The following is a 115,343-nucleotide window of genomic DNA, read 5'->3' as shown; positions in this document are numbered from 1 at the left end:
GAGACGCTGTTCGAGATCGTGCCGCCCGCGACCCAGCCCATGAAGAGGCCGAGACCGATGCCGAGCACCGCGCCGAACAGGGAGATGATGACCGCCTCCAGGCGCACCATCTGCTTGACCTTCGCGCGGTCGAGGCCGATCGCCCGCAACATGCCGATCTCGTGCTTCCGCTCGAACACCGACATCGCGAGGGTGTTGATGACGCCGAGCACCGCGATGAGGACGGCCATGGCCAGCAGGCCGTAGAGCATGTTCAGCATCATGTTGATGGCACCGGCCACCTGGTTGCTGATCGCGTCCTTGTCCTGGACGGTGATGGCGGGGTTCTCGCCGAGGGCCTTGACGATGGCGTCCTCGGCCTTGTCGGAGGTGCCGTCCTTCATCTTCACGAGGACCTGCTTGTCGACGACCTTGGTCAGGTGCGGGTCGACGACGGAGGTCGGCGCGAAGAGGCCGTTGAGCATCTCGTTGCCCTCGTAGACACCGGCGACCTTCAGCCGGACCTTCTTGCCGTCGTCGTCGAACTTCAGCGGCAGGGTGTCGCCCGCCTTGAGGCCCTTGTCCTTGGCGGTGTCCGTGTCGACGAGCACGCCGCCGGACTTCAGGCCGGCCACCGAGCCGCTGGTGAAGTCCAGGCCGACCAGCTCGCCGAAGGTCTTCGGGTCGACGCCGGAGATGGAGACGAAGCCGCCGTCGGCCTCGCCGTAGGTGCTGCGCAGCGGGGTGGTCGCCGCGACGTCCGGGATCTTGTCCAGCTTCTCGCGGACCTCGGGGGTCAGCGGCTGGAAGTTCGCCATGGAGACGCTGTAGTCGGCCTTCATGGCGCCGGCGGCCATCTTGTTGATGGCGGTGCTCATCGAGGTGGCGACCACGGTCATCGCCGTGATGAGGGTGAGACCGATCATCAGGGCAGCGGCCGTGGAGGCCGTGCGGCGCGGGTTGCGCACCGAGTTGAGGCGCGACAGCTTGCCGGTGACGCCGAACGGCTTCAGGAGCGGCGCCGACGCGGCGATGAATGGGCGGGACAGCAGCGGCGTGAGGACGATGACGCCGACGAGCATGACGCCCGCGCCGCCCGACTTCACGTAGTTGTCCTTCATGAAGAGCATCACCGCGCCGAGCGCGACGATGACCGAACCGATGGTGTTGCGGACCACCAGGCCCCGCACGGTCGGCGTCGCGTGGACGCTGTTCATCGCGGCGACCGGCGGGATGCGCGCGGCGCGGCGGCCCGGCAGCCAGGCGGCCAGCATGGTCACGACCACGCCGATGAGCAGCGCCACGACGATCGTGGTCGGGGCGATGACGAGCGGTCCGTCGGGCAGCGAGGCGCCGGCGGAGTTCATCAGGGACTCCAGGCCCACGGCCACGCCGATGCCGAGCGCGAAACCGCTCACGGCGGCGATCATGCCGACGAGGAAGGCCTCGATCAGCACGGAGCGCGTCACCTGGCGGCGCGAGGCACCGACGGCCCGCATGAGCGCGAGCTCCTTGGTGCGCTGGGCGACCAGCATGGTGAAGGTGTTGGCGATGATGAAGATGCCGACGAAGAGCGCGATGCCGGCGAAGATCAGCAGGACCTGGCTCATGGAGCTGGTCTGCTCCTCGATCATCCTGTCCTGCTGGGCCTTGAGCTCGCCGCCCGTCATCGTCGAGGAGTCCTTGGGCAGGATCTTCTCGACCGACTTCTCCAGGACCGCCTCGGAGGTGCCCGCGGCCGCCTTCACGTCGATCTCGTCGTACTGGTTCTTGTTGAGCTCCTTGAGCGCGGTCTTGTTGTCGAAGACGACCAGGCTGCCGCCCGCGACGACACTGCCCTCGTCGGTGTCGAAGATGCCGCTGACCTTCGCGGTGCGCACCGGGCCGTCGGTGGAGTAGCGCACGGAGTCGCCCACCTGGTAGCCGGTGCGGCCCGCGGTGCGGGAGTCGAGGGCGATGTCACCGGCGGACTTCGGGGCGGTGCCCTCGGTGAAGTCGTAGCGCGGGTCCTTGCCGTCCTTGCCCGGGAAGTAGTTGGCGCCGGTGGTGCCCCACTCGCCGCCCACCAGCTTGCCGTCCTTGTCGGCGAGCGCGGTGAAGCCCGAGACGGAGCCGAGCACGGCACCGGCGCCGGGCAGCCCGTCGGCCTTCTTCAGGAGGGAGTCGGTGAGCTCGGGCTTCTGCTTGGGTCCCCGGCCGCTGTCGTCGCCGGAGGAGTCACTGGCGGACGTGATGGCGACGGAGACGTGGTCGAAGCTCTTCGCCGACTTGTTCTTGTAGGCGTTGCCGAAGGTGTCGGTGAAGACCAGGGTGCCGGAGACGAAGGCGACGCCGAGCATGACGGCGAGCACGGTCATCAACAGCCTGGCTTTGTGCGTGAGCACGTTGCGCAGGGCGGTACGGAACATGGGTGTGAGTCCAGGGTGAAGTGAGGGGGGAGCGCCCCGCAGGGGCCTCCCAGGGGCGCGGGGAACTGCGCGACAAGCCACGGATGGCCCGCAGTCCCGACGAATTCCGGACCTCGACGGCGGTAGGGGGGACCGCCCGAGGCCAAGCGGCCACTAGCTCGTGCGGCCCTTCGCGTCGAAGTGCTTCATGCGGTCGAGCACCCCGTCCGCGGTCGGCCGGTGCATCTCGTCGACGACGCGCCCGTCCGCGAGGAAGATCACGCGGTCCGCGTACGACGCGGCGACCGGGTCGTGGGTGACCATCACGACGGTCTGCCCGAGGTCGCGGACGGAGTTGCGGAGGAAGCCGAGGACCTCCGCGCCGGAGCGCGAGTCGAGGTTTCCGGTCGGCTCGTCACCGAAGATGATCTCCGGCTGGGAGGCGAGGGCGCGGGCCACGGCGACGCGCTGCTGCTGGCCGCCGGAGAGCTCGGTGGGCCGGTGCTTGAGGCGCCCGGAGAGGCCGACCATCTCGATGACCTGCTCGACCCACTCGCGGTTCGGCTTGCGGCCCGCGATGTCCATCGGCAGCGTGATGTTCTCCAGGGCCGTCAGGGTCGGCAGCAGGTTGAACGCCTGGAAGATGAAGCCGATCTTGTCCCGGCGGAGCTTCGTGAGCTGCTTGTCCTTGAGCGTGGACAGCTCGGTCTCGCCTATGCGCACGGAGCCGGAGCTGAAGCTGTCCAGGCCGGCGACGCAGTGCATCAGGGTCGACTTGCCGGAGCCCGAGGGGCCCATGATCGCGGTGAACTCGCCCTGCCCGAAGTCGACGGAGACCCGGTCCAGGGCGACCACCTGGGTCTCACCCTGTCCGTACACCTTGGAGAGTTCCGTGGCGCGCGCGGCCACGGCGGTGGCGCGAGTGGCGAAAGGGGTGGTGGTCACGGGGTGGTGCTCCTGTCGGGACGACGAGTGGGGACGTACTCCATCGTCCCGGCCGATCAGCGCCATGTAGTCAGCCGCTGTTCCGGTTCCCGGGGCCCTCTCGAGTCGGACTTGAGGGCGTCCTGTCATACCTGGGGATGACGTGCGTCCCTGATGCGGAAAGGAGGAGAAAGCGGGACCTGGAACGTCGGGAGGGCTAAATTCCGTCATTCCGTGCAGAGGCCCACGAGACCGGCCGGGCCCGGGGTAGGGCCTCCGGCATGTACCAACGGACCGTGACAACGGCTGATGCACCCTCAGACGTCAATAAAATAAGACAACATCGGGCTGTCCTTCCGCTGTTCGGGGGATGCCTCCCGATAGGGTCGAAGCCTCGACGCGGAGCCCATGGCCTGCCCGGATGGTGGAATGCAGACACGGCGAGCTTAAACCTCGCTGCCCCTCGGGGGCGTGCCGGTTCGAGTCCGGCTCCGGGCACATCCGCTGATTGGTGAAGGTGCCGGTGGCACGGCCCCCTGGCACCGCTCCCCGGCACCCCTCCCCTCCTGACCGCGCGGTCACCCGGGCGGCGGAACGGTACCGATCCGGGAACAGTACGCCCCAGGTCGAGCGTTCTTCCTCACAGAGAGGGAAAGATCCTCCCCAAGCACTAGGCCCATCCCTTTGCCTACGCATTACTCTTGAGGCAAAGCCACACACGGTGGCCATGGAGGAGTGAAATGAGGAGCAGTAACCCGGTCTTCTCGCGACGGGGGTTCAGCCGCGACAACGGCTTCGCCGGCTTCGGCGCGCAGCCGCAGGCCGGGGGACCCGCAGCCGCGACCCAGACCCAGCAGGGCAACCCGTACGCGCAGGGCAATCCGTACGCAGGCCAGCAGGCCCCCGCGGGCAACCCCTACGCCACCAATCCGTACGCCCAGCAGGACCTGCAGCACGGCGCGCCCCAGGCGCCCGTGACCACACGCATGACGATGGACGACGTCGTCATGCGCACCGCGACCACGCTCGGCACGCTCGTGGTCACGGCCGCGCTCGCCTGGGCGCTCCTGCCGGTGGACGACGCGAACATCAGCAAGTCCTACGGCATCGCGATCGGCGCCGGCCTCATCGCGATGGTGCTCGGCCTCGTCCAGGCCTTCAAGCGCAAGGCCTCGCCCGCGCTGATCATGGCGTATGCGGCACTGGAAGGCGTCTTCCTCGGCGTCATCTCCAGCGTCGTCGACAACCGCATCGCGAGCGGCGCGGCCATGCAGGCCGTGCTCGGCACGATGGCCGTCTTCATCGGCGTCCTCGTGGCCTACAAGGCGGGCTGGATCCGCGTCAACCGCCGCTTCTACGGCTTCGTGATGGCCGCGGCCCTCGGCTTCCTGCTGCTGACCGCCGTGAACCTGCTGTTCATGGTCTTCGGCGGCGGTGACGGTCTCGGCTTCCGCAGCGGTGGCCTCGGCATCGCGTTCGGCATCGTCGGCATCCTGCTCGGCGCCTGCTTCCTGGCCCTCGACTTCAAGCAGGTCGAGGACGGCATCGCGTACGGCGCCCCCAAGGAAGAGGCCTGGCTCGCCGCGTTCGGTCTGACGATGACGCTCGTCTGGATCTACATGGAGTTCCTGCGCCTGATCGCCATCTTCTCGGGCAACGACTGAGGCGCGTAGTCGCAGAAGGGCCCGCGGACCGGAGACGGTCCGCGGGCCCTTTGCCGTGTGGGTGGGGGGTCAGAGGAATTTTCGGGCGGCCCGCCTGAGGTCGTACTCGTGGATGATCGCCTTCGCGTGGCCGTACGCGAGATTGTGTTCGGCGCGGAGCCAGCTGACCTTCTCCTCGAAGCGGAAGAGAGAGGGTCCTTCGTCCACGGCGCGGAGCCAGTCGGAGACTTCACGACCGGTGCATTGGGGGATTCGGGCGAGCAGGTTGCGGTGGGTCTCCTCGGAGAAGACTTGTGACATCGGCGCCTCCGGACGCGTCGCGATGTGTTCCGTCCTTCACGACACCGTGCCTGAGCGCCGGGGCGTTGGCAACAGTCCCGTAAAGCCACATAGGGTCGCGGGGTGCTCGATACGACGCCTTTGACGGCCGCAGTGGACCATTTCGCCGACCGCCTGCGGGCCGCGCCACAGAGCCGGCTGCAGCGCGGAGCGGCGACCGAAGCGCTCGCCCTGGCCAGGGAGTTGGCCGTCCTCGCGCAGCGCATCGAGGAGCCGGAAACCCCACCGCGGGAGATGCCGGACGCCGGGATGTTCGCCGCCGCCGACCAGATCACCGTCGCGGGCCGGGACCTGGCCCTCGTCCTGACGGACGCCGAGGAGCTCGAGCGGGTGCTGCGCCTCGTGGAGGAGGCGCAGAAACGGGCCGGGGTCTAGGACAGGCCGTCGGCGGGCCCTCGGCCCGCCGGCTCAGACGGACGCGATGACGCGGTCGGCCAGGATGTAGACGTTCTCGGTGCCGCACTCGAAGGTCAGGGCGTACGCGCCCGAGATGCCGGAGCCGCCCAGCAGGAACGGGGTCCGGCCCTCGCGCAGGGCCGTGGCGAGGAGCTCCGCCGTCTCGCGGTGGCCGGGCGTCATGCACAGCGTCGTACCGTCCGCGAAGACGTACACGTCCAGGGTGCCCAGCGGGCCGGGGCGGACGTCGGCGAGGGCGGTGCGGGCGGCGGCGAGCTCCTCGAGGCACTCCACCGTGCGCTCGTGGTCGCCGTGGGTGCCGTCGGGGGCCGGGGTCTGCACCGGCACGAAGTCCGGGTGCGAGGGGTGACGGCGGCGGGCGGCGGCCAGCTCCGGGGAGTCTCCGCCGTGGACTCCGTCCAGGGAGGTGCCGCCGGCGAACTCGTCGGTGCCCGCGGGGTCGGCGAAGGGCTCGATCACCGGCTCCAGGCTGTCGGACTCCAGGCCCGCGAAGTCGGCCTGGCGCGGCAGGAACAGCTCGTCGGCGATGCTGTCCGGGATGCCGGGCAGGCCGCTGAGCAGAGAGGGCCCCTCGGAGCCCTCACGGGCCTCCTGGGCCGCCCAGAAGGCCCTCGCCTCGGCGAGCTCCCGCTCCCGCTCCTCGGCGAGCGCCTCGGTCACCGCCGCGCGTATCTCGTCGGTGTCCACCGTGGTACGGGCGGCCGGCACCGTCGGGTGCGGGCCGCTCGTGGCACGGCTGCCGACCGCCTCGGCGTGCAGGGCTGTGATCTCGGCGATCTGCTTGCGCAGGCCGTGCACGGCGTGCAGGGCGGCGACGCCCACGGCCGTGGCAGCGGCCGTGGAGAGCAGCAGGGCAAGAGGCAAGGCGCTCACTGACGTACTCCCGGTTTCAAGTCGACCCCCGACTTCCTACATCAGCTTGAAGCCTGCACGATCCGCCTGTCAGTGCATTACGTCACGAATTGGACAGGTCTTTTGGCCCGGTGTACATCCCCGGATCCGCTCTGAGCTGGGCATATGTATCTCCCCCAGGAGATAGGTCACATCCTGGGGGAGATTGGGTCACGAAGTGATCCAGGGGCCTGGCCGGAGCTAGCTGAGGCGCTCGATGACCATTGCCATGCCCTGGCCGCCGCCGACGCACATCGTCTCCAGGCCGAACTGCTTGTCGTGGAACTGGAGGGAGTTGATGAGCGTGCCGGTGATGCGGGCGCCCGTCATGCCGAAGGGGTGGCCGACGGCGATGGCGCCGCCGTTGACGTTGAGCTTGTCGATGTCGATGCCCAGGTCGCGGTAGCTCGGGATCACCTGCGCGGCGAAGGCTTCGTTGATCTCGACGAGGTCGATGTCGTCGATGGTGAGCCCGGCCCGCCGCAGGGCCTGCTTGGACGCCTCGACCGGGCCGAGGCCCATGATCTCGGGGGAGAGGCCGGTGACGCCGGTGGAGACGATGCGGGCGAGCGGGGTCAGGCCGAGGTCGCGGGCCTTGGTGTCGCTCATGATCACGAGGGCGGCGGCGCCGTCGTTGAGCGGGCAGCAGTTGCCCGCCGTGACCATGCCGTCGGGGCGGAAGACCGGCTTCAGCCCCTGCACACCCTCCATGGTGACGCCCGCGCGCGGCCCGTCGTCCTTGCTGACGACCGTGCCGTCCGGGGTGGTGACCGGGGTGATCTCGCGCTCCCAGAAGCCGTTCTTGATGGCTTCCTCGGCGAGGTTCTGCGAGCGGACGCCGAACTCGTCCATGTCCTGGCGGGTGACGCCCTTGAGGCGCGCCAGGTTCTCGGCGGTCTGGCCCATCGCGATGTACGCGTCCGGGAGCAGGCCGTCCTCGCGCGGGTCGTGCCACGTGGAGCCCTCGGTCTTGGACACGGCCTCGGTGCGGGCCTCGGCGTCGGCGAAGAGGGGGTTGTGGGTGTCGGGCAGGCCGTCGGAGGTGCCCTTCACGCTCCGGGACACCATCTCGACGCCCGCGGAGATGAAGACGTCGCCCTCACCGGCCTTGATGGCGTGCAGTGCCATACGGGAGGTCTGCAGGGACGAGGAGCAGTACCGGGTGATGGTGCAGCCCGGGAGGTGGTCCATGCCCAGCTGCACGGCCACGATGCGGCCGAGGTTGTGCCCCTGCTCGCCGCCGGGCAGGCCGCAGCCGAGCATCAGGTCGTCGATGTCCTTGGGGTCGAGCTCAGGGACCTTGGCGAGGGCGGCCTCGATGATGGTGGCGGTCAGGTCGTCCGGACGCAGATCCTTCAGCGAGCCCTTGAAGGCGCGGCCGATCGGGGTGCGGGCGGCAGAGACGATCACGGCTTCGGGCATCAGGACGCTCCAGTGACGAGGCGAAGGGTGGGGCAGGGCTGCTCTCTCATGGCTCTCTGGGAAGTTACCTGCACGTAATGGTGCGGGTCATCGGGTCGGGGGTGTGACACGGGCCGCATTTCTAAGCGGGCGCTCAGGCCGCGGGGCCCTGGGCGGGTGGGGGTGCGTTTCCCGTCTGCGGCCGGGTGGGGGCTCGTCGCGCAGTTCCCCGCGCCCCTGGGTGGTCCACCGCGCCCTGCACCGCCAAGGGAACGGCGCCGGGCAAGTATTCAGGGGCGCGGGGAACTGCGCGATCAGCCCCCACCCACCCGCAGGTGAAGGCCGAGGTCAGTGGGGGAGAGGGGACGGTTCCGGGGTGTGGATGCGGCGGCGGCGACGGCGCTTGAGGAGCGCCCACGGCCCCCGTGGCCCCGTAGGCATCGCCGCCGTAACCTCCGTACCGCCCTCCGAAGCCGCCTGCGCCGCCGCCCTGGCCACCGGCAGGAACCCCTCGCGCCGCGAGACGTCCGGGCGCTCCTCCTCCGGCCACAGGCCCAGCGCCGCGCACAGCGTGGGAAGGACCGCCATCGCCGCCGTCGCGTACCCCTCCGCGGAGGGGTGGTAGCGGTCCGGGCCGAACAGCTCCCGCGGGTGCGCCGCGAACTCGGGACCGAGCAGGTCGCCCAGCGACACCGTCCGCCCGCCCTGCTCCACCACGCCGATCGTCTGCGCCGCGGCCAGCTGCCGCGAGACGTGCCGGGCCAGCCACCGCAGGGGCTGGTAGACGTTCTCGACCGTGCCGAGGTCGGGGCAGGTGCCGACCACGACCTCCGCACCGGCCGTACGGAGCCTGCGCACCGCGGCGGAGAGATGGCGCACCGACCGCGTCGGCGGCATCCGGTGCGTCACGTCGTTCGCGCCGATCATGATGACGCAGACGTCCGGCACCCAGGCCGGGTCCGAAAGGATCAGCGTCACCTGCCGGTCCAGGTCGTCCGACTGGGCGCCGGGCAGCGCCACGTTCCGCAGGTCGACGGGGAGCTCGGCGACCGCGGCGAGCCCGGAGGCGAGCAGCGCCGCCGGGGTCTGCCTGGCCCGGTGCACGCCCTGTCCCGCCGCCGTGGAGTCCCCGAGCATGGCGAACCGCACCGGTTCGGGGGAGTCGGCGCGGGCAGGATGGGCGAACGCCCCGCCGTACCGGCCGTCCGCCCGCGGTGGATCCGCGTGCCCGCCATTGCCCACGTTCCGCTTCGCCAGCTGTACCTCGGCCAGCACCACGCCCACCGTGGCGGCCCCGAGCAGCCCGATGCCTCCGCCGCCGTACGCCGCGCCCGCGGCGATCCGCCGTGCCACCCTCGCCCTCGACATGCCCTGCAGCCACCTCCTCGTGCCGTACCGGTTCGTACGGCCGTACATCCACTCATTGCCCCGTAAGCACGGTCGGCCAATCGCGAGCGGAGGTGAACGGATGAGGTGGACCCTTAGGCTGACCGCACCAATTCGTCGCACTACATCGCAGCCCGGAGACAACGGTGCAATTCCACGACTCGATGATCAGCCTCGTCGGCAACACCCCGCTCGTGAGGCTCAACAACGTGACCGCGGGCATCCAGGCGACCGTCCTGGCCAAGGTCGAGTACTTCAACCCCGGCGGTTCCGTGAAGGACCGCATCGCGCTGCGCATGATCGAGGCGGCCGAGCAGAGCGGGGAGCTGAAGCCCGGCGGGACGATCGTCGAGCCGACGTCCGGCAACACCGGCGTCGGCCTTGCCATCGTGGCCCAGCAGAAGGGCTACAAGTGCATCTTCGTCTGCCCGGACAAGGTGTCCCTCGACAAGATCAACGTGCTGCGCGCGTACGGCGCCGACGTGGTGGTCTGCCCGACCGCCGTCGACCCCGAGCACCCGGATTCGTACTACAACGTCTCCGACCGGCTCGTACGCGAGACGCCCGGTGCCTGGAAGCCCGACCAGTACAGCAACCCGAACAACCCGCTCTCCCACTACCACTCCACGGGCCCCGAGCTGTGGGAGCAGACGGAGGGGAAGATCACCCACTTCGTGACGGGCATCGGGACCGGCGGCACGATCTCCGGCACGGGCAACTATCTGAAGGAGGTCTCCGGCGGCAAGGTCACCGTCGTCGGCGCCGACCCCGAGGGGTCCGTGTACTCCGGCGGGTCCGGGCGGCCCTACCTCGTCGAGGGCGTCGGTGAGGACTTCTGGCCGACGGCGTACGACCGCAATGTCACCGACGAGATCATCGCGGTGTCCGACAAGGACTCCTTCCAGATGACCCGGCGGCTCGCCAAGGAGGAGGGGCTGCTCGTCGGCGGTTCGTGCGGCATGGCGGTCGTGGCGGCGCTGCGGGTCGCGGAGCGCCTCGGCCCCGACGACGTCGTGGTCGTCCTGCTCCCCGACTCCGGGCGCGGCTACATGAGCAAGATCTTCAGCGACGAGTGGATGAACGACTACGGCTTCCTGGAGGAGGCCGGCGACCAGCCGCGCGTCGGCGACGTGCTGAGCCGCAAGGAGGGCGGCGAGCTGCCCTCCCTGGTCCACATGCACCCCGAGGAGACGGTCGGGGAGGCGATCGAGGTGCTTCGCGAGTACGGCGTCTCGCAGATGCCGATCGTCAAGCCGGGCGCGGGCCACCCCGACGTGATGGCCGCCGAGGTCATCGGCTCGGTCGTGGAGCGGGAGCTGCTCGACGCGCTCTTCACGCAGCGCGCCTCGCTCTCCGACCCGCTGGAGAAGCACATGTCGGACCCGCTGCCGCAGGTCGGCTCCGGCGAGCCGGTGGCGGACCTGATGTCGGTGCTCGGCGGCGCGGACGCGGCGATCGTCCTGGTCGAGGGCAAGCCGACCGGTGTCGTGAGCCGGCAGGACCTGCTCGCGTTCCTCGCGGGACAGCAGTCCCAGTAGGCGGGTCCCGGTAGGGCGGTCCCAGTAGGAGCTTCTTCTCCGAAGCGGTACGAGCACGTCATGTGCGCGCAGCACCCGCTTAACAAGGCTGCGGCACATTGGTCGTTGTCGGCGTCAGGACCTCCGGAGCGGCTCCCGGATCCACGGACGCCCGGACGTGGCCCGGCTCTGACCCGGCCCGCGTCCCTCGCGGGGACCGCCGTCGTCCCGCCCCCTGGGTGACCCCGGGGGTGCGGCGGTCCCCGCGCTGACGCTCCGCTGGGTTGGGCGGTTCTTTCCCTGCGGGTGCGTGGGGGCTGGTCGCGCAGTTCCCCGCGCCCCTGTACCGGCACCTCCGGCTGGGCGGCAAGGTGATTCAGTCGTCCCACTCCGACGTGCGCTCGTCGCGCCGGTGGACGAAGGACGTGCCGCGCAGGCCGTGCACCGCGTTCACGCCGAGGATGCCGGCCCAGGAGACGAAGAGGCCGGTCAGGCCGGCGTTGGTCGCGGCGATCGCGGAGAGCGGGATCGCGAGGACCAGCGAGATGACGCCGAAGCCGAAGCGCTCGCTCCAGGAGTCGACGGGGCTGCCGGGGGAGCGGGCGCCGCGGGCGACGACCATCTGCTGCTCGGCCAGGTGACGGCGCAGGCGGCGGTCGATCGTGCCGTCCAGGCGCTGCTCGACCTTCCCGAGGAAGGAGTCGACCAAGGCGGAGTCGTACTCTTCGCCGAGCTCTCTGCGGGCGTGCAGAGTGGCGTCGAGTTCCTTCTTGAGTTCCGCGTCACGGGCTTCCATAGCCGTTTACGTTACGGCGCCTGGGTGGCCCTCGCGCTGGGGCTAACCCCCCTTTCCGTCCGGGCCCCATCCCCAGGGACGGGCGGGTTCCGCCTGGCCAGGGACCAGTACAGCACCGCGGGCACCACGAGACCCACGATCCACGAGATGTCGGCGCCGCCCAGCGGCTCGACCAGCGGGCCCGTGTAGAAGTGCGTGACGAGGAACGGCAGCTGGGCGAGCAGACCCACGCCGTAGACGAGCAGCGCGTCCCACCGCCAGGCGCCGTAGCGGCCGTGCGGGTCGAAGAGGGCGGGGATGTCGTACCGCTCGCGGGAGATCAGGTAGTAGTCGACCAGGTTGATCGCCGACCAGGGCGTGAAGAAGGTCAGCAGGAACAGCAGGAAGTCCTTGAAGGACGCCAGGAAGCTGTCCTTGCCGAGCAGCGCCACCGCCGTGCCCGCCACCATGATCACGGCGATGTACGCGGCCCGCCCGCGCGGTCCGAGGACCCGCCGGCCCCGGAAGCCGCTGATGCTGGTCACCATCGACATGAAGCCGCCGTAGGTGTTGAGCACGTTGATGGTCAGCTTGCCGAGCGCGATCACGAAGTAGAGGAAGGAGGCGATCAGGCCGGTGTCGCCGAGGCCGACGACGTACCCGACCTGGTTGGCGAGGAAGGCGTCCCCGGCGCTCGCCGCGACCAGGACCCCGAAGGTCATCGACCACTGCGAGCCGATGGCCGAACCCGAAAGCGTCCACCAGAACGTGGCCTTCGCCGACGTCGTACGCGGCAGATAGCGCGAGTAGTCCGCGACGTACGGACCGAACGCGAGCTGCCAGGACGCCGAAAGCGAGACGGCGAGCAGGAACATCGGCAGGTCGAAGCGGGCGTCGCCGAACAGCGCCCCGACGTCCACGCGGTCGACGAGCCGGATGCCGAGGTAGACGAACGCGAGCGCGCAGATCACGCTCGCCACCCGGCCGAGCGCGTGGATGACGCGGTAGCCGATCGCGGCCATGACCGCCGTGACGGCGGCGAAGACCACGATGCCGGTGGTGTCGTTCGTGTGCGTCAGCTCGGCCGTGGCCTGCCCGGCGAGGACGCTGCCGCTCGCGAAGAACCCGACGTACATGAGGATGACGAGGAGCAGCGGGACGACCGCGCCCTTCACGCCGAACTGGGCCCGCGACTGGATCATCTGCGGCAGACCGAGCTTCGGGCCCTGCGCCGAGTGCAGGGCCATCACCGCGCCGCCCAGCAGATTGCCGAGGACGAGGCCGACCAGCGACCACACCACGTCGCCGCCGAAGACGACGGCGAGGGCGCCCGTGACGACCGCGGTGATCTGCAGATTGGCGCCGAGCCAGAGCGTGAACTGGCTGAACGCGGTGCCGTGCCGTTCGTCGTCGGGGACGACGTCGATGGAGCGCCGCTCCACCAGGTCTTCAGCTGCCATGCCGATCGACTCCCCCTTCGGTTAAGCGGACTTCTCCGTCAGTCCGTGGCGGGACGCCCAGTCGTTCGCGACGTCCTCCGGGTCCTTCTTGTCCTTGTCCACCAGGCGGTTGAGCTCGGTGAGCTGCTCGGTCGTCAGGAGGGCGCCGAGGCGTGCGAGCGCCTTGCGGACCGTCGAGTCGGCCTTGCGGTCGGCGATGAGCGGGACGACGTGCTGGCCGGGGATGAGGTTCTTGGGGTCGGTGAGGACGACCCACTTCTCGGCGGCGATGTCGGTGTCGGTGGTGAAGAGGTTCGCGACGTCGACGTCGCCCTTGCGCAGGGCGCCCTTCACCAGGGGACCGGACGAGTCGAGCGACTTGAACTCCTTGAACTCGGCTCCGTAGACGTCCTTGAGGCCGACCGCGCCCACCGTGCGCTTCTTCACCTCGGGTGCGGCGCCGATGACCAGCTTGCCGTTGTGCTTCGCGAGGTCGGCGAGGGACTTGAGGCCGTACTCCTTCGCCGTCTCGCGCGTGACGACGAACGCGTCGGAGTCCTCGGCCCGCCCGTAGGGGAGGATCTGCAGGCCGCGCGGCAGGGCCATGGCGAGGGCGTTCTGCATCTCGCCCTCCTCCGTGGCCTTCGCCTTCGGGTCCAGGTAGTGCAGGAGCGCGCCCTGGTACTCGGGCAGCAGGTCGATGTCGCCGCCCTTGAGGGCGGGGATGAGGATCTCGCGGGTGCCGAGGTTGGGGCGGACGTTCGTCTCCACGCCCGCCGCTTCGAGCGCGGCGGCGTAGAGGTGTCCGAGGACCTGGTTCTCGGTGAAGTTGGCGGTGCCTATGGTGACGCCGCCCTTGCTGGAGCCGCCTCCGCCGCCGCCCGAGCCCCCGCCGTCGAGGGAGGTGACGCCGCCGCTGCAGGCGGCGAGCGCGGGGACGGACGCGGTGGCGAGGAGCCCGCCGAGGAGGGTTCTGCGGTTCATGGCTGCCATCTGATGTCTGCTCCTAGGCCGACGTGGTGGGGCGGTGGCGGAAGAGGGCGCGCTGGAGGGCCGAGAGGGCGAGATCCAGTACGACGGCGACGACGGCCACGAGCACGGCGCCGCCGAGAACCTGCACGAGGTCGCGCTGGGCGAGGCCGTCGAACACGTACCGGCCGAGGCCGCCGAAGGAGACGTACGCGGCGATCGTGGCGGTCGCGACGACCTGGATCAGCGCGAGCCGCAGGCCCGTCATGATCAGTGGCAGCGCGAGCGGCAGCTCGACCTGGAACAGCACCTGGTGGGCGCGCATGCCCTGGCCGCGCGCCGCGTCCTTCACCTCGGGGTCGACGGCGGTCATGCCCGCGTACGTGTTGGTGACGACGGACGGGACCGCGAGCGCGACGAGAGCGATGTAGACGGGCCACATCGACAGGCCGCTGGCGAGGAAGACGAGGACGACGAGCCCGACGGTGGGCAGCGCTCGGCCGAACGAGGCCAGGTTGATGGCGATGAAGGCGCCGCGCCCGGTGTGCCCGATGAGCAGGCCGAGCGGCAGTGCGATGGCGGCCGCGACGAGCGTCGCGAGCAGCGAGTACTGGAGGTGTTCGGCGAGGCGGTGCCCGATGCCGTCCTGCCCTGTCCACTGCTCGCCGCTGATCAGCCAGGCGCCGAGGTCCTTGAAGAGTTCGTACATGGTCAGGCACTCCTCCGGCGGCGGGTCCAGGGCGTCAGGACGTACTGGAGGGCGACGAGCAGCGCGTCCGCGACGAGCGCGAGGAGCAGCGTGAGGACCACGCCGGCGATGACCGGGGTGGGGAAGTTGCGCTGGAAGCCGTCCGTGAAGAGCTGTCCGAGGCCGCCGTCGCCGATGTACGTCGCCACGGAGACGAGGGAGATCGACATGACGGTCGCGATCCGTACGCCCGCCATGATCACGGGAAGGGCGAGGGGCAGCTCGACGGTGAGGAGGGTGCGCAGGGGCCGGGTGCCCATGGCCTTGGCGGCTTCCTTGGTCTTCGCCGGGACGGAGTCGAGTCCTTCGACGGTGTTCCGCAGGAGCACGACGAGCGTGTAGATCGTCAGGCCGATGACGGTGGTGGTGCGGGTGAGTCCGCTGACCGGCAGGAGCAGGACGAAGACGGCGATGGACGGGATGGTGAACAGCACGTTCGAGAGGCCGAGGAGCAGTCCGCGCAGGGGGCGGACGCGGTGCGCGACGACGGCCAGGGGGAGCGAGATCAGCAGCCCCAGGGCCACGGCGGAGAGGGCGGCCTGGAGGTGGGAGAGGGTGAGGGTGGCGAGATCGTCGGTGTGGTCGGCTATCCACGACCAGTCGATGGTCATGGGGCGGGCGTCTGGTTGTTCTTCGCCTGCGGCCCGGTGGGGGCTGATCGCGCAGTTCCCCGCGCCCCTGGGCCGTCCTCCTCGCCCGGCACCGAGACGCCTCTGGCCGAGGTGGACGAGTCAGGGGCGCGGGGAACTGCGCGACGAGCCCCCACCGGCCCGCGGTTGACCGCGTGCGCCGCGCTCGCCCCGTCGTGGATGTCCTCACGGGACGACACCCCCGTCAGGCGGCCCTCCGCGTCCACGCGGGCGACCAGCCCCGCCGGGGAGGACAGCGACTCGTCCAGCGCCGCGAGAAGCGTGTCCGTGTCACGGAGTGGACGTACGGGGACATCCGGCGCGTCGGCGTCGACGTGGCGCCAGGCGAGAGGAGACCCCGCCGCGTCCAAGCGGAGCGTCCACGCACCGCCCTCGGGCGCAGGCCCCTGCGGGACGCCCGACAGGGAGGCGAGGGAAAGAAGCTTCAGGCCGCGCTCCGCACCCAGGAAGTCCGCGACGAAGTCGTCCGCGGGGCGGGCGAGCAACTCCGCGGGCTCGGCGCACTGCACGAGGTGCCCGCCGGTACGGAAGACGGCTATGCGGTCACCGAGCCGCACCGCCTCGTCGATGTCGTGCGTGACGAAGACGATGGTCTTGCTCAACTCCCGCTGAAGGCGGAGGAGTTCGTCCTGGAGCTGGGTGCGGACCACCGGGTCCACCGCGCCGAACGGTTCGTCCATGAGGAGGACCGGCGGGTCGGCGGCGAGCGCGCGGGCCACGCCGACGCGCTGCTGCTGGCCGCCGGAGAGCTGGTGCGGGTAGCGCTTCCCCGCGTCGGGGGCGAGGCCGACCGTCTCCAGGAGCTCCGCCGCCCGCGCCCGCGCCTTCCTGCGGCCCCAACCGAGCAGCAGCGGCACCGTGGCGACGTTGTCGAGGACCGTGCGGTGCGGGAAGAGGCCGGCCTGCTGGATGACGTAGCCGATGGAGCGGCGCAGGTCGGCCGCGTCCTGTTCCAGGATGTCGCGGCCGCCGACCCGGATCGTCCCCGAGGTCGGGTCGACCATGCGGTTGATCATGCGGAGGGTCGTCGTCTTGCCGCAACCGGAAGATCCGACGAGGACGGTCACGCCGCCTTCGGGCATGTCCAGGGTGAGGTCGTGGACCGCTGTGGTGCCGTTCGGGAAGCGCTTGTGGACCGTATCGAATTGGATCATGTGGAGTCCCTTGCCCGGCTGTATATGGTCATGCAGAGTTCTCGCTGTCTGAATAAGTTGTCAATAGTTTTCGGTGCGCCCCGCGTAAATCACCGGTAACAAGTGGCCGCAGGGCAAGACAGAACGTCCGGTTGAGGAGGGAATGCGCGTGAAGTCGTCTCGTATCGCGGACACGGCGACCGACGACAGGGAAGCGGTCGTCGTCCTCGACGGCCGGGGAATGATGGTCGCAGACGTCGTACGCCTGGCCGAATCCGACGCCCGGCCGGTGCCCGCCACCGACGGCATGAAGCGCGCCGAGGAGTCCTGGAACGCCGCGCGGGAGATCGCCGCCTGGGGTCGCGTCTACGGCCGCTCCACCGGAGTCGGCGCCAACCGGAACGAGGACGTACCGACCGATGCGGCCGCCGACCACGGCCTGCGGCTGCTGCGCTCGCACGCCGGGGCCATCGGCGCCGAGCTGCCCGCCCGGCAGGTCCGCGCCATGCTCGCCGTCCGCGCCAACCAGCTCCTCGCGGGCGGCGCGGGCCTGCGCCCCAGCGTCGTCACCGCGCTCTGCCGCGCCCTGGAGACCGGCGCCCACCCCACGGTCAACGAATTCGGCTCGGTCGGCACCGGCGACATCGCCGCCCTCGCCCAGCTGGGCCTCGCGCTCGCCGGCGAACACCCCTGGCGGGGCAGCGGGGCGCCCCCGGAGCCCCAGCCCCTCGACAACAACGACGCCCTCGCCCTGATCAGCAGCAACGCCCTCACCCTCGGCCAGTCCGCGCTCGCCCTGCACGAACTGCGCGGCCTGATCGGCGCCACCCAGGTGGTCGCCGCGCTGTCCCTGATGGCGGTCGACGGGTCGTATGAGGCGTACGCCCTGCCCGTGCACGAGGCGCGCCGCCACCCCGGCTCCTACACGGTCGCCGCGCGCATGCGGCGCCTGCTCGGCGCCCCCGACCGCCCGACCCCGCCCCTCGGTCGCATCCAGGACCCCTACGGCTTCCGCTGCGTGCCGCAGATCCACGGGCCCGCGCACGACGCCGCGGACGCCCTGGAGGAGGTCCTCACCGTCGAGATCAACGCCGCCGCCGAGAACCCCCTGATCTCACCGGACGACATGGCGGCCTACCACCACGGCGGCTTCTACCTCGCCCAACTCGCCCTGGCCCTCGACCACTTCAGGCTCGCGGTCACCCAGGCGGCCCGCCTGTCGACATCGCGGCTCTCCACGCTCAACGAACCGGCCTTCACCCGCCTGCGGCCCTTCCTCGCCGACGGCGAGCCCGCCTCGTCGGGCGTCATGATCCTCGAATACGCGGCCGGAGCCGCCCTCGGCGACCTGCGGGCCTTCTCCGCACCCGCATCGCTCGGCCACGCGGTGCTCTCCCGCGGCGTCGAGGAGCAGGCCAGCTTCGCCTCGCTCGCGGCCCGCCAGACGCTGCGCGCCTGCGAGGCGTACCGCATGGTGGTGGGATGCGAACTCGTCGCGGCGGTGCGGGCGTTGCGGCAGCGTGAGCTGCGCCTCGACCCGGCCACCCCGCTCGCGTACGCCTTCGAACTCGCCGACTCCGTACTCGAACCGGAGATCGCGGACCGGCCGCTGACGGATGATGTGACGGCGGCGGCGGGACTCCTCGACCGGTTCACCCGGCTCTGGTCGGACCTCGGCGCCGGAACGACTGCGGGTACGGACATCCTGAGGGGGACGGCATGAGTGACAGCCCTGCCGCGCGACTGCAAGTGCTCTTCGAGGGCCACCGGCTCACGCCCACCCAGCGGCGCATCGCGCACTGCATGGTGCGCAGGGCCGCCGACGCGCCCTTCCTGTCCAGCGTGGAGCTGGCCGAGCTCGCCGGGGTGAGCCAGCCATCGGTCACCCGCTTCGCCGTCGCCCTCGGCTTCGACGGCTACCCGGCCCTGCGCAGGCACCTGCGGGACGTGGCCCCGCCGGAGACGTCGGCCAAGACGCTGGCGAACGAGTACCAGCAGGCCGTCGAGGCGGAGATCGAGAACCTCCGGCACCTCGCCGAGGCGCTCGCCGACCCGGCGCCCGTGGAGCGGGCAGGACGGCTCCTCGCCGCCTCCCGGCCCCTGCCCGTCCTCGGACTGCGGGCCGCCGCCTCGCAGGCCTACGGCTTCTCGTACTTCGCCGCCAAGGTCCACCCCGACGTGCGGCTCCTCGACGAGGGCGGCACCATGCTGGCCGACCGCGTCGACGCGGCGGTCCGCGCGGGCGCCACCGCCCTCCTCTGCTTCGCGCTGCCCCGCCACCCCCGCGAGGTCGTCGACGCGCTCGCCTACGCCCGGTCGGCGGGCCTGACGGTCGTCACCGTCGCCGACTCCGCGTTCGCCCCCGTGGCCGCCCACTCCGACCTCCTCCTGCCGGCCGCGGTCGGCACGGGCCTCGCCTTCGACACGGCCTGCGCGCCGATGCTCCTGGGCCGGGTCCTCCTGGAGGCGATGTGCGACGGCCTTCCGGACGCGCAGGCCCGCCTGGAGGAGTTCGATGTACGGGCGGCGGAGCGGGGGCTGTTCGTGGAGTAGGCGCGGCCCGTGTGCCACTACGCCTCGGGCACGGTGAAGCGGAAGAGCTTGCCGGACCAGGTGGCGTACAGGTGGTCGCCGACGGCACGCGCCGTCCACGGTCCGGAGCCGCCGGTGGCCCGGTGGTGCCAGACCTGCTCGCCGGTGCCGGCGTGGAAGGCGTACAGGCCCTTGTCGCCCGCGGCGAGGAAGAGTCCGTGCAGGGCGCCCAGGAGGTCGAGGCCGCCCAGGCCGGCCCCCGCCGTCCAGCGTTTCGCGCCGGTCCGGGCGTCCAGCCCGTGCAGGACCTTCTTGTCCAGGTGGCAGACGGTCGCGCCGGCGCGTGCGAAGCCGCGGTTGCCGCGGGCGGCGGTCCGCACCGACCACAGGGTCTTGCCCGACGCCGGGTCGAAGGCGGCGAGCAGCCCGCGGGTCGAGCCGCTGAAGCCGGTGCTCGGATAGCAGAAGAGCGTGCCTTCGAGCAGGCTCAGGGAGCCCTCCCAGCCGAGGATCTCGGCGTTCGTGGGCGGGAGTTCGGTCGGCTCGCTCCAGCGGGTCCCGCCGTCGTCGGGGTCGAGGGCCAGCAGCTTCATCTTGGCGTCGATGGCGTAGAGGACCTTGCTCTTCTCCGGCGGGTGGACGGTGACGAGGTCCTTCGCCCACACGCGCTCGCCCGTGTCCCGGTCGAGGGCGGAGTAACCCCTGAGCATCGCGCCCGGGGTGGTTTTCGACGCGCCGCCCCAGACGAGCGGCGCGCCCGCCGGAGTGGTGCCGAGCGCCACGCTCACGTCTTCCACGTCACGTGCGGTCCACCGCACCGCACCGCTCGACGCCTCCAGGGCCCGGAAGCGCCCGCCGCTCGTCGTCATGACCAACTCGCCGTCGGTGAGGTGGAGTTGCGGCGCGCTTTCGCCGACCGGTGGCGCGTCCCACAGCTTCTTGCCGGACCGGCCGTCGAACGCGTGCACCTTGCCGTCGGTGCGGACCGTGTAGACGCGCTTGTCGTCGGCGAGTGCGTCGGTGTTCTGGCCGCCGAGGTCCTTCCACAGGAGCTTGCCGGTGTTCCGGTCGAAGCAGGCGCCGGAGGCCTTCTCGGTGCACAGCAGCGTGGACCGGGTGACCGCGCGCAGGAACATGGCGGGCTGCGGAAGCTCCTTGGTTCAGTCGAGCTCGGGTGCGGCGGCCGCGTCCCCGCCGCCCCCGCCGCGCGAGCGCAGGAACCAGAAGCTGCCCCCGGCCGCCGCGGTCACGGCGAGCGCGCCGCCGCCGGCCAGCAGCCGGCGGCGGCTGAGCAGCGGGCCGCGCAGCGCGCCCTGCAGCGTGCGCTCGTCCTCGGTCACCTGGAGCTCGACCGCGCCGAGCCAGCCGGCGGTCGTCTCCGGGCGCAGCCACGCCTGGAGCTGCTCGACGGTGGGCCGTCGGGCGGGGTCCTTGTCGAGGCACGCGGCGACGACGCCGAGCAGGCCGGGCGGGACGCCCGTCAGCTCGGGCTCTTCGTAGGCGGCCCGGTAGAGCAGGGCGTGGACCGCGCCGGTGCCGAACGGCGGAGTGCCGGTGGCGGCGAAGGCGAGCACGGCGCCGAAGGCGAACACGTCGCTCGCGGCCGTCAGTTCGCCGCCCCTCGACTGCTCGGGCGACATGAAGCCGGGCGACCCCGCGACCTGCCCCGCGGCGGTGAGCACCGTCCCGTCGACGGCCCGGCTGATGCCGAAGTCGATGACCCGCGGGCCGTCGAGGGTGAGCAGGATGTTGGACGGCTTGAGGTCGCGGTGGATGAGCCCGGCCCGGTGGATCGCGGCCAGCGCCTCGGCCAGGCCGCCGCCGAGCACGCGCAGGGTCGGCTCGGGCATGGGCCCGTGGGCGTCCAGGGCGTCGGTGAGGGAGGGGCCGGGGATGTACGCGGTGGCAAGCCACGGCTGCGGCCCCTCGGGGTCGGCGTCGACGACCGGCGCGGTGAAGGCGCCGGAGACCGCGCGGGCGGCGTCGACCTCGGCCTTGAAGCGGCGGCGGAAGTCGGGGTCGGCGGCGAGTTCGGGGCGTACGACCTTCACGGCCACCGCACGGCCGCTGCGCGACGCGGCGAGGTGCACCCGGCCCATGCCGCCCGCGCCGAGCTCCCTGATCACCCGGTAGGGGCCGATGTACGAGGCGGGGGCGGCGGCCCGCGGTGGGGGCGGTGCGGACGGCGTCGGCCCGGCGGGCGGCGGCGCGGACGGCGGCATGGGCGGGGGCGGCGGCATGATCACGAGGTGTCGCTCCGGAAGGCGTGGAGGGTGGACGCGGACGCGGCGAAGAGGGTGTTGCCTGAGACCTGGAGCAGCCAGTCGGTCTTGCCCGCCTCCTTGGCGCCGGACGGCTGGTGCGCCCAGAGCGGCTTGCCGTCGGAGGCGCGCAGGACGACGAACCCCGGCACGTCGCCGGTGGCCCAGGTGGCGATGGCCACCACGGACGAGGAGACGGTGGGCCCCTGGTCGTCCGCGCCACCGGTGGTCGTCAGGCGCACCGGGCTCGCGGTGTTCCACACCTGCTTGCCGCTCCGCGTGTCCAGGGCGAACGCGGTGCCGGGACCGTCGTAGAGATAGGCACGCTCGCCGCGGACCCTGGCCGCGCTGATCGTGGTCGTCTCGTTGACGGCGGTCCACAGCTTCTTGCCGTCGGTGACGCGGAAGGCCTGCGCCTTCGTGCTGGTGACGAGCAGGATCCTGCCGTCGGTGGACAGGTGGGGGTAGGCGCCCGGCTTGACGACGCCCGGGACCTTCCACCGCTCGGCCCCCGAGCGCAGGCCGAGGCCGCGGAGTGTGCCGTTGTCCTGGAGGAAGCAGCGGTCCCCGTCGGCGTACGCCTGGAAGTCGCTGCCCTTGATCCGGCGCGACCACAGCACCTGGCCCGATCCGAGGTCGACCGCGAGGACTCCGTATCCCTTGTGGCCACTGGTGCCGATGACGGCGACCGAACCGGCGACGGACAGCAGCCCGTCGACGAAGTCGGCGGAGTCGGTGCTCTGCTCGGTGACCGTGTGGCCGAACTTCTGCCGGCCCGCGGCGTCGACGCCGAACAGATAGCCGCGCTCGCCGCTCCAGGCCGTGGCGAACAGCGTCGACCCGCCCACGCCCAGCCACTTCGGGCCGGTCGACACGTCGGAGGGCATGCGCAGCGAACCCTTCCAGCGCTCCTTGCCCGACGCGGTGTCATAGGCGGTCGCGTGCTCCTGGCCCCAGTGCACCAACACGTCGCCCTGGAGCTGTAGTTGGGCGCTCTGCAGCTTCTTCAGCGGGACCGACCACCGCGGCTTCGGACCGGCAGGGACCTTGGGCTCGGGCCGCCCCGTGCTGCCCTCGCTGCCTTTGCCGCCGCTCCGGGCCGGGTGCTTGTCGGACTCCGACCGCCACCCGGCCAGCGCGGCGGCCCCGCCGCCCGCCGCGACGGTGGTGCCGGCCGCGGCGAGCCACAGGAATCTGCGGCGGCTCGGCCCCCTGGGGGCGGCGGCGAACGGGTCGACGGGCGGCGCGAGGGGCGCCATCGGCATGGGCGGCGCGGCGACCAGGACGGCGGCGTGCGCCTCCCGCCGCGCCACGTCCTCCCGCAGGCCCTGGGTGAGCAGCGCGGCAGGATCGGCGGGCCCCAGCGCGGCGAGCACCGAGGCGGCGGACGGCCTGAGGGCCGGATCCTTGCCGAGGCAGCCGCTGATCAGCGGAACCAACGCCGTTGGTACGCCGTCGAGTTGAGGCGGATGGTGGACGGCCCGGTAGAGGATCTCGGCCGTCCCGCCGGAACCGAAGGGGCCCCGCCCGGTGGCCGCGAAGACCAGGACGCAGCCCAGCGAGAAGACGTCCGCCGCCGGTCCGGCCGCACGGCTCGACACGATCTGCTCGGGCGCCATGAACCCGGGCGTCCCCACCACGGCGCCCGTCCGCGTCACCTGCGTGGCGTCGACCGCGCTGCTGATGCCGAAGTCGATGACGCGGGGCCCGTCCTCGGCGACGAGTACGTTGCCGGGCTTGAGGTCGCGGTGGACGATGCCGGCGTCGTGGATGGCGAGCAGCGCCTCCGCGAGGCCGGTGCCGAGGGCCCGCAGGCCCGCCTCGGGCAGCACGCCGAAGCGGCGTACGACGTCGTGCAGCGACGGCGCGGGGACGTAGGCGGTGGCCAGCCAGGGCTGCGGGGCGTCCGCGTCCACGTCGAGCACCGGCGGGGTGAAGAAGCCGCTCACGCGCCGGGCCGACGCGGCCTCGCGCCGGAAGCGCCCGCGGAAGTCGGGCGCCTCGGCGTACTCGGGCCGGATGACCTTCAGGGCGACCAGCCGCGACCCCGGCGACCTGGCAAGGAACACCCTGCCCATGCCGCCTTCGCCGAGGAGCTGGAAGACCTCGTAGGGGCCGATCCGGGCGGGGCTGTGTACGACTGCGGGGTCGCTGCCTTCGTGGGTGTGGGTGTACACGTCGTCGCCGCGGGGTCAGCTCATCGAGGCGAGCACGTCACGGGCGGCGGTGACGACGACGTCCTCGGCCTGCTTGCGGGTGAGTTCGGAGGTGTCCTGGCTGTAGACGAGCTCAACCCTGAGTGAGGCGTTGCCCTCACGGACGACCACCTTGGCATAGGTCAGCGACCCGCCCCGGGCGTCGACGTGGTGAGCGGCGAAGGCCTCCTCGCCGAGCCCGCTGACGGAGTGGGGGTCCTCCACCTTGTTGCCGGGCACCGCCTTGAGGAGGCCCCTCTTCTTCAGGTCGTACTGGCCCTCGACGCTCGCGCCGACCGTGAGGTTGACGTCCAGGCTCTGATAGAGGCTGTAGTCCGCGGGCTGCCACCTCGGCATCCTCGTGATCATCATGGACGTGTCCGCGTCGTCCATCAGGCCGGGCGTGCACTTGGCTCCGGGCGCGATCTTCTCGATGGTGGCCGTCTTGATCAGCTCGCATCCCTTGGGCACCTTGGAGAACGCCTTGCCCGCCGACGGTGCCTTTGGCTTGGCGGCACCTCCCGGCCCGCTACCGGGCGCACTCGGGGGCTTGGCCGACTCGCCGCCCTTGTCGTCGTCCCCCGAGGTGGCGACGACGACCACGCCGACGACCACGGCCACGGCGAGCGCGGCGGCGCCGCCGATCAGCCAGCCGCGCGAACGGCCGCCGCGGGGGCCCGAGCCGCCGGGGCCGCCCGCCGGAACCGGCTGCGACCAGGCCGAGGGCGCGCCGGGCGCCTGCGGCGGGACGGGCGGCGGCGCCTGGCCCGGCATCGGGGGTGGTGCCTGGCCGCCCGGCGCCGGGGGCGGTGCCTGGCCGAAGCCCTGCCGGGGATCCACCTGCGGGTTCTCACTCACGGAACAGCTCGCTTCCTCGACGACCGGGACCGGACATGACCCGCCGCACCTTCTCGCGAGACACTGCAATGCCGATGAAATCCTGCTGAAGCAGGGGACTCGGCCGCCGCGGAAGACCAACGCGGCGCTACGGGGAACCACAGGAACGACGGGGGAGTTCGGGTGGATGAGAACACAGAGGTCATAGGAAAGGACCGGCTGCACCTCGCCCTGCTCGGCCCGGTCGCCGCCCACCGCGGTGAGGTGCCGCTCGACCTGGGACCCGTACGCCGTCAGGCGGTACTGGCCGCACTGGTCCTGCGCGCGGAGACGCTCGTGACCCGGCAGCAACTGCTGGACGACGTATGGGGACCGGAACCCCCGGGCACGGGCCACCGGGTCCTGCCCAGCTACGTCTACCCCCTGCGCAAGACACTGGACGCACCCGGCACCGGCCCCGCCGCGTCCGTGATCCGCGGCGAGCGCGGCGGCTACCGTTTCATACCCGGACAAGCCCGCACGGACATAGGGGAGTTGACCGCGGAGGCGGGTGCGGCGCGCGGCGCGAGAGCGGCGGGTGACCTCGCCGCCGCCCTCGACGGCTGTACGCGAGCACTGGACCTGTTCCGCGGGGAGCCGTTGGCCGGCCTGCCCGGACCGCTCGCCGACGCCGAGCGGCAACGCCTCGCCCGGCTGCGGAGGACCCTCCACCAGGAGCGGGTGGAGTGCCTGGTGCTCCTGGGCCGGTATGCGGAGGCCCTCGACGAACTGCTGGCGGCGCCGACGGCACGGCCGCACGACGAGCCCCTCGCCGCCCTGCGCATGCGCGCGCTCTACGGCAGCGGCCGACAGGCCGAAGCGCTCGCCGCCTACCGGGAGACACGGGACCGACTCCGCGACGAACTGGGCGTGGAGCCCGGCGACGACCTCCGCCGAACCCACCAGGCAGTACTGCGCCGAGACGACCTACACCTACTCGGCCACCCCCCAACCCCCCGCACCACGGCCCCCACCACCCCCCGACCATCGCCTGCCTCTCCACCCCCACCCCACCCCCGCCGCAACGAACTCCCGGGCGACACCGCCTGGCTTGTCGGGCGCGAGGCGGAACTCGCCCTGCTCACCGCGCCAGTGCCGCAAGGCTCCGTTTCTGTGGCCGCTGTGGACGGCACCGCGGGCGTCGGCAAGACCGCGTTGCTGGTTCGCGCCGCCTGGGCGCTGCACGATCAGTACCCGGACGGCTGTCTGTTCGTGGATCTGCACACGCACGGCGCCCCGCACGAGAGTCTGCGGCCGCAGCGCGCACTGCACCGGCTGCTCCGTGCCGTCAACGCCGGTGATGGGGAACTCCCCGATGAGCTGCACGAACTGGTGGCCGCCTGGCGTGCGGCCACCAGCTCCCTGCGGCTGCTGCTCGTCGTGGACGACGCCCGCAGCGCGGAGCAGGTGCGGCCCCTGCTGCCCGCGGGCCCGGGCAGCCGGGTCCTCGTGGCCGGCCGCCAGCGCCTGCCCGGCCTCGACGCCGACCGGCGCCTCACCGTGGAGCCTCTGGACACGGGCGAGGCGGTCACCCTCCTCACGCGCCTCCTCGGCGAGACGCGCGCCGAACAGGAACCGGAGGCCGCGCAGGAGCTCGCCCGCCGCTGCGGCGGCCTTCCGCTGGCGCTGCGGATCGCCGGGGCCCGCCTGCAGAACCGCCCCTCCTGGACCGTGGCCCACCTGGTCGGCCGGTTGTCGGACGACGAGCGCCGCCTGGGCGAGCTCCGCGCGGAGGACCGCAGCGTGGAGGCCGCCTTCCGGATGTCGTACGACCTCCTCGTCCCCGAACTGAGGCGTGGCTTCCGGGCGTTGGGCCAGTCGCCGACCGCCGAGTTCGACGGGCTCACTCCCGCCGTCATGCTGGGGCGCCCCCTCGGCGAGACCGAGGATCTCCTGGAGCGCCTGGTCGATGCCAGCCTGTTGCAGCAGCCCCGGCCCGGCCGCTACCGGCTGCACGATCTCGTACGCGACCACACGCGCCGCCTCGCCGCCGCCGAACCGGAGGAGGCCGCCGCGGACCGCGCCGCCGTGCTGCACCTTTACACCGCCGCCGGGCGCATCGCCAGCGACTGGGGCCCCGAGGGCTTCCCGACCGGCCCCGACGTCTCCGACTCTCCCTTCTCGGACTGGCGGGAAGCCGACGCGTGGCTGGACGCAGCGGGCGGCCAACTGCTCGACGTGGTCGCTTTCGCGGCGGCCACCGGGCAGCGCGACCACGCCTGCTGGATCGCCGAGTCCCTGCTCGACCCGCTGGTACGCCAGGGCCGCTACCACGAGTGCCGCTCCGCCCTGGAGCTCGCGCTGTCCGGCGCCGACCTGGCCGACGACCGGCGGATGCCGTCCTCGCTGCGCAACTGCCTCGCCATCGCGGACATCTATCAGGGACGCTTCCGGCAGGCCCACGCCTGGTGCACCGACGCGCTCCGCATCGCCCGCCACCAGGGCGACCTGCGCGAACAGGCTCGGGCGACCGCAGGCATGGGCGCCTCGGAGCGTGCGTTGGGCCGCTTTCCCGAGGCGGCCGCCCACCTGGGCGAGGCCATGGAGATGGCGGCCCGCCTCGACGACGACTGGCTCGCCGGCATGTCGAGCTGCAACCTCGGCGCCCTCCACGACCAGCAGGGCCGGCACGAGGAAGCCCTCACGTACTACGCCACGTCCCTCACCTTCGCCGAGAAGATCGGCCGACCCAGAATGATCAGCAAGACCCTGTGCTTCACCGCGGAGGCCCAGCTGGCACTCGGCCGGCACACCGAGGTCAAGGACCTCGCGCGGCGCGCGGCGGAGCTGGCCCAGGAGGTCGGCGACCTGCAACTGCGCGCGACGAGCCTGTCCCTGCTCGGCGCCGCGGAACACGGCTGCGGCAACCTGCCCCTGGCCATCACCCTCCAGCAGGAGGCCCTGGCCACACTCGCCGAACACACCAGCAGGCCCCTGGAGACGGAAATCCGCCGCCGCCTCGGACGCACCTACGCAGCAGCGGGCCACCCGGCCGAGGCCGAACAGCAATTCCAGGCGGCCCACTCCCTGGAAGCGTGAGACCCGGCGCCGAGTCGGCGTGGTGGGTGGGTGTTCTCACCCTGTCCTCAGATTCCGTCGCTAACCTCCTCCGCCGAAGAAGCGTGACGGGAGGCATGGGAGGCGACGTGGGACGCGGTGGGCACGGGCTGGTGCGGGTGCCGGTGGTGGTGCGGGCCGGGGCGGCGCCCCTGTGGTGGCTGGGGGTGCTCGCCGCGGGGATCGGCGCGCTGCCGCCCGGTCTCACCGGACGCCGTATCGGCGTACTCACCGGGGCGGCCCTCTTCATCGTCGTCGCGGCCGCCGTCGCGTACTCCCGCAGGAAGCGTTACGGCGCCCTCGCCCGCGAGGCGACCCGCGCCGGGAAGTACGACGTGCTCCAGAGCCGGTCCGTGAGCGTGCGCAACTGGCGGCACGGTCACCGCTGGTGGCTCGCCGCCGCCTTCCTCGCCGCACTCGGCAGCGCCATCGCCCTGCCCGTGGCGGGCGGCGCGGTCCTCGCGGGCGCCGGCGCCGGCCTGTGGGCGAAGGCCGCGTGGGTCGGCCGTCGCGAGCGGGCGGACGACGTGCTCCTGTGGGTGCGCGTCGACTGGCTCGGCCGGGGCGCCGGCGCCCCCGCGGGCAAGGCGGTCAGGGCCTACCGCACGACGGGCCCGGCGGCGGGTGACGCCGGGCCGGGCGGGGTGCGGCGCCGCCCCGTCGCGGCGGCCCGGTAGCGACGAGGCCGCTTCCGCCGACGGCTCCCGGCGGTGGTGGGATCCGGGCCGCACTGCCCCGAAGAAGTCGAACTCCCTTATCACCGGCATGCGTTCGAGGGGGCGAGATTGCGACGAACTCGACTGAGGGGCAAGCAGGCTCACCGGGCTGATGTTCATACCCGGACGGGTGGCTAGCATGGCGCGATACGTGGTCCGGAAGATCGCCGTCCTCTTGGCGCCCCCTCCGGGCCCACGACCGATGCGTACCGATCGGCTCGTTGTCCGCCTGCACCCAAGGACCGAGGGACCGCTGAATGTCAGTGCCTGCTCCTCCCAGCCCGCGCCGCACAGCAAAGGCGGAGCGCCCCGCGTGGGCCGTGCCCGGCGGCGTGCTGGTGGTGACCGGCGGCGCCGGCGCCCTCGCGGCTGCCGCGGCACCGGACGCCGCCCGCGGCTGGACGGCGGCCTCGCTCGCGGCCGGCTGGCTGTGCCTGGCCGTCTGCCTGCTCGTCGGCTCCGTGGCGCGGCAGCGGCTCGCCCGCTCCGCCGCGGCGGCCCAGGCCGAGGCCGAGGCGCTGCGGGCTCAGCTTGGCCACCAGATAGCCGAGTCCGCCCACCTCGTGAACGTCACCCTCCCGAGCCTCGTGAAGCAACTGCGCGACGGCGCGGCAGCGGGTGAGGCCCTGGCGAACACGGCACCTCCGTCCGACGCCCAGCTCCGGCGGATCGTGCAGACCTTCGCCTCGGTGGTGGAGGAAACGGTGCGGCACACCCGTGCCGTGGAGGCCCAGCTCGGCCACGCGCAGGGTCAGTTGGCGCAGTCCTCCGAAGAGTTCGACGTACTCACCAAGGTGACCATGCCGACCGCGATCGGGCAGCTGCGCGAGGGGGCCTCCGCGGACACCGTCCTGGCCGGGCTCCAGTGGCCGCAGAACCCCTTGCTGCGGCTGCCCGCGGAATCGTTCATCCGGGAACTCGCCCACAGCGAACGACGCGCCGCCGCCGCGCAGGCCGCATCGGCCAAGGCGCTGAGCCGCGTCCAGGCCAAGGCCGTGAGCATGCTCGCCGACCTGCGCGACATGCAGGAGCGGCACGGCGTCGAGGTCTTCGGCGACCTGCTGCGGCTGGACCACAGCACGTCCCAGCTGGGCCTGATGACGGACCGCCTCGCCCTGCTCATGGGCGGCCGGTCCAGCCGCGCGTGGAACAAGCCGATCGTCATGGAGAGCATCCTGCGGGGTGCCGTCGGCCGCATCTCCGCGTATCAGCGGGTACGGCTGCACTGCTCGACGACCGTGGCGGTCGCCGGCTTCGCCGCGGAGAGCGTCATGCACGTCCTCGCCGAACTCATGGACAACGCCGCGAACTTCTCGCCGCCCATCGACGAAGTGCACGTCTACGTCGAGGAGCGCAGCGCCGGGATCGTCGTGACGATCGAGGACAGCGGCCTGCGGATGGCCGACGCGGCGATGCGCCGGGCCGAGGAGTCCGTCTCCGGGAAGACGACGGACCTCGCCTCGCTCCAGGGCACGCGCCTCGGCCTCGCCGTGGTCGGACGGCTCGCCGCCAAGTACGGCATGAGCGTCAACTTCCGCCCGTCCTCGCGGGGCGGCACGGGTGTGGTGGTCCTCCTGCCGCCGCAGCTCCTCGCCCAGCAGCGCGACCCCGCCCCGCAGCACCCCGTACGGCGCACCACCGCGGCGACACCCCCGCCGCTCCCGGCGGCGCCTGCCCCGGCGGCCGGGGCGGTCGAGGCGACCCCCGCCTTCCCCGCCCTGCCCGAAGCACCCGCGGCACCCCTGACACCCGCGGCACCCGTGACACCCACGGCACCCGTGACACCCCCGGCCGCCGCCGCACCGCCCGCCGCCGCGGACACCCCCGCCCGGCCGGCGCACGCCGCCCCCGCCGCCACGCCGAACGGCCTGCCCGTGCGCGCACCCGGCCGCACCATGGCCGAGGCGGACCGCGAACGCCGCCAGCGCAAGGCGGCAGCCGACGCCGGCTCCGCCACGGGAGCCGGGGCACTGCCCGACGAGGCGGGGCGGGCGCGTGACGCCGGTTCCCGGTTCGGCGCCTTCCACCGCTCGCGGCGTGCCGGGGGCGAGGCCCCTGGCTTCCCGGCGCCCGAGCCTCCGGCCGCGCCGGGCACCCCCGGCGAACCCGGCCCGCCCCCGACCGAGTAACCGAAGCGCTCCCCGCACGGCGCCCGGGTCCGGCGCCCTCCTTCCCCCTTCCCCCCCGCTCAAGACCGTGAGATTGGAGGCACGGGCCGGTGACTGGGCTCGGCTCGCCCGAAGCACCTCGCCCTACCCACCATGCAGACCACTGACAACAGCCTGACCTGGCTCCTCCAGAGCCTTCTCCAGCGCACCCCCGGTACGCGGCATGCCCTGGTGCTCTCCCGGGACGGCCTGAAGCTGTGCTGGAGCGAGCATCTGACGCTCGACCAGGCCGACCAGCTGTCGGCGATCTGTTCCGGCATCCAGGCCCTGGCCCAGGGCGCGTCCGCGGAGTTCGGCGACGGAACCGGCGGCGTCCGGCACTCCATGACCGAATTCCACGGCGGACTCCTCTTCATCGTCGAGGCGGGGCAGGGAGCGCACCTCGCCGTCATCGCCGACGAGAACGCCGACCCGGGCGTGGTGGGCCACCAGATGACGGAGCTCGTGGAACAGATCGGGGAGCACCTGCGCGCCGAGCCGCGCGCCGAGGCCGAGAGCAGCGGCTCCTCGTGACGCCGCGCAGGCCCGTGGACATCGGTGACCCGGACCGGCTCTACACGGTCACCGGTGGCCGCAGCCGGGCCGACGACGATTCGTTCGACCTCGTCACGCTGGTGGTGAGCGAGTGCGAGCCCACGGCCGGGATGCAGTCGGAGCACGCCCGGATCCTCGACCTGTGCCGGCATCCGACAGCCGTGGTGGAGATCGCCGCGGAGCTCAAGCTGCCCATCACCGTGGTGCGGATTCTGCTGGGCGACCTGCTCGCGACGGGCCGGATCACGGCCCGTCATCCCCGCGCGGCCCACGCGGTCGCCTCGATGCCCGAATCCGACCTTCTCAAGGAGGTGCTCCATGGGCTCCGCAACATCTGAGCTGCCGTCCCGCACTCCGCTGTCCGACACCGCAGAGACCGGCTTGAAGATCGTCGTGGTGGGCGGATTCGGCGTCGGCAAGACCACGCTGGTCCGCTCGGTCAGCGAGATCCGCCCGCTGAACACCGAAGAGGTCATGACGCAGGCGGGCATCGGTGTCGACGAGACGTCCGAGGTGGCCGCCAAGACCACCACGACGGTGGCGTTCGACTTCGGCCGGATCAGCCTCAACGAACGCGTGGTGCTCTACCTGTTCGGCGCGCCCGGCCAGGAGCGCTTCTGGTTCCTGTGGGACCGGCTCTTCGCCGGCACGCTGGGCGCGGTCGTCCTGGTCGACACCCGGCGGATGGACGACTCCTGGTACGCGATCGACCGTCTGGAGCACCACAGGACGCCGTTCGTGGTGGCGGTGAACCGGTTCGACGACGACACCGCCAGGCACTCGCTGGACGAGATCCGCCAGGCCCTCGCGCTCCCCGACCACGTGCCCCTGATCGACTGCGACGCGAGGGTGAGATCGTCCGGCAAGGACGTCCTGATCACCCTCGTGGACCACCTCTACAAACTGGCCATGGCCCAGGAGATGACACCGTGACCGAGCCGACCGGATCCCCTTTCGAGCAGAGCGACCCTCCGCCGGGGTGTCCCGCTCACGCCGGTGCCGTACGCCTCGGCGGTCTGGAGTACCAGCAGACACCGGCGCAGCTCTACCGCGGCCTGCGCCGCGAGCACGGGGCGGTCGCGCCGGTGCTGCTCGACGGGGACGTGCCGGCGTGGCTGGTCCTCGGGTACTCCGAGGTCAGCTATGTGACCGGCCACGACGAGCTGTTCGCCAGGGACTCGCGCCGCTGGAACCAGTGGGACCGCATCCCCCCGGACTGGCCCCTGATGCCCTTCGTCGGCTACCAGCCGTCGGTCCTCTTCACCGAGGGCGAGGAGCACCGGCGCCGGGCCGGTGTGATCACGGAGGCGCTGGAGGGCGTCGACCAGTTCGAACTGGCCAGGGACTGCGGCCGGATCGCCGACCGGCTGATCGCGGCGTTCGCCGGCAGCGGCCAGGCGGAACTGATGAGCGCGTACGCCCACGCCCTGCCGATGCGGGCCGCGGTGCAGATGTGCGGCATGCCCGAGTCGGGCACCGATACCCAGCAACTCGTGGACGACCTGCGGATCTCGCTCGACGCGGCGGAGGGCGACGACCCCGTGGCGGCGTACACGCGCGTCGGCGAGCGGATCCAGCTCCTCGTCAAGGAGAAGCGGGAGAGGCCGGGCGCGGACGTCACCTCGCGGATGCTGCTGCACCCCGCGGGCCTCACCGACGAGGAGATCGTCCAGGACCTGATCTCCGTCATCGCCGCGGCCCAGCAGCCGACGGCCAACTGGATCTGCAACACGCTGCGGCTGATGCTGACCGACGAGCGGTTCGCCCTGAACGTGTCCGGCGGGCGGCTGAGCGTGGGCGAGGCGCTCAACGAGGTGCTGTGGCTCGACACCCCCACGCAGAACTTCATCGGGCGCTGGGCGGTGCGCGACACCCAGCTGGGCGGGCGGCAGATCCGGGCGGGCGATTGTCTGGTGCTCGGCCTCGCCGCCGCCAACACCGACCCGCAGATCTGGCCCGAGTCGCACGTGGGACCGGAGAACTCCGCGCACCTCTCCTTCAGCCACGGCGAGCACCGCTGCCCCTACCCGGCCCCCCTGCTGGCCGACGTCATCGCCAGGACCGCGGTCGAGACGCTCCTGGAGCGGCTGCCCGACCTGGTCCTCGCGGTGGAGCCGGAGGAGCTGAGGTGGCGCCCGTCCATCTGGATGCGCGGCCTGACGTCGCTGCCGGTGCAGTTCACGCCGGTGACGCACTGAGAGCCTGAGAGCCTGTGTCATGACCCCGGCCGGGCGGCGCCCGCCCCGCTCCGGAATCAGGCGGTGACGGGGGTGAAGCGCACGGGCAGCGACTGCGGGCCGCGCGTGAACACCCCCTGCTCCACCGGGTCGAAGCCCTCGGCGAGCCGTACGTCGGGCATCGCGTCCAGGAGCTGGCCGACGCCGATCTCCACCTCCGCCTTGGCCAGCAGGGCGCCCACGCAGAAGTGGCGGCCGAGGGCGAAGGAGAGGTGGTCCGCGGCGGCGGAGAACGCGGTCGTGGTGGTCAGGTCGTCGCGGAAGATGTCGAAGCGGTCCGGGTTCCGGTAGCGCCGCTCGTCGCGGTTGGCCGACCCGATCAGGCAGGTGACGGTGGCACCGGCGGGCACGGTGCCGCCGGTGAGCTCCACGTCGACCGCCGACTGCCGCATGATCATGTGGACCGGCGGCGTGTGGCGCAGCGTCTCGGCGAACGCGCGGGCGATCAGGGTGCGGTCCTGCCGGACGGCTTCGAGCTGATCGGGGTGGGTCAGGAGGTTGGCGAAGATGGAGGCGATCGCCTTGTCGGTGGTCTCGCCTCCGGCGGCCAGCAGCAGGCTGCAGAAGGCCTTGATGTCCTCGTCGCTCATGCGCACACCGTCGACCTCGGCGGCACACAGGGTGGACAGCAGGTCGTCCCCGGGCCGGTCGCGGCGCTGCCGGATGATCGGGATCATGTACTCGGCGAACTCCACGCGGGTCCGCTCGCCGGCCGCCGCGACCTCGGGATCGCCCGCCAGGTTGCCCAGGAAGGCGATGACCGTGGTGTACCAGCGGTGGAAGCGCGCGTGGTCGGCCTTGTCGAGGCCCAGCATGTCGGCGATCACGTTGACGGGGAAGCGGGTGGCGTAGGCCTCGACGAGGTCCACGCCACCGGTGTGCCGGAAGGTGTCGATGAGCTCGCGGGAGTTGCGCTCGATCACCGGCAGGAACTTCTCCTGGAGGTCGCTGCCGCGGAAGGCGGGCGCGACCAGGGCCCGCCGCACGGCGTGCTCCCGGCCGCTGAGCTGGAGGATCGTCTTGCCGTGGACGGGCTCGATCTGCCAGTCGTAGTTGTCGGTGGTGAACTGCGAGCCCTTGTCCTTGAACACGCGCTCGACGTCCTCGTACCGCGAGATGATCCAGCTCTGGGTCGCCTCGTGCCACAGGAGCGGTGTGCTCTCCCGCATCGCCCGGTAGGCCGGGTAGGGGTCCTTGGCGAACTCGGGCGAGAGGATGTCGGGGACCTGCTGCGCGGCGGACATAGAGCTCCTTGGTCGGTACAGGCAACGCGCCTCAGGCTATTGATCGCCGCTGACCCCAACCAGCCTCCTCCTGGCCGACTGTTGAGCGCTGCACTAACAATGGCCGAAAATCACCCCTCTCCCCGGGCCTTCAGCACCGCCTTGTTGACCGCCCACAGCGCGATACCGATGGCGATCAGGACGCCCGCCCGGATGTAGACCTCCGCGGGGCGGTCCGCCAGCGGGCTGGCGAGGACCAGGGCGGTGACCGCGCCCAGGACGGGCAGCACCGTCGGCGTACGGAAGTGCTCGTGCTCGACGGGGTCGCGGCGCAGCACCAGGACCGCCACGTTGACCACCGCGAAGACGCACAGGAGCAGGAACGCCGTCGTGTCGCCGAGCCCCTCGATCTCACCGGTCGACACCAGGCCGATGGCGAGCAGGGAGACGAAGACGATGCCGACGACCGGCGTCCGGCGCTTGGCGAGGACGCGGCCCATGGCGCGCGGCAGGATGCGTTCGTTGGCCATGCCGTAGCAGAGCCGGGAGGCCATCATGATGTTGATGAGGGCCGAGTTGGTGACCGCGAACAGGGCGATCAGGGCGAAGAGTTTGTGCGGGAAGTCGACGCCGCCGGCCTTCACCACCTCGAGCAGCGGACCGCTCGAACCCTCCAGGGTCTTGTAGTCGACCAGGAGGGACGAGACCAGCGCCACCAGGACGTAGATCGTGCCGGTCACCGCGACGCCGATGAAGATCGCGCGCGGGAAGGTGCGGACGGGGTCCTTCGTCTCCTCGGCCATGTTCACCGAGTCCTCGAAGCCGACGAAGGCGAAGAAGCCGAGCGCGGTCGCTCCCAGCACGCCTGTCATGAGGGCATACGCGGTCCCGCCCCCCGCCTCGAACTCGGTGAGGCGCGAGGGCTCGCCGTCCCCGGTCAGTACGGCGTACACGCCGATGGCGAGGATGATCGCGAGGCCGGTGAGTTCGACGAGGGTGAGGACCACGTTCGTCTTGACCGACTCCGAGACGCCCCGCAGGTTCAGCGCGGCAAGCAGCACGATGAAGGTGATGGCGATCAGGGTGGGCGGCAGCGCGTCACCGGTCAGCTCGCCCAGGTAGTCCCCGCTGAAGGCGCGGGCCGCCGCGCTCGCGGACGACAGCCCCGAGCACATCACCATGAAGGCGATGATGAAGGTGAGGAACGGGGTCTTGAACGCCTTCTGCGTGTAGAGCGCGGCACCGGCCGCCTTCGGGTACTTGCCGACCAGTTCGACGTACGACGCCGCCGTCAGGATCGCCACGACGAACCCGATCGCGAACGGCAGCCACAGCGCGCCGCCCACCTTCCCCGCGACCTTGCCGGTGGTGGCGTAGATCCCCGTGCCGAGGATGTCGCCGATCACGAAGAGGATCAGCAGCTTGGGGCCGATGGCACGGTGCAGCGTCGGCTCTTCGGCCGGTGGTGGTGCGGCGGCGGACGTGTCCGATGTCGTCACAGGAGCCTCCCCCGGGGTTCGGGACTGGATCGGGACTGAGGGTCTGCCCGTGATCCAGATCACTAAGCCCAACTTGAGCAACCTCAGAGACTTCCCCTTCCCCTTACGGGGGCGCTGCCGAAGGCCCCGCCAGGGTCACCTCGCGACAGGTGCGCGGTGAAGGGTCGCCTTGCCGCAGGGTCCCCAGGGGCGCGGGGAACTGCGCGACCAGCCACGACGGGCCCGCAGCGGCGAACGGTTCAAGCCCCGCAGACGCGTCTGCCCAGGGGGCGCCTCGTGCGGGTGCGGCCCGTCGTGGGTTGCTCGCGCAGTTCCCCGCGCCCCTCAGGGCGCGGGCACCCGGCGACGGGGTCGCGGTGAAGGGGTGCCTTGCCGCAGGTGCCGTCAGGGGCGCGGGGAACTGCGCGCTCAGCCACCACGGGCCCGCAGCGGCGAATGGTCCAAGCCCCGCAGACGCGTCTGCCCGGGCGGCGCCTCGTGCGGGTGCGGGTCGTCGTGGGTTGCTCGCGCAGTTCCCCGCGCCCCTGAGGGGGCACCCGGCGACGGGTGCGGGCTAAAGCTGACGCAGCGCGTCGCGTTCCGCGCCGCCCCCCGCCTCCGCCACGATCTCGTCCAACGTCTGCGGCTCCCGTACGACCGCGAAGCGCACCTCGCCGGTGCGCGAAGGATCCGCGGAGAAACCCCAAACAGCGGTCCGGGCAAGGCTGTTGTAGGAGTAGTGCTGCGCGAAGTAGTACGCACCGGTGTCCAGCGCCGCCACGTAATCCCCCGCTTCGAGCAGCGGCAGCGGCCGGTTCTCCGCGAGCAGGTCCCCCGCGAAGCAGGCCGGCCCCGCCACGTCCTGCCCGACGGCGGGACCGCTCTTGGGCCGCCCCTTCGCGTCGTACGCGGCGATCCGCAGCGGCCACGACGCGGGCGCGTACACGGTCCGGGTCGCCACCTGCACGCCCGCGTGCGTCACGGCGATGGGCCGCCCGCCCGCCCGCTTCGCGTACTCGACGCGGGCGAGCACCGTCCCGTGCTTGGCGAGCAGCGAGCGGCCGAACTCGGTGACGATGCCGTACCGCCCGTCGAGCAGTCCCGGCACCCGTGCCTTGAGGCGGCGCGCGTACTGCGCGTGGGTCGGCGTCTCGTCGTCGGAGCCGAAGTTGACGGGCAGGCCGCCGCCGATGTCGATCGTGTCGATCTGCCGCCGCCCGGCGCGTTCGTTGATCTCCTCGGCCAGTTCGTACGTCGCCGCGACGCCCCGCACCATCATCTCCAGGGGCATGCCCTGCGACCCGGAGTGCGCGTGCAGGCGGGTCAGCCACGGCCGGTCGAGGCAGGCCCGGACCACCCATTCCCTGGCGCCCTCGTCGAGCAGCGGCACCCCGAACTTGGAGGTGGCCGTCGCCGTCGAGAGGGCGCCGATCGCGCCGCCGCCGATCTGCGGGTTCACGCGGATGCCGACGGGCGAGCCGGTCACGGCCGACTGCATCAGGGCGTCGACGCGGGCCAGCTCCTGCGGGTTGTCCGCGTTCACGGCGATGCCGAGCGCCAGCGCCTCGCGCAGCTCGGCCGGGGTCTTGGCGGGCGAGTCGAGGACGGTGTCGGCGGGCGGTATCCCGGCGGCCCGCGCGAGGGCCAGCTCGCCGGGGGACGCCACCTCGGCGCCGATCCCCGCCGAGCGCAGCAGCCGAAGCACCGGCACGAGCGGGGTCGCCTTCACCGCGAAGGCGTGCAGGACGGGGGTGCCGGGCGGGGTGACGGCGTCGAAGGCGGCGCGCAGGGCGGCGGCGCTCGCGCGGATGCCGACGACGTCGAGCAGGCCGACGACGGGGGCGGCAGGGCCGACGACGCCCCGCTCGACGGCGGCGAGGACGGCCTGGTCGCGGCGGGCAGCGACATCGGCACCGGCACCATCGGCGCCGGCGCCGGCGCCGGCAGCGGTGTGGAGGACCTGGGTCTCCTGTGTCTCGTCCCGTGCCTGCTGGTCGTCGTCCTCGTCGTGAGCCATGTGATCCAGCCAATCATCCGTGGGCGCGACCCCGCTGGCGTACTCGCGCATTCGTTCGCTATTGACTAGCCCTATTCAGAACCCCAGGATGTGAATAACAAGGTCACAGCAGCAAGGTCACAGCGTCAAGCTCACAGCGTCGAGCTCACAGCTTCGAGGAGGCATCGCCATGTCAGGACCCCGCCCCGTACGGGCACCGCGCGGTACGGAACTGAGCGCCCTGGGATGGCAGCAGGAAGCCGCCCTCCGCATGCTGCAGAACAATCTCGACCCCGAGGTCGCCGAGCACCCCGACAAGCTCGTCGTCTACGGCGGCACCGGCAAGGCGGCCCGCGACTGGCGCTCCTTCGACGCCATGGTGCGCACCCTCAAGACCCTGAAGCAGGACGAGACGATGCTCGTCCAGTCCGGCCGGCCCGTCGGCGTCATGCAGACCCACGAGTGGGCGCCGCGCGTCCTCATCGCCAACTCCAACCTGGTGGGCGACTGGGCGAACTGGGAGGAGTTCCGCCGCCTGGAGCAGCTCGGCCTCACCATGTACGGCCAGATGACCGCGGGCTCCTGGATCTACATCGGCACGCAGGGCATCCTCCAGGGCACCTACGAGACCTTCGCCGCCGTCGCCGCCAAGAAGTTCAACGGCACCCTCGCCGGGACCATCACCCTCACCGCGGGCCTCGGCGGCATGGGCGGCGCCCAGCCGCTCGCCGTCACCATGAACGACGGCGTCGCGATCTGTATCGACGTCGACCCGCGCGCCATCGAGCGCCGCATCGAGCACAAGTACCTCGACGTGAAGGCCGACTCGCTGGAGCACGCGCTCCAGCTGGCCGTCGAGGCGCGGGACGCCCGCCGCCCGCTCTCCATCGGTCTCCTCGGCAACGCCGCCGACCTGGTCCCCCGCATGCTCGCCGAGTCCGCCCCCATCGACATCGTGACCGACCAGACGTCGGCCCACGACCCGCTCTCGTACCTGCCGAGCGGCGTCGCCTTCGACGACATGCAGGCGTACGCCACGAAGGACCCGGCGGGCTTCACCACCCGCGCCCGTGAGTCCATGGCCAGGCACGTCGAGGCGATGGTCGGCTTCATGGACGCGGGCGCCGAGGTCTTCGACTACGGCAACTCGATCCGCGGCGAGGCCCAACTCGCGGGCTATGACCGCGCGTTCGCCTTCCCCGGCTTCGTGCCCGCCTACATCCGCCCGCTCTTCTGCGAGGGCAAGGGTCCGTTCCGCTGGGCGGCGCTCTCCGGCGAGGCCTCCGACATCCACAAGACGGACAAGGCGATCCTCGACCTCTTCCCGGAGAACGAGTCGCTGCACCGCTGGATCAGGATGGCGGGGGAGCGCGTCCACTTCCAGGGCCTCCCCGCCCGCATCTGCTGGCTCGGCCAGGGCGAGCGCGACAAGGCCGGCGACATGTTCAACGACATGGTCGGCAACGGCACCCTCGCCGCGCCCCTCGCGATCGGCCGCGACCACCTCGACTGCGGTTCCGTCGCCTCCCCGTACCGCGAGACGGAGGCCATGCTCGACGGCTCCGACGCGATCGCCGACTGGCCCCTCCTGAACGCCATGGTGAACGTCGCGTCCGGCGCCTCCTGGGTCTCCCTCCACCACGGCGGCGGCGTCGGCATGGGCCGCTCCATCCACGCGGGCCAGGTCTCGGTCGCCGACGGCACGAAGCTGGCCGGCGAGAAGATCCGCCGGGTGCTCACCAACGACCCCGGGATGGGCGTCATCCGGCATGTGGACGCCGGGTACGACATCGCGGAGCGCGTGGCGGACGAGCGGGGCGTGCGGGTTCCCATGCGGGAGGGGGAGTGAGTAATTCAGCCCCTCCGGCGATCGAGGAGCGGGGTCCGGGGCGGAGCCCCGTGTCCTTCCAGGAGATGTGGCGGGACCTGAGTTCCATCGGCCGCGACGCCGGCTCGGGCGGCTACCGCCGCTACGCCTGGACGGCGGCCGACTCCGACTGCCGCGCCTGGTTCAAGGCGCAGGCCGACACCCGGGGCCTCACCTACGAACTGGACCGCAACGGCAACCAGTGGGCCTGGCTCGGCGACCCCGCGGCCGGTGACGCCGTCGTCACCGGCTCCCACCTGGACTCCGTCCCGGACGGCGGCGCCTTCGACGGCCCCCTCGGCGTCGTCTCCTCCTTCGCGGCCCTCGACGAACTGCGCGAGCGGGGAGCCGAGTTCACCAAGCCGCTCGCCGTCGTCAACTTCGGCGACGAGGAAGGCGCCCGCTTCGGTCTGGCCTGCGTGGGGTCGAGGCTCACCGCGGGACAGCTCACCGTCGAGGCGGCGCACAAGCTCCGCGACGGCGACGGCGTATCGCTGCCGCAGGCGATGGAGGCGGCGGGTTACGACCCGTACGCCATCGGCCCCGACCCCGAACGCCTCGCCCGCATCGGCGCGTTCGTCGAGCTGCACGTCGAGCAGGGCCGCGCCCTCGACCTGTCCGGCGACCCCGTCGGCATCGCGAGCGCCATCTGGCCGCACGGCCGCTGGCGCTTCGACTTCCGGGGCGAGGCCAACCACGCGGGCACCACCCGCCTCGTCGACCGCCGCGACCCGATGCTGTCCTACGCGGAGACGGTCCTCGCCGCCCGCCGCGAGGCCGAACTCGCGGGCGCCGTCGCCACCTTCGGCAAGATCTCCGTCGAGCCGAACGGCGTCAACGCCATCCCGTCCCTGGTCCGCGGCTGGCTCGACTCCCGCGCCGCCGACCAGGCCACCCTCGACACCGTCGTCACGGGCATCGAGAAGGCGGCCCGCGAATACGCGGACCGGCACGGCATCGACCTCGACGTCGTCCGCGAGTCCTTCACACCGGTCATCGAGTTCGAGGACGCGCTCCGCGACGAGCTGGGCGCGATCCTCGGCGCCCGCGCGGAGCGCCCGCTCCCCGTCCTCGGCACGGGCGCGGGACACGACGCGGGTATTTTGTCCGGCTCGATCCCCACCGCCATGCTGTTCGTACGGAACCCCACGGGCGTCTCGCACTCCCCGGCGGAACACGCCGCCGAGGACGACTGCCTGGCCGGGGTGACCGCACTGGCCGACGTACTGGAAGGGCTGGCCTGCGCATGACGACGTACTGGCTGGAGCACGCCTGGCTCGGCACCCATGTCGAGCCGGGCGTCGCGGTCGACGTGGCGGACGACCGGATCACGGACGTCCGCAAGGGGGTCGACGCACCCCCGCCCGGCGCGACGGTGCTGCGCGGCCTGACGCTCCCCGGCCTGGCCAACACCCACTCGCACGCCTTCCACCGCGCGCTGCGCGGCACGGTGCAGGTCGGCTCCGGCACGTTCTGGACGTGGCGTGAGGTCATGTACGGGGTGGCGGACCGGCTGACGCCGGAGACGTACCACGCACTGGCCCGCGCGGTCTACGCGGAGATGGCGCTCGCGGGCATCACGACCGTGGGGGAGTTCCACTACCTCCACCACGCGCCCGGCGGCACCCCGTACGCGGACCCCAACGCGATGGGCGAGGCGCTCATCCAGGCCGCCGCCGACGCGGGCGTCCGCATCACGCTCCTCGACACGGCGTACGTGGCGTCAGGGCTCCTCGACGCGCGGCGCGGCAAGCCCCCCAACCGCCACCAGCTCCGCTTCTCCGACGGTACGACGGAGGCGTGGGCCGAGCGCGTCTCGTCCCTCAAGGATCGCCCGCACGCACGGATCGGCGCGGCGATCCACTCCGTACGGGCGGTTCCGGCACAGCAGCTGGGCACGGTGGCGGACTGGGCGGCGGACCGTCAGGCGCCGCTCCACGTCCACCTCTCCGAGCAGACCGCGGAGAACGACGCGTGCCAGGAGGTGCACGGCTGCACGCCCACGCAGCTCCTCTCCGACCACGGTGTCCTCGGCCCCCGCACCACGGGCGTCCACAACACGCACCTCACGGAGGAGGACATCGGGCTGCTCGGCGGCACGACGACGGGCACCTGCATGTGCCCGACGACGGAACGCGACCTGGCGGACGGCATCGGCCCCGCCCTCCACCTCCAGCGGGCGGGCAGCCCGCTCTCCCTGGGCAGCGACAGCCACGCCGTCATCGACATCCTCGAAGAAGCCCGCGCCATGGAGCTGGACGAACGCCTCCGCTCGCACACGCGCGGCCACTGGACGGCGGCGGCACTGCTGCGCGCGGCGACGGCCGACGGGCACGCGGCGCTCGGCTGGCCGGACGCGGGCGTCATCGAGCGCGGCGCGCTCGCCGACCTCACGACGATCGCCCTCGACTCGGTCCGCACGGCGGGCCCGGTGCCCCGCCTGGCCGCCGAGACGGCGGTGTTCGCCGCGACGGCGGCGGACGTCCGCCACACGGTCGCCGCGGGCCGCCACGTGGTCCGCGACGGCGCCCACACCTCGGTCCCCGACGTCGCGTCGGCCCTGACGGAGGCGATCGCGGCGCTGCGAGACTGACACGCCGCCCTGATCCCGCCAGTCTCAGCCCCTCCCCCTCCCGGAGACCCTGATGCCCACCACCCTCATCACCAACATCGCCGGCCTCGTCACGAACGACCCCGCCCAGGGGGACGGCACCCCCCTCGGCCTCCTGACGGACGCGGCCGTCGTCCTGGACGGCGAGACCGTCGCCTGGGTGGGCCCGGCGGCCAAGGCCCCGGCGGCGGACGAGATCCACGACGCGAGGCACCGCGCCGCGATCCCCGGCTTCGTCGACTCCCACTCCCACCTCGTCTTCGCGGGCGACCGCACCCAGGAGTTCAACGCCCGCATGTCGGGCCGCGCGTACTCGGCGGGCGGCATCCGCACGACGGTGGCCGCGACCCGGGCCGCGACGGACGCCGCACTCGAGGCGAACCTCACCCACTACCTCCGCGAGGCCCTCCGCCAGGGCACGACCACCTTCGAGACGAAGTCGGGCTACGGCCTGAACACCGAGGACGAGGCCCGCGCCCTGCGCATCGCGGCGAAGCACACCGAAGAGGTCACGTTCCTCGGCGCGCACATCGTCTCCCCGGACTACGCCGAGGACCCGGCGGCGTACGTGGACCTCGTGACCGGCGAGATGCTGGACGCCTGCGCCCCGCACGCCCGCTGGATCGACGTGTTCTGCGAGAAGGGCGCCTTCGACGGCGACCAGGCCCGCGCCATCCTGACGGCGGGCAAGGCGAAGGGCCTGCACCCCCGCATCCACGCGAACCAGCTCTCGTACGGCCCCGGCGTGCAGCTGGCCGTCGAGCTGGACGCGGCGAGCGCCGACCACTGCACGCACCTCACCGACGCCGACGTCGACGCCCTCGCGAACAGCGACACGGTCGCCACGCTGCTCCCCGGCGCGGAGTTCTCCACCCGCGCCGAGTGGCCCGACGCCCGCCGCCTCCTGGACGCGGGCGCGACGGTCGCCCTCTCCACGGACTGCAACCCGGGCTCGTCCTTCACGTCCTCCGTCCCGTTCTGCATCGCCCTCGCCGTACGGGACATGGGCATGACCCCGGACGAGGCGATCTGGTCCGCCACGGCGGGCGGCGCGGCGGCCCTGCGCCGCACGGACATCGGCGTCATCCGCGAGGGCGCCCGCGCGGACCTGGCCCTCCTCGACGCCCCGAGCCACGTCCACCTGGCGTACCGGCCGGGGGTGCCGCTGGTCGCCGAGGTGTGGCAGCGGGGCAGCCGAGTTACAGCGGATGGGTGATTCCCCGCTGACGGCCTCTCTCGTTGAGCGATGCGCCGGAGCGTTCCGCTCCGGCACGCGAAGACGCGAGAAGACCCGAGAAGTGGAGAGATCTGTGCGTCGAATGAGCATGGCCATCGCCCTGGCCGTGGCCGCCGGCGGGCTCGGCCTGTCGGCCGCGACCGCCCAGGCCGCCCCCGCCGCCCCCGCCGCCCCTGTCCAAGGACCTCCTTTCCCCTACGCGGACTGCCTCAAGGCGACCGCCGACAAGGGTGAGAGCCCGGCGCAGGGCAAGTGGCACTGTGACCAGCTGGTCCGCAAGGGCTGGGTCAAGCCGCCGAACCGCTGAGCACCGCTGATCCCTGCTGATCACCTTGCCGGGGGGCCACCTTCGCGGGCGGCCCCCCAGAAGGCGAGGTTGTGTTCCCGGTAGTAGTCGACGGGCCCGATCCGGTGCGGTGCCAGTGACTGTGTGTACGGCGTGTGTGGGGTGTAGGGCGGCCAGGCGGGCAGGCCACCGGCACCCGGCGTGCCGGTGCGGGCGAACGCCGCCCAGTAATCGCTCATCGTGGCCGACAGGCGCCGCTGCGCCGGGGTGAACTGCGGCTCGGCCGTCTCGTCCTCGAACAGGTACGGGATGTCGCCCGCGTGGAAGGCGCCGAAGTCGAAGTCGCCGGGCAGCGGCAGGAACATCGGTGCGTCGCGGTCGGCGAACTCGTAGGCGTACAGGGGGACATGCCGGGCCAGCGCCTCGTGCTGGGCCCGCGTGCCGCGCGCCCACATGCGGTCGGTGATCACGGTGGCCCACGCCAGCGCGGGGGAGGGGAAAGCGGCCGTGGGGTACTCGGCCCGCACCCGCTTCGCGAACTGCCCGCCGAACGCGGTGCGCAGCGCACGCCCGTAGTCGGCCTCCGTGAACTTCCTGCCCACCGCGTCGTACGTCATCCCGACGAACGTCCGGTGCTCGTCGAGTGTCGCGCCCGACAGGACGGGCACGCGGTGGAAACGCCCGGCGCTCAGGGCCTTCGGGGGCAGCTCGGGCAGGGTGGCGTTGCCGTATCCGAACGCCTGGAAGGCGTTCATGATGTGCGGCACCTTGAGGATCGTCTTCACGGGCAGGGCGCGCAGGCAGGCGAGCGTGCGCTGCGGGCGGCGGTCCCGGCAGCCGAGGGTCGATGTCATCTCCGTGGTGATGTCCTCCATCTCGCGGCCCGCCCGCCACACGTACCACGGATAGCCCGGCACACCGGGGCCCATCGCACCGGCCGGCATGTCCATCACGGCCTCGCCGCTCGCCATGACGGCCCGGTGGAACAGGCCCTTGGAGGCGGGTGACGTCAGGTGCCCGGCCACGGCGGACGCGCCGAACGACACACCGGCCACGGTGACGTTGCCCGGGTCGCCGCCGAAGGCCCGCGCGTTGTTCCGTACCCAGGTGAGGGCGGCACGCTGGTCCTGGAGGCCGAAGGTGCCGGACCCCGGGAGACCCGGCAGGGCGAGGCCGCCGAAGACGCCCAGCCGGTAGTTGACGGTGACGACCACCAGGCCGCGCTCGGCCAGCCGGCGTCCGTCGAAGAAGCCGCCCCCGCCCACGGAGCCGTCTCCGTGGATCCAGACGAGGACGGGCGCGGCCCGCCGCGGGTGCCGGTCCGTGACCGGCGGCGTCGTGACGTTCAGGACCAGGCAGTCCTCCTCGGTGCTGGAGATCTGCGCGTACGCCGAGGGCACCTGCGGGCACAGTGGCCCGGGCTTCGTGGCGTCCCTGACCCCCTTCCACGGCCGTACGGGGCGGGGCGGCGCCCAGCGGTGGCGCCCCTTGGGGGCGCCCGCGTAGGGGATGCCCCGGAAGACGCGGTGCGCGCCCGCCCGGGCGCCGCGGACGAGACCGGCGTCGGTGCGCACGGTGTCGCCGGCGAGCGGGGGCTCTTGGGCGCCGGAGCCGGGATTCGCCGTGGAGGTGAGCGGGGCGGACAGCAGCGCGGTGAACGTCAGGGCGGTGGCCGTCAGCGCGACGGCCGTCCGGCGGGGAGTTCTGCGATGGATCACGACGGAAGCCTTCCTCGTGGGTGCCCGTCCCGGCGCGCGGACGCACCGAGGACGACCTGAACGAGGCACGGGCCCGGTCGGACGGGCCCGCGCCACTGCCACGGGGCAGGCGCGTGATCGCGTCTTGCGGCCGCGCGATCCCATCACGCGCCCTACGGGTACGACGATCCTCCGCACCGGGCGGGGGACCGAGACCCGAGGAGCCTGACATGGCACCCACCGCACCCGAATTCGGTCCTGACATCGACCCGTACGCGCCCTACGAACCGCAGCGCGACTGCGACCCCGAGGCCAAGCCCGGCCTGGTCGGCTTCCGCGACCTGGTGCTCGCGGCCTACCCCGGTACGACCAACATGGGGATCAGCAGGGCCTGCGGCAGCGGAGGCCAGAGCGAGCACAAGGAGGGACGGGCCTGGGACTGGGGCGTGAACGTGCAGGGCCAGGAGCACCTGGCCGACGACCTCATCAACTGGCTGCACGCCACGGACCGGCACGGCAACCCGCACGCCCTCGCCCGCCGCTTCGGCATCATGTACATGATCTGGAACCGGCGCATCTGGATGGCCAACCGCCCGGACGCCGGCTGGCAGCCGTACCGGGGCGCCAACCCGCACACCAACCACATCCACTTCAGCTTCTCGTGGGCCGGCGCCCGCAAGGAGACGAGCTGGTGGAAGGGTCCCGTGGCACCGGACCGGCGGCAGCGGCTCGCGGTGGGGATGTCGGCGGACGGCCGTGTGGAGGTCTTCCACGCGGCGGTCGACCAGATCTACCACACGTATCAGCACGAACCCGGCGGGACGTGGTCGGGCTGGCGGGCGTTCGGAGGCCCCGCGTCGGCGGCCCTGGCGCTGACGGCGTCACCGGACGGCAGGCTGGAGCTGTTCGCCATGAACGGCGACACGTTCATGCACCGCTACCAGGCGAAGGTGTCGGCGGAATGGGCCGACTGGTACGCGTTCGGCGGCGGCGGGGACCACCTGGCCGTGTCCAAGAACCACGACGGCCGCCTGGAGGTGTTCGCCTCCAACGCCGACGGCGTCCACCACCGTTGGCACAACACCCCTGGTGGGACGTGGCACGACTGGCGGCCGTTGGGTGGTCCGGCGGGTGCGCGTCTCGCGGCGGCTCCGGCGTCGGACGGCCGGATCGAGGTGTTCGCGATGAACGACGACATCTTCCGGCACACCTGCCAGACCGACCTGACGGGGACGTGGCGGGAGTGGGTCGACTTCGGCCTGGGCGGCGAGCACCTGGCGGTGGCGAAGAACCGCGACGGGCGGTTGGAGGTCTTCGCGACCAACGACTCGGGGGTACACCACCGTTGGCAGAACATCCCGGCCGGTGACTGGCACGACTGGCAGCCCTTGGGCGGTCCGGTAAGTGCGCGCCTTGCGGCGGTGGAGTCGCATGACGAGCGGATCGAGGTGTTCGCGATGAACGACGACGTCCTGCAGCACAACTACCAGGTGGATGCTTCGGGGGCGTGGCGCACCTGGCAGGACTTCGGGGGCGGGGGTTACTTCATCCGGGCGCTGCGTAACCGGGACGGTCGGCTGGAGATCTTCGCCAACAACCCCGGCGGCGTACATCACCGTTGGCAGCACCAGCCCGGCAGCACCTGGCTCGACTGGCAGCCGCTGTGACGCCCTCACCCCAGCCCCATCGGCCTCGCAGAGAGCCTCGCACAGAGCCTCGCACAGACAGGAACACTCCCATGGCACCCTGCCGCGTACCCCCGGACCGAGACCTGGACGTCACGAAGACGGTGTACACCGTCGGCCGCGACCTCGGCGTCTCCGACAAAGTGATGCTGGCCGGCTTCGAAGCCGGCTGGGTCGAGTCCCACATGAACAACCTCGACTGCGGTGACCGCGACTCCCTGGGCGTCTTTCAGCAGCGCCCGAGCCAGGGCTGGGGCACACCGCAACAGATCATGCACGTGCCGTACGCCGCCGAGCAGTTCTTCACGCGGGCGATCCGCGTCGAGCAGCAGCACCCGAACCTGACGGCCGGGCAGACGGCCCAGAGAGTGCAGCGTTCCGCGTTCCCCGACCGGTACGACCAGGCCGAGGGCAAGGCCCGCGCGCTGCTCGAAGAGGCGAAGGAGGCGGTCGGTCCGGGAAAACCTGACCGGCGGCAGCGGCTCGCGGTGGGGATGTCGGCGGACGGTCGTGTGGAGGTGTTCCACGCGGCGGTCGACCAGATCTACCACACGTATCAGCATGAGCCGGGTGGCGCGTGGTCGGGCTGGCAGGCGTTCGGCGGCCCGGCGTCGGCGACGGTCGCGCTGGCGGCGTCGCCGGACGGGCGCCTGGAGCTGTTCGCCATGAACGGTGACACGTTCATGCACCGCTATCAGGCGAAGGTGTCGGCGGAGTGGGCCGACTGGTACGCGTTCGGCGGGGGAGGGGACCACCTGGCGGTCGGGAGCAATCACGACGGCCGGTTGGAAGTCTTCGCCTCCAACTCCACGGGTGTGCATCACCGTTGGCACAACACGCCGGGCGGTACGTGGCACGACTGGCGGCCGTTGGGTGGTCCGGCGGGTGCGCGTCTTGCGGCGGCTCCGGCGTCGGACGGGCGGATCGAGGTGTTCGCCATGAATGACGACATCTTCCGGCACACGTGCCAGACGGATCTGGCGGGGACGTGGCGGGAGTGGGTCGACTTCGGTCTGGGGGGTGAGCATCTGGCGGTGGCGAAGAACCGTGACGGGCGGTTGGAGGTCTTCGCGACCAACTCGGACGGGGTGCATCACCGTTGGCAGAACGTGCCGGCCGGTGACTGGCACGAGTGGCAGCCGCTGGGCGGTCCGGTGAGTGCGCGCCTCGCGGCGGTGGAGTCGCACGACGAGCGGATCGAGGTGTTCGCGATGAACGACGACGTCCTGCAGCACAACTACCAGGTGGACGCTTCGGGGGCGTGGCGTACCTGGCAGGACTTCGGCGGTGGGGGCTATTTCATCCGGGCCCTGCGCAATCGGGACGGCCGGCTGGAGATCTTCGCCAACAACCCCGGTGGCGTCCATCACCGTTGGCAGCACCAGCCCGGCAGCACCTGGCTCGACTGGCAGCCGCTGTGATTCTGCCTTCGCAGATCCGGCCGTCGCGGACACCCGTGTGGTGTCCGCGACGGCCGGTCACAGTTTCCAGCGGAGGTCCCGGTCGGGGGTGTAGCGGCACATCGTCCCGGTGGAGAGGGCCCGGCGCAGGTGGGCCGCGAGGTCGGGGTGCCGCTGGTCCAGCTTGCGCAAGGTGTCACGGATGCGGCCGGTGACGTTCTTGCGGGCGCGCTCGCGCGAGTCGCCCAGGCGGCGCGGGCGGCCTCCGAGGCCCGCGTAGCGCCGGAGCTCCTCCAGGAGGTCGGCGCGCTCCTGGTCGTAGGCGGCCGCACGCTGCTCGTCGCCCTGCCCGACCGCCCGGTCGATCTCCTCCTCCAGGCGCTCCAGATGACGTCGGTAGCGGGTGCGGGCCTCGTCGTCGAGCACGTCGTCGGCCCCCATGCCGTGCACGGTGGCGACGGTGTCGTCGTCCGGGTTCAGCAGCCGGACGGCGGCGATGTCCTGGCCGGGCAGGCTCAGCAGGCAGTGCAGGTCGCGTAGCCCCTTCGCGTCGGGCATGTGGACGGTGCGGCCCTCGTACGTCAGCCGCCACACCTCACCGATGCGCCGGAACTCGTACGCGGCGGGGGTGTCGTCCGGGCCGGGACGACCGGCGTCCGCATGACCGGCATCTGCCGCACGACCGGCGTCCGCAGGACCGGCGTCCGCATGACCGCCGCCCAGGTGCTCGACGCGGGCGAGCAGATGCGTCATGCCGAGCTCGTGCGCCTGTGACTCCGCCTCGCCGAGCAGACGGGCCACGTACCGCTCGTCGTGGCCGCCCTGCGCCGCGAGCGCGGCCGCCAGTTCGAGGCGGGACCGCAGCGACCAGGGCAGGGCGTGCAAGCGGTCGGCCGACCGGCACGCCTCGGTGAGATGGCGTACGGCCGGGTCCCAGCGCTGCCGCGCGGCGTCGAGGATGCCCAGCCAGAGCGTGGCCGGACCGCTGATGTCCCACCCGAAGAGGGAGACCAGCCACTGCCCGGTGTACGGGACGAGCGCGGCGTGGGCGTTGTCGCACCACGCCGGGTCGCCCGACGCGGCGGCCGCCTGCGCCTGGTAGCGCAGCCACAGCGGGGTGACGCTGCGGTGGAGCACCGTGTCGCCGCCGGCGCCCGCGCCGGGGCGGGGGACGGGCACGCCCCCGCACTCGCCGGCTTCCAGTTCGGCGAGGGCCTCGACGAGGTCGACGTACGGATGCTGCTGGGCCCGCAGCGTGTCGAGGAGCTGCCGCGCCTCGGCGAACCTGCCGCGCAGGACGAGCAGGCTCCAGCGGTGGTGGGAGACGAAGTAGTGGTAGTAGTTGGCGCCCGGGGTGCTCATCGACTCCGAGGCTTCGAGGAGCTCGGTCGCCTCGGCGAACCTGCCGGTCAGGGCGTGGACGATGCTGTGGTCGATCACGGAGTGCAGCCGCAGGCGGGCCGAGCCGTCGGCGGCGCCCAGCGCCACCATGGCGTGGAAGTCCGCCATGAAGCGCGGGTCGCCCGCCTCCAGTGCGGCGACCCAGCGCATGGACATCGCCACGTGCTCCGTCCACCGGTCGCCACGGCGCCGGGACACCGCGACGAGCTCGTCCGCCAGGGCCCGCCGGTCGCCCACCGTCCGCGGACCCCACTCCGACTGGAGCCGTGCCCAGAGCCCGATGTGCAACGTGTCGTCGTCGCCCGCCGCGCGGGCCCCGTCGATCACGCCGGCCGCCACGTGTCGGGCCAGGGAGGACTGCGACAGGGTCGGTCCGCCGTCGTCGCCCGCCGTCGCCGGTTCCCCGGCGGCGGCGCGCTGTTGTTCGTGGGCCCACCGCAGGGCGCGCGGCTTCAGCAGCGCGGTGTCGCCACGGCCGTCGGAGCCGTACAGAGTCAGCGCCGTCCACCCCATCAGCAGGGGATCGGCCAGGCCCCGCGCCAGGGTGGCGGCGTCGGCGTACACGCGCCAGGACCGCTCGTGCTCGCCGAGCATCTGGAGCGCCGTCCCGAAGTGGAGGCCGAGGAGGACCCGGCGTGCGGGGGCCGTGTCCCCGAGGCGGTCGAGGGCGCGTTCGTAGTGCCCGGCCGCTTCCTCGTGCGCCATGCGGTTCTCCGCGTGCCGCGCGGCGGACAGCAGGAGGTCCACGGCCTCGTCGCGGTCCAGCTCCTCGAAGGCGAGATGGGCGTGGCGGGCCAGCTCCACCGGGAGGGTCACGTCCTGCTCGTCCGTGGTGCTCCGCAGCGCACGGACGGCGGCCGCGTGCAGTCGGCGTACGCGCCGGGTGTCCAGGCCGCCGTACAGGGTCTCGCGCACGAGGTCGTGCTCGAAGAGCACGCTCTGGGCGGACCCCTCCCTGGAGGACTCGTACGCCACGAGCCGCGCGTCCGCCGCCTGATCCAGCCACCGGCGCACCTCTTCGGGCGAGGTGCCCATGACGCTCGCCAGCGTGTCGGTGCGGAACCGCCGCCCCAGCACGGACGCGGCCCCCAAGCAGTCGGCGACGGCACCGTCCAGCAGGTGCAGCCGCTGCCGGAGGGAGGCGTGCAGGCCCGGAGACATCCCGCTCACCTCGTGACCGCCGGCCCACAGGCGCGCCGTCTCCTGTACGAAGAAGGGGTTGCCGCCCGTCCGGTGCAGCACGTCGGCGACGAGCTTGCCGTCCGGTGCGCTGCCCGCCGTACGGTGCATCAGTTCGGCGACGTCGTCGGCGCCGAGCCCCGTGAGTGTGAGCGTCGTCGCCCGGCCGGTCAGTGACCGGAGCCGGTCGCGCAGGGAGTGGTCAGGCCGCTCGACCTCCACGAGCCTGCACGTGGCCACGATCAACACCCGCTCCAGCGACACGTGCTGGGCCGCGAACTCCAGGAGGGCGACCGACGCCGGGTCGGCCCAGTGCACGTCCTCAAGGACCACCAGGACGGGCTGGTGCTGCGCCGCGGTGACCAGCATGGTCGTGACCGCGTCGAACAGCTCGAACCGGCCCGACTCCTCCGCCCCGCCGCCCCCGCCGTCAAGCAGCACCTGCCACACCACACCGGCAGCCTCCGACGCCGCCTCCCACGCCTCGGCCCGCAGGGACCTGCGCAGACCGCGTATGACCTGCGTCCAGGGCCAGTACCCCGGCGTGCCGTCGGCGCCCCAGCACGACCCGCGCAGCACGGCCATGCCCGCGCGCCGCGCCTCGTGCACCGCGCAACCGGTGAGAGCCGTCTTGCCGATCCCCGCCTCACCGGTGACCAACAACAGCCCGCCACGCCCCCCACGGGCCCGCTCCAACTCGGCACGCAGCGCCCGCAGAAACTCCCCTCGCCCGAGGAGCCCCTGCCCGCCTCGGTCCTCCCCCGACCCCACGCTCACGACCGCCCCCGCCCCCGCCCGCGCAACGTCCCCATCCGGCGACAGCCGTTGCCTCTCGCACCGAAAAGCGTAGGGCGTGTTCGAAAACCGGATCAACTCGACCAAAGGGGTGAACGGCGGACGCGGCCGGCGGGGAGCAGGGAAGTGCCCACAATGGACGGATGACCGACCCGGTGAGTGACGACGACCTCGAAATCGCAGAGCTGCAGAGGGAAGTGGCCGGCCTCCTGCTGAACTTCGTCTACGCGCCCCTGCTGGAGGACCAGCACGTACGGGGCGTCCTGCCCGCCCCCTCGGGCGCCCTGGCCGTCCGAGCCGCCCTCGGCGACAGAAACGAGTGCGCACCCTCCCGGCTGACGGCGTACGAGATCCCCCTCGGGGCGGGCGACGAACTCCGCACTTCGCACGACGTCGTCGCCCTGCTGCGCGCGGTCCACACCGGGACGCACATCTACTCCTCAAGCAGAGCCACTTCGGTCATGGGCATGGATCTGTACCTGGTCGACCCGGCACAGGTGGAGGAGGCACCGTTCACCACGGACGACTGGGCCTCCACCCTTCTGCGGTGTCTCGCCTACCCGGCGGGGGACTGGCCGGGGACAGGTCTGCGCGGATTCCTGTTCACCGAAGAAGGCCTGCTGCGCCTCTACTTGGACAGCGACAGGGTTCCCGGCGTGGTCGCCGCCGACGTACGCCCCGGCGGCGCGCTGACCGCCCTCCTGGCCACGCTGCCCGCACTGCTCGACGAGGAGTGGCGGATCTCGCGCACGTCCGACGACCCGCACTGCCGGTACGTGCTGGACCTCAGCGACTACTGAGCCCCGGACCGGCAGGCCCTTGCTCACGGCGGCCGTGCGGCATCCTGGCCGTATGAAGACCATCGGGCTCATCGGCGGCATGAGCTGGGAATCCAGTGCCGAGTACTACCGGCTGCTCAACGAGCTCGTGCGGGAGCGGCTCGGGGGGCTGTACTCCGCGCGTTGCGTGCTGTACTCCGTCGACTTCGCGGAGATCGAGCGGCTGCAGGTGGCGGGGGAGTGGGAGCGGGCGGGGGACGTGCTCGCCACCGCCGGCAAGGGAGTCGAGGCCGCCGGGGCCGACCTCGTCCTCATCTGCACCAACACCATGCACAAGGTCGCCGACCAGGTGCGGGACGCGCTCTCCGTGCCGCTCCTGCACCTCGGGGACGCCACCGCCGAGGCCGTTCTGCGTGCGGGGGTGCGCCGCGTGGGGCTGCTCGGGACCGCGTTCACCATGGAACAGGACTTCTACCGGGAGCGGTTGGCGAGTCATGGGCTGGACGTGCTCGTGCCGGACGCGGCGGGGCGGGCCGTCGTGCACCGCGTGATCTACGAGGAGCTGTGCCTCGGCGTCGTACGGGAGGAGTCCCGGGCCGCCTACCAGGAGGTCATCGCGGGCCTCGTGCGCGAGGGAGCCGAGGGCGTGATCCTCGGCTGCACGGAGATCGAGTTGCTCATCAAGGACGAGCACAGTCCGGTGCCGGTGTTTCCCACCACCCGGCTGCACGCGGAGGCCGCGGTCGCCGCCGCGTTGGACACGCGCGCGTGACCGGACGCGCGCGCGTGACTGGAACGGCAGTGGGGCCCGTCCCTCTTCAAGGGACGGGCCCCACAGGGCCGTTCACGCGGGGCGCGGCTGCGGCGGTCACTCCTCGACCGTCAGCCCCTTGCGGAGCTTGACGAGAGTTCGCGACAACAGGCGCGACACGTGCATCTGCGAGATGCCGAGCTCCTCGCCGATCTCCGACTGCGTCATGTTGGCGACGAAGCGGAGGGAGAGGATCTTGCGGTCGCGCGGCGGCAGCTCGGCGATCAGCGGCTTCAGCGACTCGACGTACTCGATGCCCTCGAGACCGTGGTCCTCGTAGCCGATGCGGTCCGCGAGGGCGCCTTCGGAGTCGTCCTCCTCGGGCTGCGCGTCCAGGGAGCTCGCGGTGTAGGCGTTGGAGGCGGCCATGCCTTCGACGACCTCGTCGTTCGAGATGCCCAGGCGCTCGGCGAGCTCGCCCACCGTGGGGGCGCGATCAAACTGCTGGGCGAGTTCGTCGCCCGCCTTGGCGAGGTCCAGTCGGAGCTCCTGCAGGCGGCGCGGGACCCGCACCGACCAGCTGGTGTCGCGGAAGAAGCGCTTGATCTCGCCGACGATCGTCGGCATGGCGAAGGTGGGGAACTCGACGCCGCGGCTGAGCTCGAAGCGGTCGATGGCCTTGATGAGGCCGATCGTGCCGACCTGGATGATGTCCTCCATGGGCTCGCTGCGGGAGCGGAACCGGGAGGCGGCGAACTTCACCAGGGCGAGATTCAGTTCGACCAGGGTGTTACGGACGTACGCGTATTCGTGCGTCCCTTCCTCGAGCGATTCGAGGCGCTCGAAGAGGGTCTTGGACAGGGCCCTCGCGTCCAGCGGCCCCACCTCGTCGAACGGCGGGATCTCGGGGAGGTCGTCGAGGCCTTCGAGTCCGTCCTGAGTGGGTATGGACCCGCGCTGCGCGGGTACGGACTCGGGAGCGGGGCCCGGGATCTCGGTGGCGGAGTGGTGCGGCGGGAGTGTCGACGTCGCCTGGTCAGTATGCGATTCGTCGAGCCGGGGTGACATGGTGTCCTCCATCGTTCTCGGCATATGGCTGCCGATGCCAATACGTGCACTGCGGTGTGCGGCGCCTCCAAAGCCGTCCGTGTCGATTGATGTCTCTTCTACCCCTACCCGCTTCCGCGTGCCGGTCGCAAGTGCGTTCTGTGGCTAAATGTCCGAATTCGGGGGGATGTTCGGGTACCCCGGACCGCCAGGAGGGCGTAATGTTCAGGGGCGTCATCAACAGCCACGACGGTCGGAAGAGAGTGACGATGGACCGCGGGACGGTCGGCAGCGCACACAGGGGCCGACTTCTGGTCGAAGTCCGGAAGGTGGGCACGAGTGCCGTCGTGACCCCGGCGGGTGAGTTGGATCACCACACCGCCGACGTGTTGCGTGAGCCACTCGAGAACTGCCTCACGGACGGCTATGCACGACTGGTCGTCGACTGCTCACGCCTTGAGTTCTGTGATTCCACCGGGCTCAACGTGCTGCTCGGTGCCCGGCTCAAGGCCGAGGCGGCGGGCGGCGGCGTGCATCTGGCGGGAATGCTGCCGGTGGTCGCCAGGGTCTTCGAGATCACTGGGGCCGAGGCGGTCTTCACGCTTCACGAGACGCTCGAAGCGGCTCTGGGCGAATGAGTTCGCGTGAATCAGCGCTGGTCACACGCGACAGTCACGTGTCAGTTGCCTCTGCGTGATCATGGCGTTACCAGCGTCACACAGGACCGTGCCGAACAAGTGGGTGTTCTCACGGTTCGTCCGGGCAGGAGAGACCTGGATCCGCCGACGGCGGTCCGCAAAATCAACAGTCAGAACGGCAAGCAGCCGATGTCCCCTACTCGCCCAGAGTTCTCAACTTGTCCAGAGTTCAGAGCCCTCAGTCCTCTTGTCGGTGAGGTGAAGCGCTGATGAGCACCACCCGGCCTTACTCGCCGGGCGACCGCGGCCCGGATTCCGAGGCCGCTGTCGCGGACGCTCCCGCGGACCGGATCTCCGGGACGCCCTCCCGGCAGGTCCGCAGACTGAGCCTGAACGGGGCGAGCGGCATCGTCCCCCTCGCGCGCGACTACACGCGCGAGGCGCTCCACGCGTGGGGCTGGCTGCCCGCGGAGAGCGCCGACCGGCGCGCCGCCGCCGAGGATGTCCTCCTCGTCGTCTCCGAGCTGGTCACCAACGCCTGCCTGCACGCCGAGGGCCCCGACGAGCTCTGGCTCTCCAGTGACGGGAAGGTGCTGCGCATCGAGGTCTCCGACCGCGGCACGGGACAGCCCGCGCCGCGCACGCCGCACCGTGCGGGGCGGCCCGGCGGACACGGCATGTTCATCGTCCAGCGGCTCTGCCTGGACTGGGGCGTGGTCCGGAACTCCGGAGGCACGGGCAAAACAGTCTGGGCAGAACTGGGCGCCCCGTCCTAGCGCCCACCACCACCCTCTCGGTTTTCCCGCCACCCCGGCGCCGCCTGCATGGCACGCGCCGCCACCCTCTCGCCCCCGCCACCCGGCGCGGGCCCACATAGCCGCGCGCCGCGGCCCGCCGCCGCCCCCTCGGCCCCCGCCGACCGGTGCCGCCCGCTTGGCGCGCGCCGCGGTCCACTCTGTCCCGCCGCGCCATCGCTTCCCGCCGCCCGGCGCCGCCCGCCTGGTGCGCGTCGCCGCCCGCCCGGTTCCTACTGCCTGGCTTGGTCCCGTCCGGTGCCAGGGGCGCTCGCCCGGTTCCCGTCCGGCGCCCATGCGCCCGTCTGGTGTCTGCGGCGCTTGGTTGCTCGTAGGCCCGCTGATTGTCTGGCTGCCCCGCCGGGCTGCCCGCCCGCCTGGCTGCCCGCCCGCCGGGCTCTCTGCCCGTCGGGCTGCCTGGCCGGCCCGCCCGGCTGTTCGCACGGCAGGGGGCGGTCGCCTGCCCGCGCCCAGCTGGGGCCTCGCGGCTGTTACCCGCGGTTCGTATGCGCGTCGGATCAGCACGGATCCGGCGCGTCCTTTGTCTTCCCTCGGCAAGGTCCCGGGCGTACCTTGAGCGCCCAATCTGATGTGCCGTCAGTAACACGAGCAACTCCGCACCGCGGCACGCCACGACCGGCATGAGGGGACAAACGAGGTGTCGCACACGAAAAAACCGGCCGCGCTCGCGCTCGCCACCGTCCTGGCCGGCGGCTCAGCGGTGCTGCTGGCCGCCCCCGCCGCGCAGGCCACCGTCCAGGACGTCAACTACCAGTGCAAGACGCCCATCGGGAACAAGGGTGCCGTCTCGCCGATCGACATCAAGAGCGTCAAGAGCGGCAGTGGCTACAAACTCACCATGTCCTTCCAGAAGGGCGTCTCCTCCAGCCCCGTCGAGCTCGGCAAGGGCGCGATGAAGCCGAGCGCCGTGATCAAGGTGGGCGGCGCCGACAGCGGTACCGTCCCCGTCTCCGGCGCCCCGAACTCCGAGGCGATCCCCGCCAACACCCCCATCAAGATCAGCGACCTGTCGGGCACGTACACGCCCAAGAAGAGCGGCAAGGTCACCTTCACGGCCGGCGTCCTCACGATCAAGGCGCTCGGTACGACCACGACGTGCACCCCGTCCAACAACCCCAAGCCCTCCCTGGAACTGGACGTCAAGGGCTCGGGCGGCGGCTCCGGAGGCTCCGACAGCGGGTCCGGCACCGGCAGCGCCTCGGGCGGCACGTCCGACGCGACCGGCGGCTCCGACAGCGCCGCGTCCGGCGGCGCGGAACTCCCGCAGACCGGCCCCGCCGACTCCGCCGTCGCCCTCGGCACCCTCGGCGGCACCGTCCTGCTCGCGGGCGCGGCGGGCGCGCTCTGGCTGACCCGCAGGAACCAGGCGGCGCGCTCGCGGTAGCGCGCGGGATCCCGGAAACCCCGGAGCCGGACCGCGCCCCACGCGCAAGAGGAACAGGCCAGAGGATCAGGAGCCGCCGATGCTGCGCAAGCCGCCGATGACGTCCTCCGCACGGGCCGTGCTGTGCGCGGCCGCCCTGGTCCTTGCGGCACCGGCCACGGCCCCCGCGCACGCGGACGGCGGCGGCTCCGCGGACTGGTCCGTCGCGCCCTCCGCGGGCGCCGGGACGCGTCCGGCGAAGGACGGGCGGCCCTCCTTCTACGCTGAGGGCGCCCCCGGCGCGGTGCTCCAGGACACCCTGTCCGTCACCAACCCAGGCCCGAAGCCCCGCACGATCTCCCTGCGGGGCGCGGACGCCCGCAACACCGGATCCGGCGCGTTCTCCGTCACCCCGGCCAAGGAGAGGCCGAGGAAGACCGGCGCGTGGATCACCTTCGCGAAACGGCAGGTGAAGGTCCCGCCGCGCACCCGCGCCGAGGTGCCGTTCACGCTGACGGTGCCCGCGGGCGCGGTGCCCGGCGACCACCCGGGGGTGATCGTCGCGAGCGCCGGCGGCCGCACGGTGGGCGTACGCGTGCACCTGCGCGTCGGCGGGCCCACCCTCTCGGCGCTCACCGTCGAACGCGTCAAGGTCGACACCGACGGCGAGCGCATCACGTACGACCTGGTCAACCGCGGCAACACCGTGCTGACCCCGAAGCTCGCGGTGCGCGCGGAGGGCGTCCGCGGCACGCTCGTCGACCGCCCCGCGCGCACCCTGCCGGTCGAGCTCCTGCCCGGCCGCCGGATCTCCCTGACCGAGCCGTGGCCGGACCCGCCGGCCCTCGACGCCGTCGACGTCGAACTCACGGCCACGGCGGCGGGCGGCGCCCGCGACACGGCGACGGCCTCGGCCCGCTTCGTGCCCTGGGGCGCGGTGGTGGGCGGCGGCGCCCTGCTGCTCGCCGCCGCGGCCGGGACGACATATCTCGTACGTATACGCATACGGAGACGGCGTCAGGAGGAGCCGCTCGGCCCGGTGGTCGAACAGAGAGAGCAACAGGGGCAAGGGCAGAAGGAGTTGGCTCGGGCGGGGACGGGAGACGAGCTGTGAACCGGAAGAAGAGTCCCGGCCCGGCCTCCGGGGCGGTACCTGCCGTACTCGCCGTACTGGCCCTCCTCACCTTCGTACTGCTGCCGCAGACCAACGCAGCCGCCACCACCGCCGCCGACAAACCCACCGTGAAGCTCTCCACCTCCGAGGCGGGCAAAGGCGGCTCGGTCACCGTCAAGGGAGAGGGGTGGCGGCCGGACGCCCTGCTGATGATGCTGGTCTGCGGCCAGTCCGCGCCCGGCAAGGGCGTCATCGGCGGCACCAACTCCTGCGCCAACTCCGAGGGCCGGGCCGTCACCACCGACAAGAACGGCACCTTCGACAAGAAGCTCCCCGTGGCCGAACCGCCAGAGCCCTGCCCCTGCGTCGTCCACGTCTCCACGGTGACCGGCGAGAAGCAGCAGGTCGACGCGGTACTGAAAGTCGCGGGCCACCCCGTGAAGCCGCTGCCCCGGCAGGCGGGCGGCGGCAAGCTGTCCGTCCTGACCGACACCCGCCTGGAGGGTTCCAGCGGAGTGCTGACCTGGTTCGGCGCCCCGCCGCAGCGCACCCTCGAATTCACCGTCGGCAACGTCGGCTCCGCGCCCGTCAAGGAGCCGGTTTTCCAAGTCGGCACCTCCCACGGCGTGTTCGCCCCGGAGTGGGAGGAACAGCAGTGGCGCGGCACCATCGCGCCCGGCAAGAAGGCGCAGATCAAGCTGCCGGTGGAGCTGTCGGCGGGGTCGCACGGCGACTATCTGGTCTCGCTGAAGTTCGGCGGGAAGGTCCTGGCCGAGCAGCCGTGGGGCGTGGGCCGCCCCTGGGGCGTCACCCTCTTCTGGATCCTGCTCGGCGTCGTGGTGCCCGCGGCCGTCTTCCGCATCGGCATGGCGATCGTCGACCGGCTCCGCCCGAACCGGCGCCGTGTCTCGCGCGGCGGGCGGCACAGGACCGGGCGCCGGCTCGCCGAACTCACCCGCCGACTGCCGCAGTTGAGACTCCCGCAAGGGGCGGTCGACGCGGACCGGCGGAAGGCCCGGGCGCAGGGTGGCCCGCGCGCGTCGCACGCGGCGCCCACACCTCGTACGAAACCGGCGGGGGGACCGGGGGCGGCGGGCGGATCCGGCGCACCGGGCTCCGGCGCGCCGGACGGCACCGGTGGGTCGCCGACCGCCTCCCTGCCCTGGTTCACCCCCGACACAGACCCCGGCGCACCCGCAGGCCGGCTCTCCGCACCGTCCGACGACAGTCCGACGAAGGGAACCACGTGATCACGCAACGACGGAGAGCGGGTGCGGCCTCGGTCGCGCTCCTGCTGGGCGGAGCGGGCATCCTGCTCGGCGCGGGCCCGGCGCAGGCCGCCGAAGTCGCCTACAAGACGGAGTGCATCCCTCCGCCGATCTCCAACCTGCCGCCCGTGCAGGGCACGACCAAGGTGGAGATCACCGCGCCGGCCACGGCGAGGGTCGGCGACGAGGTCGACGTCGTGTGGAAGACGACGCAGGCCGCGTCCAGCAACCCGGACGTACTCGACCTCGCCGAGAACACGGTGCAGCCGACCGGCACGATCAAGCTGGCCGGTGGCCAGAGCGGGGACCTCAAGGTGACGGGTGAGCGCAAGAACCCGCCCATCAAGAAGAACAGCCCCATGATCCTGTCCGACATGAAGGGCAGACTGAAGCTGACGGCGGCGGGGGAGGTGACGCTCACCCCGGACGCGTACAACATCAACGTCAACAAGCCGATCTCGACCGACACGAAGTGCACGCCGAAGGAGCAGGTGAAGGCGGGCGCGACGATCAAGGTGACGGGGGCGGGGGGCAGTTCGGGCGGAGGTTCCGGCGGTACGAGTGGTTCGTCGAGCGGCTCGTCTGCCGGAGGTGCCTCCGGGGATACCTCTCGTGGTGCCTCTGGTGGCGGGGGAGACGGGCAGACCGACTTCCCCGGCAAGGAGGTCCAGACGCCCTACAAGTGCAAGACGCCGATCGGCGACAAGGACGCCACCTCGCCCGTCCAGATCAACGCCAAGAAGGACGGCGGGAGTTATGGCCTCACCGTCGAGTTCAAGAAGTCCGTCATGGACAGCCCGGCCGACATCCCCGCGGACTCGGTGAAGCCGTCGATGGAGGTCGAGCTGGGCGGCGCGGACAAGGGCACGGTGCATGTGGAGGGCCCCACCAACAAGGAGCCCATCAAGTCCGGCGACCCGATGACCATTCCCGACCTCACCGGCACGTACAAGCCGGGCGCGGACGGCAAGTCGACGCTCTCGCCGGGTGTCCTGACGGTCAAGGCACTGGGCACGACGACGACGTGTACGCCGGTCAAGAGTGACGTCTCCCTGGAACTGGACACGGCGGCGCAGCCGGGCGGCACGTCCGGTTCCGACGGCGGTACGGCAGGTGGCTCCCCGTCCACGGGTGGCGGCTCCCCGGCCACGGGGGGCGGTTCGTCGTCCTCGGGTGGCGGTCTCGCGGAGACGGGTGCGGAGGACAACGGGGCGTTGCGGGCGCTCGGCCTGATCGCCGGCACAGTGATCCTCCTCGGCGGAGCCGTCTTCACCTTCCTCCCCAGGCGCCGCCGAACCCTGCGCTGACCGGTCCCCCGCGGGCCGTAGGTGGCTGGTCGCGCAGTTCCCCGCGCCCCTTAGGTGGCCCGCAGCAGCGCCCCCGAGCAACCCAGGCCAGCCCGATGCCACCGCAGGCGGCCCCAGGGGCGCGGGGAACTGCGCGCCCAGCCACAACAGACCTGCACCCGCCCGCAAGCCGCCGCAGGCAGACGCGTCTGCGGGCTTTTCAGGGGCGCGGGGAACTGCGCGATCAGGCACAACAGACCCGCACCCGCCCGCAAGCCGCCGCAGGCAGACGCGACGGCGGGCCGCCGTCAGGGGTCAGGCGTGGGCGCGGAGCCAGCGCAGGACCGAGCGGGACGTGGCCGGGTCCCGGAGGAGCGGGCCCCCGTGCGCGGGGCCACCCACCGTACGGACGGTCACATCAGAAAGCCCCGCCTCCCGCTGCGCCTCCGCAAGCTCCGCGGAGTGCGCCGGCGGGACGAAGTCGTCCGCCGAGTGCACCAGCAGCAGCGGCGCGTCATCCGCGCCGGACGCGTGGGAGGCGACGTTCAGGTCGACCCACCGGGCCGAACAGCCCCGCCCCGCGGCCCACGTAGGAACGCATCCCGCAAGCCGCTCCGCGGCCTTCCGCAGCGCCCGCCGCTCAGCGGACGCCCCCCGCCTCGCGCCGTCGAGCCACGCGCGGTACGGCGACGCGACAGGGGAGAGCGCGACGACACCCCGTACCCGCGCACGCCCCGCCCCGTACGCCCCCGCCTGGAGCGCCAGGTGCCCGCCTGCGGAGGAGCCGAGGACGAGGGGCAGGGCCCCGCCGTGAAATCCCTGCACCCAGCGCAGCGCCGCGTGCACGTCGTCGCGCTGCGCGGGCCAGACGGCATCGGAGGTGAGGCGGTAGTCCGTGTCGTACACGGTGAAGCCGCGCGCCGCGAACCACCGCGCCCGGCCGCTCCAGTCGGTGTCCTTCGACCAGTAGCCGCCGTGCACGATCACCAGCGCGGGGCCCCTGTCGCCGTACACGGTGATGTTCTGGCGGGCATGGCCGCCGTAGTGGAAGAGCCGCCCCGGCGACGGCTCGGGGGCCGCCTGGGCAGCGGCACTGGACGAGAGCAACGCCCCGCACAGGGTGAGGGTCAGCAACGTACGACGCATGGCCATGCCCCAGATGCTGCACCGCCCCGCGCCCCCGGAACCGGAGAAACGCCAAGGGCCGCCGCACCGGGTGGTGCGGCGGCCCTCAGTTCGAGCGAGTCAACCGTTGCGGTGGGTACGGGTCAGCGCACGTCGCCCATGAGCCCGCTGACCTTCTTGCGGGCCATGTAGACCGAGACGCCCGCGACCACCGCGGCCGCGGCCTCCAGGGCGACCATGCCCCGGCCGTTGAGGTCGACGCCGGCGATGGCGAGCATGCCGGTCACGCTGTCACCCGCGGTGACGGCGAGGAAGAAGACACCCATCATCTGGGAGGCGTACTTCGCGGGCGCCATCTTCGTGGTGAGCGACAGGCCCACCGGGGACAGGCACAGCTCGGCGACCGTGTGCATCAGGAAGATCAGCACCAGCCACCACATGGTGACCTTCGTGTCGCCGGTGGCCATGCCCATCGGGACGAGGAACACGAAGAACGAGGCGCCGGCCATCACCAGGGCGAAGGAGAACTTCACGATGGTGCTGGGCTCGCGGTTGCTGCGGGCCATCTTGATCCACAGGGCCGCGAAGACCGGGGCGAGCAGCATGATGAAGCCCGGGTTCAGCGACTGGAACAGGGTGTTCGGCATCTCCCAGCCGAAGATGTCCCGGGAGGTGTGGGAGTCACCGAAGAGCGACAGCGTCGACGCGCCCTGGTCGAAGATCATCCAGAAGATCGCGGCGGCCACGAAGAACCAGATGAACGCCGTCATCTTCGTCTGCTCTTCGTTGTTGAGCTCCCTGTCCCGCTTGATCTTGACCAGCACGGCGACGGGGATCAGCAGACCGGCGACGGTGATCGGGAGCAGCGCCCAGTTCAGGGTCAGACGGTAGACGTCGGTGAAGGCCACGACGAGGTAGAACGCCGCGATGACGGCGACGGCACCCAGCGTCTTGACGATGACGCCGCGCTTCTCCTCGGCCGACAGCGGGTTCGGGACCAGGCTGCTCTCCGCGGAGAGGTGACGGGAACCGACCATGAACTGGATCGCGCCGAGCGCCATGCCGATCGCGGCCAGGCCGAAGCCCAGGTGCCAGTTGACCTTCTCGCCGAGAATGCCGATGGCGAAGGGCGCGGCGAAGGCACCGAGGTTGATGCCCATGTAGAAGATGGTGAAGCCACCGTCGCGGCGGAGGTCCTTCGGGTCGCTGTAGAGCTGGCCGACCATCGTCGAGATGTTGGCCTTCAGCAGACCCGAGCCGACCGCGACCAGGGCCAGGCCGACGAAGAACATCGCCGAGCTCGGCAGCGCCAGGCAGACGTGACCGGCGACGATCACGCAGCTCGCGATGGCGACGGTCTTGCGGGCGCCCCAGATGCGGTCGCCGATCCAGCCGCCGGGCATGGCCATGAGATAGACCATGGCCACGTAGACGGAGTAGATGGCCGTGGCGGCCGCCGCGGTGTACGCAAGGCCGCCGCCCTGGCTGCCGGTCGCCGCGTCGGCGCCGCCGGAAACCAGGTAGAGCACGAGCAGGGCGCGCATGCCGTAGTAGGAGAACCGCTCCCACATTTCGGTCATGAACAGAGTGGCCAGTCCGCGGGGGTGGCCGAAGAAGGTCTTCTCGGAGCCAGGGGTGCTGGCGGAGTCCTTCGTCAGGCTGGACGCCATGGGTCGATCCTCGTGGGTTCGGGACGCGCGCGGCAGGAGCGTGAGCGCGCCCGGTGGGGGGCGGTCGGCACCGTCGTCGTACCGCCCGGCCCCACGCCCGGGGGAGGTTCTCACCCCCGCGTGGGGAGGTGAGGAGCGGTGACTCCGGGATCCACACCCTGGGCGCATCCTCGCGCGCAGGGCCCGACCACAGGTCATTCCTTTCAAGACCAGCAGAGCCGGCCCGCACATAAAAGAGACCTAAGGCCGCACAGCGGGCCAAAGGTCCTTGAGTAGTGCATGAGGCGTTGGGTCACCATACGACACGGCAGGGATGCATATGGAAGGACTTGAGAGATGGATCACAGGTTTCGCCGCAACCAACAGCACACAATCAAAGGTGTTTACCGGAATCGCGTCCCATAGCCGCAGGCGTACCGCTCCACTGTGCGATCACCTCCCGGGGGTTGTCCACCGCGGACTACCATCACCCCATGACCCGTGTACTGCTCGCCGAGGACGACGCGTCCATCTCGGAGCCGCTGGCCCGTGCCCTGCGCAGGGAGGGTTACGAGGTCGAAGTCCGCGAGGACGGCCCGACCGCTCTCGACGCAGGTCTGCAGGGCGGTGTGGATCTTGTCGTACTCGACCTGGGGCTGCCCGGGATGGACGGGCTCGAGGTGGCCCGCCGGCTGCGGGCCGACGGGCTCACGGTGCCGATCCTCATCCTGACCGCGCGCGCCGACGAGGTGGACACCGTCGTCGGGCTCGACGCGGGCGCCGACGACTACGTGACCAAGCCCTTCCGGCTCGCCGAGCTGCTCGCCCGGGTCCGGGCCCTGCTGCGGCGCGGCGCCACGGAGCCGAAGGAGGCGCCCGCCACGCACGGCGTGCGCATCGACGTCGAGTCGCACCGGGCGTGGATGGGCGACGAGGAGCTCCAGCTCACCGCCAAGGAGTTCGACCTCCTCCGGGTCCTGGTGCGCGACGCGGGCCGGGTCGTCACCCGTGACCAGCTGATGCGCGAGGTCTGGGACACGACGTGGTGGTCTTCCACGAAGACCCTCGACATGCACATCTCCTGGCTGCGCAAGAAGCTCGGGGACGACGCGGCGAATCCTCGGTATATCGCTACGGTACGGGGCGTGGGTTTCCGCTTCGAAAAAAGCTGACAGCCACCCCTTCGGGGGCGGCGCCCCGCTCTCCCCCCCCGGGCCCGGGAGCCTGCGGCAGCGCCCCGTAAGGGGCGCGGGGAACTGCGCGAGCAACCGAAAACGACCCGCACCCGCCGTTGCACCGCCGGAGGCAGACGCGTCTGCGGCTTTTCGTGGGTTGAGCGCGCAGTTCCCCGCGCCCCTGGGGAGCCTGCGGTAGCGCCCCGTCAGGGGCGCGGGGAACGGCGCGAGCAACCGAAAACGACCCGCAGCCGCCGTTGCACGGCCGGAGGCAGACGCGTTGCGCGCCCCTGGGGAACCTGCGGCAGCGCCCCGTCAGGGGCGCGGGGAACGGCGCGAGCAACCGAAAACGACCCGCACCCGCCGTTGCACCGCCGGAGGCAGACGCGTCTGCGGCTTGTTGCGGGCTGGGCGCGCAGTTCCTCGCGCCCCTTATAGGGAGCCTGCGGCAGCGCCCCCGTCAAGGGTGGGGGCGATCCGCGACACTGTGTGCATGCGCCGTCGCCTGATCAACAGCACTCTCGCCGTCGTCCTCGTAGTGATCGCGGTCTTCGGGGTGAGCCTCGTCATCGTAGAGACGAGGACCATCAGCAGCAGCGCCCAGGAACGCGTCGACTCCGAGGCCCTCCGCCTCGCCAGCATCGTCGACAGCCGGCTGATCAGCGAGGAGAAGATCACCGGCGCCATCCTGCGGGACCAGGTCGCCACCGACCGTTACGCACGCATCGAGATCCCGGGCCGCAAGCCCATCGAGATCGGCACCCGCCCCACCGGCGACGTCATCAGCGCCACCCGCCCCGGCGAGCAGCGCGAGAAGGTCACCGTCCAGGAGCCGAAGGCGGCGGTCACCCGTGAGGTCGGCCGCACCCTGCTGATCATCGCCGCCGTGGCGCTCCTCGCCATCGTCGCGGCCGTGCTCCTCGCCGTACGCCAGGCCAACCGCCTCGCATCCCCCCTCACCGACCTCGCCGAGACCGCGGAGCGCCTCGGCTCGGGCGACCCCAGGCCCCGCCACAAGCGGTACGGGGTGCCCGAGCTGGACCGCGTCGCCGACGTCCTGGACTCCTCGGCCGAGCGCATCGGCCGCATGCTGACCGCCGAGCGGCGGCTCGCCGCCGACGCCTCGCACCAGCTGCGCACCCCGCTCACCGCGCTGTCCATGCGGCTGGAGGAGATCACCGTCACCGACGAGCTGGACACGGTGAAGGAGGAGGCGACGATCGCGCTGGCCCAGGTCGAGCGGCTGACCGACGTCGTGGAGCGGCTGCTCACCAACTCCCGTGACCCGCGCACCGGTTCGGCCGTCGCCTTCGACCTGGACGAGGTCGTCAAGCAGCAGCTGGAGGAGTGGCGCCCGGCCTACCGCAGCGCGGGCCGCGCCATCGTCAGCTCCGGCAAGCGGCACCTGGAGGCGGTGGGCACGCCGGGCGCGGTCGCCCAGGTGCTCGCCGCGCTGATCGAGAACTCGCTGATGCACGGCGGCGGCACCGTCGCGCTGCGCACCCGCGTCACCGGCAACCAGGCGGTCATCGAGGTCACGGACGAGGGCCCGGGCGTCCCTGCCGACCTCGGCGCCCGCATCTTCGAGCGGACCATCAGCGGCCGCAACTCGACGGGAATCGGCCTCGCGGTGGCGCGGGATCTGGCCGAGGCGGACGGAGGCCGCCTCGAAATGCTGCAGACGCAGCCGCCCGTCTTCGGGCTCTTCCTGTCGCGTACGCCGCCGTCGAAGGACACGGACGGCGAAGCGGAGGACAGGGAGAAGGAGAAGGGCAGGACGGTTCGCTAGCGGGCCACGGGCCTGGCGGGCTTCCCGTCCGCCTGCTCGCCGGCCTGCCCGCCGCCCGGCGTCTCCAGGAACGATTCGGCATGGGCGACGGGCTCGCCCACGGGCAGAGCCTTGAACACCCAGGTCCGGTAGGACCAGAAGCGGAAGAGCGTCGCGATGCCCATGCCGAGGAACTTGAAGAAGTTGGCCTGGAGGCGGCCGTCCCAGCCGAACCAGTACGTCGCGGCGTAGAGCACGCCGTTCTCGATCACCAGGCCGACCGCGCTGAACAGCAGGAACAGCGAGAGTTCCTTGGTGCGGCGGGTCTTGTCACGGTCCCTGTACGTGAAGTAGCGGAACCCCACGTAGTTGAAGGCGATGGCGACGATCGTGGCGACGACGCTCGCGCGCACCACATGGAGGTCGGTGACGTGCCGCACGAGGTTGAAGACAGCGAAGTTCACCAGTGTCCCGACCGTCCCCACGGCCCCGAACTTGGCGACTTCACGCCAGACCTGGTCCAGCCGCACGCGCAGTGCGCCCCGTTCCGTCATGGTGTCGCCCCAGCCCCCGTCGATTCCGTACCGGTCGTTCGTACCGGTCGTGTACGTGCCGACGGATTGGTGATTCGGTCGTGTCGACCAAGCCATGCTAACCAGCGGGCCTGCCCGGCGCGCGCGGGCGCCCGGACACTGTGCCCGCCCTGTGACGACAGGCACCGTGAGGTGCTGGTTCCGGCCGTTGCGGGGTGGCCGATACCGGCCGATACCCTGGGGGCGTGACGTTCCCGGTAGTCGGCATGGTCGGCGGCGGTCAGCTCGCCCGCATGACCCACGAGGCGGGCATCCCCCTCGGCCTGAAATTCAAGCTCCTCAGTGACACCCCGCAGGATTCCGCGGCGCAGGTCGTCGGCGAAGTCGTGATCGGCGACTATCGCGACCTCGACACGCTGCGTGACTTCGCGCGGGGCTGCGATGTGATCACTTTCGATCACGAACACGTACCCACCGAGCATCTCCGGGCCCTGGAGGCGGACGGCATCCCCGTGCGCCCGGGGCCCGACGCGTTGGTGCACGCCCAGGACAAGGGCGTGATGCGCGAGAAGCTCACGGAGATCGGCGTGCCGTGCCCGCGCCACCGGATCGTGAGGGACCCGGCCGACGTGGCCGCCTTCGCGGCCGAGGGCGACGGGTTTCCGGTCATCCTGAAGACGGTGCGGGGCGGCTATGACGGAAAGGGGGTGTGGTTCGTACGTTCCGTCGAGGACGCCGAAGACCCCTTCCGGGCCGGTGTCCCGGTGCTCGCGGAGGAGAAGGTCGACTTCGTGCGCGAACTGGCGGCGAACGTCGTCCGATCGCCGCACGGCCAGGCCGTCGCCTACCCCGTCGTCGAGTCCCAGCAGGTCGACGGCGTCTGCGACACGGTCATCGCCCCGGCCCCCGGCCTGAGCGAGGCCCTGGCGGGCGAGGCCCAGGAACTGGCGCTGCGCATCGCCAAGGAACTCGGCGTCGTCGGCCACCTCGCGGTGGAGCTCTTCGAGACGCCCGACGGCCGCATCCTCGTCAACGAACTGGCGATGCGCCCGCACAACTCCGGCCACTGGACGCAGGACGGCGCGATCACCTCGCAGTTCGCCAACCACGTCCGCGCGGTCCTCGACCTGCCGCTCGGCGACCCGCGCCCGCGCGCCAAGTGGACCGTGATGGCCAACGTCCTCGGCGGGGACTACCCCGACATGTACGCCGCGTACCTGCACTGCATGGCCCGCGACCCGCAGCTCAAGATCCACATGTACGGCAAGGACGTGAAGCCCGGCCGCAAGGTCGGCCACGTGAACACCTACGGCGACGATCTGGACGAGGTCCTCGACCGCGCCCGCCACGCAGCCGGCTACCTCAGAGGAACGATCACCGAATGACCGCACCTGTTGTAGGCATCGTCATGGGCTCGGACTCCGACTGGCCCGTCATGGAGGGCGCCGCCAAGGCCCTCGACGAGTTCGAGATCCCCTTCGAGGTCGACGTCGTCTCCGCGCACCGCATGCCGCACGAGATGATCGCGTACGGCGAGCAGGCCGCGGACCGCGGCCTCAAGGCGGTCATCGCGGGCGCGGGCGGCGCCGCGCACCTGCCCGGCATGCTCGCCTCGGTGACCCCGCTGCCGGTCATCGGCGTGCCCGTCCCCCTGAAGTACCTGGACGGCATGGACAGCCTCCTGTCCATCGTGCAGATGCCCGCGGGCGTCCCCGTGGCGACGGTCTCGGTCGGCGGCGCGCGCAACGCGGGCCTGCTCGCGGCCCGCATCCTGGCGGCGCACGACCCCGAACTCCTCGCCCGCATGCGGGAGTTCCAGCAGGAGCTGAACGACCAGGCGACGGAGAAGGGCAAGCGGCTGCGCGCCAAGGTCGAGGGAGCGGGTTCCGGATTCGGCTTCGGCTCGGGGAAGTGACCGGCACAGTGACGGGTATGACGCATCCGGAGAAGCTGGAAGAAGCACGGGCCCTGCTCGCCGAGTTCCCCGTCGCCGACGGCCACAACGACCTGCCGTGGGCGCTGCGCGAGAAGGCCGGTTACGACATCGGCCGCCTCGACATCGCCGCCGACCAGACGGGCAAGCTCCACACGGACATCGCCCGGCTGCGCGCGGGCGGCGTCGGCGCGCAGTTCTGGTCGGTCTACGTCCGTACGGACCTGACCGGCGACGCCGCGGTCAGCGCCACGCTCGAACAGGTCGACTGCGTCGACCAGTTGCTCACGCGCTATCCCTCCGACCTGGCCCGGGCCCTGACCGCCGCGGACATGGAGAAGGCCCGGGGCGAGGGCCGCATCGCCTCCCTGATGGGTGCCGAGGGCGGCCACTCCATCAACAACTCCCTGGCCACGCTGCGGGCGCTGCACACGCTCGGCGTCCGCTACATGACCCTCACGCACAACGACAACATCGCGTGGGCGGACTCGGCGACGGACGATCCCGGCGTCGGCGGCCTCTCGCCCTTCGGCCGCGAGGTCGTGCGCGAGATGAACCGCATGGGCATGCTCGTGGACCTCTCGCACGTGGCGGCGACGACGATGCGGGCGGCCCTGGACACGTCGGTCGCGCCGGTCATCTTCTCCCACTCGTCCTCGCGGGCGGTGTGCGACCACCCGCGCAACATCCCGGACGACGTCCTGGAGCGGTTGTCGGGCAACGGCGGCGTGGCGATGGCGACGTTCGTCCCGAAGTTCGTCCTCCAGGCGGCGGTCGACTGGACCCTGGCCGCCGACGAGAACATGCGCGCGCACGGCTTCCACCACCTGGACACGACGCCGGAGGCCATGAAGGTCCACGCGGCCTTCGAGGAGCGCAACCCCCGCCCCGTCGCCACGGCCGCCACGGTCGCCGACCACCTCGACCACATGCGCGAGGTGGCGGGCATCGACCACATCGGCATCGGCGGCGACTACGACGGCACGGCGTTCACCCCGGCCGGCCTGGACGACGTGTCGGGCTACCCGAACCTGCTCGCGGAACTCCTGACCCGCGGCTGGTCCAAGCCCGACCTCGCGAAGCTGACGTGGCAGAACACGGTGCGGGTCCTCGGCGCGGCAGAGGACGTCTCACGGGACCTCCGGTCCCGCAGGGGCCCGTCGATCGCGACCCTGGAGCAACTCGACGGGTAGCTGTTTCCGCTGTGGGCAGGCGTTCCGCACGGCGGAACGGGTGGGCACAGCCCGAAGGCGCCGGGTGCTGGAAAGCAGGGTCCAGCCCCGGCGCCGGGGGAGCGTTACGGCAGGTTCCGCGCCATCACGATGCGCTGAACCTGATTCGTGCCCTCGTAGATCTGCGTGATCTTCGCATCACGCATCATGCGCTCGACGGGATAGTCCCGCGTGTACCCGTACCCGCCAAGGAGCTGCACCGCGTCCGTGGTGACCTCCATCGCCACGTCCGAGGCGAAGCACTTCGCGGCCGCACCCTGGAAGGTGAGGTCGCTGTCGCCGCGCTCCGACTTGGCGGCCGCCGCGTACGTCAGCTGACGCGCGGCCTCCACCTTCATCGCCATGTCGGCGAGCATGAACTGCACGCCCTGGAAGTCGCCGATCGGCTTGCCGAACTGCTTGCGCTCCTTGACGTACCCCTTGGCGTAGTCGAGGGCGCCCTGCGCGATGCCGAGGGCCTGCGCCGCGATGGTGATGCGGGTGTGGTCCAGGGTCTTCATGGCGGTCGCGAAGCCCGTGCCCTCCTCGCCGATCATGCGGTCGGCGGGGATGCGGACGTTGTCGAGGTAGACCTCGCGGGTGGGGGAGCCCTTGATGCCGAGCTTCTTCTCCGGCGCGCCGAAGGAGACGCCCTCGTCGCCCTTCTCGACGACGAACGCGCTGATGCCCTTGGAGCGCTTCTCCGGGTCGGTGACGGCCATCACCGTGTAGTACTCGGAGACGCCGGCGTTGGTGATCCAGCGCTTGACGCCGTTGAGCACCCAGTAGTCGCCGTCGCGCACGGCCTTGGTCTTCATGCCCGCCGCGTCCGAACCGGCGTCCGGCTCGGAGAGGCAGTACGAGAACATGCCCTCGCCGCCGGCCAGCGGCGACATGTACTTCTTCTTCAGCTCCTCGGAGCCGGAGAGGATGACGGGCAGCGAGCCGAGCTTGTTGACGGCCGGGATGAGGGAGGAGCTCGCGCAGACGCGCGCCACTTCCTCGATCACGATGACGGTCGCCAGCGCGTCGGCGCCCGCGCCGCCGTAGCACTCCGGTACGTGGACCGCGTGCAGGTCGTTGGCGACGAGCGCGTCGTGGGCCTCCTGCGGGAAGCGGGCCTCCTCGTCCACCGCGGCGGCGAACGGGGCGATCTTCGCCTCGGCCAGCGAGCGGATCGCGTCCCGGAGCATGTCGTGCTCCTCGGACGGGCGGTACAGGTCGAAATCAGCCGATCCGGCCAAGGTCTCTCACGCTCCAAGGATGCTAATTACCGTTAAGTAACCCAAATTTTAGTGGTGCCTCCGGCGCGAGGGATACGTGAGCTTGGCGACAGCGGGAATCGTGCCCGGTGAGAGGGCGGGACACGCGCGAACTATGCTCGTCAGCGCACTGAAGCCGCAGACCCCTGGAGCAGCGCATGGCCCTCAAGATCACCGTGATCGGCACCGGCTATCTCGGCGCCACGCACGCCGCGGCCATGGCCGAGCTGGGCTTCGAGGTGCTGGGTCTCGACGTCGTGCCCGAGAAGGTCGAGATGCTGCAGCGGGGCGAGGTCCCCATGTACGAGCCCGGCCTCGAAGAGCTCCTCCGCAAGCACGTCACGGGCATCGAGGGCTCCAGCGGCCGGCTGCGCTTCACGATGGACCCGGCGGAGGCCGCCGACTTCGGCGACGTCCACTTCATCTGCGTGAACACCCCGCAGAAGCACGGCGAGTACGCCTGCGACATGTCCTATGTGGACACCGCCTTCGAGTCGCTCGCCAAGCACCTCACCAGGGCGGCGCTCGTCGTCGGCAAGTCCACCGTCCCGGTCGGCAGCGCCGACCGGCTCGCGGCGCGCCTCGCGGAGCTCGCCCCGGCGGGCGACGAGGTCGAACTGGCCTGGAACCCGGAGTTCCTGCGGGAGGGCTTCGCCGTGCAGGACACGCTGCACCCCGACCGGATCGTGGTCGGCGTGCGCAGCGAGCGCGCCGAGAAGCTGCTGCGCGAGGTGTACGCGACACCGATCGCGGAGGGCTCGCCCTTCGTCGTCACGGACTTCCCGACGGCCGAGCTCGTGAAGACCTCGGCGAACTCGTTCCTCGCCACGAAGATCTCCTTCATCAACGCCATGGCCGAGGTGTGCGAGGCGGCGGGCGGCGACGTCGTGAAGCTGGCGGAGGCCCTCGGCCACGACGACCGGATCGGCAAGAAGTTCCTGCGGGCCGGGATCGGCTTCGGCGGCGGCTGTCTGCCGAAGGACATCCGGGCCTTCATGGCGCGCGCGGGCGAGCTCGGTGCCGACCAGGCCCTGACCTTCCTGCGCGAGATCGACTCCATCAACATGCGGCGGCGCGGCCAGATGGTCGAGATGGCGCGCGAGGCGCTGGGCGGCGGCTCCTTCCTCGGCAAGCGGGTCGCGGTCCTCGGCGCCACCTTCAAGCCGGACTCGGACGACGTGCGCGACTCCCCGGCCCTGAACGTGGCGGGACAGATCCACCTCCAGGGCGGCCAGGTCACCGTGTACGACCCCAAGGGCATGGTGAACGCCCGCAGGCTCTTCCCCACCCTCGGCTACGCGGACACGGCGCTGGACGCCGTCCGGGGCGCCGACGTCGTCCTGCACCTCACGGAGTGGCGCGAGTTCCGCGAGCTGGACCCGGCCGAGCTCGCCTCCGTGGCGGCCGCCCCCATCGTCCTCGACGGCCGCAACGCGCTGGACCCCGTGGCGTGGCGTGCCGCCGGCTGGACGTACCGCGCGATGGGACGTCCTGCGGCCTAGGGGTGATGATGGGGTGAGTGGGCACTCGTTCCGCCCCGGTGCTGATGCGCGCCGGGAGAGCACGAGAGACACGAGGAGACGAGATGGACACGACGGAACCCATCGCCCGGCTGCGCAACGTCGTCTTTGACTGCCCCGATCCCCGCGCCCTCGCCGAGTTCTACGCCGAGCTCATCGGCGGCACCATCGAGCAGGACGGCGACTGGGTCGACCTGGTGACGCCCGGCCGCGTCAAGGTGTCGTTCCAGAAGGTCGAGGACCTGCACCCGCCGGAGTGGCCGCGCGCCGACGTGAACGCGCAGCAGGTCCACCTGGACCTGGACGCGGGCCGCACCGTCGAGGAGCTCGACGCCGCCCAGGAGAGGGTGCTCGCGCTCGGCGCGCGCCCCCTCGACCTGGACGACGACGGCGGCAAGCGCGACTTCCGCGTCTACGCGGACCCGGTCGGCCACCCGTTCTGCCTCTGCAAGATCCCCTGACCCTGACCCTGACCCTGACTCCGGCCCCCGGGCCGGCAGGTCAGCCGTCCAAGCTGTCCCTCGTCGCCGTCGACGCGGGCCGCCGCTGCCTGGCAGCCCGCGCCGTGAAGTCCGCGCCGCGCAGGGCGCGTTGCACATTGCCCCAGGTGAGCAGCGCCAACTCGGCCTCGGGCCAGCCGCGTTCGATGAGCTCGGCGATCAGCCGCGGATAGCCCGACGGGTCGGGGAGCCCGTGCGGGTGCGCCTCGTAGGTGTCGTACGTCCCGGAGATCCCGACGCACTCCGGCCCCGCGACCCGGCGTACGTGATCGAGGTGGTCCGCCACCTCCCGCACCGAGGGGCCGGTCCGCTCGGCGGTCAGCGGCACGAGGCACAGGCCCTTGGCGGCGCCTACCGCGGCCAGCATCTCGTCCGTGAGGTTCGCCGGGTGGTCGTTCAGGGCGCGGGCCCCCGAGCGCATGAAGACCACCGGGGCCTTCGAGACGGCGAGCACCCGCCGCGCCGTCACCTCGGCCGCGCCGGACAGGTCCGCGAGGACCCCGAGCCGGTTCATCTCCCGGACGACCTCCTCGCCGAACGGGGTGAGGCCGCCCGCGCCGGCCCACGTCGTGCCGGAGAGGGTCACCACGCTCAGGCCGAGGCTGTGCAGCATGCGCAGGGTGCCCAGGGAGTCGCCGAGCGCGGTGCCGCGGGCCGGGCCGATGAGGGTGGCGATGCGGCCGCAGTTGCGCGCGTCGGCGGCCTCGGAGGCGTTGTGGGCCATCCGCAGGGCCTCGGGGTGGGCGGCGACGACCTGCTTCACGAGGTCGATCTGGTCGAGCGTGGCGCCGATGGTGCGGTCCACGTCGTCGGTGGCCTGCCCCTCGGGCACGTGCACGGACCAGAACTGCGCACCGACCCGGCCCCCGCGCAGCCGCGGGACGTCGCTCTCCAGGACGCTGTCGCCCGTCTCGAAGTCGTACCAGGCGAGCTGGCGCAGCGCCCAGGGCAGGCCGCTGTATCCGTCGGCGACCGGATGCGCGGCGAGCAGCGCGCGGGCCCGCTCGGCCGGATCGGCCGACTCGGCGCACCGGCCCGGCTCCGGTCGCGGTTCCGTGCCGGGCTCGGGCTCGTGGGCAGGATCGGGCTCGGTATCGGGCGGGACGAGGGGCGGGTCGAGCGCCCCCGCCTCGGCGGTGGTGTTCAGTTCCTCCTGCAGGTCTGCCATGGCGGGTGCTCCGGACGTCGGCGGGTGGCAGTTCGAATAAACCGTGGCACGGAGCGGCCACGGCTTCGCGGCGGACGGAGCGTTCGGGGTACCCGCCGGGTTCGGTTACCCGGAGACCGTGACCTTCTCGTCGTTGTTCAGCTGCTCGACGAGCTGCTTGACCTTGGCCTTGTCCCAGAGGACGTTGCCGCCCGCCATGCCGGCGATCGGGATGTTCATCGACTTGCCGTCGCCGCCGGTCACGCCCTTCATCGCCCAGAACATGGAGGCCACGTCGAACAGGCCCATGTCCTTGTCGACGATCAGGGTGTCCAGGCCCGCGCCCATCGTCGGGTAGAGCTTGAACGGGTTCATGACCGTGCCGGGCGTCGCGGCCTGGTTGGCGAGGGCCGCGAGGAACTTCTGCTGGTTCTTCGTGCGGTCCAGGTCGCTGCCGGGCAGCGCGTACCGCGTGCGGACGAAGGCGAGGGCCTGCTGGCCGTCGAGCGTCTGCTTGCCGGCCTCGAAGTCGGCGCCGGACTTCTTGTCCTTGAAGGCCTTGGGGATGTCCATCTCGACGCCGCCGACCGCGTCCACGATCTTGGCGAAGCCGCCGAAGCCGATCTCGGCGTAGTGGTCGATCCGGAGGCCGGTGTTGTACTCCACGGTCCGTACGAGGAGTTCGGGGCCGTCCTCCGCGTACGCGGCGTTGAGCTTCGTCTGGCGGCCCTGGTTCGGGTAGAGCTTGCCGGACTCGGCGCCCTTGAAGGAGGGGATCGTGACGTTCGAGTCGCGGGGCAGCGAGATCATGGTGTTCCCGCCGTCGTCCGCGACGTGCAGGATCATCATCGAGTCGGTGCGCTTGCCCTCGGCGGAGCCCGTGTGGAGCTCCTTCTTCTCCGCGTCGGACATGCCCTCGCGGCTGTCGGAGCCCACGATCAGGTAGTTCGTGCCCGCGCCGCCCTCGGGCCGCTCGATGACCTTGGAGAGGTCGACCTCCCGCTTGAGCTTGGAGTCGGCCCAGAAGTACGTGCCGACGGAGGTCACGACCAGCACGCTGATGAGCGTGATCGAGCCCCACTTGATGCGCTTGCGCCAGTTCGGCGCGGGGCGCCCGGCGCGCGCCGGGCGTCCGGGACCGCCGCCGCTGCCCCCGGCGGGCTGGCCGTAGACCTGGCCGGTGTTGTAGCCGCTGTCGTACGCGTTGTCGGGGCCCTGGCCGTACGGGTCCCGGCGCGGGGTGCGCGGCTCGAAGACCTCGTCGCGTGCGTCGCCGTACGGCTGCCCGTCGCCGTACTGCCGGTCGCCGTACCCGTCGTCGTACGCGGGCTGCTGCGGGACCCCGCCGGGCGGTGGCCCGGCCGGACGTGAGGGCCGGCCGCGCTGGACGTGCCGCATCGCGCGGGCTCCCTCGGGCTGGGAGTTCCCGCTGCCGCGGCCGTATCCCCGGCCGCCACCCTGATCGTCAGGCCAATCGCTCATGTGGCCCAGTGTGCCGCGCGGGGACCCGCGCCTTACAGGGCGGTCGGGAATTCGAGGCAGGGCTGTTGCAGAGCTGATGCAAAGCGACCGAGGAGAGGTCGGACATACGTCCGACATAGGGTGGAGGGCATGACAGACCAGGCTCCCCGTTCGGCAGCGTCCATTTCGGGGGAAACCGACCGGACCCCCGGGGCGATTCCGGGCAAGCCGACCTCGGCGTCCCGCACCACGCTCAGCCACATCATGACCCACAGCGACACCAACCTCCTCGGCACGGTGCACGGCGGCGTGATCATGAAACTGGTGGACGACGCGGCGGGAGCCGTCGCCGGACGCCACTCGGGCGGGCCCGCTGTCACCGCCTCGATGGACGAGATGGTCTTCCTCGAGCCGGTCCGCGTGGGCGATCTGGTTCATGTGAAAGCCCAGGTCAACTGGACCGGACGCAGCTCCATGGAGGTCGGCGTCCGGGTCCTCGCCGAGCGCTGGAACGAGTCGACGCCCGCCCAGCAGGTCGGCTCGGCCTACCTGGTCTTCGCGGCGGTCGACGCCGACGGCAAGCCCCGCACGGTCCCGCCGGTCGTCCCCGAGACGGACCGCGACCGCCGCCGCTACCAGGAAGCCCAGATCCGCCGCACCCACCGCCTGGCCCGCCGCCGGGCGATCAAGGAGCTGCGGGAGGCCCGGGCCGCCGAGGGCTTCGACGACTGAGGCGACTGAGGCACCCGGCGGTCGCGGCCCGGGCGCCCGAAAAGGCCCGCCCGGAGCGCGCGCCGCTACGGGCAGACCACCTGATCCCCGGTGACCGCCCCGAACTCGCCCTGCTGGACGTCCTCGGCCCGCACCGGCCGCACCGCCCTGAAGTCCTTGCCCGCGATCACCTTCAACGTCGCGCCCTGCCCGGGCACCTGCCGCATCTCGCACCCCGGCAGGGCCGTGGCCAGCGTCTTCGCCGACCGGTCCCACCGCGGGTCGAACGCGACGACGGTCCGCTCGACGGGCCTCGCCGGGGCGCCCGGCACGTTCCCCGGCACCCCCGTCGTCCGGAAGCCGGTCGCCCGCAGCCCCGCGTCGACCTGCTGACCGAGTCCCGGCGCCCCGGTGCCGTTGTCCACCTGGACCCGGATCTGCTGCGGGGCGACATCGACCAGCGTGCCCTTGGCCCGGACCCGGTGGGGCGCGAGCGGCCGGTCCTCGCGCAGCGCCTGGAACAGCCGCGCGGACTTCTCCGGGTGCCACTTCAGCGTCGAGCCGATGCCCGGCACGACCTGCCCCTGGGGGGCCAGCGGCACGGTCGTGAACTCCGACGACGACGGCGAGAAGCCCCGCATCGCCCGCCCGAGATCCAGCATCTCGTCCGTGCCGAAGCCGCCGTCCGCCCGCACCGAGCCGAGCAGCGTCCGCGTCACGTCGCCGAACTTGACCGGGTTCAGCAGGACACCGCCGCTCGTCGCCTTCGCGATCAGCGCCGCGAGGAAACGCTGCTGGCGCTGCATGCGGCCCAGGTCGGACGCCCCGTCGACGTACCGGGAACGGACGTACTGGAGCGCCTCGCCGCCGTTCATGAGGTGGGTGCCCTCGCCCAGGCTGAGCCCGGTGTGCGAGTCCTTCAGCGGCCGCGTCGTGCAGATCTCCACGCCGCCGAGCACGTCCACGGTCTTCATGAAGCTGAGGAAGTCGACCTCCAGGTAGTGGTCGATCTTGACCTTCGTCATGTGCTCGACGGTGCGCACGGTGAGGTTCGGGCCGCCCTCCGCGTAGGCCGCGTTGAGCTTGTTGGGGTGCGCGCGGTGGTTCTTGCGGGTGGTCTGGTCGGTGTGCGCGGGCAGATCGGCGTAGCTGTCCCGGGGCAGGCTCACGACGCTCGCGCGGTTCCGGTCCTCGGAGATGTGCACGATCATGATCGTGTCCGTGCAGTGGCAGGGGGCGCCGCCGAGGCGGTACTTCTGCTTCTCCTCGGGCGTGATCTTGTCGCGGCCGTCCGTGCCGACGAGCAGCACGTTCATGCCGTTGCCCTGCTTGGGCCTGTTCTTCATGTCCCGGAAGGCGTCCACCCGCCTGATGCCCGTGTCGAGGCTCGTGACCACGGAGTGCCCGATGCCGGCCGCGACAAGGACCGCCACGGACAGCCCGGTCACCACCCGCTTCACCCAGCGCGGCCGCTTCCCCCGCCCCGCGCGCTTCCGGACGGGCCTTCTGTCCGGTGGGCCCGGTGGGCCGGGGCGGCGCGGTCGTGGCGTGGGGGAGCGGGGCGGTGTGGGCACGTTGGGGAGCACCTCCGCGTGACGGGCCGTGGCGCGGGCGTGGACGAGCCGGTGACCCGAGAAACGTAAGCCCATACGAAATGCGGCCCGGGGTAGCGACCCGGACGGCGCGCACCCGTGTCCCCCATTCGCGGTAACGTGACGCGTGATGAACGCGAAGTCCGAGGCGCAGCCTCCAGCCGTATCCGTGATCATGCCGGTCCTCAACGAGGAGCGGCACCTGCGCGAGGCCGTGCACGCGATCCTGCAGCAGGAGTACGCGGGCGAGATGGAGGTCGTCGTCGCGCTCGGCCCCTCCACCGACCGCACGGACGAGATCGCCGCGGAGCTCGTCGCGGAGGATCCCCGGGTGCACACGGTCCCCAACCCCACGGGGCGCACGCCGGCGGCGCTCAACGCCGCGATCAAGGCGTCCCGCCACCCGATCGTGGTACGCGTCGACGGCCACGCCGCCCTCTCGCCGGGCTACATCACGACGGCCGTCCGCCTCCTGGAGGAGACCGGCGCGATGAACGTCGGCGGCATCATGCACGCCGAGGGGCAGAACGACTGGGAGCACGCGGTCGCCGCCGCCATGACGTCGAAGATCGGCGTGGGCAACGCCGCCTTCCACACCGGCGGCGAGGCCCAGCAGGCCGAGACCGTCTATCTCGGCGTCTTCCGGCGCGAGGCCCTGGAGCAGCAGGGCGGGTACAACGAAGAGTTCATCCGCGCCCAGGACTGGGAGCTGAACTTCCGCATCCGCGAGGCCGGCGGCCTGATCTGGTTCTCGCCCGAGCTGAAGGTCTCGTACCGCCCCCGCCCGAGCGTCAAGGCCCTCGCCAAGCAGTACAAGGACTACGGCCGCTGGCGCCACGTCGTCGCCCGCTACCACGAGGGCTCCATCAACCTCCGCTACCTCGCGCCGCCGACGGCGGTCTGCGCGATCGCGGCGGGCGTCGTCGTGGGCGCGGCCCTCACCCCGTGGGGCTTCGTCGTCCCCGGCGGCTACCTCGCGGCGATAGTCGCCGGCTCCGTCCCCGCGGGCAAGGGCCTGCCGCTGAAGGCCCGCCTGCGGATCCCGGTGGCGCTCGCGACCATGCACATGTCGTGGGGCTGGGGCTTCCTCACCAGCCCGCGCTCGCTCGCCAAGAAGGTCATCGCTTCGCGCCGCCCGGCCGTGCTCGGGGAGACCCAGCGGGCCGCCTGATACGCGTACGCGAAGAGGGCCCCGGCACGAGCCGGGGCCCTCTTCGCGTCCTTGCGGGGCCTTCTCACTGCTCCCGTGCGGCTACCAGGTGAAGGCAGGGTCCACCTTCATGCACGCCTTCTTGTCGGACCCGCTGAGCGCGTCCGCCGAGTCCGGCGTCGTGTCGTCCTTCTTCTTCGCCTTGGGCGGGGCGTCGCCCTCGCGCCAGTCGGCGCCGACGACCAGCGTCACCCCGGAGACGTCCGTCGACTTCTTCGCCGCGCTCAGCGGAAGACCGAGCGACTTGGCGATCCGCTGGGCATCGCCCTCCAGCTCCTTGCTGGGGTAGCGGACGACCGTCTTCTTCTCGGCGAGCGCCGTCGCGGAGTCCGGTGTCGCCTTCGTGAAGCCCTTGCCGACGAGGAGCTGCGCCACCGTGCTCGCCCGGCCGCTGACCGGCGGCTCCACGTCGCTGCGCGTGCCGTTCTGGACCTGCACCGCGATCTTGTCGTCCGCGGCCGCCGGGTCGTCCGACGGCTTCTCCTTGGCCGGCTTCTTCTTGCCCTTGCCGTCCAGGGGGATGTCGTCGCGTACGAGACGGAACAGCTGCTCGGCGTCGCCGGGCTTGGGGATCACGCGCGCGCCGACGTACTCGAACGGCATGGTCGTCATCGTCGTGCGCGACGGCGGGACCTTCTTGAGCTCGTTGCCGAGGTCGTACAGCTTCTTGAGGTTGCCGAGGCCGTCGTCGACCTTCAGCGCCCTCGTCGCCTTGTCGGCGAGCTTGCGCAGCTGGTTCGGGCTGGTCAGGCCGGTGTTCTCGCGGAGCTTGCGGACCAGCGCGTTCATGTACATGTGCTGGGCCTTGGCGCGGCTGATGTCGGTGCCGCCCTCGAAGCCGTAGCGGGTGCGCAGCCACTGCAGGGCCTGCTCGCCCTGGATCTCCGTGGTGCCCTTCTTCAGCTTCAGGCCCGAGCCCTTGCCCGTGCTGGTGCGCGAGTGGATGTTCTTGTCCACGCAGACCGGCACGCCGCCGATGGCGTCCGCCATGGAGACCACACCCGCGAAGTCGACCATCATGAAGTGGTTGATGTGGATGTTGGTGAGCTTCTCCCAGGTGGCGACCGTGCAGCCGGGGCCGCCGCGGCCCAGGGACTCGTTCGTCATGTACCGCGGCCCGGTCTCGGGATAGACCTTGCCGTCGGGGTCCGTGCACTTGGGGATCTGGAGCAGGGTGTCGCGCGGCATGCTGATCACGGACATGTTGCTGCGGTCGGCCGAGAGGTGGAGCAGCATCTGCACGTCCGCGAGCGGCGGCGAGCCGAAGGTGTCCTTCGCGCCGCCGAGCTTCTGGTTCGCCTTGGAGTCCCGCGCGTCCGACCCGATGAGCAGGATGTTCAGGGGCGTCTGCCCGGCGGCGTTGGGCGTGGGCTCGGGGGCCCGGTGCTCGCCGAGGTTCAGGTCGTCCGTCTCGATGTTGCCGTTGAGGTACTGGTAGTAGAGGTATCCGGCGCCGGCCGTGCCGAGTATCAGCACGGACAGGACCGTCGCCGACCAGCGCAGTATGCCGCGCTTGCGGCGCGGCGGCCGCTCGCCGCCGCTCGTGCCGCGCCGGTGCCGGCCATTGCCCTCCGGCGGCTCGCCGCCGCCTTCCGCGGGCTTGCCGGAGCCCGCCGCGCCGTCGCGCGCACCGCCGCTCCGACCGCGATCACTCGCGCGCGGGGCACGCCGTCGCGCCCCCTCCTTACGCACGCTGTCCTGCCTCATCCCCAGCCCCTCCCCGCCCCGTTCCTGAACTGCGGCCGTTCCACGGCGCCTTGGCGCATTGTTAGACGTAGAACAACCGCTTCAGGTCACTCGGCACACACAGTCTTGTCCGCTTCGACCTTCTTCAGGTCCTTCGGCGCCTTCGTCGGTGCATCAATGGGCACCCCCGCGCCCTTGAAGTCGCCACCGAGTGTCAGCTTCATGGTCGGGAGACCCTGTGCGTTCTTCTCGCTCTTGCCCGGCTTCAGGGCGCCGCCCGAAAGACCCATGATGTCGGCGAGCCGACGGGCCTGGTCGGCCTGGTCCGGCGCGTACTCGAGCGTCGTCTTCTTGATGACCGAGGGCGCGTTCCCCAGTTGGCTGGACTTGAGCACGCCCTCAGTGTTCTGCAGCCACGTGAGAGTTGTCTGAGCGGCGCCGGTCTTGCCGCTGCCGTTGTAGATGTCGACCCGCACGTCGGCGGCGTCGGCCTTGGGGCCCTTGAGGCGGGCGGCCACCGCGGCCTTCTCCTTCTTCTGCTTCTGCTTCACCGCGGTCAGCGACTCGTCGGCCCGCATCATCGCGAAGAGCTGCTCGGCCTTGCCCGGGGCGGGCACGACCGTGGTGTGCACCTTCTCGGCGGGGTTGTCGATGACCGGCACCGTGGTGAAGCTCAGGTTCTTCATGTCGAGCTTGCCGAGCTCCATGCCGAGGTTCTTGAGCTTCATGATGTCGGCGATCTTGGAGTCGACGGTGAGGGCCTCGGTGCCCGCCTCCGCGAGGCTGAACATCTTCTTCGGGTTGGAGAGGGTGTCGCTCGACTTGAGCTTGCGCATCAGGGAGCTGAGGAACTGCTGCTGCAGCTCGATGCGGCTCAAGTCGCCGCCGTTGCCCACGGAGTGGCGCGTGCGGACGAACGCGAGCGCGTCCTCGCCCTCGATCGTGTGCTTGCCCTTGGCCAGCTTCAGATGTGACTTGGGGTCGTCGATGTCCTTGGCCAGACAGACCTCGACGCCGCCGACGGCGCTGGAGAGCGTCTTCACCGCGTTGAAGTCGGCCACCATGAAGTGGTCGGGCGTGATTCCGGTGATCGCCTTGACCGTACGCATCGTGCAGCTGGGCGTGCGGTCGTTCTGGCCGAGGCTCTCGTTGAAGCGGGCGTTCGGCGTGCCGGGGATCCTCTTCGTGCTGCCGTCCTCCTGCTTCGTCGGGCAGTCCGGGATGTCGACGATCATGTCGCGCGGGATGCTCAGCGCGGTCGCGTTCGTCCGGTCCTTGGAGACGTGCAGCAGGATCGTCGTGTCGGCGTGCCCGGCACTGCCCTCGTCGCCGTACCCCTTGTTGCCGCTGCCGCTGCGCTTGTCGGTGCCCATCACCAGGATGTTGATGGCCCGGTCCTTGCTGAAGCCGCCGGTGCCCGCGCCGTCATCGTCTATCGACGTGATGTTGTCGTTGAGGTGCTGGTAGTAGAGGTAGCCGCCGGTGCAGCCCGCGACGAGCAGGAAGGCCAGCGTGCCGCCCGTCCAGACCAGGACCTTCTTGCCCTTGGTGGTCTTCTTGCCCTTGGACTTGCGCGGATTCTGCTTGCGCCGGCCGCCGCCCCCCGGCTCCGGCTCCTTGACGCGCCGTCTGCGCTGCCCGGGCACCTCGCGGCGCTCGTCGCGCTCGCCCTGACCGGGGCGCTCGCGCCCCGGCGCCGAGCGGCCGCGGCCGCCCTGACGGGGTGACGAAGCACGGGGTTTCGGGACCGCCGACTGCCCTGCGGAAGGGCTCAGTCGCAGTTCGTAATCGCCGGTGTCCGGGTTGAGCACCCACTGGTCTGCGGGGTCGATGTTCTCTGCCCGCCCACGGCCTTGCGCGTCCACGGTTTTCTGCGTCCTCCGTCGGGGCCACGCGGCGCCTTTCCCCCCTCAAGAAGGCGCTCGGTCAGTCGTTCCAGCGGTGCGTGGCCGAAAGGCCCGGCGCACCGGATCGCTCACACTATCCGCCCAGTTCAGCGCCGAGCGACGCCGGTGACAAATTCCACTCCCCTACAACTGGGCAATCCGCCCTATTTCTTAGTGGCGCGCGGCGTTCCCTTGGGGATCGTTTTACTCACAGGTGGAGCGTGCGGCCGTGTTGCCCCGGAATGTCGGCGCGGGGGAGGGCGTATGCGAGGGGTCGTCCGGCTTCTCGTCGCTCCAGGACTCACCGCCCCCGCCGTACTCGTCCTCGTACCCTTCTTCGCCGGAGGCCTCCTCGCCGGAGGCCTCCTCGCCGGAGGCCTCCTCCCCGGAAGGCTCCTCCTGCGCCTGCCCGGCGGGCTGGTGCGGGGCCACCTCGACCGGGGTGTCGGTGCGCAGCCGCGTGAAGAGCTGTTCCGCGGCGGGTTCGACGAGCTCGTCGCGATTGGCGTCGTAGGTGTACGACTGCCGGGGGACCGTGAGGAACTGCACCCGTTCTGTGGGGATATTGCGCATCCCGCGCACCAGTTCGTACAAACCCCGCAGACTCGCGAGTGCGGGGTCGGTCGTCAGCGAAGAAGTCGCCGCGTCGAGAACCGGATAGAGCTTCGTCGGATTCAGCAGGACGTCATTGCTCTGCACCTTGTTGACGAGCGCGGCGAGGAACTCCTGCTGGCGGTCCATCCGCTCGGTGTCGCTGCCATTGCCGAGGCTCTTGCGGGCGCGTACGTAACCCAGCGCCTGTTCGCCGTCGAGCGTCCGCAGCCCCGGCGCGAGCTTCACGTGCGCGTCGCTGTCGTCGATCGGCGCCCGCAGGCAGACCTGTACGCCGTCGACCGCGTCGACCATGTCCTTGAACCCGGCGAAGTCCACGACCATGTGGTGGTCGACACGGATCTTGGTGAGCTTCTCGACGGTACGAATGGTGCAGGCCGTCCCGCCGAGCTGGAACGCCCAGTTGAACTGGGCGAAGCGGGGCTCGGCCCGGGAGCCGTCCGTGCCCCGGCAGCCGGGGATCTCCACCATCAGGTCGCGCGGGATCGACACGGCGGTCGCGCTCCGCCGGTCGGCCGCCAGGTGCAGCAGGATCGTGGTGTCCGAGCGCTGGGTGCCGGGGTCCTTGCCGTACTTGCTGTTGTCCGGCCCCGCGCGGGTGTCGGAGCCGAGCAGCAGGATGTTCTGGGCGCCCCGCACCAGCGCGGTCGGGCGCTCCTTCTCGAAGCGGGCCAGCTCGGCGGCCGCGTCCGTGTCCTTGGTGATGTTGCCGTTGAGCTTCTCGTACGCCAGCCAGCCCACGCCGCCCGCACCGAGCACGACGACGGCTGCGCCGAGCGCGGTGTAGCGCAGCCAGCGATGCCTGCGCCGCGCGACCCCCACCCCACTGGGACTCGCCCCCGCCCCCGGCCCGTACGCCGCCTTCGACGCCCCCGTCTCCCCGCCCCCTCCGGAAGGCATCCCTGCGTCCTCGGTCACGTGAGCGTCCACCCCTCATGGCTCCGTCGGTGCATGGCCCGTACCGACGACCATGCCCCCCCAACCGCCCCCGGGCCTCCGGACCCACACCACCCGTGCGCCGAACGGGGGATTTATCGGGACTGGGGTGGGGCGGGGGCTGTGACATGTGCGGCTGCGCCGCGCGGGCGCGACCGGGCAGGCGAGCCGGGCCGCAGCTGGCGACGAAGGGGCAGCGATCTGAGGGGCGCGGGGAACTGCGCGATCAGCCACGACGGGCCCGCACCCGAAAGAGGAGCCCTGCGGCAGGTGGTGTGCCGGGGGCCGGTCCAGGGGTGCGGGACCGGTGAGATGCGCGGCTGCGCCGCGTGGGCGCGACGGGCGGTCGAACCGGCCCGCAGCCAGCGACGAAGGGGTAGCGACCTCAGGGGCGCGGGGAACTGCGCGATCAGCCACGACGGGCCCGCACCCGAAAGAGGAGCCCTGCGGCAGGTGGTGTGCGGGGGGCCGATCCAGGGGTGTGGGACCGGTGAGATGCGCGGCTGCGCCGGGTGGGCGCGACGGGCGGTCGAACCGGCCCGCAGCGGGCGACGAAGGGGTAGCGACCTCAGGGGCGCGGGGAACTGCGCGATCAGCCACGACGGGCCCGCACCCGAAAGAGGAGCCCTACGGCAGGTGACGAGCCGGGGGCTCGTCCAGGGGCGCGGGGAACTGCGCGACCAGCCACCCCGAACCCGCACCCGAAAGAACCCCCCCCAGGCCCCCGGCCAGTCACCGCAAGGTGACAGTCACCCGCTCATCCGCCACCCGCTTCCCCACCCCTTCCCCCGAAGCATCAAGATGCCGGCACAGCACCACAGACCCACCCACAGCCAACGCCCCGTACAACCCCGCGACAAGCCCCTCCCACGAGTCGTACGGCAGCCCCGAAAGAACACGCGACCCGGGCCCCAGCCCGAGGGCCCCCGCCTCGGCACGCGCCCGCTCCACCGCCTCCGCCCCCGTCAGCTCGACCCCGCCCACCACGAGGGCGACCTCGTCAGGATCCACCGGCGCGTACGGAGCGAATTGATCCCCCTGCCCCGGCACCTCGACCGCGTAATCGGCGAAGCCCTCCGGCGGCTGCGGAAAACGCCCGCCGAGCGGCCGCAGCGCGAGCGCCACCCGCTCCCCGGAGCAGGCACGCGCGGCATCGAGCGAGTCGGGCCCGCTGACGACGAGGTCGGCCGACGCCGGATCGCCGCCCACGTCCGCGACCACGCCCACCGACGAACAGGCGAGCAGCCACACCGCCGTCTGCCAGTGCGCGGGCAGCAGCAGGACGGCCCGGTCGCCGGGCTCGGCGGCGAGATCGCCCTGGAGCAGATTGGCGGTCTTGGCCACCCAATTGGCGAAGGTGGCCACGGACAATTCCACGCGTTCACCGGTGGCGTCGTCGTAGAAGGTGACAAGGGGCCGGCCCGGGTCCGAGGCGAGCGCGGATCGCAGCAGGTCGGCAGGGGTGCGGTCGTTGGCGTTCACGGGCGCAAGGGTACGCGGGCGTCCGCGCGCCCCCCGGCGTGGCGGGGGAGCGGGAACGCCGGGAACCCCCGCTCCGGGCCGACGACCCGTCAGTTCCCCAATGGACAGATATGTGTCGTTATGTCAACGATCAGCTGTATGCGTGGACTTCTAGCTTCCTCGATCGGCGTCACGTGCGCGGCCGCCCTCACCCTGCCCCTGACCCTGCCGGCGTCCGGCGCCAGAGCCGCGACGTCGTCCGGCGTACCGTCGGCCGCCGGGCCCGCAGCGGAGGGGATCCCCGGCAGCACCCAGTCCCTCCCCCTCGCCCCGCTCGCCTCCGACCGCTCCCTCGGCCCGGCCGGGGCGAGCGAGCAGGGTGTGGCCCGGCGCGACGTCCGCCCCTTCTCCCTGGTGGGCGTCGTCTGGAACGACCCTGACGTGGACCTGCACGGCACCGTCCAGGTCCGCACCCGCGCGGTCGGCACCACCACCTGGTCCGGCTGGCAGAGCGTCGAGACCCACAACCACGAACACGCCGCCGACCCCGGCACCCCCGAACGCGGCTCCGGCGCGGTCCGCGGCTCGACCGCACCCCTGTGGGTCGGCGCCTCGGACGGCGTCGAGATCCGCGTACGGGCGGAACGCCACTCACCCACGGACCGCACCGCCACCGCACACCCCGATACCGCCACCGCACACCCCGACGCCCCCTCCACCACCTCAACCCCCTCCGAAAACGGCCTGCTCCCCGAAGGACTGCGCCTCGAACTCGTCGACCCGGGCGACGAGCCCCCGCCGCAGGGCGCCACCCAGGTCCTCGACGCACCGCGGACCAGCGTGCTGTCCGCCGAGAGCGCCGCGGCCTCCGCCGTCAACGCGGACCTCGCGCCCCTCGACGCCGCGGCCATCCCCGAACTGACGAAGCGGCAGACGGAGGAGGACCTGATCGCCGCCCGCGGCGGACCCGACGCCGTCGGCAAGGCGCGCCCGTACGTCGGCCCGCGCCCGCGCATCATCACGCGCAAGGGCTGGGGCGCCAACGAGAAGCTCCGCGAGAAGAACTTCGCGTACACGAAGACCGTGAAGGTCGCCTTCGTGCACCACAGCGCGTCCGGCAACCGCTACCGCTGCTCGCAGGCCGGATCCGTGCTGCGGAGCATCTACCGCTACCACGTCAAGAGCGGCGGCTGGCGTGACCTCGGCTACAACTTCGCGGTCGACAAGTGCGGAAACATCTACGAAGGACGTGCCGGAGGTGTGGCCAAGCCGGTCCTCGGGGCCCACACTCTCGGATTCAACAGCAACAGCACGGGCATCGCCGTCATCGGCTCGTACAGCACCGTCAACCCGCCGAAGGCGGCCGTCAAAGCCGTCGCCCGGCTGACCGCGTGGAAGCTCGGCCTGTACGGCGGCAACCCGCGCGGCACCACATACCTGAAGTCGGGTGGGGGCAATCTTTACAAGAAAGGCAGGAAAGTCCGGCTCCAGGTGATCTCTGGGCATCGGGACGGGTTCCGCACCGAGTGCCCCGGTAGGCGCCTTTACCAGAAGCTCGGCACGACCCGCTCGACCTCGGCCCGACTCCAGGGCCGCTGAGCTCCGAGGCACCGCGCGAACTGCACGATCTGCAAATCCGTCTGCATACACTGGCCGGCCGAAACTCAAGTTCGGCCGGCCCCAGCAGGAAGCAGAGACGACAGGTGACAGAAGCGATCCTCCTGGTCGGCGGCAAGGGAACCCGGCTGCGGCCCCTCACGGTGCACACGCCCAAGCCGATGGTCCCGGCGGCGGGCGTCCCGTTCCTCACCCACCAGCTGGCGCGGGCCCGCGCGGCGGGCGTGGAGCACATCGTCCTCGCCACCTCCTACCTCGCCGAGGTCTTCGAGCCGTACTTCGGGGACGGCTCGGCGCTCGGCCTCCACATCGAGTACGTCACGGAGACCGAGCCCCTCGGCACCGGCGGCGCCATCCGCAACGTGGCCGCGCGCCTGCACTCGGACCCCGACGACCCGGTCCTCATCTTCAACGGCGACATCCTCACGGGCCTGGACATCCGCGCCCTCGTCGCCACGCACGAGAGCTCGGGCGCCGACGTCTCCCTGCACCTCACGAAGGTCGACGACCCGCGCGCCTACGGCCTGGTCCCGACCGACCCGTCCGGCAGGGTCACCGCCTTCCTGGAGAAGCCGCAGACCCCCGAGGAGATCGTCACCGACCAGATCAACGCGGGCGCGTACGTGTTCCGGCGCTCGGTCATCGACACGATCCCCGCCGGGCGCCCCGTCTCCGTCGAGCGCGAGACCTTCCCCGGTCTCCTCGCCTCCGGCGCCCACCTCCAGGGCATGGTCGACTCGACGTACTGGCTGGATCTGGGGACACCCCAGGCGTTCGTACGCGGCTCCGCGGACCTCGTCCTCGGCCGCGCGCCCTCCCCGGCGGTCCCCGGCCGCTGCGGCGACCGGCTGGTCCTGCCCACCGCCTCCGTCGCCCCCGACGCGAAGCTCACCGGCGGCACGGTGGTCGGCGAGAACGCGCGCGTCGGCGAGGGCGCCCGGATCGCCGGCAGCACGATCCTCGCCGGAGCGGTCGTCGAACCCGGCGCGGTCATCACGGACTCCCTGATCGGCGCGGGCGCGCGGATCGGCGCCCGCTCGGTGCTCTCGGGGACGGTGATCGGCGACGGCGCGACCGTCGGCGCCGACAACGAACTGCGTGCGGGCGTACGCGTCTGGTGCGATGCCACACTCCCGGCGGGCGCGGTCCGCTTCTCCTCGGACCAGTAGGACGACTCCGGCGCGGATGCGGCCCGCCGTCCCCTACCCTCGTACAGATGTCATCCCGTTTCGCCCCGCGCCCCACCCGCACCACCGTGCGCGGCGGCGAAACGGCGATCCCCGCGACAGCCGCGCCCCACGGCGTCCCGCGCCCTTCGACGGCCACGCACACCCGCACCTGGCGGCCGCCCTACCCGCTGGACCTCCGCCTCACCCTCGGCCCGCTGCGCCGCGGCCCGGCGGATCCCGCCTTCCGTACGACCCCCGACGGCTCGGTCTGGCGCGCCAGCCGCACGCCGGAGGGCCCCGGCACCCTCCGGGTCGCCCTGCGCTCCGGATCCGTGGAGGCGGAGGCCTGGGGGCCGGGCGCGACCTGGCTCCTCGACCGACTGCCCGAGATGCTGGGCGCGTCGGACGACCCCGGTGCGTTCGTCCCGCGCCACCGCCTGATCGCCGCGACGGTCCACCGGCGGCCCGGCCTGCGACTGACCCGTACGGGACTGGTCCTGGAGTCCCTGATCCCGTCGATCCTGGAACAGAAGATCACGACGGACGAGGCCTACCGCGCCTGGCGCCTCCTGCTCCGCAAGTACGGCGAGCCCGCGCCGGGCCCCACGCCCGCGGAGGCCCGCATGCACGTGATGCCCGAGCCGCGCACCTGGGCCCTGATCCCCTCCTGGGAGTGGCACAAGGCGGGCGTGGACAACAAGCGGGCCTCCACGATCCTGCGCGCCGTGGCCTGCGCGGCCCGCCTTGAAGAGGCGTCGTCCATGGCCCCGCCAGAGGCCCAGGCCCGCCTGGAACTGATCCCGGGCATCGGCCCCTGGACCTCGGCGGAAACGGTCCAGCGCAGCCACGGTGCCCCCGACGCGGTCACCGTCGGCGACCTCCACCTCCCGGGCATCGTCGGCTACGCCCTGGCGAACAACCGAGACGCCACCGACCCCGAAATGCTCGCCCTCCTCACCCCCTACACCCCCCAACGCCACAGAGCCACCCGCCTCATCTACCTAAGCGGCCGAACCCCACCCCGCAGGGCCCCCCGAATGCGCAAAACAAACATCGCCACGTGGTAACCCCCTCCACCGAAGGACCACTTGAGGCCAGGGGCCTCAGGCCGGTGACTCAAAGCTGAGGGCTCAGGCCCGGGGCCTCAGGCCGGTGGCTCAGGGCGGGGGCCCAGGCCCGGGGCCTCAGAGCCGAGGGCTCAGGGCGGGCGCTCAGTGCCGGGGGCCAGGGCGGGGGGCTCAGGGCCAGGGGTTCAGGGGCGCGGGGAACTGCGCAAAAAACCCACGACCCGCACCCGAAAACCCGCCGGGATGGGGGCGACTCCAGGGGCGCGGGGAACTGCGCAAAAAAACCACGACCCGCACCGGCAACCGTGCCGGGGGAACGGACCCCAGGGGCGCGGGGAACTGCGCAAAAAGACCCCCGCCCCGGAGTGGGCGCTACCGGACGACGACGAAGTCGTCCACCTCGCGCCGCCCCCGAGCCCCCGGCTCCCCCGCAGCCCGCCCCACAGCAACCGCCCCCATCGGATCCCAGGACCCGGGCAGCCCAAGCACCTCCCGAACGACATCCCTGCAGAACATCGTCGACGAAACCCACGCCGACCCGAGCCGCTCCCCGGCCAGCGCGACCAGGAAGTTCTGCACCCCGGCCCCCGCCGCGACGACGAACATCTCGCGCTCGGCGGCATCCCGCCGCGCGTCCCCGTACGTATGGGAGCCGTCCATCACCAGGCAGGGCACCACCAGATAGGGCGCCCTGCGCAGCACGTCCCCGCGCCGGATCCGCTTGGCGATGGACTCCTCGGACTTGCCGTCCCGCCGCAGATCCGCGATCCACGCGTCCCGCATCGCGTCGAGCAGCTCGACCCGCGAAGCGGCGGACTCCAGGAGGACGAACCGCCAGGGAGTGGTGTGGTGCGGCGCCGGCGCGGTGACCGCCGCTGCGACGGCCCGCCGCACGGCACCGGGATCGACCTCGTCGTCCGTGAACTCCCGCACGGTCCGCCGCTGCGTCACCGCCTCCCGCACCGCCTCGGACGTCCCGAGCCGGAACATGTCGTCCTGCGCGGCCCGCACCAACGCCCGCGCCCCCGCATCCGCAGAGCCGTCCGCGGAGCCCTCCGCAGAGCCGCCCACCACATGCGGCAACCCCCGCACCACGGCGACAGGCAGCCCCGCCGCCTTGCCCTTGACGAGGTCACCCGCGGCGGCGAGCTCGTCGGCGGTGGCGACGACGGTCGCGCTCAGCGGATTGCCGTACGCGTCCTCGCCGCCCCGCAGGTCGTCGAGGACCCGCACCCCCGCGGCCCCGATGGCGACGTCGGTGAGCCCGGCCCGCCAGGGCCGCCCGAAGGTGTCGGTGACGATGACGCCGACGTCCACACCCAGCGCGCCCCGCAGCCCCTCCCGTACGGCACGGGCCGAGGCGTCGGGGTCGGTCGGCAGCAGCAGCACGGTCCCGGCCGGGGTGTTCGACGCGTCGACACCGGCCGCGGCCATCACGAGCCCCTGCCGGTTCTCGACGATGCGCAGGGGCCCGCGCCGCGCCACGACCCGCACGGTCTCCTCGTCGATGGCCGCCTCGCGGTCGGCCGCCTCGACGATCCGCCCCTCCGCCTTGCTGACGATCTTGGAGGTGACCAGGACGACGTCCCCGTCGGCGAGCGCAGGCTCGGCGGCCGCGATGAGCTTGGCGAGGTCGTCGCCCTCCCGCACCTCGGGCAGCCCGGGGACGGCCCACACCCTGTAGGACGGTGAGGTCACGCGCGTACCTCCGAAGCGAGGGCGAGGGCCTCGCGGGCCATCTGCGCGGCGGCGTCGACGTCGCTCATCATCAGCGGAACGGCCCGGCACCGGATACCGGCGCTCTCCACCCGGTCCACCGCTCCCGCGTCGACGGTGTCGACGAGCCAGCCGTCGAGCAGTCCGCTGCCGTAGTGCTCGGCGACGGCGGCGGCGCTGGTCTCCACGCCGACGGCGGCGAGCACCTTGTCGGCCATGCCGCGCACGGGGGAGTCGCCGACGATGGGGGAGAGGCCGACGACGGGCACGCCCGCGTCGGCGATGGCCTCGCGGATCCCCGGCACGGCGAGGATGGTCCCGACGCTGACGACCGGGTTGGACGGCGGGAAGAGCACGACGTCGGCCTCGGCGATGGCCGTCAGGACGCCGGGCGCGGGCTTGGCCTGCTCGGCGCCGACGGGCACCACGGCGTGCGCGTCCACGGAGGCGCGCAGCCGGACCCAGTACTCCTGGAAGTGCACGGCCTTCTGCTCGCCGTCGATCGTGACGGCGACGTGCGTCTCGATGCGGTCGTCGGACATGGGGATGAGCCGCACTCCGGGCTGCCACCGCTCGCACAGCGCCTCGGTGACGGCGCTGAGCGGATATCCGGCGCCCAGCATCTGCGTCCGCACGATGTGCGTGGCGAAGTCCCGGTCGCCGAGGCCGAACCACTCGGGTCCGACCCCGTACGCCGCGAGCTCTTCCTTGACCTTGAACGTCTCGTCCGTACGCCCCCAGCCCTGTTCTTCGTTGATGCCGCCGCCGAGCGTGTACATCACGGTGTCGAGGTCGGGGCAGACCTTCAGCCCGAACAGGTGAATGTCGTCACCGGTGTTGCCGATGACCGTGATGTCCGCGTCGGGCGCGGCCTTCTTGAGCCCGCGGAGGAATCGGGCGCCGCCGATGCCGCCGGCCAGAACCACAATGCGCATGGCCCCCAGCATGTCAGGCGGGTACGACACCGCGTCAGGCGGTTACGACATCCTCCGCGGCGTCCGGGGCGGCGGAGGCGGCGCACCGGGCGGCGTGCATCGGCATCTCGGTGAGGCCGGGGTAGTAGACGTGCAGGCTGACGGCCGGTTCCAGGGAGTCGTTGACGACCTCGTGGACGTACCCGGGGGCGAAGACGCGCTGCGCGCCCGCGCCGAGCGCCCGGGTGCCCCGCTCCGTGTGCTCGGTCAGCTCACCCTCGAGGAGGGTGAGTACGCCGGAGGAGCGCCCGTGGTCGTGCAGGCCGCTGCCCTGTCCCGGCACCCAGGAGAGCAGCCACACCTCGTAGCCGGGCCCGGTGCGCAGACGGTGGTACCAGCGGCTGGTGGCGTCGTACTGGACGAGGTGGGCCCACTGGGAGCGGTCGGCGGCGATGGTCCGGGCGAGGCCGACGAACTCGGCCACGGTGGCGGGGTGCTCGCGGGCGGGCTGCAGGAGGTGCGGGACTTCGAGGATGTCGCCGGCGATCTGGAGGTCGCTGTCGCTGTTCATGGTGCGGTGGTTCCTCAACGTAAGAGTGCTGGGGTGTCGCGAGGGAGGGTGCGGCTCTGTGTGCAAGCCGGGTACGGCATGCAAACGAGGCGCGGCATACAAAGGGACGTGCGGCTCAACAGCTGGATGGGCTCAACAGCTGGAGCAGGAACAGCGACAGCGCGCGTGGGCAGCACCGATGGAACCGCAGGTGCGGGTCATCGAAAGAGCCAGGTTCGCGAGCATGCCCACCAGAACAGCCGCTCACACCTAGAACTGTCAACTCGGTGTCCACTATGTGGGCTATGTTTCACCTCATCCGGTTGTTCTGTCAGGCGAAAGGTTTGTGCAGCCGACCCTCCGGACACATGGCGCAGCAACCGGCACTCAAACATCGACGTCCTCCCTGATGTGACCCGAGCGAGATCCGACTGAGATCGAATTTCGGGGGAACTCGTTGGCGGGGCGCCGGACGGGTCATCGAGGGTGTCATGGTTTAGGCCGATTTGAACACTTTCCGCATACCCTTGGTTCCGCAGAGTGAATAAGGGGCCCAATAGCAGATCTCGGCTTGACTGGCCCGGATCGGCGCACTTGTAATTTCACTCGTGTCGTTCATCCGAAACCGGTGACGGCCGCACCACGGGGACGCACAGACAGACGAGGGGCGCACATGACCGAGCTGGTTCAGGAACTGCTGGTCGAGGACGCGGACGAAGAACTCGGCTGGCAGGAGCGCGCACTGTGCGCCCAGACCGACCCCGAGTCCTTCTTCCCCGAGAAGGGCGGCTCCACTCGCGAGGCCAAGAAGGTCTGCCTCGCCTGCGAAGTCCGCTCGGAATGCCTTGAGTACGCACTTGCGAACGACGAACGTTTCGGCATCTGGGGCGGCTTGTCGGAGCGAGAACGCCGACGACTGAAGAAGGCCGCGGTCTGAGCGACACGCTCACACCCGCGTGCCGACGATCGATTCGCCACACGACTCCCTCGAACGAAGCGCGACGAACGGCCCGTCACCCGTGGGTTATCCACAGGCGGCGGGCCGTTCCTGTGCCAGCCGTTAGTGTGGGGCCCCGTCCGAGACGACCCGGCGCCCCAGCGGGGCGCGGGCGTCCACCGCAGTCCAGCGAACCGGGGCCCGTACCTCGATGTCCGTGCACAGCCATTCGGCAGCCCACGACGCTGCCACCGGGTTCGACCCGACCCGCCCGCCCGAGTTCCCGCGGCATGTCGTGACCGCCGTCCTCGTCTCCCACGACGGCGCCCGCTGGCTGCCCGACGCCCTGGCGGGGCTCCTCGGGCAGGAGCGGCCCGTGCAGAGCGCCGTGGCCGCCGACACCGGCAGCGCGGACGACTCCGCCCAGCTGGTCACCGAGGCCCTCGGCGCCGACCGGGTGCTGCACCTGGCCCGCCGCTCCGGCTTCGGCACCGCCGTCGACGAGGCCGTCCGCGGCGCCGCCGTGCTCACCCCCGAAGAGCTGCCCTATCTGAAGCGCCCGAGCGGCTGGGACCCGGTGAGCCGGAGCTGGCGCGACGACGCGTACGACATGCCCGAGCTGCCGCACGGCGAGCCCGTGCAGTGGCTCTGGCTGCTGCACGACGACTGCGCGCCCGAGCCCGACGCCCTCGCCGAACTGCTCCGCGTCGTGGAGAACGAACAGGAGCTCGGCAAGGAAGTCGCCGTCGTGGGCCCCAAGCTCCGCGGCTGGTACGACCGCAGGCAGCTCCTCGAAGTCGGCGTCTCCATCGCCAACAGCGGCCGCCGCTGGACCGGCCTCGACCGGCGCGAGCAGGACCAGGGCCAGCACGACCACGTGCGGCCCGTGCTCTCCGTGTCCACCGCGGGCATGCTGATCCGCCGCGACGTCTACGAACAGCTCGGCGGCTTCGACCGCCGCCTGCCGCTCATGCGCGACGACGTCGACCTGTGCTGGCGCGCGCACGCCGCGGGCCACCGCGTCCTCGTCGCCCCCGACGCCGTCGTCCGGCATGCCGAGGCATCCTCCCGCGAGCGCCGCACCGTCGACTGCGTCGGCCGCACGGCGACCTCGCCGCACCGCGTCGACAAGGCGGGCGCCACCTACACCCTGCTCGTCAACGCCCGCTCGGCCGTGCTGCCCTGGGTGCTCTTCCGCATCGTCGTCGGCACGCTCGTGCGCACCTTCGCCTACCTCGTCGGTAAGGCCCCCGGGCAGGCCCTGGACGAAGTCGCCGGCCTCCTCGCCACACTGCTGCGGCCCGGCCGGATCCTCGGCGCCCGCAAGCAGCGCGGCAAGCCGCTGCCCGACGCCGGCGAGATGCGGCCCCTCTTCCCACCGCCGGGCGCCACCGTCCGGGCCACCGTCGAACAGGCCGCGGGCAGCCTCATCGGCCGCACCGAGGCCGACGCCCCGGCCGGCGCGGGACGGCACGGAGTCGTCGAGTCAGGACCCGGCGGCGACGACGCCGACTTCCTGGAGGTCGAGCAGTTCGCCCGCCTCAAGCGCGTCGCCCGCAGACCGGGACCCGTCCTCTTCGTAGTGCTCCTCTTCGCGTCGCTCATCGCCTGCCGCGCCCTGCTCGGCACCGGTGCGCTCGCGGGCGGCGCCCTGCTGCCCGCACCCGCCGACTCCTCCGACCTCTGGGCGCGTTACGCCGACGCCTGGCACCCCGTCGGCACCGGCGGCACCCAAGGCGCCCCGCCGTACGTGGCGCTCGTCGCCAGCCTTTCCTCCCTCCTCTTCGGCTCCACCGGGCTCGCGGTCACCGTGCTGCTCGTCGGCTCCGTCCCCCTGGCCGGCTTCACCGCGTACTTCGCATCGCGCCCGCTCGTCACCTCGCGGCTGCTCCGCGCGTGGGCGTCGATCGCGTACGCCTTCCTGCCCGCCGTCACCGGCGCCCTCGCGGGCGGCCGCGTCGGCACCGCCGTCCTCGCCGTCCTGCTGCCGCTCATCGCGCGCGCGGGCATCGCGGCGAGCGGCCTCGCCAACCCGCGGGGCACCCGCGGCACCTGGCGCGCCACCTGGGCGTACACCCTGCTCCTGACCCTCGCCACGGCCTTCACGCCGATCGTCTGGCCGATCGCCCTGGTGCTCGGCCTCGCCCTCCTCGTGGTGCGCCGCGGCGACATCACGGCGTACGGACTGCGTTTCCTCGCCGCGCTCGGCACCCCGCTGCTCGTCCTCGCGCCCTGGTCCCTCTCGCTGCTGCCCTTCGGCTTCTTCCAAGAAGCGGGCCTGGAGTTCGGCACCGGTTCCGCCACCGCCCTCGACCTGCTCGGCGCCAGCCCCGGCGGCCCCGGCACCGTGCACGGCCTGCTGCTCATCGGCATCGTCCTCGCCGCGCTCGGCGCCCTGCTGCGCGGTGAGCGGCAGCTCGCCGTCCGCACCGCCTGGGCCGTCGCCCTGGTCTCCCTCGTCTTCGCCGTCCTGTCGAACGGCTCGGCGTGGGCAGGACCGGCCACCCTCGGCTACGGCATCGCGCTCCTGGCCGCCGCCGCGCTCGGCGCCGACGGGGCACGCGCGCGTGTCGCCGAACAGAGCTTCGGCTGGCGCCAGCCGGTGGCCGCGCTCATCGCGTTCGCCGCGGCCGCCGGACCGCTGCTCGTCGCTGCCGGATGGATGATCGGCGGCGCCGACGGCCCTCTGGAGCGGCGCGATCCGGTGCAGGTGCCCGCGTTCGTGGCGGAGGAGAGCGGCACCGAGGACCAGGCCCGCACCCTCGTCCTCGGCAGCGACTCCGCCGCCGAGGTCTCCTACACGCTCGTACGGGGCTCCGGCGCCCGGCTCGGCGACGCGGAACTCGCCGCGGCGGCCCCCGACGACGAGCGGCTCGACAAGATCGTCGCCCGGCTGATCGCGGGCTCCGGCGCCGACCAGGCCGACCAGCTCGGCGGCTTCGCCGTGCGGTACGTCCTCGTACGCGACGGGGCGCCCCGCCAGATGAGCCGCACCCTGGACGCCACCCCGGGCCTCACCCGGCTCAGCCAGGAGGACGGCAGCGCCCTGTGGCGCGTGGACCGGCAGGTGGCGCGCGCCGCAATCCTCCACAAGACCGGCGACCCGGAGCCCGTCGCGGCCGGCCCCGTCGAGCTCCACACGAAGATCGAGTCCGGCGACGCGGGCCGCGTCCTGCGCCTCGCCGACTCCGCCGACCCGGGCTGGACGGCGACCCTCGACGGCCGCCCGCTGCCCCGCACCACCGTCGACGGCTGGGCCCAGGGCTTCGAACTGCCCACCGCGGGCGGCCACCTGGACGTCACCTTCGACGCCCCGCTGAGCCACACGGCCTGGCTGTGGGCGCAAGGCGCGCTCGCCGTCGTCCTCGTGGTGCTCGCCCTGCCGGGCCGCCGCCGCGACGTCGACGACGACCTCCCCGAAGAGCCCGTCGTCCCGGCCCAGGCCGTCGAGGGCGAGGGCCGCAGGGCACGCAGGCTGCGGGCCCAGAGCGAGCAGGCCGCACAGGAGGCGGGCCAGGACGTACCGCCTCCTCCTTCGGAGGAGGCCCTCGCCGCCGTCCCGCACCAGCAGTCGTCGTCCTACGAGGAGTGGGAGGCCCCCGCCCACACGGGCGCCGAGCAGGGCACGTACGGCGGCCAGTACCAGGGCGGCGCGTACCAGGGCGGGCAGTACCCGGCCGGGGCGTACGAACAGCCGTCGTACCAGGCGGACGCCTACCAGGGCGGCCAGTACGACCCGTACGCGTCCTACGGAGGCGCGGGCGGTGTCTACGGAGGCGATCAGCAGTACGGGCAGTCGGGAGACCACCAGGAGTACGGACAGTCGGGCGATCAGCAGTACGGGCAGGCAAGCGACCAGCAGTACGGACAGCCGTACGACACCTCGTACGACCCGTCGTACGACCAGGGCCGGCCCCCGATGCCGCCCCCGCCCCCGCAGCCGCCCCGCGGCACCCCGCCCCACGGCACCGACAGTGAGCGCCCCGACGGGAGCCAGCAGTGAACCGCACCACCCAGTCCCTCATCGCCGTGGTCGTCGCGCTCGGCGCCGTCACCGGGTTCGCCGCGTTCGGCGGGACGGACGGCACGGACGACGCCGGGGCGAAGGCCGCCGCGCGGCTCCCCGTCGAGCGCACCAGCCTGCTCTGCCCGGTGCCCAGCTCCTCCGACCTCGCCGAGACCTCGTACACCGCCTTCACACCGAAGGCGAGCGGCGCGGGGGCCACGGGCAAGGCGGAACTGCTGCCCGTGAGCAAGGCCTTGACCGACGCGGCCAAGCAGAACGACAAGAAGGCCAAGCCCTTCCTCACCCAGAAGACGCCGGGCGAGCCGGTCGCGGGCGAGGAGTCGGGAGCCGAGGCGCCCGCCCTCATCGGCACGGCCGACGGCGGGCTCGCCCCCGGCTGGACCGTGCAGCAGACCACGACGTACGCGGCGGGCAGCGGCCGCGGCATGCACGGCACCCACTGCACGGCGCCCGACACCGACTTCTGGTTCCCCGGCGCGAGCACCGCCAAGGACCGCAGCGACTACATCCACCTGACGAACCCGGACGACTCCGCCGCCGTGATCGACGTCGAGCTGTTCGGCCCGGACGGCGAGGTCACGTCCGCGGTCGGCGACTCGATCCAGGTCCAGCCGCACTCCAGCGTCCCGGTGCTGCTCTCCACGCTCGCCGACAAGGCGTATCCGAACCTCACCATGCACGTGATCGCGCGCAGCGGCCGGGTCGCGGCCGCCGTGCAGTCCTCCGACGAGAAGCTGGGCGGCGACTGGCTGCCCGCGTCCACCGACCCGGCGGACCGCCTCGTCCTGCCCGGCATCCCGAAGGACGCCACCTCGGTGCGCCTGGTCGCCTACGCCCCCGGTGCGCGGGAGGCGGACCTGAAGGTCCAGCTGGCCTCCCCGAACGGCACGCTCACCCCGGCCGGGAACGAGAACCTGCACGTCAAGTCCGGCATGACGGCCGCCGTCGACCTCGGCGACGTCACCAAGGGCGAGGCCGGCTCGCTGCTCCTGTCGCCGACCGACACGCCGGTCCCCGTGGTGGCGGCGCTGCGGGTGACCCGCGGCAAGGGCAGCAAGCAGGAGACGGCGTTCATCCCGGCGACGGGCGAGGTGGGCACGCGCGCGACGGCCGCGGGCAACCGCGCCAAGGGCTCGACGCTCTCGCTGGTCGCGCCGGAGAAGTCGGCGAAGGTGAAGGTCACGGCGTCGGCCGGCACCGAGGGCGGCTCCCCGGTGACGAAGACGTACACGGTCAAGGGCGGCACGACCCTGGAGATCGCGGACCCGCCGAGGCCCGACGGGCTGAAGGGGGCCTACGCCCTCACGGTGGAGCCGGTGTCCGGCGGCCCGGTCCACGCGGCACGGACGCTGTCCCAGCCGGAGGGCGGCATCCCGATGTTCACCGTCCAGACGCTGCCGGACGACCGGGGGACGGTGGCCGTGCCGAAGGCCGAGCGGGACCTGGCGGTGCTTCAGAAGTGAGGGCTCACCAAGGGGGTGCCGGAAGGACGGGGCGTCAGTCCTCGCCGTCGCCGTAGCGCGGGTCCACCGACTCCGGGGACATGCCGAGCAGCTCCGCGACCTGCTCGACGACCACCTCGTGCACGAGGTGCGCGCGTTCGTCGCGTCCCTTGGTGCGGATCTCCACGGGGCGGCGGTAGATGACGACGCGGGCGGGCCGCCCTTCGGACGCCGTGATCGTGCCGCCCAAGGGCACCACCTCGTCCTGCCACTCGACGCCCGCCCGGCCCAGGGGCGGCACCTCGAGCACCATGAACTCGATCTCCGTGAGCTGCGGCCAGCGCCGCTCCAGACGCTCCACGGAGTCCTGCACGAGATCGGTGAAGGCCTCGCCCCGGCTGGCGGACAGCGGAACCTGAGGCGGCGCCACGGGGCCGCGCATGCCCCTGCCGTGGCGGTCGCGGCGGCGTGGCCTCGGGTCTGCGGAGCGGGGCTGTACGGGGTCGTCCATCACTGACGAAGAGTAGTCCCCGAGATCGGCCTTTCCATGTGGGGCACGGCATGTTCCATGTGGAGCGCGACATGTCGCTTCCTGACCGTTCCGGTCGCGGTTGGACTCAATTCCGTATCTCTCCTGGACCGTCGATCTCGCGCCAAATGACGTGATCCGCGCCATGTGGTGACCGGATTCAACACCACGCGCCCCTGTGGTCACTGGCGTCCACGCAGGTCAACGGCGTGCGCGTGCGGTGCGTCGGCGCGCAGGACCGGACACGACACGGTGGAGTGACCTGATGGAGAGTCGTCGCGGCCCGCTCAAGAGTGCGGTACCGTCCAACATCGTGAGCCCTGTACGTCGCTGTTCGCGCACCGCTTGCGGCCGTTCCGCCGTCGCGACGCTGACGTACGTCTACGCCGACTCGACCGCGGTCCTCGGCCCCCTCGCCACCTACGCCGAACCCCACTGCTACGACCTGTGCGCCGAGCACTCCGAGCGCCTCACCGCACCCCGCGGCTGGGACGTCGTCCGGCTCGCCGACGCCTCGGGTCCGGCCCGCCCCTCCGGCGACGACCTCGAAGCGCTCGCCAACGCCGTGCGCGAGGCGGCCCGCCCGCAGGAGCGCGCGGCCGAGGCCGGCGGCGGCGCCCGCCGGGCGGACCCCATGGAGGTCGCCCGCCGCGGCCACCTCAGGGTGCTGCGCTCACCGGACTCCTGACCGACACTCCACGGCCGCTCCCTTTACCGGATCTTCGCCGTCCGGCACGTTGACGTCCGTTCTCCCAGGCACTGACGATTTCGCCACCCCACAGCCGGGAGGCGTTCCGTGTTCGTGCAGCAACTGGAGCCCGTGGCCGACTCGCTCGGCCTGTCCGCACTCGTCGCGACCCTGCCCCTCCTGACCGTCCTCGTCCTCCTCGGCGCCGTCCGCATGAAAGCGCACCGGGCGGGCCTCATCGGCCTCGCCGTCGCCGTCCTGGTCGCCTGGCTCGCGTACGGCATGCCGCTCGGCCAGACCGCCTCCAGCGCCGCGCAAGGCGCCCTCTTCGGGCTCTTCCCCATCCTGTGGATCGTCGTCAACGCCCTGTGGGTGTACCGCATGACGGTCCGCACCCGGCACTTCGACATCCTGCGCCGCTCCTTCGGCCGGCTCTCCGACGACCCCCGCATCCAGGCCCTCGTCGTCGCCTTCTGCTTCGGAGCGCTCCTGGAGGCGCTCGCCGGGTTCGGGGCACCGGTCGCGATCAGCGCGGTCATGCTCGTCGCCCTCGGCTTCGACCCGGTGCGCGCCGCGGTCGTCGCCCTCGTCGCCAACACCGCACCCGTCGCCTTCGGCGCCATGGGCACCCCCGTACTGACCCTGGCTCAGGTGACGGGCCTGCCGCTGGACACCGTCGCCACGGTCGTCGGCCGCCAGACACCCCTGCTCGCCCTCGTCGTGCCGCTGCTCCTCGTGGCGCTCGTCGACGGGCGGCGCGGCCTTCGCGAGACCTGGGTGCCCGCCCTGGCCTGCGGACTCGCCTTCGCCGTCGCGCAGTTCGCGGCCTCCAACTACGTCTCGGCGCAACTCGCCGACATCGGGGCGGCACTGGCGGGCGCGGGCGCGCTGATGGCGGTCCCGCACGCCCGCAGGCCGGCTCCCGAACCCGTCCGCGCCGCCGTCCTCACCGGCGCCCGCAGCGAAGACCTCGACCACGACGACCCGCGCCCCGAAGTGCTGCGCGCCTACGCCCCGTACGCCCTGATCGTCGCTGTCTTCTCCGTCGCCCAGATCCCGGCCGTCAAGGACCTCCTCGTGCAGGCGACCCGCACCTTCGACTGGCCCTTCCTGAACGTCGGCGACCCCTCGGGGGACCCGGTCGGCGGCAACGTCTTCTCGCTGCCGCTCGTCGCGACCGGCGGCACGCTCGTGCTGCTCGCCGGGGTGGGCACCGCGGCGGTCATCGGGGTCCACGCGCGCGTGGCGGTGCGCGAATGGGCCGCCACCGTCCACGAACTGCGCTTCGCGATCCTCACCGTGACCTCGGTGCTGGCGCTCGCCTACGTCATGAACCTCTCCGGCCAGGCCGCCACGATCGGGCACTACGTAGCCGCCGCCGGTGCCGGACTCGCCTTCCTGTCACCGGTGCTCGGCTGGTTCGGCGTCGCCGTGACCGGGTCCGACACCTCGGCCAACGCGCTCTTCGGCGCCCTCCAGGTGACGGCCGCTCAGCAGTCCGGCCTGTCGCCGGAACTCCTCGCGGCCGCCAACAGCTCCGGCGGCGTCCTCGGCAAGATGATCTCCCCGCAGAACCTGACGATCGCATGCGCCGCCGTCGGACTCGCGGGCAAGGAGGGCGACCTGCTGCGCAAGGTGCTGCCCTGGAGCCTCGGACTGCTCCTCGTCATGTGCCTGATCGTCGTCGGACAGAGCACCGCGGTGCTCGGCTGGATGCTGCCGTGAGCGCGCTCTCCACAGACGCGGCCTGCTGTCGGTCACAGCGGGTACTTTTGGGGTGACCGCGGAGGGCTCTCCGTACTCGTTTGACTCGCAGAACCTGCAGAGAGGGTTGGCCGTGACTGCTGATCTGTCCCAGATCGTGAAGGCGTACGACGTCCGCGGGGTGGTCCCGGACCAGTGGGACGAGTCGCTCGCCGAGCTGTTCGGGGCGGCGTTCGCACAGGTCACGGAGGCGGACGCGATCGTGGTCGGACACGACATGCGCCCCTCGTCGCCCGGCCTCTCGCGCGCCTTCGCGCGGGGCGCCGCCGCCCTCGGCGTGGACGTGACACAGATCGGCCTGTGCTCGACGGACCAGCTGTACTACGCGTCGGGCGCCCTGGACCTGCCGGGCGCGATGTTCACCGCGTCGCACAACCCCGCCCAGTACAACGGCATCAAGATGTGCCGCGCGGGCGCCGCCCCCGTCGGCCAGGACACCGGCCTCGCGGACATCCGCGCCCTCGTGGAGCGCTGGAGCGAGTCCGGCGCCCCCGAGAGCGCCGCGACCCCCGGCACCCTCACCGAGCGCGACACCCTCACCGACTACGCCGCCCACCTCCGCGGCCTCGTCGACCTGACCGCCATCCGCCCCCTCAAGGTCGTCGTCGACGCGGGCAACGGCATGGGCGGGCACACGGTCCCCACCGTCTTCGAGGGCCTGCCCCTTGAGCTCGTGCCGATGTACTTCGAGCTCGACGGCACCTTCCCCAACCACGAGGCCAACCCCCTCGACCCGGCCAACATCGTGGACCTCCAGAAGCGGGTCCGCGAAGAGGGCGCCGACCTCGGCATCGCCTTCGACGGCGACGCGGACCGCTGCTTCGTCGTCGACGAGAACGGCGCTCCGGTCTCCCCGTCGGCCATCACCGCCCTCGTCGCCTCCCGCGAGCTCGGCAAGCACGGCGGCAAGGGCACCGTCATCCACAACCTCATCACCTCCTGGTCGGTCCCGGAGGTCGTGAAGGAGAACGGCGGCACGCCCGTGCGCACGCGCGTGGGCCACTCCTTCATCAAGGCCGAGATGGCGCGGACCGGCGCGATCTTCGGCGGCGAGCACTCCGCGCACTACTACTTCAAGGACTTCTGGAACGCGGACACGGGCATGCTCGCCGCGCTCCACGTCCTCGCGGCCCTCGGCGGCCAGGAAGGACCGCTCTCCGCCCTCGTCGCCCAGTACGACCGCTACGCCGGCTCCGGAGAGATCAACTCCACGGTCGACGACCAGACCGCCCGCCTCGCCGCGATCAAGACGGCGTACGACGGGAAGGACGGCATCACCCTCGACGAGCTGGACGGCCTCACCGTGACCGCCGCCGACTGGTGGTTCAACGTACGCGCGTCGAACACGGAACCCCTCCTCCGTCTGAACGTCGAGGCACGCGACGAGGCGACCATGGCCAAGGTGCGCGACGAGGCCCTCGCCATCATCCGCGGCTGACACCCGCCACCAGAGGGCGGTCGCGCACAGAGAGCGGGACGGTCGCGGCAGTACGGCCGCGACCTTCCCGCACCCCCACGCGGCGCCGCGCACGGAGGTAGGCTGACCAGGCCGCATCGTGCGCCAACACAGCGCACACCCCACCGCATCCGCTCGAAGGGACCCACCCCATGCCGCTCGAAGCCGGCCTCCTGGAGATCCTCGCCTGCCCGGCCTGTCACGCCCCCCTCAAGGAGACGGACACCGAGCTGATCTGCACGGCGGACGCCAAGGAGTGCGGCCTCGCCTACCCGCTCCGCGACGGCATCCCCGTACTCCTGGTCGACGAGGCACGCCGCCCCGCATAGCGGCACCCGCCCGGCACACCCCGGGCCACCCTGCAGGAAGCCGCGCACGGCGATCGGAGACCTGACCCATGCTCGACGAGTCGCTGCTCGACGACCCCGCGGCGCTCGCCCGCGCCGACCGCCGCGGACTGCTGCGCGGCGCGGCGGAAGCGGGCGCCCGCGTCCGCACCGCGGCCCGGCACGCCGCGGAGGCGGGTCTCACGGAGCTCAAGCCCGACGGCCGCCCCCGCGCCGTCCTGATCGCCGGCCCGGGGACCGCCGCCACCTGCGTCGCCGACATCCTCGACGGCCTCGTGGGCACCGGCTGCCCCGTCATCCGGCTGGCGCCGAGCGGCGTCGCCCCCGCCGCGGGCGCCCTGCGCTGGACCCTGCCCGGCTGGGTCGGCCCCGTGGACCTGCTCCTCATCGCCACCCCGGACGGCACCGAACCAGGCCTCTCCCTCCTCGCCGACCAGGCGTACCGCCGCGGCTGCACGGTCGTCGCCGTCACCCCCGCGCGCACCCCGCTCGCCGAGAGCGTGGAGGGCAGCCACGGCCTCACCGTCCCCATGGCCACCTCGCCCTACGGTGCCTACGAAGGCCCGCACGACGACGCCACCCGCGGCTCCGCGTCGTACGAGGCACGCCGCGTCGAGGACGAGGCCGCGCCCGGCGCCCCCTGCACCCTGTGGGCCCTCCTCGTCCCGCTGCTGATGCTCCTCGACCGCACCGGCCTGGTCGCCGCCCCCGACGCCACCCTGCAGAAGGTCGCCGACCGCCTCGACCGCGTCGCGGAGCGCTGCGGCCCCGCCATCTCCACGTACAGCAACCCCGCCAAGACGCTCGCCGCCGAACTGGCCGACTCCCTCCCGCTGATCTGGACCGAGGGCCAGTCCGCGGGAGCCGCGGGACGCCGCTTCGCCGCCACCCTCGCCGAGCAGGCCGGGCACGCCGCACTCGCCGCCGAACTGCCCGAGGCACTGCCCGCGCACGGCGCCGTCCTCGCCGGCAGCCCCACCGGCGGCGACGACACCGACGACTTCTTCCGCGACCGCGTCGACGACCCGGCGGCCCTCCGCGCGCGCGTGGTGCTGCTCCGCGACCGTCCTGTGGACGCCGGAGGCCTCACCGCGGCCCCCGCCGCCCGCGAACTGGCCCACGGCCACGACGTCGCGCTGAGCGAACTCGAACCGGAGGACGGCGGCGAACTGGAAGCGCTCGCCGAGCTGATCGCCGTCACGGATTTCGCCGCCGTTTACCTGGCGCTCGCCTCGGGAGCCGGATCATGACCACTGCACCGGTCACCTCCGCGGTCACCGCACGGGTCACCACCGCAGTCCAGCACTCGCGTACGCAGCAGTTTCCAGTCAGTACGCAGTAGTACCCAGTAAGGGAGAGCCCCTCCGTGGACCGCCTCACCAACACCATCCGCCCCTACGCCTGGGGTTCCACCACCGCCATCGCGGAGCTCACCGGCGCCGAGCCGAGCGGCGAACCGCAGGCCGAGATGTGGATGGGCGCCCACCCGGGCGCGCCCTCGCGCACGGAGCGCGGCGCGCTGAACGAGGTCATCGACGCGGCCCCGGAGCGCGAGCTCGGCACGGCGACGGCCGCCAAGTTCGGCCCGCGCCTGCCCTTCCTCCTCAAGATCCTCGCCGCGGGCGCCCCCCTCTCCCTCCAGGTCCACCCCGACCTCGCGCAGGCGAAGGAGGGTTACGCCGACGAGGAGCGCCGCGGCGTCCCGGTCGACGCGCCGCACCGCAACTACAAGGACGCCAACCACAAGCCCGAACTGATCTGCGCCCTCACGCCGTTCGACGGCCTCTGCGGCTTCCGCGCCCCCGCCGAGACCGCGGCCCTCCTGGAAGCCCTGGAGGTCGACAGCCTCAAGCCGTACGTCGACCTGCTGCGCGCCCAGCCCGAAGAGGCCGCCCTGCGCGAGGTCCTGACGGCCGTGCTGAGTGCCGACCCCGAGGAGATGGCCGAGACGGTCACCGAGGTCACGGCCGCGGCCCAGCGCCTCGGCGGGGTGTACGAGCCCTACGCGGGCATCGCCCACCACTACCCAGGCGACCCGGGCGTCATCGCGGCCATGCTCCTCAACCACGTCCGACTGCAGCCCGGCGAGGCCCTGTTCCTCGGCGCCGGCGTCCCGCACGCCTACCTCGACGGCCTCGGCGTCGAGATCATGGCCAACAGCGACAACGTCCTGCGCTGCGGCCTGACCCCCAAGCACGTCGACGTACCCGAACTGCTGCGCATCGTCCGCTTCGACGCCACCGACCCCGGCGTCCTGCGCCCCGAGGCCTCCGAGACCGGCGAAGAGGTCTACGAAACCCCGATCGACGAGTTCCGCCTCTCCCGCTTCGTCCTGCCCGAAGGCGCCGCCCCGCACGACCTCACGGCCCCCACACCGCAGATCCTGCTCTGCACGGCGGGCTCGGTCCGCGCGGGCGAACTCACCCTGACGCCCGGTCAGTCCGCATTCGTCCCCGCCGACGAAAAGGCCGAAGTGTCCGGTCCCGGCACGGTTTTCCGAGCCACCGTGGTGGCCTGACACACCGGAGCCGTCCCGTGCTGCAACAATGACCCACCGCAAAGGGCGGGCAAAGCACCGCCGACAGCGTGGTCGATACGTACGAAGGCGAAGGGGTACCCCGCACTCATGAGCGCGTCAGGCGGAACAAAGGCGATTGTCGCGGCACTGGCCGCGAACCTCGCGATCGCGGTGGCGAAGTTCGTCGCGTTCATCTTCAGTGGCTCGTCCTCGATGCTCGCCGAGAGCGTCCACTCCCTCGCCGACTCCGGCAACCAGGGGCTCCTGCTCGTCGGAGGCAAGAAGGCGCAGCGCGAGGCGACCCCGCAGCACCCGTTCGGCTACGGCCGCGAGCGCTACATCTACGCCTTCCTCGTCTCCATCGTCCTCTTCTCGGTCGGCGGCATGTTCGCGATCTACGAGGGCTACGAGAAGATCAAGCACCCGCACGAGATCGAGCACTGGTACTGGCCCGTCGGGGTCCTGGTCTTCGCGATCATCGCGGAGAGCTTCTCCTTCCGGACGGCCATCAAGGAGTCCAACGCGACACGCGGCAGCCTCACCTGGACGCAGTTCGTCCGCCGCGCCAAGGCCCCGGAGCTGCCCGTCGTCCTCCTGGAGGACCTCGGCGCGCTCGTCGGCCTGATCCTCGCCCTCGGCGGCGTCGGCATCGCGCTGGCCACCGGCGACGGCGTCTGGGACGGCATCGGCACGCTCTGCATCGGCGTCCTGCTCATCGCGATCGCGATCATCCTCGCCGCGGAGACCAAGTCCCTGCTGCTCGGTGAGGCCGCGGGCACCGAAGAGGTCGGCAAGATCGAGAAGGCCCTGGTCGACGGCGAGACGGTCACCAAGGTCATCCACATGCGCACGCTCCACCTCGGCCCCGAGGAACTGCTCGTCGCCGCCAAGGTCGCCGTCCAGCACGACGACACGGCCACCGAGGTCGCCGCCGCGATCAACGCCGCGGAGGAGCGCATCCGCGCCGCGGTCCCGATCGCCCGGGTGATCTACCTCGAACCCGACATCTACAGCGAGTCGGCGGCCGCCGCGGGCCAGAACCCGGCGAAGGCGCCCGGCGGCCATTGAGCCTTCCAGTCCGTACGTGGACGGGGCCCCGCACCGGTTGTGGTGCGGGGCCCCGTCCGCGTATCTGGGAAGCTCCCGGCCGCTGACCGCTACCGGACCTCACGGAGTACGTCGAGGATCGCCGCGTCGTCGGGCGCCGCCTCCAGCCGCTCCCGGAAACCGGTGTCCATCAGCTTCCGCGACAACAGGGCGAGAATCCGCAGGTGCTCGTCCCCGGCGGCCGCCTCCGGCACGGAGATCATGAAGATCAGCTTGGCCTGCGTACCGTCGAGCGAACCCCACTCGATGCCCTCCGACGACCGCGCGAACCCGACGACCGGGGCGTCCACGGCATCGGTCTTGGCGTGCGGGATGGCGATCTCCTCGCCGAGCCCTGTGGTGCCCTGCTCCTCGCGCCGCAGCGCGGTCCGCACCAGCTCCTCCACGTCGTTGACCTTGCCGGTGGTGGCGAGCAGCGCGGCCATCTCGCGGATGGCGGCCTCCTTGTCGCCGGCGTCGAGCCGGACCTTGACGGTCTGCCGGGTGAGGTATCCGGAGAGGACCTCGGCCTCTTCGTCAGCCTCGGGGGGCGCCGCCTCGGACACACCCGGCGCGACGACCGGGGAAGCCCCGCGCCGCTTGCGCTCACCGAGGTCGACCAGAGCCACGGTCGTGAGCGCCGTGACCACCGCACCGATGGCGATGGCCACGAAGAACATGGGAACGCCGCCCACCGCGCCGAGCACCGCCACGATCGGTCCGCCGTGCGGCACCGCGTCCTTCACGCTCGCCATGCCGGCGATCGCACCGGCGACGGCGCCGCCCAGCATGTTGGCAGGGATGACCTGCGCGGGCCGGGCGGCGGCGAACGGAATGGCGCCCTCGGAAATCCCGAAGAAGCCCATGAAGAGCGACGCCATCCCGGTCTCGCGCTCCTGCTCCGAGTACAGCTTGCGGCGGAGCAATGTGGCGAGACCCTGACCGAGCGGCATCACGGGGATGGCCGCGGCGCACATGCCCATCACGGTCTGGTTGCCGGTCGCGATGAGCCCCGTACCGAAGAGGAACGCGGTCTTGTTGACGGGACCGCCCATGTCGAACGCGATCATGAGGCCGAGGATCGCCCCGAGCAGGATCGCGCTGGTGCCCGTCATTCCGCTGAGCCAGCTCGTCAGGTGCTCGAACACCCAGGAGATCGGCTTGCCGATGACGTAGATGAAGAACAGCCCGAGAGCGGTGGTCGCGATGATCGGGATCACGATGATCGGCATGATCGGCCGGACGAACTTCGGGACCTCGACCTTCTTGATCCACTGCACCAGATAGCCGGCCAGGAAGCCGGTGACGATGGCCCCGATGAAGCCCGCGCCCGCCTTGGAGTCGTACAGCTCGCCGGTGTTGGCGATCCACCCGCCGATCATGCCCGGCACCAGCGCGGGCCGGTCCCCGATCGCGTACGCGATGTACCCCGACAGGATCGGCACCATCAGTGTGAAGCCGATGACCCCGATGGCGTTCACGTGCGCCCAGAAGGTCCCCTCCGGGATCACATAGCCCTTGGACGTCGCGTCGCCGCCCAGCGCCAGCGAGATCGCGATCAACAGACCACCGACCACGACGAACGGGATCATGTACGAGACGCCGTTCATCAGCGCCTTGTACGCGACACTCCGCTCCCGGCCGCCTCCACTGCCCCGAGTGGGAGCCTCCGCCGCACCGCCACGGCCCCCGGCGGAAGCCTCCGCCGCACCGCCGCCATCGCCGCCGCCGTGCACAGGAGCGCTCTGCACCCGCTCGATCAGCCGCTCGGGGTGGCTGATGCCCTCGGACACCCCGACGGACAGCACGCGCTTCCCGGCGAACCGGCTGCGGTCCACGTCCTTGTCGGCTGCGATGATGATGCCGTCGGCGTCTCTGACATCGTTGTCAGACAGGACGTTCTCGGCGCCGATGGAGCCCTGCGTCTCCACCTTCATGTCGATGCCGAGGCTCTCCGCCGCCTGCGAGAGCTTCTCCGCCGCCATGTACGTGTGGGCGATACCGGTCGGACAGGCGGTGACGGCGAGCAGCTTCAGCCTCCGCTGCCCGCTGGTGCCCCCGCCCATGGGGGGATCGGCCGGACTGGTCACGTGGATCTCCTAACGCCTTTGCCGCACAAGATCGCGCATATGTTCCCGATCTCAAGGCATCCTGCAACACATAACCGCAGGATCAAAGGCGCAAAGGTCCCATAACGTCCACCTCTGACGGCCTATCCGCCGAACATCGGGTACGCGAAGGCGGGCTGGGGCTTGCTGGGCCAATCGGTGTAGCTTGGTGACCGAGCCAGACGTCGCTGCTGATGGCGGTCGGGCGGTCCACGCACGGACTGTCCGAGGGAGAGAGGGCCTCCGACGGACTGCGCTGCGCGCGTCGGTACACCCTGTACCCGATGCCGCAGGTCAGCCATGTCCACCCTCGACCCATCCACGAGGAGCAGCTCACTCATGACTCTCATCAACGGCAAGGACTTCAAGGTCGCCGACCTCTCCCTGGCGGCGTTCGGCCGCAAGGAGATCACTTTGGCCGAGCACGAGATGCCCGGTCTGATGGCGATCCGCAAGGAGTTCGCCGCCTCCCAGCCGCTGGCCGGGGCCCGCATCATGGGCTCCCTGCACATGACGGTGCAGACCGCCGTCCTGATCGAGACGCTGGTGGCGCTGGGCGCGGAGGTGCGCTGGGTCTCCTGCAACATCTTCTCCACCCAGGACCACGCGGCCGCGGCGATCGCGGTCGGCCCGAACGGCACCCCCGAAGACCCGCAGGGGGTGCCGGTCTTCGCCTGGAAGGGCGAGAGCCTGGAGGAGTACTGGTGGTGCACGGAGCAGGCGCTGACCTGGCCGAACACCCCCACCGGCGGCCCGAACATGATCCTGGACGACGGCGGCGACGCCACCCTCCTGGTCCACAAGGGTGTCGAGTATGAGAAGGCCGGCAAGGTCCCGGCGGTGGAGACGGCGGAGAACGACGAGCACCGCGTGATCCTGCAGGTCCTCAACCGCACCATCAGCGAGGGCTCGCAGAAGTGGACGCAGCTGGCCTCGGAGATCCGCGGGGTGACCGAGGAGACCACCACCGGCGTGCACCGCTTGTATGAGATGCACCGCGAGGGCACCCTCCTCTTCCCGGCGATCAATGTGAACGACGCGGTGACCAAGTCGAAGTTCGACAACAAGTACGGCTGCCGGCACTCGCTGATCGACGGCATCAACCGCGCCACCGACGTCCTGATCGGCGGCAAGACCGCGGTGGTGTGCGGGTATGGCGATGTGGGCAAGGGGTGTGCGGAGTCGCTGCGCGGCCAGGGCGCCCGGGTGATCGTCACGGAGATCGACCCGATCTGCGCGCTGCAGGCGGCGATGGACGGCTACCAGGTGACCACGCTGGATGAGGTGGTGGAGACGGCCGACATCTTCATCACCACGACCGGCAACAAGGACATCATCATGGCCTCGGACATGGCCCGGATGAAGCACCAGGCGATCGTGGGCAACATCGGCCACTTCGACAACGAGATCGACATGGCCGGCCTCGCCGCGATCCCGGGGATCGTCAAGGACGAGGTCAAGCCGCAGGTGCACACCTGGACCTTCCCCGAGGGCAAGGTGCTGATCGTGCTGTCCGAGGGCCGTCTGCTCAACCTGGGCAACGCCACCGGTCACCCGTCCTTCGTGATGTCCAACTCCTTCGCCGACCAGACGCTGGCCCAGATCGAGCTGTTCACCAAGCCCGAGGAGTACCCCACCGGGGTCTACGTGCTGCCCAAGCACCTGGACGAGAAGGTCGCCCGCCTCCACCTCGACGCGCTGGGCGTCAAGCTGACCACGCTGCGCCCGGAGCAGGCCGCCTACATCGGTGTCGAGGTCGAGGGCCCCTTCAAGCCCGACCACTACCGCTACTGACGGTCGACCGGCCACCGGTCAGTCCCACTTCAGCAGGCCCTCGCCTCCGCGGCGGGGGCCTGCCCCTTTGAGAAGCCCGACCGAGGACCAGGACCCACCCCATGCCCCGCGGCCGATATTCGCTCCACGATCCGCACGATCACGCCCCCCTCGGTGAAGAACACTTCCACTGCGCGCCCGGCCCCTCCGGCTGGCGCTACGTCTCCCAACGGACCACCCCCTCGGGCACCCCCGCCGGCTCCGTCGACCTCGCACTCGACGACCGCGGCCGCCCCATCCGCCTGGAACTCCGCGCGGGCGACTGGCAGGTCCGCGCCGGCGCCCTCAACGGCGTCACCTGGGTCCGCACCGACCCCACAGGCGCCCACGCCACCGAAGACAACGCCCCCGCCCACGCCTTCACCGGCACATCCCCCGCCTTCCTCATCGCGACGGCGCGGCTCCTGCGCCTGACCCCCGCTTCCCCCGCGACCCGTGTCCGCCTGGTCGCCTTCACGGACCCGGTCCTGGCCCCCCGCACCCTCGACCAGTCCTGGACCTTGCTGAAAAGCGAAGCACACGCCACTGACAACGGCCCGCTGATCGTGGACGAGTACCAGGTCACGGCCCTGGACACCGGCGAACAGCACGCCGTCCACATCACCGGCGACGTCGTGCTCGCGGCCCCCGGCATCGAGCTGGAGCACCTCGAGACCCCACCGTCGACCTTCGCCTGAAACCGATCAGGCAGGCGGCTGGAACCCGGTAACCGGACGAGACACCTCCGCCCCCTGCCCATCAGGAGCAGGAGCGGGAGCAGGAGCAACGGGAGGCGGGGCAGAAGCGGACGGATAAGCGCCGCCTCCGGCAGCGTGGCCAGAGCCAGCCGCATCGCCAGCACCAGCGCCACCCGCAGCACCAGCGCCGCCCACGGGACCAGTGCCGCCCACGGCACCAGAACCCCCCACGGCACCGGGGCCACTCACCCCACCAGCGGCCCGTCGCGCATCCCGCGTCTGCCGTTCGTGCACCACGGCCGCCAAGTACGCGGCAGGCGGCACCCCGTGCGGCGCCGGAGCGCCGGTCCGTTCCGCCAGATCCCCGGCGAGCCGCTCCGCCATCGCCCAGCCCACCTGCGGATCCAGCTGCTGCATCCGGGTCAGGTACTGCCGAATGGCGAGCCACAGACCCTCCGGCACTCCGGAGAGATCCAGCCCGGAGAACTGTCCCACCAGCCAGGGCGGCGGCGGTGGAACGAACGCCGTGTGCCCCGCCGGCACCCGCTCACGTACGACCAGCGTCCCCGCGAACACATCCCCGAGCCGCCGCCCCCGCGCCGACACCAGCGACGCGATGCACGCGACGACCCCGAACGTCAGCAGGATCTCGACGACCCCGATGGCCCCCCGCACCAGCGCGTGCCGGAACCGGATCGGCCCCCCGTCGTCCCGCACCACGCGCAACCCGCACGCCAGCTTCCCGAGCGACCGCCCATGGCTGAGCGTCTCCACCGCGATGGGCCCACCGACCAGGATCAGCACGAAGCTGGCCGCCGCGACCGCGGCAGCCGCGGCATCGTCCAAGGAGGAGGTCGAGGCGACGATCCCGATGGTCACGCCCAGATACACCGCCCATGCCACGACCAGGTCGATCAGCACGGCAAGCGCCCGACTGGGCAGCTTCGCGGGCCGCAGCTCCAGCGCCACCGCCTCGCCCGTCACCAGCTCACTCACGCCGCCACCCCTTCCCTGCACTGCCGTAGGACTGGCCAGTCTGCCAAGCTGATGAATCACGCGCCGCAGTACGAGGAGCTACGAGGAGCAGTCAACGGATGGACCTCGATGTCTTCGTGTCGTCCCACCGAGCCGAGTGGGACCGACTGGAAGCCCTGCTGCGCCGCCAGCGCCGCCTCACCGGAGCCGAGGCCGACGAGCTGGTCACCCTCTACCAACGCACGGCCACCCACCTCTCCCTGATCCAGTCCACGGCACCCGACCCGCAGCTCATCGGGCGCCTCACTCATCTGGTGGCACGCGCGCGTAGCGCCGTGACGGGCACACGCCGCGCCTCCTGGCGAGACGTGACCCACTTCCTGACCCACGGTTTCCCTGCGGCGGTCTACCGATCCCGTCGCTGGTGGATACCCACTGCTCTGCTCTCGACGGTCCTTGCAGCGGTGATCGGCTGGTGGATCGGCACTCATCCCGAAGTGCAATCCTCGATCGCCGCCCCCAGCGAGCTCCGGGAGATGACCCGCCCCGGCGGCCAGTACGAGACGTACTACTCCAGTCACCCGGCGGCCTCTTTCGCCGCCCAGGTCTGGACGAACAACGCCCAGGCGGCCGCGATGTGCCTGGTCCTGGGAGCCTTCCTCTGCTTCCCTGTCATCTGGATCCTCTTCCAGAACATGCTCAACCTCGGTGTGGGCATCGGCCTGATGTCCTCGGCCGGCCGCCTCGACACCTTCCTCGGCCTCGTCCTGCCGCACGGCCTCCTCGAACTGATGGCGGTCTTCGTAGCCGCCGGCACAGGCCTGCGTCTCGGCTGGACCGTCATCGACCCGGGCCCCCGCACGCGTCGCACCGCCCTGGCCGAGGAGGGCCGCGCAGCCCTCGGCATGGCCATAGGCCTGGCCCTGGTTCTCTTCGTCTCCGGCGCCATCGAAGGCTTCGTCACCCCGTCGGGCCTCCCGACCTGGGCCCGTATCACCATCGGAATCGGCGCCGAACTGGCATTCCTCGCGTACGTCTATGTGCTGGGCGGCAGGGCGGCCCGCGCGGGGGAGACGGGCGACCTGGACCAGGACGAACGCAGCGCCTCCGTCCCCCTCGCAGCTTGATGTGCGTACGGCGCACCTGACCTGCTAGTCTCCTCATCGCCCCGGAAAAACCGTTGACACGGAAGGACCGGGGAGGTAGATTCGAACAGTTGCCTAGAGCTGGACAAGTCCGGCGGCGGCAGTTAAAGTCTGTCTGCTTCTTGAATTTCATTGATCGAGAAGCCACCCCCGATGATTCGGAATCTGAAGCCGGTAAGACCGGCCGAAAACTTCTGATAAAGTCGGAACCGCCGGAAAGGGAAACGCGAAAGCCGAAAGGCCGGAGCGGGAACCGGAAAGGCACCGAGGAAATCGGACACGAAAGAGT

At 71.7% G+C, this 115,343-nt stretch carries 92 protein-coding genes and 1 tRNA gene (1 of these 93 running past the window's edge); 53 read left to right on the top strand and 40 right to left on the bottom strand.

Annotated elements, in window-relative coordinates; genetic code table 11:
- On the bottom strand, positions 1-2,387 hold the 5' portion of the coding sequence (locus tag ACZ7LU_RS33740; protein WP_471918904.1) for an ABC transporter permease. It extends 139 nt beyond the left edge of the window; only the first 2,387 of its 2,526 coding nucleotides appear in the window; it begins with the start codon at positions 2,385-2,387; the stop codon falls past the left edge of the window.
- Between the two features lie 153 nt (positions 2,388-2,540).
- Positions 2,541-3,311 (bottom strand): ABC transporter ATP-binding protein, encoded by a 771-nt coding sequence (locus tag ACZ7LU_RS33735; protein ID WP_398303537.1) that lies wholly within the window; start codon positions 3,309-3,311, stop codon positions 2,541-2,543.
- A 394-nt stretch (positions 3,312-3,705) separates the two neighbouring features.
- On the opposite strand from ACZ7LU_RS33735, the gene ACZ7LU_RS33730 reads away from it, so the two are divergent.
- Together ACZ7LU_RS33730 and ACZ7LU_RS33725 are read left to right on the top strand one after the other, a co-directional pair.
- Positions 3,706-3,788 (top strand) — tRNA-Leu (locus tag ACZ7LU_RS33730).
- Between the two features lie 242 nt (positions 3,789-4,030).
- Complete coding sequence (locus ACZ7LU_RS33725) at positions 4,031-4,954, top strand: Bax inhibitor-1/YccA family protein (protein ID WP_468555871.1); 924 nt, start codon at positions 4,031-4,033, stop codon at positions 4,952-4,954.
- A gap of 69 nt (positions 4,955-5,023) precedes the next feature.
- On the opposite strand, the gene ACZ7LU_RS33720 is transcribed toward ACZ7LU_RS33725, so the two are convergent.
- Positions 5,024-5,254: a DUF4287 domain-containing protein gene (locus tag ACZ7LU_RS33720; RefSeq protein ID WP_125513198.1), complete on the bottom strand. Its 231-nt coding sequence runs from the start codon at positions 5,252-5,254 to the stop codon at positions 5,024-5,026.
- A gap of 102 nt (positions 5,255-5,356) precedes the next feature.
- On the opposite strand from ACZ7LU_RS33720, the gene ACZ7LU_RS33715 reads away from it, so the two are divergent.
- Positions 5,357-5,668: a hypothetical protein gene (locus ACZ7LU_RS33715; protein ID WP_398303541.1), complete on the top strand. Its 312-nt coding sequence runs from the start codon at positions 5,357-5,359 to the stop codon at positions 5,666-5,668.
- Positions 5,669-5,701: 33 nt separating this feature from the next.
- Here the strand turns inward: ACZ7LU_RS33715 and ACZ7LU_RS33710 are convergent, their stop codons facing one another.
- The 3 genes from ACZ7LU_RS33710 to ACZ7LU_RS33700 all read right to left on the bottom strand — a co-directional run bounded on the left by ACZ7LU_RS33710 (position 5,702) and on the right by ACZ7LU_RS33700 (position 9,370).
- A complete protein-coding gene (locus tag ACZ7LU_RS33710) occupies positions 5,702-6,583 on the bottom strand; it encodes a hypothetical protein (protein ID WP_398303543.1) in 882 nt (293 codons plus the stop codon).
- A gap of 219 nt (positions 6,584-6,802) precedes the next feature.
- Positions 6,803-8,023, bottom strand: coding sequence for an acetyl-CoA C-acetyltransferase (locus tag ACZ7LU_RS33705; protein WP_471116603.1), 1,221 nt, complete (start codon positions 8,021-8,023; stop codon positions 6,803-6,805).
- Positions 8,024-8,350: 327 nt separating this feature from the next.
- Positions 8,351-9,370: an SGNH/GDSL hydrolase family protein gene (locus tag ACZ7LU_RS33700; protein ID WP_398303547.1), complete on the bottom strand. Its 1,020-nt coding sequence runs from the start codon at positions 9,368-9,370 to the stop codon at positions 8,351-8,353.
- Positions 9,371-9,534: 164 nt separating this feature from the next.
- Here ACZ7LU_RS33700 and ACZ7LU_RS33695 point away from each other — a divergent pair, with 164 nt between their 5' ends.
- The gene (locus ACZ7LU_RS33695) at positions 9,535-10,926 is read left to right on the top strand and encodes a cystathionine beta-synthase (RefSeq protein WP_398303549.1); all 1,392 of its coding nucleotides are present in this window, start codon (positions 9,535-9,537) and stop codon (positions 10,924-10,926) included.
- A gap of 355 nt (positions 10,927-11,281) precedes the next feature.
- Here ACZ7LU_RS33695 and ACZ7LU_RS33690 read toward each other — a convergent pair whose 3' ends face one another.
- From ACZ7LU_RS33690 to ACZ7LU_RS33665, 6 genes are read right to left on the bottom strand one after another with little or no spacing between them, the layout of a single operon-like run.
- Positions 11,282-11,701 carry a hypothetical protein gene (locus ACZ7LU_RS33690; RefSeq protein WP_471918903.1) on the bottom strand — a complete coding sequence of 140 codons (420 nt, stop codon included), beginning with the start codon at positions 11,699-11,701 and terminating at the stop codon, positions 11,282-11,284.
- An 11-nt stretch (positions 11,702-11,712) separates the two neighbouring features.
- Entirely contained in the window at positions 11,713-13,140 is a 1,428-nt protein-coding gene (locus ACZ7LU_RS33685) for a purine-cytosine permease family protein (RefSeq protein ID WP_471918902.1), read from the bottom strand.
- A gap of 21 nt (positions 13,141-13,161) precedes the next feature.
- Positions 13,162-14,103, bottom strand: a complete 942-nt coding sequence (locus ACZ7LU_RS33680; protein ID WP_471918901.1) for an ABC transporter substrate-binding protein — start codon at positions 14,101-14,103, stop codon at positions 13,162-13,164.
- Between the two features lie 22 nt (positions 14,104-14,125).
- Positions 14,126-14,797 carry an ABC transporter permease gene (locus ACZ7LU_RS33675; protein WP_471918900.1) on the bottom strand — a complete coding sequence of 224 codons (672 nt, stop codon included), beginning with the start codon at positions 14,795-14,797 and terminating at the stop codon, positions 14,126-14,128.
- 2 nt (positions 14,798-14,799) lie between these two features.
- Positions 14,800-15,447 carry an ABC transporter permease gene (locus ACZ7LU_RS33670; RefSeq protein WP_398303559.1) on the bottom strand — a complete coding sequence of 216 codons (648 nt, stop codon included), beginning with the start codon at positions 15,445-15,447 and terminating at the stop codon, positions 14,800-14,802.
- Positions 15,444-16,640, bottom strand: coding sequence for an ABC transporter ATP-binding protein (locus tag ACZ7LU_RS33665; RefSeq protein WP_471918899.1), 1,197 nt, complete (start codon positions 16,638-16,640; stop codon positions 15,444-15,446). Before ACZ7LU_RS33665 ends, ACZ7LU_RS33670 begins: the two co-directional genes overlap by 4 nt.
- Before the next feature lie 142 nt (positions 16,641-16,782).
- Between ACZ7LU_RS33665 and ACZ7LU_RS33660 the strand changes: the two genes are divergently transcribed.
- Together ACZ7LU_RS33660 and ACZ7LU_RS33655 are read left to right on the top strand one after the other, a co-directional pair.
- A complete protein-coding gene (locus tag ACZ7LU_RS33660) occupies positions 16,783-18,342 on the top strand; it encodes an aromatic amino acid ammonia-lyase (RefSeq protein ID WP_471918898.1) in 1,560 nt (519 codons plus the stop codon).
- Complete coding sequence (locus tag ACZ7LU_RS33655) at positions 18,339-19,172, top strand: MurR/RpiR family transcriptional regulator (RefSeq protein WP_398303565.1); 834 nt, start codon at positions 18,339-18,341, stop codon at positions 19,170-19,172. The genes ACZ7LU_RS33660 and ACZ7LU_RS33655 overlap by 4 nt, the downstream gene beginning before the upstream one ends.
- A gap of 17 nt (positions 19,173-19,189) precedes the next feature.
- On the opposite strand, the gene ACZ7LU_RS33650 is transcribed toward ACZ7LU_RS33655, so the two are convergent.
- Genes ACZ7LU_RS33650 through ACZ7LU_RS33635 form a run of 4 tightly spaced genes read right to left on the bottom strand, consistent with a single transcriptional unit; the run spans position 19,190 to position 24,465 of the window.
- Positions 19,190-20,287 (bottom strand): PQQ-like beta-propeller repeat protein, encoded by a 1,098-nt coding sequence (locus tag ACZ7LU_RS33650; RefSeq protein ID WP_471918897.1) that lies wholly within the window; start codon positions 20,285-20,287, stop codon positions 19,190-19,192.
- Between the two features lie 24 nt (positions 20,288-20,311).
- Positions 20,312-21,391 (bottom strand): serine/threonine-protein kinase, encoded by a 1,080-nt coding sequence (locus tag ACZ7LU_RS33645; RefSeq protein WP_471918896.1) that lies wholly within the window; start codon positions 21,389-21,391, stop codon positions 20,312-20,314.
- A gap of 2 nt (positions 21,392-21,393) precedes the next feature.
- Entirely contained in the window at positions 21,394-23,589 is a 2,196-nt protein-coding gene (locus ACZ7LU_RS33640; RefSeq protein WP_471918895.1) for a protein kinase domain-containing protein, read from the bottom strand.
- Between the two features lie 15 nt (positions 23,590-23,604).
- Positions 23,605-24,465 carry a hypothetical protein gene (locus ACZ7LU_RS33635; protein WP_471918894.1) on the bottom strand — a complete coding sequence of 287 codons (861 nt, stop codon included), beginning with the start codon at positions 24,463-24,465 and terminating at the stop codon, positions 23,605-23,607.
- A gap of 162 nt (positions 24,466-24,627) precedes the next feature.
- On the opposite strand from ACZ7LU_RS33635, the gene ACZ7LU_RS33630 reads away from it, so the two are divergent.
- The 7 genes from ACZ7LU_RS33630 (at position 24,628) to ACZ7LU_RS33600 (ending at position 33,156) form a co-directional block, all read left to right on the top strand.
- Positions 24,628-27,522 carry an AfsR/SARP family transcriptional regulator gene (locus ACZ7LU_RS33630; protein WP_471918893.1) on the top strand — a complete coding sequence of 965 codons (2,895 nt, stop codon included), beginning with the start codon at positions 24,628-24,630 and terminating at the stop codon, positions 27,520-27,522.
- Positions 27,523-27,617: 95 nt separating this feature from the next.
- Positions 27,618-28,217, top strand: a complete 600-nt coding sequence (locus ACZ7LU_RS33625; RefSeq protein WP_471918892.1) for a hypothetical protein — start codon at positions 27,618-27,620, stop codon at positions 28,215-28,217.
- A 296-nt stretch (positions 28,218-28,513) separates the two neighbouring features.
- Positions 28,514-30,385, top strand: coding sequence for a sensor histidine kinase (locus ACZ7LU_RS33620; RefSeq protein ID WP_471918891.1), 1,872 nt, complete (start codon positions 28,514-28,516; stop codon positions 30,383-30,385).
- A 132-nt stretch (positions 30,386-30,517) separates the two neighbouring features.
- Positions 30,518-30,937 (top strand): roadblock/LC7 domain-containing protein, encoded by a 420-nt coding sequence (locus ACZ7LU_RS33615; RefSeq protein ID WP_398303577.1) that lies wholly within the window; start codon positions 30,518-30,520, stop codon positions 30,935-30,937.
- On the top strand, positions 30,934-31,296 hold the full coding sequence (locus tag ACZ7LU_RS33610) for a DUF742 domain-containing protein (RefSeq protein ID WP_398303579.1): 363 nt from the start codon (positions 30,934-30,936) through the stop codon (positions 31,294-31,296). Before ACZ7LU_RS33615 ends, ACZ7LU_RS33610 begins: the two co-directional genes overlap by 4 nt.
- A complete protein-coding gene (locus ACZ7LU_RS33605) occupies positions 31,277-31,891 on the top strand; it encodes a GTP-binding protein (RefSeq protein WP_470974537.1) in 615 nt (204 codons plus the stop codon). The genes ACZ7LU_RS33610 and ACZ7LU_RS33605 overlap by 20 nt, the downstream gene beginning before the upstream one ends.
- Entirely contained in the window at positions 31,888-33,156 is a 1,269-nt protein-coding gene (locus tag ACZ7LU_RS33600; protein ID WP_468304569.1) for a cytochrome P450, read from the top strand. The genes ACZ7LU_RS33605 and ACZ7LU_RS33600 overlap by 4 nt, the downstream gene beginning before the upstream one ends.
- 56 nt (positions 33,157-33,212) lie before the next feature.
- On the opposite strand, the gene ACZ7LU_RS33595 is transcribed toward ACZ7LU_RS33600, so the two are convergent.
- The 3 genes from ACZ7LU_RS33595 to ACZ7LU_RS33585 form a co-directional block, all read right to left on the bottom strand.
- Entirely contained in the window at positions 33,213-34,439 is a 1,227-nt protein-coding gene (locus tag ACZ7LU_RS33595; protein WP_471918890.1) for a cytochrome P450, read from the bottom strand.
- Positions 34,440-34,549: 110 nt separating this feature from the next.
- Positions 34,550-35,917, bottom strand: coding sequence for an APC family permease (locus ACZ7LU_RS33590; RefSeq protein WP_471918889.1), 1,368 nt, complete (start codon positions 35,915-35,917; stop codon positions 34,550-34,552).
- A gap of 553 nt (positions 35,918-36,470) precedes the next feature.
- Entirely contained in the window at positions 36,471-37,913 is a 1,443-nt protein-coding gene (locus ACZ7LU_RS33585) for a type III PLP-dependent enzyme domain-containing protein (RefSeq protein WP_471918888.1), read from the bottom strand.
- A gap of 169 nt (positions 37,914-38,082) precedes the next feature.
- On the opposite strand from ACZ7LU_RS33585, the gene hutU reads away from it, so the two are divergent.
- The 5 genes from hutU (at position 38,083) to ACZ7LU_RS33560 (ending at position 43,914) form a co-directional block, all read left to right on the top strand.
- Positions 38,083-39,741 (top strand): urocanate hydratase, encoded by a 1,659-nt coding sequence (hutU, locus tag ACZ7LU_RS33580; RefSeq protein WP_398303591.1) that lies wholly within the window; start codon positions 38,083-38,085, stop codon positions 39,739-39,741.
- Positions 39,742-39,806: 65 nt separating this feature from the next.
- Positions 39,807-41,009, top strand: coding sequence for an allantoate amidohydrolase (locus ACZ7LU_RS33575; protein ID WP_471919086.1), 1,203 nt, complete (start codon positions 39,807-39,809; stop codon positions 41,007-41,009).
- Complete coding sequence (locus tag ACZ7LU_RS33570) at positions 41,006-42,352, top strand: formimidoylglutamate deiminase (RefSeq protein ID WP_471918887.1); 1,347 nt, start codon at positions 41,006-41,008, stop codon at positions 42,350-42,352. Before ACZ7LU_RS33575 ends, ACZ7LU_RS33570 begins: the two co-directional genes overlap by 4 nt.
- 52 nt (positions 42,353-42,404) lie before the next feature.
- A complete protein-coding gene (gene hutI, locus ACZ7LU_RS33565; RefSeq protein WP_471918886.1) occupies positions 42,405-43,586 on the top strand; it encodes an imidazolonepropionase in 1,182 nt (393 codons plus the stop codon).
- A 103-nt stretch (positions 43,587-43,689) separates the two neighbouring features.
- Entirely contained in the window at positions 43,690-43,914 is a 225-nt protein-coding gene (locus ACZ7LU_RS33560; protein WP_468305595.1) for a hypothetical protein, read from the top strand.
- 20 nt (positions 43,915-43,934) lie between these two features.
- Here the strand turns inward: ACZ7LU_RS33560 and ACZ7LU_RS33555 are convergent, their stop codons facing one another.
- Positions 43,935-45,611, bottom strand: a complete 1,677-nt coding sequence (locus ACZ7LU_RS33555; protein ID WP_471918885.1) for a carboxylesterase/lipase family protein — start codon at positions 45,609-45,611, stop codon at positions 43,935-43,937.
- Between the two features lie 209 nt (positions 45,612-45,820).
- Between ACZ7LU_RS33555 and ACZ7LU_RS33550 the strand changes: the two genes are divergently transcribed.
- Together ACZ7LU_RS33550 and ACZ7LU_RS33545 are read left to right on the top strand one after the other, a co-directional pair.
- Positions 45,821-47,257, top strand: a complete 1,437-nt coding sequence (locus ACZ7LU_RS33550) for a DUF8189 domain-containing protein (protein ID WP_398303598.1) — start codon at positions 45,821-45,823, stop codon at positions 47,255-47,257.
- A 71-nt stretch (positions 47,258-47,328) separates the two neighbouring features.
- Positions 47,329-48,696, top strand: coding sequence for a PLL family lectin (locus tag ACZ7LU_RS33545; RefSeq protein WP_471918884.1), 1,368 nt, complete (start codon positions 47,329-47,331; stop codon positions 48,694-48,696).
- Positions 48,697-48,753: 57 nt separating this feature from the next.
- Here the strand turns inward: ACZ7LU_RS33545 and ACZ7LU_RS33540 are convergent, their stop codons facing one another.
- Complete coding sequence (locus ACZ7LU_RS33540; RefSeq protein WP_471918883.1) at positions 48,754-52,032, bottom strand: ATP-binding protein; 3,279 nt, start codon at positions 52,030-52,032, stop codon at positions 48,754-48,756.
- 161 nt (positions 52,033-52,193) lie between these two features.
- Between ACZ7LU_RS33540 and ACZ7LU_RS33535 the strand changes: the two genes are divergently transcribed.
- The gene (locus tag ACZ7LU_RS33535) at positions 52,194-52,850 is read left to right on the top strand and encodes a hypothetical protein (protein ID WP_471918882.1); all 657 of its coding nucleotides are present in this window, start codon (positions 52,194-52,196) and stop codon (positions 52,848-52,850) included.
- Positions 52,851-52,902: 52 nt separating this feature from the next.
- On the top strand, positions 52,903-53,601 hold the full coding sequence (locus ACZ7LU_RS33530; RefSeq protein WP_471918881.1) for an aspartate/glutamate racemase family protein: 699 nt from the start codon (positions 52,903-52,905) through the stop codon (positions 53,599-53,601).
- Positions 53,602-53,697: 96 nt separating this feature from the next.
- Here the strand turns inward: ACZ7LU_RS33530 and ACZ7LU_RS33525 are convergent, their stop codons facing one another.
- Positions 53,698-54,660, bottom strand: a complete 963-nt coding sequence (locus ACZ7LU_RS33525) for an RNA polymerase sigma factor SigF (protein ID WP_471918880.1) — start codon at positions 54,658-54,660, stop codon at positions 53,698-53,700.
- A 236-nt stretch (positions 54,661-54,896) separates the two neighbouring features.
- Here ACZ7LU_RS33525 and ACZ7LU_RS33520 point away from each other — a divergent pair, with 236 nt between their 5' ends.
- The 6 genes from ACZ7LU_RS33520 to ACZ7LU_RS33495 all read left to right on the top strand — a co-directional run bounded on the left by ACZ7LU_RS33520 (position 54,897) and on the right by ACZ7LU_RS33495 (position 61,132).
- Positions 54,897-55,265 carry an STAS domain-containing protein gene (locus ACZ7LU_RS33520; protein WP_470975482.1) on the top strand — a complete coding sequence of 123 codons (369 nt, stop codon included), beginning with the start codon at positions 54,897-54,899 and terminating at the stop codon, positions 55,263-55,265.
- 269 nt (positions 55,266-55,534) lie between these two features.
- Complete coding sequence (locus tag ACZ7LU_RS33515) at positions 55,535-56,041, top strand: ATP-binding protein (protein ID WP_470974502.1); 507 nt, start codon at positions 55,535-55,537, stop codon at positions 56,039-56,041.
- 676 nt (positions 56,042-56,717) lie between these two features.
- On the top strand, positions 56,718-57,464 hold the full coding sequence (locus ACZ7LU_RS33510) for an LPXTG cell wall anchor domain-containing protein (RefSeq protein WP_471918879.1): 747 nt from the start codon (positions 56,718-56,720) through the stop codon (positions 57,462-57,464).
- A gap of 79 nt (positions 57,465-57,543) precedes the next feature.
- Positions 57,544-58,557 carry a hypothetical protein gene (locus ACZ7LU_RS33505; protein ID WP_471918878.1) on the top strand — a complete coding sequence of 338 codons (1,014 nt, stop codon included), beginning with the start codon at positions 57,544-57,546 and terminating at the stop codon, positions 58,555-58,557.
- Positions 58,554-59,807 carry a hypothetical protein gene (locus tag ACZ7LU_RS33500; RefSeq protein ID WP_471918877.1) on the top strand — a complete coding sequence of 418 codons (1,254 nt, stop codon included), beginning with the start codon at positions 58,554-58,556 and terminating at the stop codon, positions 59,805-59,807. Before ACZ7LU_RS33505 ends, ACZ7LU_RS33500 begins: the two co-directional genes overlap by 4 nt.
- Entirely contained in the window at positions 59,807-61,132 is a 1,326-nt protein-coding gene (locus ACZ7LU_RS33495; protein WP_471919085.1) for a hypothetical protein, read from the top strand. Before ACZ7LU_RS33500 ends, ACZ7LU_RS33495 begins: the two co-directional genes overlap by 1 nt.
- Positions 61,133-61,426: 294 nt before the next feature.
- Here the strand turns inward: ACZ7LU_RS33495 and ACZ7LU_RS33490 are convergent, their stop codons facing one another.
- On the bottom strand, positions 61,427-62,263 hold the full coding sequence (locus ACZ7LU_RS33490) for an alpha/beta hydrolase (protein WP_471918876.1): 837 nt from the start codon (positions 62,261-62,263) through the stop codon (positions 61,427-61,429).
- A 116-nt stretch (positions 62,264-62,379) separates the two neighbouring features.
- Positions 62,380-63,906, bottom strand: coding sequence for a peptide MFS transporter (locus ACZ7LU_RS33485; RefSeq protein WP_398303623.1), 1,527 nt, complete (start codon positions 63,904-63,906; stop codon positions 62,380-62,382).
- 473 nt (positions 63,907-64,379) lie between these two features.
- On the opposite strand from ACZ7LU_RS33485, the gene ACZ7LU_RS33480 reads away from it, so the two are divergent.
- Together ACZ7LU_RS33480 and ACZ7LU_RS33475 are read left to right on the top strand one after the other, a co-directional pair.
- Positions 64,380-65,057 carry a response regulator transcription factor gene (locus tag ACZ7LU_RS33480; RefSeq protein WP_055567988.1) on the top strand — a complete coding sequence of 226 codons (678 nt, stop codon included), beginning with the start codon at positions 64,380-64,382 and terminating at the stop codon, positions 65,055-65,057.
- A gap of 496 nt (positions 65,058-65,553) precedes the next feature.
- Entirely contained in the window at positions 65,554-66,849 is a 1,296-nt protein-coding gene (locus tag ACZ7LU_RS33475) for an ATP-binding protein (protein WP_398303626.1), read from the top strand.
- Here the strand turns inward: ACZ7LU_RS33475 and ACZ7LU_RS33470 are convergent.
- Positions 66,846-67,382 carry a GtrA family protein gene (locus ACZ7LU_RS33470; RefSeq protein WP_471919084.1) on the bottom strand — a complete coding sequence of 179 codons (537 nt, stop codon included), beginning with the start codon at positions 67,380-67,382 and terminating at the stop codon, positions 66,846-66,848. The two genes, ACZ7LU_RS33475 and ACZ7LU_RS33470, sit on opposite strands and share 4 nt — an antisense overlap.
- 245 nt (positions 67,383-67,627) lie before the next feature.
- Here ACZ7LU_RS33470 and ACZ7LU_RS33465 point away from each other — a divergent pair, with 245 nt between their 5' ends.
- Genes ACZ7LU_RS33465 through ACZ7LU_RS33455 form a run of 3 tightly spaced genes read left to right on the top strand, consistent with a single transcriptional unit; the run spans position 67,628 to position 70,487 of the window.
- A complete protein-coding gene (locus ACZ7LU_RS33465; RefSeq protein ID WP_398303783.1) occupies positions 67,628-68,746 on the top strand; it encodes a 5-(carboxyamino)imidazole ribonucleotide synthase in 1,119 nt (372 codons plus the stop codon).
- Positions 68,743-69,276 (top strand): 5-(carboxyamino)imidazole ribonucleotide mutase, encoded by a 534-nt coding sequence (gene purE, locus ACZ7LU_RS33460; RefSeq protein WP_398303628.1) that lies wholly within the window; start codon positions 68,743-68,745, stop codon positions 69,274-69,276. Before ACZ7LU_RS33465 ends, purE begins: the two co-directional genes overlap by 4 nt.
- 17 nt (positions 69,277-69,293) lie before the next feature.
- Positions 69,294-70,487, top strand: coding sequence for a dipeptidase (locus ACZ7LU_RS33455; protein ID WP_471918875.1), 1,194 nt, complete (start codon positions 69,294-69,296; stop codon positions 70,485-70,487).
- A 104-nt stretch (positions 70,488-70,591) separates the two neighbouring features.
- Here the strand turns inward: ACZ7LU_RS33455 and ACZ7LU_RS33450 are convergent, their stop codons facing one another.
- Positions 70,592-71,749, bottom strand: a complete 1,158-nt coding sequence (locus ACZ7LU_RS33450) for an acyl-CoA dehydrogenase (RefSeq protein WP_468087418.1) — start codon at positions 71,747-71,749, stop codon at positions 70,592-70,594.
- 176 nt (positions 71,750-71,925) lie between these two features.
- Here ACZ7LU_RS33450 and ACZ7LU_RS33445 point away from each other — a divergent pair, with 176 nt between their 5' ends.
- Together ACZ7LU_RS33445 and ACZ7LU_RS33440 are read left to right on the top strand one after the other, a co-directional pair.
- Entirely contained in the window at positions 71,926-73,269 is a 1,344-nt protein-coding gene (locus ACZ7LU_RS33445) for a UDP-glucose dehydrogenase family protein (RefSeq protein ID WP_398303663.1), read from the top strand.
- An 83-nt stretch (positions 73,270-73,352) separates the two neighbouring features.
- Positions 73,353-73,748 carry a VOC family protein gene (locus ACZ7LU_RS33440; RefSeq protein WP_398303665.1) on the top strand — a complete coding sequence of 132 codons (396 nt, stop codon included), beginning with the start codon at positions 73,353-73,355 and terminating at the stop codon, positions 73,746-73,748.
- A gap of 40 nt (positions 73,749-73,788) precedes the next feature.
- Here ACZ7LU_RS33440 and ACZ7LU_RS33435 read toward each other — a convergent pair whose 3' ends face one another.
- Together ACZ7LU_RS33435 and ACZ7LU_RS33430 are read right to left on the bottom strand one after the other, a co-directional pair.
- Positions 73,789-74,955: a dipeptidase gene (locus tag ACZ7LU_RS33435; RefSeq protein WP_471918874.1), complete on the bottom strand. Its 1,167-nt coding sequence runs from the start codon at positions 74,953-74,955 to the stop codon at positions 73,789-73,791.
- A gap of 105 nt (positions 74,956-75,060) precedes the next feature.
- Positions 75,061-76,416, bottom strand: coding sequence for an LCP family protein (locus ACZ7LU_RS33430; protein ID WP_471918873.1), 1,356 nt, complete (start codon positions 76,414-76,416; stop codon positions 75,061-75,063).
- Between the two features lie 129 nt (positions 76,417-76,545).
- On the opposite strand from ACZ7LU_RS33430, the gene ACZ7LU_RS33425 reads away from it, so the two are divergent.
- Positions 76,546-77,127, top strand: coding sequence for an acyl-CoA thioesterase (locus ACZ7LU_RS33425; RefSeq protein ID WP_398303671.1), 582 nt, complete (start codon positions 76,546-76,548; stop codon positions 77,125-77,127).
- Positions 77,128-77,192: 65 nt separating this feature from the next.
- Here the strand turns inward: ACZ7LU_RS33425 and ACZ7LU_RS33420 are convergent, their stop codons facing one another.
- Positions 77,193-78,680: an LCP family protein gene (locus tag ACZ7LU_RS33420; RefSeq protein WP_468715531.1), complete on the bottom strand. Its 1,488-nt coding sequence runs from the start codon at positions 78,678-78,680 to the stop codon at positions 77,193-77,195.
- Between the two features lie 148 nt (positions 78,681-78,828).
- Between ACZ7LU_RS33420 and ACZ7LU_RS33415 the strand changes: the two genes are divergently transcribed.
- On the top strand, positions 78,829-79,869 hold the full coding sequence (locus ACZ7LU_RS33415; protein ID WP_398303675.1) for a glycosyltransferase family 2 protein: 1,041 nt from the start codon (positions 78,829-78,831) through the stop codon (positions 79,867-79,869).
- 81 nt (positions 79,870-79,950) lie between these two features.
- On the opposite strand, the gene ACZ7LU_RS33410 is transcribed toward ACZ7LU_RS33415, so the two are convergent.
- The 4 genes from ACZ7LU_RS33410 to ACZ7LU_RS33395 all read right to left on the bottom strand — a co-directional run bounded on the left by ACZ7LU_RS33410 (position 79,951) and on the right by ACZ7LU_RS33395 (position 86,510).
- Positions 79,951-81,615 carry an LCP family protein gene (locus ACZ7LU_RS33410; RefSeq protein WP_471918872.1) on the bottom strand — a complete coding sequence of 555 codons (1,665 nt, stop codon included), beginning with the start codon at positions 81,613-81,615 and terminating at the stop codon, positions 79,951-79,953.
- Between the two features lie 86 nt (positions 81,616-81,701).
- A complete protein-coding gene (locus tag ACZ7LU_RS33405; protein ID WP_468555942.1) occupies positions 81,702-83,459 on the bottom strand; it encodes an LCP family protein in 1,758 nt (585 codons plus the stop codon).
- A 225-nt stretch (positions 83,460-83,684) separates the two neighbouring features.
- A complete protein-coding gene (locus ACZ7LU_RS33400) occupies positions 83,685-84,992 on the bottom strand; it encodes an LCP family protein (protein ID WP_471918871.1) in 1,308 nt (435 codons plus the stop codon).
- Between the two features lie 768 nt (positions 84,993-85,760).
- A complete protein-coding gene (locus tag ACZ7LU_RS33395) occupies positions 85,761-86,510 on the bottom strand; it encodes a TIGR03089 family protein (protein WP_471918870.1) in 750 nt (249 codons plus the stop codon).
- Positions 86,511-86,648: 138 nt separating this feature from the next.
- Here ACZ7LU_RS33395 and ACZ7LU_RS33390 point away from each other — a divergent pair, with 138 nt between their 5' ends.
- The 3 genes from ACZ7LU_RS33390 (at position 86,649) to ACZ7LU_RS33380 (ending at position 90,342) form a co-directional block, all read left to right on the top strand.
- Positions 86,649-88,088 (top strand): peptidoglycan recognition protein family protein, encoded by a 1,440-nt coding sequence (locus ACZ7LU_RS33390; RefSeq protein ID WP_471918869.1) that lies wholly within the window; start codon positions 86,649-86,651, stop codon positions 88,086-88,088.
- Between the two features lie 104 nt (positions 88,089-88,192).
- Complete coding sequence (gene manB / locus ACZ7LU_RS33385) at positions 88,193-89,275, top strand: mannose-1-phosphate guanylyltransferase (protein WP_471918868.1); 1,083 nt, start codon at positions 88,193-88,195, stop codon at positions 89,273-89,275.
- A 47-nt stretch (positions 89,276-89,322) separates the two neighbouring features.
- Positions 89,323-90,342 (top strand): DNA-3-methyladenine glycosylase family protein, encoded by a 1,020-nt coding sequence (locus tag ACZ7LU_RS33380; RefSeq protein WP_471918867.1) that lies wholly within the window; start codon positions 89,323-89,325, stop codon positions 90,340-90,342.
- 372 nt (positions 90,343-90,714) lie between these two features.
- Here the strand turns inward: ACZ7LU_RS33380 and ACZ7LU_RS33375 are convergent, their stop codons facing one another.
- The 3 genes from ACZ7LU_RS33375 to ACZ7LU_RS33365 are packed head-to-tail and all read right to left on the bottom strand — an operon-like array spanning position 90,715 to position 93,543.
- Complete coding sequence (locus ACZ7LU_RS33375; protein WP_471918866.1) at positions 90,715-92,040, bottom strand: coenzyme F420-0:L-glutamate ligase; 1,326 nt, start codon at positions 92,038-92,040, stop codon at positions 90,715-90,717.
- Complete coding sequence (gene cofD, locus ACZ7LU_RS33370) at positions 92,037-92,993, bottom strand: 2-phospho-L-lactate transferase (protein ID WP_398303693.1); 957 nt, start codon at positions 92,991-92,993, stop codon at positions 92,037-92,039. The genes ACZ7LU_RS33375 and cofD overlap by 4 nt, the downstream gene beginning before the upstream one ends.
- A gap of 34 nt (positions 92,994-93,027) precedes the next feature.
- Positions 93,028-93,543 (bottom strand): cysteine dioxygenase, encoded by a 516-nt coding sequence (locus tag ACZ7LU_RS33365; RefSeq protein ID WP_398303695.1) that lies wholly within the window; start codon positions 93,541-93,543, stop codon positions 93,028-93,030.
- A 652-nt stretch (positions 93,544-94,195) separates the two neighbouring features.
- On the opposite strand from ACZ7LU_RS33365, the gene ACZ7LU_RS33360 reads away from it, so the two are divergent.
- The 3 genes from ACZ7LU_RS33360 to ACZ7LU_RS33350 all read left to right on the top strand — a co-directional run bounded on the left by ACZ7LU_RS33360 (position 94,196) and on the right by ACZ7LU_RS33350 (position 99,949).
- Positions 94,196-94,459, top strand: a complete 264-nt coding sequence (locus tag ACZ7LU_RS33360; protein ID WP_016642094.1) for a WhiB family transcriptional regulator — start codon at positions 94,196-94,198, stop codon at positions 94,457-94,459.
- Between the two features lie 211 nt (positions 94,460-94,670).
- The gene (locus tag ACZ7LU_RS33355) at positions 94,671-98,462 is read left to right on the top strand and encodes a glycosyltransferase (RefSeq protein WP_471918865.1); all 3,792 of its coding nucleotides are present in this window, start codon (positions 94,671-94,673) and stop codon (positions 98,460-98,462) included.
- Positions 98,459-99,949: a DUF5719 family protein gene (locus tag ACZ7LU_RS33350; protein WP_471918864.1), complete on the top strand. Its 1,491-nt coding sequence runs from the start codon at positions 98,459-98,461 to the stop codon at positions 99,947-99,949. The genes ACZ7LU_RS33355 and ACZ7LU_RS33350 overlap by 4 nt, the downstream gene beginning before the upstream one ends.
- 34 nt (positions 99,950-99,983) lie before the next feature.
- On the opposite strand, the gene ACZ7LU_RS33345 is transcribed toward ACZ7LU_RS33350, so the two are convergent.
- Positions 99,984-100,439 (bottom strand): metallopeptidase family protein, encoded by a 456-nt coding sequence (locus tag ACZ7LU_RS33345; RefSeq protein ID WP_398303701.1) that lies wholly within the window; start codon positions 100,437-100,439, stop codon positions 99,984-99,986.
- Between the two features lie 283 nt (positions 100,440-100,722).
- Between ACZ7LU_RS33345 and ACZ7LU_RS33340 the strand changes: the two genes are divergently transcribed.
- The 7 genes from ACZ7LU_RS33340 (at position 100,723) to ACZ7LU_RS33310 (ending at position 108,298) form a co-directional block, all read left to right on the top strand.
- Positions 100,723-101,145 carry a DUF3499 domain-containing protein gene (locus tag ACZ7LU_RS33340; protein WP_398303703.1) on the top strand — a complete coding sequence of 141 codons (423 nt, stop codon included), beginning with the start codon at positions 100,723-100,725 and terminating at the stop codon, positions 101,143-101,145.
- 108 nt (positions 101,146-101,253) lie between these two features.
- Positions 101,254-102,870, top strand: a complete 1,617-nt coding sequence (locus tag ACZ7LU_RS33335; RefSeq protein ID WP_471918863.1) for an L-lactate permease — start codon at positions 101,254-101,256, stop codon at positions 102,868-102,870.
- A gap of 112 nt (positions 102,871-102,982) precedes the next feature.
- Positions 102,983-104,347: a phosphomannomutase/phosphoglucomutase gene (locus tag ACZ7LU_RS33330; protein WP_398303707.1), complete on the top strand. Its 1,365-nt coding sequence runs from the start codon at positions 102,983-102,985 to the stop codon at positions 104,345-104,347.
- A gap of 170 nt (positions 104,348-104,517) precedes the next feature.
- On the top strand, positions 104,518-104,694 hold the full coding sequence (locus tag ACZ7LU_RS33325; protein WP_362997443.1) for a Trm112 family protein: 177 nt from the start codon (positions 104,518-104,520) through the stop codon (positions 104,692-104,694).
- 68 nt (positions 104,695-104,762) lie between these two features.
- A complete protein-coding gene (locus ACZ7LU_RS33320; protein ID WP_471918862.1) occupies positions 104,763-105,962 on the top strand; it encodes an SIS domain-containing protein in 1,200 nt (399 codons plus the stop codon).
- A gap of 116 nt (positions 105,963-106,078) precedes the next feature.
- Complete coding sequence (gene manA / locus ACZ7LU_RS33315) at positions 106,079-107,230, top strand: mannose-6-phosphate isomerase, class I (protein WP_468087450.1); 1,152 nt, start codon at positions 106,079-106,081, stop codon at positions 107,228-107,230.
- A 108-nt stretch (positions 107,231-107,338) separates the two neighbouring features.
- Positions 107,339-108,298, top strand: a complete 960-nt coding sequence (locus ACZ7LU_RS33310; protein ID WP_471918861.1) for a cation diffusion facilitator family transporter — start codon at positions 107,339-107,341, stop codon at positions 108,296-108,298.
- 89 nt (positions 108,299-108,387) lie between these two features.
- Here ACZ7LU_RS33310 and ACZ7LU_RS33305 read toward each other — a convergent pair whose 3' ends face one another.
- The gene (locus ACZ7LU_RS33305) at positions 108,388-110,406 is read right to left on the bottom strand and encodes a fructose-specific PTS transporter subunit EIIC (protein WP_471918860.1); all 2,019 of its coding nucleotides are present in this window, start codon (positions 110,404-110,406) and stop codon (positions 108,388-108,390) included.
- 357 nt (positions 110,407-110,763) lie between these two features.
- Between ACZ7LU_RS33305 and ahcY the strand changes: the two genes are divergently transcribed.
- Both ahcY and ACZ7LU_RS33295 read left to right on the top strand, forming a co-directional pair.
- The gene (gene ahcY / locus ACZ7LU_RS33300) at positions 110,764-112,218 is read left to right on the top strand and encodes an adenosylhomocysteinase (RefSeq protein WP_398440805.1); all 1,455 of its coding nucleotides are present in this window, start codon (positions 110,764-110,766) and stop codon (positions 112,216-112,218) included.
- A gap of 101 nt (positions 112,219-112,319) precedes the next feature.
- The gene (locus ACZ7LU_RS33295) at positions 112,320-112,934 is read left to right on the top strand and encodes a hypothetical protein (RefSeq protein WP_471918859.1); all 615 of its coding nucleotides are present in this window, start codon (positions 112,320-112,322) and stop codon (positions 112,932-112,934) included.
- Positions 112,935-112,940: 6 nt separating this feature from the next.
- On the opposite strand, the gene ACZ7LU_RS33290 is transcribed toward ACZ7LU_RS33295, so the two are convergent.
- Complete coding sequence (locus ACZ7LU_RS33290; RefSeq protein ID WP_471918858.1) at positions 112,941-113,930, bottom strand: RDD family protein; 990 nt, start codon at positions 113,928-113,930, stop codon at positions 112,941-112,943.
- Between the two features lie 98 nt (positions 113,931-114,028).
- On the opposite strand from ACZ7LU_RS33290, the gene ACZ7LU_RS33285 reads away from it, so the two are divergent.
- Positions 114,029-115,036, top strand: a complete 1,008-nt coding sequence (locus tag ACZ7LU_RS33285) for a stage II sporulation protein M (protein ID WP_471918857.1) — start codon at positions 114,029-114,031, stop codon at positions 115,034-115,036.
- A gap of 122 nt (positions 115,037-115,158) precedes the next feature.
- Here ACZ7LU_RS33285 and ACZ7LU_RS33280 read toward each other — a convergent pair.
- A partial coding sequence (locus tag ACZ7LU_RS33280) for a hypothetical protein (protein WP_471918856.1) occupies positions 115,159-115,343 on the bottom strand: 185 nt, incomplete at its 5' end.

The sequence above is a fragment of the Streptomyces sp. NPDC039462 genome, from assembly GCF_055639375.1.
This window is presented reverse-complemented; position numbering and strand designations above follow the sequence as displayed.

Excerpts from the sequence above, each read along its gene's own strand:
- ACZ7LU_RS33725 (WP_468555871.1), top strand. The coding sequence starts at position 4,031 with ATGAGGAGCAGTAACCCGGTCTTCTCGCGACGGGGGTTCAGCCGCGAC.
- ACZ7LU_RS33720 (WP_125513198.1), bottom strand. The coding sequence starts at position 5,254 with ATGTCACAAGTCTTCTCCGAGGAGACCCACCGCAACCTGCTCGCCCGA.
- ACZ7LU_RS33705 (WP_471116603.1), bottom strand. The coding sequence starts at position 8,023 with ATGCCCGAAGCCGTGATCGTCTCTGCCGCCCGCACCCCGATCGGCCGC.
- ACZ7LU_RS33700 (WP_398303547.1), bottom strand. The coding sequence starts at position 9,370 with ATGTCGAGGGCGAGGGTGGCACGGCGGATCGCCGCGGGCGCGGCGTAC.
- ACZ7LU_RS33690 (WP_471918903.1), bottom strand. The coding sequence starts at position 11,701 with ATGGAAGCCCGTGACGCGGAACTCAAGAAGGAACTCGACGCCACTCTG.
- ACZ7LU_RS33685 (WP_471918902.1), bottom strand. The coding sequence starts at position 13,140 with ATGGCAGCTGAAGACCTGGTGGAGCGGCGCTCCATCGACGTCGTCCCC.
- ACZ7LU_RS33680 (WP_471918901.1), bottom strand. The coding sequence starts at position 14,103 with ATGAACCGCAGAACCCTCCTCGGCGGGCTCCTCGCCACCGCGTCCGTC.
- ACZ7LU_RS33675 (WP_471918900.1), bottom strand. The coding sequence starts at position 14,797 with ATGTACGAACTCTTCAAGGACCTCGGCGCCTGGCTGATCAGCGGCGAG.
- ACZ7LU_RS33670 (WP_398303559.1), bottom strand. The coding sequence starts at position 15,447 with ATGACCATCGACTGGTCGTGGATAGCCGACCACACCGACGATCTCGCC.
- ACZ7LU_RS33665 (WP_471918899.1), bottom strand. The coding sequence starts at position 16,640 with ATGATCCAATTCGATACGGTCCACAAGCGCTTCCCGAACGGCACCACA.
- ACZ7LU_RS33660 (WP_471918898.1), top strand. The coding sequence starts at position 16,783 with ATGCGCGTGAAGTCGTCTCGTATCGCGGACACGGCGACCGACGACAGG.
- ACZ7LU_RS33655 (WP_398303565.1), top strand. The coding sequence starts at position 18,339 with ATGAGTGACAGCCCTGCCGCGCGACTGCAAGTGCTCTTCGAGGGCCAC.
- ACZ7LU_RS33650 (WP_471918897.1), bottom strand. The coding sequence starts at position 20,287 with ATGTTCCTGCGCGCGGTCACCCGGTCCACGCTGCTGTGCACCGAGAAG.
- ACZ7LU_RS33645 (WP_471918896.1), bottom strand. The coding sequence starts at position 21,391 with ATGCCGCCGCCCCCGCCCATGCCGCCGTCCGCGCCGCCGCCCGCCGGG.
- ACZ7LU_RS33625 (WP_471918892.1), top strand. The coding sequence starts at position 27,618 with ATGGGAGGCGACGTGGGACGCGGTGGGCACGGGCTGGTGCGGGTGCCG.
- ACZ7LU_RS33620 (WP_471918891.1), top strand. The coding sequence starts at position 28,514 with ATGTCAGTGCCTGCTCCTCCCAGCCCGCGCCGCACAGCAAAGGCGGAG.
- ACZ7LU_RS33615 (WP_398303577.1), top strand. The coding sequence starts at position 30,518 with ATGCAGACCACTGACAACAGCCTGACCTGGCTCCTCCAGAGCCTTCTC.
- ACZ7LU_RS33605 (WP_470974537.1), top strand. The coding sequence starts at position 31,277 with ATGGGCTCCGCAACATCTGAGCTGCCGTCCCGCACTCCGCTGTCCGAC.
- ACZ7LU_RS33595 (WP_471918890.1), bottom strand. The coding sequence starts at position 34,439 with ATGTCCGCCGCGCAGCAGGTCCCCGACATCCTCTCGCCCGAGTTCGCC.
- ACZ7LU_RS33585 (WP_471918888.1), bottom strand. The coding sequence starts at position 37,913 with ATGGCTCACGACGAGGACGACGACCAGCAGGCACGGGACGAGACACAG.
- hutU (WP_398303591.1), top strand. The coding sequence starts at position 38,083 with ATGTCAGGACCCCGCCCCGTACGGGCACCGCGCGGTACGGAACTGAGC.
- ACZ7LU_RS33575 (WP_471919086.1), top strand. The coding sequence starts at position 39,807 with ATGTGGCGGGACCTGAGTTCCATCGGCCGCGACGCCGGCTCGGGCGGC.
- ACZ7LU_RS33570 (WP_471918887.1), top strand. The coding sequence starts at position 41,006 with ATGACGACGTACTGGCTGGAGCACGCCTGGCTCGGCACCCATGTCGAG.
- hutI (WP_471918886.1), top strand. The coding sequence starts at position 42,405 with ATGCCCACCACCCTCATCACCAACATCGCCGGCCTCGTCACGAACGAC.
- ACZ7LU_RS33560 (WP_468305595.1), top strand. The coding sequence starts at position 43,690 with ATGAGCATGGCCATCGCCCTGGCCGTGGCCGCCGGCGGGCTCGGCCTG.
- ACZ7LU_RS33550 (WP_398303598.1), top strand. The coding sequence starts at position 45,821 with ATGGCACCCACCGCACCCGAATTCGGTCCTGACATCGACCCGTACGCG.
- ACZ7LU_RS33545 (WP_471918884.1), top strand. The coding sequence starts at position 47,329 with ATGGCACCCTGCCGCGTACCCCCGGACCGAGACCTGGACGTCACGAAG.
- ACZ7LU_RS33535 (WP_471918882.1), top strand. The coding sequence starts at position 52,194 with ATGACCGACCCGGTGAGTGACGACGACCTCGAAATCGCAGAGCTGCAG.
- ACZ7LU_RS33530 (WP_471918881.1), top strand. The coding sequence starts at position 52,903 with ATGAAGACCATCGGGCTCATCGGCGGCATGAGCTGGGAATCCAGTGCC.
- ACZ7LU_RS33525 (WP_471918880.1), bottom strand. The coding sequence starts at position 54,660 with ATGGAGGACACCATGTCACCCCGGCTCGACGAATCGCATACTGACCAG.
- ACZ7LU_RS33520 (WP_470975482.1), top strand. The coding sequence starts at position 54,897 with ATGGACCGCGGGACGGTCGGCAGCGCACACAGGGGCCGACTTCTGGTC.
- ACZ7LU_RS33515 (WP_470974502.1), top strand. The coding sequence starts at position 55,535 with ATGAGCACCACCCGGCCTTACTCGCCGGGCGACCGCGGCCCGGATTCC.
- ACZ7LU_RS33505 (WP_471918878.1), top strand. The coding sequence starts at position 57,544 with ATGCTGCGCAAGCCGCCGATGACGTCCTCCGCACGGGCCGTGCTGTGC.
- ACZ7LU_RS33490 (WP_471918876.1), bottom strand. The coding sequence starts at position 62,263 with ATGGCCATGCGTCGTACGTTGCTGACCCTCACCCTGTGCGGGGCGTTG.
- ACZ7LU_RS33485 (WP_398303623.1), bottom strand. The coding sequence starts at position 63,906 with ATGGCGTCCAGCCTGACGAAGGACTCCGCCAGCACCCCTGGCTCCGAG.
- ACZ7LU_RS33480 (WP_055567988.1), top strand. The coding sequence starts at position 64,380 with ATGACCCGTGTACTGCTCGCCGAGGACGACGCGTCCATCTCGGAGCCG.
- ACZ7LU_RS33475 (WP_398303626.1), top strand. The coding sequence starts at position 65,554 with ATGCGCCGTCGCCTGATCAACAGCACTCTCGCCGTCGTCCTCGTAGTG.
- ACZ7LU_RS33470 (WP_471919084.1), bottom strand. The coding sequence starts at position 67,382 with ATGACGGAACGGGGCGCACTGCGCGTGCGGCTGGACCAGGTCTGGCGT.
- ACZ7LU_RS33465 (WP_398303783.1), top strand. The coding sequence starts at position 67,628 with ATGGTCGGCGGCGGTCAGCTCGCCCGCATGACCCACGAGGCGGGCATC.
- purE (WP_398303628.1), top strand. The coding sequence starts at position 68,743 with ATGACCGCACCTGTTGTAGGCATCGTCATGGGCTCGGACTCCGACTGG.
- ACZ7LU_RS33455 (WP_471918875.1), top strand. The coding sequence starts at position 69,294 with ATGACGCATCCGGAGAAGCTGGAAGAAGCACGGGCCCTGCTCGCCGAG.
- ACZ7LU_RS33445 (WP_398303663.1), top strand. The coding sequence starts at position 71,926 with ATGGCCCTCAAGATCACCGTGATCGGCACCGGCTATCTCGGCGCCACG.
- ACZ7LU_RS33440 (WP_398303665.1), top strand. The coding sequence starts at position 73,353 with ATGGACACGACGGAACCCATCGCCCGGCTGCGCAACGTCGTCTTTGAC.
- ACZ7LU_RS33435 (WP_471918874.1), bottom strand. The coding sequence starts at position 74,955 with ATGGCAGACCTGCAGGAGGAACTGAACACCACCGCCGAGGCGGGGGCG.
- ACZ7LU_RS33430 (WP_471918873.1), bottom strand. The coding sequence starts at position 76,416 with ATGAGCGATTGGCCTGACGATCAGGGTGGCGGCCGGGGATACGGCCGC.
- ACZ7LU_RS33425 (WP_398303671.1), top strand. The coding sequence starts at position 76,546 with ATGACAGACCAGGCTCCCCGTTCGGCAGCGTCCATTTCGGGGGAAACC.
- ACZ7LU_RS33415 (WP_398303675.1), top strand. The coding sequence starts at position 78,829 with ATGAACGCGAAGTCCGAGGCGCAGCCTCCAGCCGTATCCGTGATCATG.
- ACZ7LU_RS33410 (WP_471918872.1), bottom strand. The coding sequence starts at position 81,615 with ATGAGGCAGGACAGCGTGCGTAAGGAGGGGGCGCGACGGCGTGCCCCG.
- ACZ7LU_RS33400 (WP_471918871.1), bottom strand. The coding sequence starts at position 84,992 with ATGCCTTCCGGAGGGGGCGGGGAGACGGGGGCGTCGAAGGCGGCGTAC.
- ACZ7LU_RS33390 (WP_471918869.1), top strand. The coding sequence starts at position 86,649 with ATGCGTGGACTTCTAGCTTCCTCGATCGGCGTCACGTGCGCGGCCGCC.
- ACZ7LU_RS33380 (WP_471918867.1), top strand. The coding sequence starts at position 89,323 with ATGTCATCCCGTTTCGCCCCGCGCCCCACCCGCACCACCGTGCGCGGC.
- cofD (WP_398303693.1), bottom strand. The coding sequence starts at position 92,993 with ATGCGCATTGTGGTTCTGGCCGGCGGCATCGGCGGCGCCCGATTCCTC.
- ACZ7LU_RS33365 (WP_398303695.1), bottom strand. The coding sequence starts at position 93,543 with ATGAACAGCGACAGCGACCTCCAGATCGCCGGCGACATCCTCGAAGTC.
- ACZ7LU_RS33360 (WP_016642094.1), top strand. The coding sequence starts at position 94,196 with ATGACCGAGCTGGTTCAGGAACTGCTGGTCGAGGACGCGGACGAAGAA.
- ACZ7LU_RS33355 (WP_471918865.1), top strand. The coding sequence starts at position 94,671 with ATGTCCGTGCACAGCCATTCGGCAGCCCACGACGCTGCCACCGGGTTC.
- ACZ7LU_RS33345 (WP_398303701.1), bottom strand. The coding sequence starts at position 100,439 with ATGGACGACCCCGTACAGCCCCGCTCCGCAGACCCGAGGCCACGCCGC.
- ACZ7LU_RS33340 (WP_398303703.1), top strand. The coding sequence starts at position 100,723 with ATGGAGAGTCGTCGCGGCCCGCTCAAGAGTGCGGTACCGTCCAACATC.
- ACZ7LU_RS33325 (WP_362997443.1), top strand. The coding sequence starts at position 104,518 with ATGCCGCTCGAAGCCGGCCTCCTGGAGATCCTCGCCTGCCCGGCCTGT.
- ACZ7LU_RS33320 (WP_471918862.1), top strand. The coding sequence starts at position 104,763 with ATGCTCGACGAGTCGCTGCTCGACGACCCCGCGGCGCTCGCCCGCGCC.
- ACZ7LU_RS33310 (WP_471918861.1), top strand. The coding sequence starts at position 107,339 with ATGAGCGCGTCAGGCGGAACAAAGGCGATTGTCGCGGCACTGGCCGCG.
- ahcY (WP_398440805.1), top strand. The coding sequence starts at position 110,764 with ATGACTCTCATCAACGGCAAGGACTTCAAGGTCGCCGACCTCTCCCTG.
- ACZ7LU_RS33295 (WP_471918859.1), top strand. The coding sequence starts at position 112,320 with ATGCCCCGCGGCCGATATTCGCTCCACGATCCGCACGATCACGCCCCC.
- ACZ7LU_RS33285 (WP_471918857.1), top strand. The coding sequence starts at position 114,029 with ATGGACCTCGATGTCTTCGTGTCGTCCCACCGAGCCGAGTGGGACCGA.